Consider the following 115,343-nt stretch of genomic DNA (forward strand, 5'->3'; position numbering starts at 1 on the left):
CTACACCTCAACGGAAAAGCTCACCTTCACCTGCGGCTCCAATCTAGCACTGACAAGGGCTTGCTCTCAGTCCAACTCATGGAGCTAGGAAGCAAGAAATATCTCCAACCCTATCCAGCTGTCCTATCCGTCCGTACACTGGATAACGGTCGTTACCATATGCTGGACAACTTGACTGAATTGCCATTTAAGGAAGCCGGCCAACGAGTGATTACAAAGGGGTGTCTTAACCTCCAAAACCGTCATGACCTCTTAGAGGTTGAGCCCGTAACACCAGGAGAATGGATGGAATTCGACTTTGAACTCCAACCAACCATCTACAAACTGGAGAAAGGGACCACTCTTCGTCTCGTCCTTTATACAACCGACTTCGAGATCACTGTTCGCGACCAAACGGACTACCAACTCACTATTGATCTGGCCAACTCGAGCTTAACCCTTCCTAAGATGGATTAAGGAATTTCATGCTTTTTCCTTGTCGTCCCTTCCCTTGCTTGATTTGACAGCCTTGCCTACTTATGATAATATCTAAGAGAGTATTTCATAGAAAAAGAGTTTAGAGGATATTATGGCTATCGAAAAAACAGTCAGCGAAATTGCTGAAATTCTAGGAGTTAGTCGCCAAGCGGTCAACAACCGTGTCAAGGCCCTAGATCCTGAAGATACAGAAAAAAATGATAAGGGAGTTACCGTCGTAACCCGTAGTGGCTTGATCAAGCTAGAAGAGATCTACAAAAAAACCATCTTTGAAGACGAACCAGTCAGCGATGATGTGAAACAGCGTGAATTGATGGAAATTTTGGTAGATGAAAAAAATGCCGAGATCGTTCGTCTCTACGAACAACTAAAAGCAAAAGACGACCAGCTAAAATCCAAAGATGAGCAATTAGCTAAAAAGGATGAGCAGTTGCGTGTCAAAGATGTTCAGATCGCTGAAAAAGACAAACAGCTCGACCAACAACAACAGCTAACCCTTCAGGCTATGAATGACCGCGAAACATTGAAATTGGAATTAGATCAAGCCAATGAAAAGGTTCAAGAACAAGAGAGTAAAGGCTTCTGGAGACGCGTCTTTGGTCGCTAAAAACTGACTTCGGTCAGTTTTTTCTATGCCTTTTCCTCCCCTCAACAATTAGAAAATCCAAAAACACCCATTAGATGAAGGAGTTCCCTTGAAAGAATTAAGCCACTATGTCTCCTTTGATTTAGAATTTAATCAATTTGAAGGAAAGTACCACATTATCCAAGTTTCTGCTGTCCGCTTTGCAGATGGCCAAGAAGTTGCCCACTATGATTCCTATGCCTATACGGATAAACCACTAAAGAGCTTTATCAATGGCCTCACCGGGATCACATCTGATAAAATCCTCCAAGCTCCCCCACTCGAGCAAGTTCTAGCGGAGTTTCGAGATTTTGTTGCAGATAGCCCCCTCATTGGATACAATGCCATTAAGAGTGACCTCCCTATCCTAGCGGAAAATGGGCTGGAGTTCACAGACCAATACGCTGTTGATGTCTTTGAGGAAGCTTCTAAACGCCGGCCTTCTGACCTCCATGGGATCAAAAACTTGCAGCTCCATACAGTTGCTCAGTTTTTAGGAGTAGCTGGAAAATCGCATGATAGTCTAGAAGATGCCCGGATGACTGCCATCGTTTATGAAGCCTTTCTCGAATCAGACCGGGCCCGGCAACTCCTAACCGAACAAGAATCCTTTTCTACCTCTCCTTTTGGTGGATTGGACCTCTCCAATTTTTTTAACGACTAAAAAACCTCTATCGATGATAGAGGTTTTCTCTGTATGCTTAGAATGGTAATTTACCAGCAAAAGCTCCCAATTTTTTCTTGGTTGCTGCATCAATTTCTTCGATGGCTGCATTGATAGCTTGAACAGTCATATCAGAAAGAGTTTCTGTATCTTCTGGGTCCACGACTGCCGGGTTAAATTCGATGGATACCACCTTTTTATCACCTGTCAAGGTAGCGACGACCAAGTCCTGAGCAGACTTACCAACAAATTGAGAAGCAGCCAATTCTGCCTGACTTTGTTCCATTTGTTTCTGAAGCTTTTGTGCTTGCTTCATCATATTTTGCATATTCATCATAAGATTTTCTAGATTCCTTTCGTATCAAGGGTTTAGACCCTGTTTCTTAGTTTTTACTGCCCACTTTTGCCCATTTTCTAGCTAGATGGGAACTTCCCTTCTATTATAGCATGTTTTCCTTGTCCGACAAAGCTGATTTTTTATTTAAAGAGCGTCGTCACAATGAGTTGGACGTTTAAAAGAGTCAGAAGAGTAGCGACTCCGTAAGCTAAGTAGGTATTCCATTTTGCATTGACAAATTCTCCCATGATTTTTTTATTGGAGGTAAAGTAAACCAAGGGAAAAATTGAAAATGGTAGAGCCAGAGACAAGAAGACTTGAGAATAGACCAACAAATCATCTAGAACACTTTCCTGGTCTCCAAAGAGAAAGGCGACAATCAGGACAGGAGTGAGGGCCAACATCCGTGTAAAGAGGCGGACAAGCCATTGAGGAAGGCGGAATCTAAGGAAACCTTCCATGACAATTTGACCCGTCAGAGTGCCTGTAATTGTTGAATTCTGACCACTTGCTAACAAAGCAACAGCAAACAAAGTGGACAGAAAAGGACTTGCAATAGCTCCTGCAATGGCATTGTTTTGCAAGGCATCATACATACTAGAGAAGGCTCCAATTTCTTCTGCATGTCCAAAAAAGAGGGCCGCTCCGAGAATCAGCAAGAGTGAGTTGACAACAAAAGCCAGGGTCAATTCAATATTAGAGTCCCAGGTCATGAAACGCACAGCCCGACGAACATCTGCAGGATCCTCATAATCAACCTTGCGTGTCTGTGAAATGGAGGAATGCAAATAGAGATTATGGGGCATGACGGTTGCACCAATAATCCCCAAGGCCAGCGTCAAGGCTTGTGATCCCTTGGGGAGACCAATACCTACAATTTCTTTCTGAGGAAGAAAGCCAGCAAAAATGCCACCTATATCTGGTTTTGATAGGACCACAAGGTAGATAAAAATCCCCAGAATGGTCAATATTAAGGTGGAGACAATAGCCTCAATCTTACGAAAACCTAAGTGCATGAGTCCAAGGAGGAGGAAGACATCCAGGATGGTGACCAAAATAGAAAAGAGCAAAGGCCATCCGAATAGCAAATGGAGTGCAATCCCTGAACCAATGACTTCTGCTAAATCTGTCGCCATCAAGGCTAATTCAATCACTATCCAGAGAATATAGCGGAGCCACTTGGGCAAATGCGTCGCTGTTGTCTGGGCCAAATCTTTCCGATGGACAATCCCTAGTTTCCCAGCCATCTGTTGCAATTGCATGGCAATCAAGGAAGACAAGAGAACCACCGACAAGAGCAAGTAACGATAGTGAGCCCCTCCAACAACGCTGGTGATCCAGTTTCCAGGATCCATGTAGCCCACTGCTACTAGGCTCCCCGGACCTGAAAACAATAATAAGGTCCTCCAAAAAGAAGTTCCCTTGGGAACCTTGACAGATTGATTGATTTCTTGGAGCGATTTCCGCTCTAACTGTTCTAAACTCATGATATCCTTCTTTCCATGACGTCACTTCCCCTTGATTATAGCACAAATGAAAGATTTCGGTAAATTTTCTTTGCATTTTCAAAAAAAGATGCTCTTCTTCGTCCCCACTTCCCCATTTTCTTCGTATTCCTTTAGCGATTTTTTCTCCTTTACTCCTCCAAAATGAACCGAATAGCTTCAAAAATGAACCAAATAGATTTTTCCCCCTATCTGACTTCAAAAGCTTGTATACTATTCGTAACTGAAAGATAGCTCAGTTATTTACTCAACAGCAAAGGAAAGAAACTATGATCTATGTCATTGAATACAATTATCCCTCTAAGATGTTGGTCGAACATATTAACAACTATCTAGAGAAAAAACGGGTTCGTAATCTACCAGTCAAGCTGGTCTATAATGGAAATATATCCTATATCGACTATGACTTGAAAAACATTTACTTCTTCTCCTGTCAAGGAAATTCTGGAATCAACGCCTACAAAGAGCTCGAACGCATCCGAAGAAATGATCCCTTCGGACGCATCATCGTCCACTCTAACAAGGTGGACGGACGAAGACTCATGGACCATAAGCTACAAGTCTATGGTTTGATGGAACTAAGCCTTAGTGACTACGGAAAGCCAGACCTCTATTATCAAGAGCTCGACTTCTTGCTCGGTGATCTCTACGAAGAGCTCTGGGAAATGGCGGCAGAAGCCAAGTACGCTGCTGGGAAGAAAACCAATCAACTCTTCCCACGCTGGGGTCCTGAAATCGGCATTTACCCACCTAAGCGTTATTCCATCCACCTCCGTCAAAATCCAGACGAAGACAATTAACTCATAAAAAGTGGAGCCTGGGGACAGGGTCCATTTTTTATGTTACAATGAACTGGAAATAAAACGAGACGAGAAAAAGGAGACCTTATGAACCACTACGATACCATTGTCATCGGAGGAGGCCCTGCTGGTATGATGGCCACCATCTCCAGCGCCTTCTACGGGCAAGCAACCCTCCTCTTGGAAAAGAACCGCAAACTAGGGAAAAAACTAGCTGGGACTGGTGGAGGCCGGTGCAATGTGACCAACAATGGAAGCCTGGACGATCTCCTAGCAGGCATTCCAGGAAACGGACGTTTCCTTTACAGTGTCTTTTCTCAATTTGACAATCATGATATCATCCGCTTCTTCACAGAAAACGGGGTCAAGCTCAAGGTCGAAGACCATGGTCGAGTCTTTCCAGCTTCAGATCGTTCCCAAACAATTATTCAAGCTCTGACAGATAAGATTGCCGAGCTCGGCGGTCAAGTCCGCTGCCAGGTAGAGGTAACGTCTGTGAAGAAAATCGATGGACAATTCGTCATCAAATCCAAAGATGAGACCTGGACTGCGGACCGCTTGATTGTGACAACTGGTGGAAAGTCCTACCCTTCGACGGGCTCTACCGGCTTTGGCCACGATATCGCCCGTCACTTTAAGCACACTATCACGGAACTAGAAGCTGCTGAAAGCCCCCTCCTGACAGATTTCCCCCACAAGGCCCTTCAAGGGATTTCCTTAGACGATGTGACCCTCCACTATGGCAAACACCACATTACCCATGACCTCCTCTTTACCCACTTTGGCCTGTCTGGCCCGGCTGCCCTTCGGATGTCAAGCTTTGTCAAGGGTGGAGAGATCCTGACACTGGATAGTCTCCCTCACTATTCTAAGGAAGAACTCACTGCAATCCTAGAGGAAAATCGTGAGAAGTCCTTAAAGAATGTTCTGAAGGCCCACCTGCCAGAACGCCTGGCGGAATTCTTTGCCCAGGATTTTCCCGAAAAGGTGAAGCAACTCTCTCCTAAAGAAATCGATGCCGTACTAGCGAAAGTAAAGGAACTCCCAATCCCTGTAACAGGGAAGATGTCCTTGGCCAAATCTTTTGTAACCAAAGGTGGCGTCAGCCTCAAGGAAATCAATCCCAAGACCTTAGAAAGTAAGTTGGTCCCCGGTCTTCATTTTGCTGGGGAGGTCTTGGATATCAATGCCCATACAGGAGGATTTAACATTACTTCTGCCCTCTGTACCGGTTGGGTGGCCGGAAGTCTCCACTATTGACAGCTTTTTCAAAAGATGTTAGGATTATTTTTAGAACAAATCCAGCAACAAACATAAGAGTCATCTTCTAAAAGATTTCACTTTGCGTTTTAAGGCTATTTAGTTCGTACTAAATAGCCTTTTTCTTTTGTCTATGAAAGAGCCTTTGCTGGCCTTTGCTTTCTTCCTATATTTGAACTAGAAATGGAGAATCTAAATGGAAAAATCTCAATGGGGTTCCAAAATTGGCTTCATCCTAGCCTCTGCAGGTTCTGCAATTGGTCTTGGGGCTGTTTGGAAGTTCCCTTATATGACCGCTGCTAATGGAGGCGGAAGTTTCCTTCTTGTTTTTTTGATAGCAACTCTACTTATCGGCTTCCCCCTCTTACTGGCTGAATTTACCCTAGGACGTGCAGCTGGTGTCTCTGCCATTAAAACCTTTGGAAAACTCGGTGGCCGTCGCCTTTATGATGGAATCGGTTGGATCGGTGCCTTTGCCCTGTTTATCCTCCTCTCCTTCTACAGTGTCATAGGTGGCTGGATCCTGATTTATCTAGGAGTCGCCTTGGGAGAGTTATTCCAACTTCTCTCAGTTAGTGACTATACCCAGCTCTTTGGGGAGATTATTTCAAATCCCTGGTTGGCTCTTGGGGCCCAGGCCATCTTCATCCTCCTCAATGTCTTGATTGTTTCCAAGGGGGTGGAACAAGGGATTGAAAAGACCTCAAAATTCATGATGCCACTTCTCTTCATTATCTTCTTAGTCATGATTGGTCGTTCCTTGACCTTACCTAGCGCTTGGGAGGGAGTTAGCTATTTCCTCAAGCCAGACTTCTCCAAGATGACTAGCCAAGGTCTGCTCTACGCTTTGGGGCAATCGTTTTTCGCTCTCTCGCTAGGGGTGACAGCCATGTTGACTTATGCTTCTTATTTGGACAAGGACACTGACCTGGTCCAATCCGGGATTTCCGTCGTCTTCATGAATATCGCCGTTTCTATCATGGCGGGCTTGGCGATCTTCCCAGCCATGTCAGCCTTTCAAATCCCTTCTACTAGTGGACCGGGACTCCTCTTTGTAGTCCTGCCACAAGTCTTTGACAAGATGCCTTTTGGTACCCTCTTCTACCTGCTTTTCCTTCTTCTCTTCCTCTTTGCGACCATTACCTCATCCGTCGTCATGTTAGAGATTAATGTCGGGAACGTCACCAACCAAAACAACAAACAGCGGGCTAAATTGAGCCAAATCATTGGTCTTCTGACCTTTGTCTTTGGGATCCCGTCTGCCCTTTCCTATGGAGTACTCTCCAAGTGGACCCTTTTTGGAAAATCCTTCTTTGATTGTATGGACTTTTTGGTTTCCAACCTCCTCATGCCTTTTGGAGCTCTCTGCCTCTCCCTATTTACAGGCTATATCTTTGATCAAGTCCTAGCCCAAGAAGAACTCAAGGTGGGAGAAGAGAAAACCAAGCGCTTCTTCTTCAAGCTCTGGATTTTCTTGCTTCGCTTTGTGATTCCAATCGTCATCCTCATTGTCTTTATTACACAATTTATCTAAAACAAAATCCACGACTCCTTAGGGATTCGTGGATTTTCTTTATTTTGTAAGGGAAACACGGAAATCATTGTATTTGCTATAATCAAAGTCTTCATTAAGCCCTGTTACAAATACAATCGGTGTATAATGGCCCTCTTCTAAGATGAAGCCGGGTTTTACCTTCATATTGGCTCCCCCAAGTCCAGCAATCCCTGGAAGAAGGGCATCAAAAGCGCCAGGTTCGTCTGTTTCCCAGTAATAGACATTACCAGATGCTTGAACTGCCTTGGCTTTCGTTGTTGCAGTACGAACAGGATTCAAATCAGCTTGATAAAAGTTCGCTGTTGTAGTGACCGTACCGTCTGCAGCCACGGTCATTTGAACATCTTTGGCAATTTCAGTTGTTCCCGTCCAAGTCCCTACCAGCTCTTCTGGCACCATTTGAGACGAGTCTGTAGCCTTGTTAGTGCTTGCTACAGCAGATCCTGCATCGGTTTGACCTGAGTTTCCTGCGTCTTGAGAAGCAGCTTGTGCCCCTTCTTGCGCATCCGTTTCAGTAGCTTTTGTCTCTTTCTTACCAGAAGCTGCCTTTGCTTTTTTCTGACTAGACTTCACCGTCGTTTGTGCTTCTTTGGCAGAAGATTTGTTCTCTTCTTTTTTTGAACCACAGGCTACGAGTAGGCTTGCAGAAGTTAATCCTAAAAGTGCTAAACTTGTCCATTTTTTCATCATGATGATCCCTCACTTCATTTGATAAAAACTATTATATTACAATATTACTCAATGTCAAGTGTTTTTGAAATATTTTTGTAATATTTGTAACAAATAGCAATCTATCTAAAAATTCAGGAGATTCAGGCGACAAGCAAACGTAAGAGGGCAACCAAGACAATCCCGAATAGAACCGTACCCATTAGGTTTTTGTAGCGAAAGGCTACTATCATGGTCGGAATGGTTGCGACCAGATCCACCCACCGAACTTGAGGAAGCTGGCCTACTTTCCCCTCTATCAGACTGGAAAGGATTAGGGCAAAAATGATGGCAATGGGAAGGTACTTTAGAAAACGCAGAACTGGATCCGGCAACCCCCGGTATTTGACCAAAACGAAGGGCAAAATGCGTGGAATCCAGGTGACCACTGCGGACGTCAAAATAACCAAGAAAATCCAACTATTCACGCGCATCGCACATCACCCCCACGAAACAACCTGTTAAAGTAGCCACTAAAACGGCCAAGGATTGGGTCAAAAAGAAGGTCAAGAGGAAAAAGCTAAGGGCTACTGCACCTAAAACAAGGAGCATGGTAGCCATCTTCTCCGTCAAACGCATGCCTTGAAACTGACCTGCAAAAATCCCAATAAACATGGCAACTAAGGCGAAGTCCAGGCCGAAGGCACTAGGATTGGGCAAGAGGGAGCCTAGGGCTGTCCCCAAAATGGTTGATAATCCCCAGGCTAGATAACCGACCACATTATTGCCATGCATCCAGGGAACAGTGATCCGGTCACTTTTCAATTTTTCACTCAAATAAACCCCGTAACTCTCATCTGTCAACAAACTACCAATTCCAATATTATGGACCAGGCTAGCCTCCTTGAAATCAGGGGAGGTATGCAGACTCATAAGCATATTGCGCAAATTGATGAAAAAGACGGTTAAGGCAATATTCATGAGGGACGAATGGACGGCAATCAAAGAGATCATAGCAAACTGAGAAGCCCCTGCGTAAACCAAGAGACTCATCAAGCCCATTTCTAAAGGGGAGAGATAGGGCGACGCCACCACACCACAGGCTAAGCCAATACTGATATAACCCAAGGCCGTCGGAAGGGCATCCCTGACCCCCTGCTGAAAATTCTTTTCCACTCTTTCTCCTTTCTTTTTTGATGCTATCTATTATAACAAAAAAAGGGACGGGAATCGTCCTCCCGTCGTTTATGTTCGTTTCTCAACTAATCTAAGTCCTCTTCTATCGGAGCAAAAGCAAGGCTAGGCTTAGCATTGAGGTCTAAGCTAGCAAAATTTCCCTTATTCCATTCGCTGACACTGGCATAGGCAATCATCCCCGCATTGTCCCCGCAGAGGCGCAGAGGAGGAATGATGACCTTAACATCTGTGATCTCAGAAGCCAGGCATTCACGTAATCCTTGGTTGGCCGCGACTCCTCCCGCCACCACCAGGGTCTTAACAGGGTATCTTTCTAGGGCTTTTTTGGTCTTGGCCATCAAGATATCCATCACCGCTGCTTGGAAGGAGGCCGATAGGTCTTCCTTGGACAGACTCTCGCCTTTTTGCTCGGCATTGTGGTGGAGATTGATAAAGGCAGATTTGAGCCCTGAGAATGAGAACTCCAGATTGTCTTCCTTGATCATGGCGCGTGGGAAATCGTAGATATCCTGACCCTTATGTGCCAACTCGTCAATCTCACGACCGGCTGGATAGGTCAAGCCCATGACGCGGCCGACCTTATCATAGGCTTCACCCACTGCATCATCACGTGTTTCCCCAACGATCTTATAATCACCCGCCTCCGAGACATAGACCAACTCAGTGTGTCCTCCACTGACCAGCAAGGCCAAGAGCGGAAATTCTAAAGGCTCAACGCTTTGAGCAGCCATCAAGTGGCCAGCCATATGATTGACAGGAAGCAAAGGAATCCCATGGGCCCATGCAAAGGCCTTGGCTGCAGCAAGACCGACCAAAAGAGCTCCAACCAGACCTGGTCCGTAAGTTACCGCAACCGCTGTAACTTCTTCTTCTGTAATTCCCGCTTCTTCTAGCGCTTCCTCAATACAGGCCGTAATGACTTCGACATGGTGCCGACTGGCAACTTCTGGAACCACTCCCCCGAAGCGTTTATGGCTTTCAATTTGGCTGGCAATGACATTGGACAAGAGCTCTGTATCGTTCTTTAAGACGGCGACACTGGTCTCATCACAAGATGTTTCAAATGCCAAAATATATCTATCCTTCATATGCTTCCCTTTTCATCATAATGGCGTCTTCGGTAGGTGCATGATAATACCCTTTCCGGCAACCAATTTCTTTAAATCCTTGTTTCTGATAGAGAGTTCGAGCCGGAGTGTTTCCTTCTCTCACCTCTAAAAAGACCTCTTTCTCCTGAGGAACAGTTTCTAGTAGCTGACCAGCAATCCCGCGACCTTGCCACTCTTTTCGAACAGCAATTTGGACGACTTCTAACTCATAGAGGTTTTCTTGTATAGCCAAGAAGCCCACCAATTCTTCCCCACTGTAGGCCAAGGCATACCAATTTTGAGGTTGACCGATATCCGCTAGGACTTGCTCCAAGGTCCAGGGGCTTTGTCCATAGACATTGTCTAAGATTTCTACCAACTGAGGGGCTAAATCGAATCGCCCCGCCTCCTTCTCGATACGGATCATAGGCGTTTAATGTAGGACTGACCGGACTCTTGATGGTCCTTGAGCCAGTTTTCTTCAGCTTCTACCCGCTTGAGGTAGTTGGGGACAAAACCATGGACGGAGACAGCTTCTTTTGTAAGTCCTAGTCGACCAATCCGTACCGCATCCGGTAGGGTTTCTACCATCTGAGCACTCGGCAATGCCTCTTGTATCTGCTCGCGAAAGGCTTCTACTTCCCCAAGGAAGGTCACCTTCTCAGCTCCCTTTGCTCTTTCTAATACGGCCTCAAAAGAAAGATGAGCCTCCGGGTAGACCAGCTGATCCTCTTGGTAAAAGCCCGCATAGACATGGTTACGGCGCGCATCCATGACTGGAATTACCAGACCTTCTATCTCTTCTGGTACCAAGGCTAGTAAGCTCGACACCCCTACTAAGTCAATCTTTAGCGTTTGAGCTAGGGTTTTAGCCGTTGCTACCGCGATCCGTAAGCCAGTATAAGATCCAGGCCCTTCTGCTACTACGATACGGTCCAAATCCGTCGGTTTCCAATCAATGCTAGTCATTAAAAATTCAATGGTAGGCATCAAGGTAATGCTGTGGTTTTTCTTGATCGTCAGTGTCAACTCTGCTAATCGGTTTTCTTCCTCCAAAAGGGCAACGGATAGGGCCTTACTGGAGGTGTCAAATGCTAATACTTTCATGTTTTCTCCTCGTTGTCTGCTTCATATTATACTACAAATAGGCGCCAAACGGTAGAGGAAGCACCCCCAGACTGTGAAATCACCTGCTCTCTATCCCTTCTAAAAAAGCGCTTCCTTCTGCTCTCAGAACCCGCTTGCATCTTTTCCTTAGAGCCTATTTATGGTATAATGAATAATAATTGTATCGAATCAGGACAAAAGAAAGCAAGAATAGGTGTCTCAGCTAGCTACTAGCTGTTTCTTTTCTGCTACAGTCCGAACATGTGAAAGGAACCGAAACGAAATGATTTACAAAGTTTTCTACCAAGAAACAAAAGAACGCAACCCTCGTCGTGAAACGACTCATGCCCTCTATCTCGATATTGATGCGAAGAATGAGTTAGAAGGACGCATTGAAGCTCGTCGCCTTGTTGAGGAAAATACATCTTACAACATCGAATTTATCACTCTCTTGTCAGACCAACACCTAGAATATGAAAAAGAGTCTGGCGCATTTGAAATTACGGAGTTCTAATCCATGGCATATACCTTAAAACCTGAAGAAGTTGGTGTTTTCGCCATTGGAGGTCTCGGGGAAATCGGTAAAAATACCTATGGGATTGAATACCAAGACGAAATCATCATTGTGGATGCTGGGATCAAGTTCCCTGAAGATGATTTGTTAGGGATTGATTACGTGATTCCTGACTATTCCTATATCGTTGAAAATATCGACCGTGTCAAAGGTGTCTTGATTACCCACGGACACGAAGACCATATCGGAGGAATTCCCTTCCTCTTGAAGCAAGCTAATGTACCAATCTATGCTGGACCTTTGGCTCTAGCCCTTATTCGTGGAAAATTAGAAGAGCATGGCCTCCTTCGTGGTGCCAAACTCTATGAAATCAACCAAAATACGGAGTTGACCTTTAAGCATATTAAAGCGACCTTCTTCCGGACGACTCACTCTATTCCAGAACCTTTGGGGATCGTTCTTCATACGCCTCAAGGAAAAATCGTCTGCACGGGAGACTTTAAATTTGACTTCACACCTGTAGGGGAGCCGGCCGACCTTCACCGGATGGCTGCACTAGGAGAGGAAGGCGTCCTCTGTCTGCTTTCTGACTCAACCAACGCGGAAGTCCCAACCTTTACCAACTCTGAAAAAGTCGTTGGCCAATCCATTATGAAGATTATTGAAGGCATTCATGGACGCATCATCTTCGCTTCCTTTGCATCTAACATCTTCCGTCTCCAACAGGCTGCAGATGCCGCTGTTAAAACTGGTCGCAAGATTGTTGTCTTTGGACGCTCGATGGAAAAAGCCATTGTCAACGGAATTGAACTTGGCTATATCAAGGTACCGCCTGGCACCATTATTGAACCAAGTGAAATCAAAGACTACCCGGCAAATGAAATCCTCATTATGTGTACAGGAAGCCAAGGGGAACCTATGGCGGCACTGTCTCGTATCGCTAACGGAACCCACCGCCAGGTGCAATTGCAACCGGGTGATACCGTTATCTTCTCATCTAGTCCAATTCCTGGGAATACAACTAGTGTTAATAAATTGATCAATACGATTTCCGAAGCGGGTGTCGATGTCATCCACGGTAAGATCAACAACATCCATACCTCTGGACACGGTGGCCAACAAGAACAAAAGCTCATGTTGCGCTTGATCAAACCGAAATACTTCATGCCTGTCCACGGTGAGTACCGAATGCAGAAGATTCACGCTGGACTTGCGCGTGATTGTGGAGTAGAGAAAGATAACATCTTCATCATGAGCAACGGAGATGTTCTTGCCCTGACGGCTAACTCAGCTCGTATCGCAGGAAGTTTCAATGCCCAAGATATCTATGTCGACGGAAATCGCATCGGAGAAATCGGAGCTGCTGTCCTTCGTGACCGCAAAGATTTATCAGAAGATGGGGTTGTCCTAGCTGTTGCGACAGTTGACTTCAAGTCGAAGATGATTTTAGCTGGACCGGATATCCTCAGCCGTGGCTTCATCTATATGAGAGAGTCCGGTGACCTAATCCGTGAAAGTCAACGCATCCTCTTCAATGCAATTCGAATCGCCTTGAAGAACAAAGATGCCAATATTCAAACCGTACACGGTGCTATTGTCAACGCCCTTCGTCCTTTCCTTTACGAAAGCACGGAACGTGAACCTATCATCATCCCGATGATTTTGACACCAGATGAAGAAAATTAAGTAAAAAGAATGGATGAGGCCTATCGGTCCCATCCATTTTCTTTGTATGAAAAATGAGCCAGGTCATCAAACCTAGCTCATTTTCGGATAAATTTGCTTAGTACAAGTCCAAGTAGTTATCAATTTCCCATTGTGAAACAAAGGTTGCGTAGCTTGCCCACTCGATCCGTTTGGCTTCCAAGAAGCTGGTATAGATATGTTCGCCAAGAGCATCCTTAACAACTTCATCTTCGGTCAAAGCTTTCAAAGCATTGTGAAGGGTAGATGGGAGGTCAGTGATTCCAGCTTCTTTCCGCTCTTCTGCAGTCATGATGTAGATGTTTTCTTCGATAGGAGCTGGTGCTTCGATTTTGTTTTCAATACCGTGCAAACCAACTTCCAAGAGAACAGCCATAGCAATATATGGGTTGGCCATTGGGTCCACTGAGCGCAATTCCAAACGTGTTCCCATACCGCGTGAAGCAGGTACACGAACCAATGGTGAACGGTTGCGACCAGCCCAAGCGATGTAAACAGGTGCTTCATAACCTGGAACCAAACGTTTGTAGGAGTTAACGGTTGGGTTCATGATCGCTGTGTAGTTGTAGGCGTGCTTGATCAAACCGCCAAGGAAGTGATAAGCTGTTTCTGACAACTGCATTCCTTTTGGATCATTTGGATCAAAGAAGGCATTGTTTCCTTCCGCATCGAACAAGGACATATTGCAGTGCATACCGGAACCAGCGATCCCAAATTTTGGCTTAGCCATAAAGGTTGCATACAAACCATGTTTGCGAGCAATGGTTTTGACAACGAGTTTAAAGATTTGAATCTTGTCACAAGCACGAAGCACTTCATCGTACTTAAAGTCAATTTCATGCTGACCTACGGCCACTTCGTGGTGACTGGCTTCTACTTCAAATCCCATTTGAGTCAAGACATTGACAATCTCACGGCGAGTGTTATCAGCAAGGTCTGTAGGCGCCAAGTCAAAATAGCCACCCTTGTCATTCACTTCAAGAGTTGGATCCCCATTTTCATCGAGCTTAAAGAGGAAGAATTCTGGCTCTGGTCCAAGGTTGAAAGATTTGAAGCCAACTTCTTCCATGTGACGAAGGGCACGTTTGAGGTTCCCACGTGGGTCTCCTGCAAAAGGTTCCCCTTCTGTTGTATAGACATCACAAATCAAGCCTGCGACACTGCCGTTCTCATCTCCCCAAGGGAAAACAGTCCAAGAGTCCAAGTCTGGATAGAGATACATATCAGACTCATTAATCCGAACAAACCCTTCAATAGAAGATCCATCAAACATGGCCTTGTTTGAGAGAACCTTTTCCAACTGTTCATCTGTCGCTGGAATTTCAACGTTCTTCATGGTCCCTAAGATATCTGAGAACATCAACCGAATAAAGGTTACATTTTTTTCTTTGACTTCGCGACGAATATCTTCAACAGTAATTGACATGTGTGTCTCCTTATGAGTATAGCATTTAGCAAAAAGAATGATCAGCGTAACTGACCATATGGCGATGAGGTTGTATGAAAGCGACTTTGCTGGAGAATGTCACGGTGAAGGGCCTTGCGGACATCCTTTTCACTGACAATCTTGGCAGCTTGACGTTGAGCTTCTTTCTCAGCAATCCGTTTTTTTATTCCTGCAATATTAAGGCCTTCAGACAAATAATCCTTAATCTCCAACAGGCGATCCATATCGTTGAGAGAAAACATCCGACGATTGCCCTCTGTACGAGCTGGAGTAATGAGTTGTTGATCTTCGTAGTAACGAATCTGACGAGCTGTTAAATCTGTCAATTTCATAACACTACCAATCGGAAAGACCGCTAATGTTCGTCTTAATTCCTTTTCTTTCATACAAGACCCCCTTTCTATTCTATTATAACGCAAAAAAAACCGATGTCAAGATTAAAATGTCATATAATCTCACATGGTTTTTTTTCTTTCATTTATAAAGTCCCGAATCCGATCCACATCTGAATTGACTAAAATCGCAACGAAGACTCCGATAAAGGTTTCAAAGATGCGGGCAAAAACATATAGGAACGTTTCTCCTGTCGGAATCGAGAGGGTGATGATGAGCATGGCTGAAACACCACCGATGATTCCAGCTTTGTTGTTCATAGCGACATTGGTCATAATGGTTAACATGGTCGCAATGGGCACAAAAATCAGGGTCACCCAAAAAGCATCGTGGAAGAGAATCTTGATCATAAAGAACAGCAGGGCATAAAAACCACCGATGCTGTTGCCCATCACGCGCGAAGCACCGAAGTGAACACTCTTATCAAAATCTTCTCTCAAACTAAAGACAGCTGTCAGCGCCCCAATCTGCAAGCCCCGCCAGCCAAAGATACCAAAAATCAATAGAACCAGAAAAACGGCTATCCCTGTTTTGAAGGTTCGCATTCCCAATCGAAATTTGGAACGGTCAAATTTATGTCGTTTAAAGTAATCCATTGTCCCCTATCTTTCTATCTCTTTTATTCTAACATATTTCTAGAAAGGTTCAAGCGGGGAAATGAAGGTCGACTAGCTTCCTTCTACTCACATCCAATAGAAAAAGCACCTTTCGGTGCTTCTTCTATGGTTCATGAGAAACCGTCTTATTTTTCAGTTAATGCTGCAAGTCCTGGAAGAACTTTACCTTCAAGAAGTTCCATTGATGCTCCACCACCAGTAGAGATCCATGAGAACTTGTCTGCACGTCCAAGGTTGATCGCTGCGGCAGCTGAGTCACCACCACCGATGATTGATTTAACACCTGGTTGTTTTACGATAGCGTCCATCACACCGATTGTACCAGCTTGGAAGTCAGGGTTTTCAAATACACCCATAGGTCCGTTCCATACAACCGTTTTCGCACCAGTCAAAGCTTCATCGAATTTAGCGATAGATTTAGGACCGATATCCAAACCAAGGAAACCTGGGTCTACTGCTTCACCTTCAGTATCTTTCACTTCAGTGTAGTCAGCAAATGCGTTTGCTTCTTTAGAATCAACTGGCAAAATCAATTTACCATTTGCTTTTTCAAGAAGAGCTTTTGCAACATCCAATTTGTCTTCTTCTACAAGTGAGTTACCGATTTCGATACCTTGAGCTTTGTAGAATGTGTAAGTCATCCCACCACCGATAAGAACTTTATCAGCTTTTTCAAGCAAGTTTTCGATCACACCGATCTTGTCTGAAACTTTTGAACCACCAAGGATAGCCACGAATGGACGTTCTGGAGCTTCAACAGCTTCTTGGATGTAGGCAATTTCGTTTTCAAGAAGGAATCCAGCAACTGCTTTTTCAACGTTTGCTGAGATACCAACGTTAGATGCGTGTGCCCGGTGAGCTGTACCGAATGCATCGTTTACGAAGATACCATCTCCAAGTGATGCCCAGTATTTACCAAGTTCAGGATCGTTTTTAGATTCTTTCTTGCCGTCAACATCTTCGTAACGAGTGTTTTCAACCAAGAGAACTTGTCCATCTTCAAGAGCGTTAATCGCTGCTTCCAATTCAGCACCACGAGTAACACCTGGAAGGAAAGCAACTTCTTGACCCAATTTAGCAGCCAAGTCAGCAGCTACAGGAGCAAGTGATTTACCTTCTTTGTCTGCTTCTTCTTTCACACGTCCAAGGTGAGAGAAGAGGATTGCACGTCCACCTTGTTCAAGGATGTACTTGATTGTTGGAAGAGCAGCAGTGATACGGTTGTCGTTAGTGATCACGCCATCTTTTACAGGTACGTTGAAGTCAACACGAACGAGAACTTTTTTCCCTTTCAAGTCAACGTCTTTAACAGTCAATTTTGCCATTGGATATGACTCCTTCTATTTTTAATACATGATAATTATATCACAAAAGCTGTAAAAGAGGTAGAAAAATAGTGGATTTCTACCGCTTATTAGCAAGTCAGGAGTCCTGCTCCTCGATTAGAATCTGCATCATAAAACCTCCCTTGTTTTTACAAAGGAGGTTTACGATTCATCATGACCTTTTCAGTCAGTATCAAAACGCTTAAAAAGTTACTCTTCTTTCTTCTTGCCAGCTAAGAGGAAGCCACCAAGCGCTGCTAGGAGAACAGCTTCTGCTGCAAACGTAGCCTCTAAACTTGCCGTTGTTGGCAATTCCTTGTTAGTATCCTTGCTAGCTTGATCTTGCTGAGAAGTTCCTTCTTTAGATGGTGTTAAATAGCGACTCAAAACTTGTTGAACTCGTTGGTCCTGAAGGTCTGATCCGTTTTCCTTTTGATTCAATGGATCAGTTGGTTTCGTCGGATTCACTTGTTCTGGTGTCGGTTGATTGCCATCCGGTTGTTCTGGTTTTGTTGGATTCTCCGGCTGAACTGGTTGATCTGGTATCGCTGGTTGATCCGGTTTAGTAGGCTCCTCTGGTTGAACAGGCTGATCAGGTTTAGCAGGTTCTTCTGGTTGGATCGGTTGATCTGGTCCTTCCGTTTTTGCTGCCTTATAGACAATCGCATAGTGGGTAAAGTGAGGAGCTGTAAAGATAACGGTATCTCCTTCTCGCTCAAAGGCCAAAGATTGAGGTGCTTGACCTTCTGGGAAGAAGAGAACTTGCTCTACTTCTTTATCCTTATCCACAGGGATTTTCACAAGGGATGGATGCTGTGTATCGACATCCTTACCACTTGCATCGACTCCTTCGATATCAAAGATAGTCGCTCCTCGTCCCTTCAGCTCTTCTTTTTCTGCCTGATTGTCTTCAACTTTCGCGACTTTTAGTCCCTTAATAGCAGTAGGCTCCAAGTTAGAGAATTGAACTTCGACTCCAGTCACAGGGTCTACAAAGACCGCTGGCTTATCTTCTTTCAGGAGCGCAATCAAGGTTTCTAGACCTGTTTTTGCGGTTGCAAGCGCTTCAGGAGTGAGCTCTGAAGGGTCTAGGAGTTCTTTATTTTTCTCAACCAGTGCCTGTAAAGCGTCACCAGAAGGGTGGTTTGGCTTACTTGCTAATAGAGCGGTCGCTTCCTCTGTCAGAGCAGAAAGAGCTTCTTTCTCTTTGACTAGATTAGCTTGTCCATCCAAGGCTTTCAAGAGAGCGGTCAATTGGTTCAACTGCTCATTGACTTGATCTTGTGTACTGGTATCATGCTCTTTCAAGACTTTTTCAGAAGCAGCCATTCCAGCTAGCAAAGCTTCTTTGACTTCAGGACTGGCAAATGTAAAGTCTACTTTGGCTTTTGCAGCTTCAGCTTCAGCCAATTTTTGCTTGAGGTATTCATCGTTGAGAGCTGGTTTTGGATTAACGAGGACATCAAAGCTTGTGCTAGCTCCTTTGTAATGGATAGTGATGGTTTGACGGCCTTCCTTACTCGCATCAAATCCAGTTACTTCAACCCCTTCATCGGTCAAGGCGTGCGTTTCGGTTGTTTCGTCATCAAAGACAACTGTAAAGCGTCCGCCTTCTTTTTCCAATGCTTCTCCGACGATATATTCTACTTTTGGTTTATCGGTCAATTCTAGACCAGCAACTGCTTTTTCACCTGCTTCCTCTGCACTGACCACAAAAACAGTGAGAGTCTTATCCAATTTCTGACCAAGGTAAGAAACTTCTAGGTGTTGTTCTCCAAGCTTGCTACTGTCAAATCCATGAATCTCTACACCTGAGTTGGTGAGGTTGACCAGTTGATCTGCTTGGCCATCTTTATAATGAACTCGGAGAGTCGCCCCTTTCAAGGAAAGAGCATCCCCTTCCCGGTAAACCTTCTTGGTCAAACCATCTTCAAATTGAAGTCCCGCAATTTCTTTATCATTTTTTGGAACTTCGATCGCTAGAACATTACTGATATCTTTGCCAGGTTCTTGCGCACGATAGTAGAGAAGAGATGGGGTTGATTCAAAAGCCAGTGGTTTAAAGATCAGATTTCCAGCTTGATCGGCTGTCATGGTCGCAATTGGACTGAGCGCTTCTTTATCAGCATAAAGAGTCAGTGTGGTATTGGCTGGAACATCTTTGAAGCCGACTTGGACAAAATGATTGCCTAAGTTTTGCGCTGCAGCATGTTTCATTGGGATGTTGACCGTTTCCGTATCCAGACTTTCATACATCTTCCAGTTGTAAATCCGGATGGCTTGCCATGGGGTTCCGTTATCTGCCGTAATGACATGGAGACGCCATTCTTGAGCCTTGATTGGATGGTCGAGTGTAATGTCGGACACATGGGCTTTATTGCCACGAACTTCCTTAGCGAGCTTCCATTCACCCGCTTCATCCTTGTAGTAAAGGTCGAAGTCACGGGTATTCATCTTGCCATCGTCGACAGACTCCCCACCAGCACCGGCATGGTCCATGACCCAACGAACAATGGTCCGTGGTTGTGTCAAGCGGATATCGACGGTTCCACTCAATTGAGCAGAAGACCATTTATCTGACAGACTGGTAATGGTACCATTTAACATACCTTCGATGCCTTCACTACCATCCGCATCTGGGAAGCTCGAACCGATCACTTTGGCTCCGATGACCACGTTTGGTGCTAGAGCTTTTGGAAGACTGGTATCTGATACTGTCATACCCCAATCAAAGGCTACAGTTCCTGCATCTGAACGTTGGCCGTTCTTCCCAACTGCAACGACCTTGAGGTCCTGAGTCGTTCCTTCAGCACTTGCTGAACGGCTAACTTTTGGTAGATAGACGGTTGTCGCAGAAGACCCTGTTAAGAGACGCCAGTTGTGGCCATCTTTTTCGTAGACTTCATAATAATCTGCGTCCGCTACCCCTTTAAAATTGAGGACTACTTCTGCTTCTTGCGCATTTTGTAGGCGTTTGCCTTGCACAGTTACTTCAGAAGGAGCAGCTGGTTTTTCTTGGTTCGACGTAATCGACAATTGACCGAGGTTGAACTTGTAATCTTTGACATCTGTATCATGGTCAAAGAACATCTTAACAGCATAAATGGTCTTGCCAGCCAGGTCTCCCAAATCGAAGGTTTGAGTTGACCAATCTGCGCTTGGCGTCAATTCTTTCCATACATATTCGGAGTAGTCTTCTTTTGTAGCAACAGCTATCCAAGCAGCTGCACCGACCCCACCCTTGTGAGAGACGCTCAACTTGGTCGTTTCTGTCACGGGGATCTTGGTCGAATAGAGCATAACATTTTGACTGCTATTGGCTTTCAGATCGCCTTCAAAGGCTAGAGAGTTCCCTCCATTGTAGGCTTGATCAAAATCATAACGCCCTTTCAATGGCGTACTATCTTCACTATGTTCTACCCACCAACGCCATGTTGGAAGGTAGCCAGAGACGGATCGGTAATTCCACTCCCCTTCTTTAGAAATCTTGCCATCCACAAACCAATGTTTGCCGTGACCAGTATTGAAGGAAGTATTAAAATCAGCATTTGTGATTGGGGTTTTGTCCACAACCAAATTAGACATTCCATACCAAGATTGGTCTGCTGGTTTTCCTTTGGTTGGATCTCCTTGGAATCCAGTCCAGAATAAATCTTCATGGGTATGGTAACCTTCTCCCGTCTTTCCTAGACCTGTAATGGTATCAGGTGCATAGAGACCAAGAGATAGACGCAACTTGCCATGCTCATCTAAAATCGCATTCCAGTCTACATTGGTCTTATAAGAACCTCCTTTTTGAAGTTCCAGTCCTGCTAAAACATCATAAGGATTGCGGTTAATCCATTTGGCTGTACTAATCGAATAATCAACTTCTGATTTGCCCCAGTTAAAGTTGGCAAAGAAGGTATCAACTGGATTTTCGCCATTTTCAGGCTGCATGAAATTGTAGTTGTATTCACCCAGTGCATTTTCATGGTAGCGACCATATTCATAGGTCATGGCATCATACCAAGAGTACTTGATCGGATAGTTGACGCTCTTCGCATATTCCTTGGTATAAAGAAGGAAATCTCTTAATTTTGGCCCCAAAGGCTCTACTAAGTTCCCTGTTGTTTCTTGGTTGATAAAGTAGCCATCAAAACCATAGTACTTGGCTAGATCAACCAATTTCCGAGCAATCGGGAAGGTTTTTGAGCCTTCACTATCTTCTTTCAAGGTTTCTGCAAAGCGCTCTTGATCCTTAATGCTACTAGACCAGTTGTAGAAGAGAGTTCCGTAGATGGGAACCCCATTTCGGTGAGCCGCATCAATCACATCTGCTGAAGGGACAAGTCCTTCCCAAAAGACCATAGAATCCAAATATTGCCAGTAGTCAAAAGCATAGGCCTTAAACTCTTCCCCACCGACTGAAGCATGATCCTTAGCCTTTGAGTTCATGTTAGAAAGGGCTTGGATCTTTGCTTCTGGGTTGGCTTGCTCGTTGATTTGCTTCCCTTGAAAACGGCTAGCAAGGGGAACACTTGCTCGGTTCAAATCATCATCTACTCGTTTACCAGGTTCCCATTTCAACAAATCATCCCAAGTATCAAATTTAACCTCTTTTGGTCTTAATTGTTTTTCTTTGGTTGGTAAATCTTCCACTTTTTCTGCAGCTACTTTTGGTTGTTCCGTCGCTGAAACGGCTGAAGTATCTGTCGTCGTCGGGCTAGCTTCTGTGCTAGCAGGACCAGCCTCTGTCGTAGCTGGAGTTGCCTCCTCAACTGGTTTTGCTGTTTCTGTCGTTGGTAAGGCAGCATCTGCAGTGTAGACGCCAGCTTCTCTAATCAAATGATTGACATCTTCCGTATTTGCTGTGGAAGCTTCTAAGGGTTGTTCATTAGTAGCATGCGTCTCATCTGCTGAGACTGCCCCCGTTCCTAAAAATGCCAATCCAATCAATGCAGAACAAACTCCCACACTAAACTTTCGGATACTAAAACGTTGTTGTTTTTCAAATTGATGACCTTTCATCTTGACCTCCTCAAATGGATTTTTTCTTTTTCTTGAGCGATTTCCATTGGCTCCTTCCTCTACGACTTGTAATCGCTTTCATTTCTTTGTATTAGAAATCTCCAATCAAGAATAGGATACCGAATCCAGTTAACACTGTCAATCCATTTTGGCAAGTCCTATAATATGATGAGGAAGGTCTAAAAAAAGTACAAAAAAAGAGGAGGTTACCCTCCTCTCATCATACAGATGAATTATTTAGCAATTTTTGCGAAGTATTCAAGAGTACGAACAAGTTGTGCAGTGTAAGACATTTCGTTGTCATACCATGAAACAACTTTAACCAATTGTTTACCGTCAACGTCAAGAACTTTAGTTTGAGTTGCGTCAAACAATGAACCGTAAGCCATACCTACGATATCTGAAGATACGATTGGATCTTCTGTGTAACCGTATGATTCGTTAGCTGCTGCTTTCATAGCTGCATTTACTTCATCAACAGTAACGTTCTTTTCAAGAACTGCAACCAATTCAGTAACTGATCCAGTTGGAGTTGGAACGCGTTGTGCAGATCCGTCCAATTTACCGTTCAATTCTGGGATTACAAGACCGATAGCTTTAGCAGCACCAGTTGAGTTAGGAACGATGTTAGCTGCACCAGCGCGAGCACGACGAAGGTCACCACCACGGTGTGGTCCGTCAAGGATCATTTGGTCACCAGTGTAAGCGTGGATAGTAGTCATCAATCCTTCTACAACACCGAAGTTATCTTGAAGAGCTTTAGCCATTGGAGCCAAGCAGTTTGTAGTACATGAAGCACCAGAGATAACTGTTTCAGTACCATCAAGAATGTCGTGGTTAGTGTTAAATACAACTGTTTTAACGTCATTTCCACCAGGAGCAGTGATAACAACTTTCTTAGCTCCACCTGGGTGCAAGTGTTTTTCAGCAGCTTCTTTCTTAGCAAAGAAACCAGTTGCTTCAAGAACGATTTCTACACCGTCGTTAGCCCAGTCGATTTGTTCTGGATCACGTTCAGCAGAAACTTTAACGAATTTACCGTTAACTTCGAATCCACCTTCTTTAACTTCCACAGTACCATCGAAACGACCTTGAGTTGTGTCATATTTCAACAAGTGTGCAAGCATAACTGGATCTGTAAGGTCGTTGATGCGAGTAACTTCAACACCTTCTACGTTTTGGATACGACGGAAAGCAAGACGACCGATACGACCGAAACCGTTAATACCAACTTTAACTACCATTCGTGATTTCCTCCTTATGAAAATCAAAAAATTTTTTATGTGAAAAGAGTAACTTGATAGGTTACAAATCATCTTTCAACAATATTATTATATACTTTCTTCCCCTAAAATGCAACTGATTTCATTAGGATTAGAAATATTACACAAACTTTCATATTCATTTTCACTATCTCTTATGAGGAAGAGGTCTAAAGCTCTTTTCGAATCAAAAAAGCTTTCCTCATAGGAGGAAAGCTTTTAGCTAGACGGTAAAATTATGCTTCACCTTTAGCTTTTTTAATGATTTCTTCTTGTACTGATTTCGGTACATCTTCGTAGTGGTCAAATACCATCATGAAAGTACCACGTCCTTGAGTTGCAGAACGAAGGACAGTAGCGTAACCGAACATTTCAGCAAGTGGTACATAAGCACGAACGATTTGGCTTGCACCGTGTGCTTCCATACCGTCTACACGTCCACGACGAGCAGTTACGTGACCCATAACATCCCCAAGGTTTTCTTCAGGAACTGTGATAGTTACAAGCATCATTGGTTCAAGAATAGCTGGTTGTGCTGATTTAGCTGCTTCTTTAAGAGCAAGAGATGCAGCGATCTTGAAGGCAGTTTCAGATGAGTCGACATCGTGGTATGATCCATCGTAAAGCTTCGCTTTTACGTCAACCATTGGGTAGCCAGCAAGTACACCGTTAGCCATAGATTCTTGAAGTCCTTTTTCTACTGCAGGGATGAATTCACGTGGAACCACACCACCGACGATCGCATTTTCGAACTCGAATCCTTTACCTTCTTCGTTTGGAGTAAATTCGATCCAAACATCACCAAACTGACCTTTACCACCAGATTGACGTTTGAAGAATCCACGTGCTTGTGTAGAAGCGCGGAATGTTTCACGGTAAGATACTTGAGGAGCACCAACGTTTGCTTCAACCTTGAATTCACGTTTCATACGGTCAACAAGGACATCCAAGTGCAACTCACCCATACCAGAGATAACTGTTTCACCAGTTTCAGGGTTTGTTTCAACGCGGAATGTTGGATCTTCTTCAGCCAATTTTTGAAGGGCGATACCCATCTTATCTTGGTCTGCTTTAGATTTTGGCTCAACCATCAATTGGATAACTGGTTCTGGAACTTCGATTGACTCAAGGATAACTTTTGCTTTCTCATCAGTCAATGAGTCACCAGTTGTTGTATCTTTCAAACCAACAGCAGCTGCGATATCTCCAGAGTAAACTGTTTCGATTTCCATACGAGTGTTGGCGTGCATTTGAAGGATACGTCCGATACGTTCACGTTTACCTTTAGATGTGTTCAATACGTAAGATCCAGAGTTCAAGACACCTGAGTACACACGGAAGAATGTCAAACGACCTACGAATGGGTCAGTCATGATCTTGAAGGCAAGCGCAGCAAATGGTGCTTCATCAGATGCTGGACGTTCTTCTTGTTCGTCTGTATCTGGGTTGATACCTTTAATCGCTGGGATATCAAGTGGGCTTGGAAGGTAGTCAAGGACTGCATCCAACATCAATTGAACCCCTTTGTTCTTGAAGGCAGAACCACACAATACTGGGAAGAATTCAACATTGATAGTTGCTTTACGGATAGCAGCTTTCAATTCTTCGTTAGTGATTTCTTCACCTTCAAGGTATTTCATCATCAAGTCTTCATCAGTTTCAGCAACTGCTTCAACCAATTTTTCACGGTATTCTTGAGCTTGGTCAAGGTATTCAGCTGGGATATCTTCTTCAAGAATGTCTGTACCAAGGTCGTTGGTGTAGATTTCAGCTTTCATCTTGATCAAGTCGATGATTCCACGGAAGTCATCTTCTGAACCGATTGGCAATTGAATTGGGTGTGCGTTTGCTTGAAGACGATCATGAAGTGTGCTTACTGAGTAAAGGAAGTCAGCACCGATTTTATCCATCTTGTTCGCAAATACGATACGAGGAACACGGTATTCAGTCGCTTGACGCCAAACTGTTTCTGTTTGAGGCTCAACACCTGATTGTGAGTCAAGAACCGTTACAGCACCGTCCAAAACACGGAGTGAACGTTGTACTTCGATCGTGAAGTCCACGTGTCCTGGTGTGTCGATGATGTTAACACGAGTGTCTTTCCATTGAGCGGTTGTCGCAGCAGATGTGATGGTGATACCACGTTCTTGCTCTTGCTCCATCCAGTCCATTTGTGACGCACCTTCGTGAGTTTCACCGATTTTGTGAATCTTACCAGTGTAGTAAAGGATACGCTCAGTTGTAGTTGTTTTACCAGCATCGACGTGGGCCATGATACCGATATTACGAGTTTTTTCAAGTGAAAATTCGCGTGCCATGAGGTTTTGTTCTCCTATATTTTTTATTTCTATACTATTATAACATGATTTAACAAAAACGGATAGGCAGGACCTACCCGTTCTCATTGTTTATTCTGTTTGGTTTAGCTGATTTGAGCTCAATTGAACCCAGGCTAAAGTTAGTTAATTTGAGCCGGAACGGGATGCTGTATGGATAAGATAAACTTCCTTGTATTCATCGAATACTGCGTCAGTTTCCTATTTTCACTTTGCATCCTTTCCGTTCCTATCATCATGATCTTACCAGCGGAAGTGTGCGAAGGCACGGTTAGCTTCAGCCATACGGTGAGTGTCTTCACGTTTCTTAACAGCTGCACCAGTGTTGTTTGCAGCATCCAAGATTTCTTTAGCAAGGCGATCAACCATTGTGTGCTCACCACGTTGACGAGCGATGGTTACCAACCAACGAAGTCCAAGTGTTGTACGACGTTCTGGACGAACTTCAACTGGGACTTGGTAGTTAGATCCACCAACACGACGTGCACGTACTTCAAGTACAGGCATGATGTTTTCCATTGCTGTTTCAAATACTTCAAGCGCGTCATTTCCAGTAGCTTCTTTGATTTGCTCAAAAGCACCGTAAACGATTGAAGCTGCTGTACCACGTTTACCATCAAGCATAACGCGGTTGATAAGACGAGTAACTAGTTGTGAATTGTAAAGCGGATCTGGCAATACATCGCGCTTTGGAGCTCTATTTTTACGACTCATTTCTCTTTATCCCCTTTCCTTATGCTTTTGGACGTTTAGTACCGTATTTAGAACGGCCTTGTTTACGATCGTTAACACCTGCAGTATCAAGTGCACCACGGACGATATGGTAACGTACCCCTGGAAGGTCTTTTACACGTCCACCGCGAAGAAGCACCACGCTGTGCTCTTGCAAGTTGTGTCCGATACCTGGGATGTAGGCAGTAACTTCGATCAAGTTGCTCAAACGTACACGAGCGAATTTACGAAGGGCAGAGTTCGGTTTTTTAGGTGTCATTGTTCCAACACGAGTTGCAACACCACGTTTTTGTGGTGAAGAAACGTTTGTTTGAACTTTTTTATGACTGTTGTAACCAACGTTCAAAGCTGGTGATTTAGATTTTTCTACTTTTGATTTACGCGGTTTGCGAACCAATTGGTTAATTGTAGGCATCTACATTCTCCTGTATTTTTTTATTTTTGGTGATGATACACTTGGTGACAGCTACCATCTGTGTGTACTTTTGCAACATTTGTCAGCACGTCCCTGTACACTCTTGAGAGACCAAAAGTAAAAAGTACCGTCTATTATTGTAACATAGCGGCACTTTCACTGTCAAGATTTTTTTCTCTTTTTTGCACGATTGCTTCTTCTTAAAATCGCGCTAGATTATTGTTCAGATTGTTGCGTTACAGCTGGTGTGGTAGCATTCGAAACCTGAGGAACCTCATTGGACTGATACTGAGGGACTTCTGCTGGAACGACTTGCTGAGGTTGACCTGTTTGGCTAGCTTGATTCGTATCAGTTGATTGAGTATTCTGGTTGGTTTGCATTCCGTAATAGTCTACAATGTACTGAATACGAGCTTGAAAGGCCTGTTTTTTGGTTTCGTCCTTCACTTTTTCTACGGCCTCTTTGGCAGCGGTTAAGGTTTCTTGAGTTGCAGTCGTTTCAAAATGAGCAACTGCTTTTTCAGCCGCTTCAGCGATTTTCGCTTCCTCTTCTTCTTTGGCTTTTTTAGGATCTTTCTTCTTAATAGGAAGAGAACCTGTTTTTTTGGTTTCTCGCTTCACTACTGTAACTTGGTCTGCAGAATTTTTACGAACCGTATAAAGCCCACCGACAAGAACTCCTGTCAAGATGAATATCGTTGCCAATCGAAGCCATAGGGGACTACGATCAAAACGGTCTAAAATTGTTTTCATTTTCCTTTCTCCCTCTCCAGCTTAGTCCTTATCAAAAATATTTCCGATTTCTACATCAATTTTATTTTCTGCTACATCAATATTGGTCACACGTAGAAGTGACTTGTGATCAAATAAATCTTTACTTCTAGCCGAAGCATTGTCCGCAAAAATAGCAACTCCTGCCAACTCTGAATCGAACTCAGCTAAGAGGCTGACCATCCCACTGATAGTTCCCCCTCCTTTAAGGAAGTCATCGACAATCAGAACACGGCTTCCAGCTTTCAAACTACGTTTAGATAGGAACATTTTCTCAATCCGATCGCCACTGGAACCAGATACGTAGTTGACACTGACCGTTGAGCCTTCTGTAATTTTTAGATCGCGTCGTACAATGACAAAAGGAACATTTAAGACATTCGCTACCGCGTTTGCTAATGGAACACCCTTAGTGGCCACCGTCATGACTGCATCGATTTTTTGATCTCGGAAGGCCTTGGCAATAATGCGTCCGATATTATTTAAGATTTTTGGATCACTTAGCAAATCCGAAAGGTAGATATACCCACCTGGTAAAATCCGGTTACTTTCTGACAATTGATTGCACAAATTTTGGACAATTTCTTTTGAATCTGCATCCGAAATCGATGGTGTAAAGATGACCCCTCCACCTGCACCAGTAAGAGTTTCAATGCTTCCAATTTCCATTTCTTCAAAGGCCCGTTTAATAATGACAATGTCCTCAGAAATAGATGATTTAGCAGATTCGTATTTTTCGGCAAATGTATTTAAACTCGTCAATTCGTAGGGATGATTAATCAAGTAATTCGAGATCACAACCATCCGCTCACTTCTTCTTAGCTTCATTTTCTCTCCACATAGTTTTTTTTATTGTATTATACCATATTATACCAAAAAACGAACATTGTTAGTCTCACAACATTCGTTTTTGGTTTTTTTACTAACAAACTAAGAGCAGCTTATTTAAAGCCAGTTCATTACGAATCTTTTAAATTTGGCTTATAGAAGGAGCGATTGTCCAAGGCAAAAATCTTATTGGTCATCTCACCAGGGCCAACTAAAGCTAAGGCAGAAGTCATCATCATCATTTCTGCATCTAGGTTATCAATCATATGGATGATCTCGGCTTCCATGATTTTTGGACGAACCGGGCTACCATATTCTAGTAGACCATGGTGACTCAAAATCACATGGCGCAACACAACCACATCTTCTTTTTGATCGTCAATCTTTAACTCTTGTAAGACCTTGGTAATTTCTTCATCGATCAGAGCGATGTGCCCGATGAGGTTTCCTCGAACGGTATACTCTGTATTTTCAGGCCCTGATAGCTCCAGTACCTTGGCAAGATCATGAAGCATGATACCGGCATAGAGGAGACTCTGGTTTAATTGAGGATACACCTGAGAGATGCTCTCAGCCAAACGAACCATAGTGGCTGTGTGATAAGCTAAGCCTGTCTCAAAAGCATGGTGGTTGGTTTTGGCCGCAGGATAAGAGTAGAACTCTTTGTCATACTTGCTGTATAGCGCCCGCACCACACGTTGCCAAACTGGATTTTCTATTTTGAAAATCATCCCCGATAGGTAGTCCTTCAAATCGACTGGGTTTACTGGAGGCTTTTCCTTAAAGTCTGCTGGATTTGATGGCTCCCCGCTTTGAGGCAACCGCAAGGTCAACTGATTGACCTGGGGCGTATTGTTGTAAATTTCCCGACGGCCGCTCATATGAACGACGCGACCAGCTTGGAACTGCTCCACATTATGTGGCTGAGCATCCCACAATTTTCCTTCAATCGTACCTGTCTCATCTTGGAAGACAAAGGCAAGATAGTTCTTTCCAGCACGTGTCTGACGAAGATCTGCTGACTTAATGAGGTAGAAACCTTCAAACAATTCGTCTTTTTTCATTTGATTAATTTTGACCATCATCTTCTCCAACTTCTAAATTCAATAGGCTTTCTATATCTAGATTCTCTGACGTTTCAATGTTTCGGAGTGTACGCTCGATAGCATTTGTTCTTCGGTTTAAGAGGTCATCAATATTGCCAGAGGCATGCTTCAACTGCCGTTGGGTCTTTTCTAAAACACCTCCAAATTTTTGGAACTCCGTCTTGACGGATGCAAGGACCTTGCTAATATCATCCGCACTTCGTTGAATATTCAGGGTCTTAAATCCAACCGATAGGGAATTCAACAAGGCTGAAAGCGTACTTGGCCCCGCGACGACGATCTGCTCCTCTCTTCGGAGGCGATCAAAGAAGGCTGGGTCGCGGACCACTTCTGAATAGAGCCCTTCCGTCGGTAAAAAGAGAATCCCAAAATTAGTAGTGGCAGGCGGATAGAGGTATTTTTGATGAATGTCCTTAGCAAATTGTTTGATACTAGCCAATAGGAGTTTGCGACACCGTTCAATCTCCTCTTTCTCCCCACTTTCATAGGCTTCTTCCAGTCGGTAATAACCGTCCAGAGGAAACTTAGAGTCGATTGGCAGATAGACGTATTCCCCTCTGACCTGACCAGGCATCTTGATGGCATACTCGACGCGTTCGCTGGAATGGGGAACTGTTACAAACTCTCTTTCATATTGGGCGGGAGTTAGGATATCTTCGATGATCTGGCCGAGTTGGAGTTCTCCCATAATCCCACGGGTTTTCGTGTTAGAAAGAACCTTATTGAGACTTCCCACATCTCTAGCGACCGTCTGCATTTCCCCAAGACCTTTATTGACCGACTCCAATTGTTTGGAGACCGTCTCAAAAGAGGTTTGAAGACGACTGTGCAAGGTTTTTTCCAACTTTTCTTCGACCGTTTGACGCATCTGCTCCAAGCGCAAATCATTGGAAGCTTGAATCTGTTGCATCCGCTCGTCCGTTTTGTCTCGGTTTTTAGTGAAACTCTCAGCAAGTTCTGTTCGTAAAGCAGTCGTTTGCTGATGCATTTCTGTCCGTAATTCCATAAGACGGTCACTGATCGCCATCTCTATCTGCTGGCCAGTGATTTGCTGAGCTTGTCGCTCTCTCTCAAATCGGTAATCCAGCTGATCCGAAAGATGATCTTCTTGGTCTTCCAGTAAGTCACGGACCTGTTTGTTATCAGCTGTCCGTTGCTGGTAGAGCAAGAAGAGCAAGACAAGATTTCCCACTCCTAATACAAAAAGGATTATTTCCATCTTATTTCCCATCCTTGCTATAAATGATAAGGGCGTAGCCTCGATCAACAGTTAAGGTAATCGGCTGATTGATAAACTCGTTGGAACCATAAATAGCCTTTTTAAAATAATTGGTCTGATTTAAGGGATACTTGGCTCCTTCAATCTGGATGGAAGCTCCCTCAACTGGCATAAAAGCTACATAGGTATAGCCTGCTATAGGCAGAATGGTATGGCGGCCTGCTGGACGATAGCAGAGATAATTTTGTTGGTCCATCAAGTAAAGTTGCGACATAGAGGGTGCAATCTCTGGATCGCTGGGCAAAAAAACGCTGGCCAAGTGGTGATCCAGACGACCACCAAAGGCTCCAAAAATCAGAATGTCCTCTTGAGGCCAACGTTCTAACACTTCCTTAATCGCCAATTCCAGATCCGTATCATTTTTTTCTGCTACCGAAGTCTGTAATTCATGAGCCGCAGATTGAATACTCTGGAATTCTTCAGGCTCGACCGAGTCAAAATCTCCAACTGCTAAAGATAGTTCCAATCCTTGCTCTAATAGGAAAAGGCAGCCTGCATCTACCCCGACATAAACATCCAAGTCTAGCGGAATGGTTTCCACTCGTCCTCCAGCTACAATCGCAACCTTAGTCTTGGATGGCTGCTCGAAGGGTTTGAACTCGTTCATTCACATCTCCATTAAACACATAGGAACCTGCTACAAAGACATTTGCCCCTGCTTCTTTCGCGGCGTGAATCGTTTTATCATCAATTCCCCCATCGACTTCAATATCGAAATCCAAGCCTTTTTCTTCACGCAATTGAACCAATTGACGAATCTTATCCATGGTTTCTGGCAGGAAGGCTTGCCCACCAAATCCTGGGTTGACAGTCATGACAAGTACTTGATCTACCAAGTTCAAGATGTGTTGGATACTTTCAACAGGGGTTCCTGGATTGATGACCACACTTGGCTTCACCCCTGCCAAACGAATTTTTTGAAGGGCGCCATGGATGTGTGGAGTCGCTTCTACGTGAATGCTAATGATATCTGCTCCGGCCCGCGCAAACTCTTCGATATGTTGCTCAGGATTGGTAACCATTAAATGGCAATCAAACACTAGCTTGCTGTGAGGACGCATACTAGCAACTACACCAGCACCAAAGCTGATATTAGGCACAAAGTGGCCGTCCATCACATCGATGTGAGCGTACTCTGCACCAGATGCTTCCAATTTCTTCAATTCACTTTCAAAATTTGCATAATCTGCACTCAAAATAGAAGGGGCTAATTTGTTTGTTTTCATATTCTTCAGGTCTCCTTATTTGGGTAATTTTTTCGATACTTTTTTGTAGGTTTCACGCCTATTTTCGATCTCGCTCAAAAACTGTAAGTAATTCTCATAGCGGAAGGAAGCTATGATCCCTTCCTCAACAGCGGGCTTGACGGCACAGGATGGTTCATGTGTGTGGGTACAAGTACGGAACTTGCAAGCCTGGCTCACCTTGGCGATATCTGGAAAAGCATGATTGAGATCTTCCGCATTATCGACTTCATAATCTAGAGAGGAGAAGCCAGGGGTATCCGCAATTTTGCCCCCATTGAGATCATAAAAACTGACAGCTCGCGTCGTATGGCGGCCGCGTCCAAGACTGTCGGAGATTTCTCCTGTCTCTAGTTCCAACTCCGGAGCCAAGGTATTCAAGAGGGTGGATTTCCCCACTCCTGTTTGGCCCATAAAGACCGTCACCTGATCCTTCAAGAGAGGCAAGAGCTCTTCCTTGTCAGTGACAAAGTCATAGCCCATTTGGCGATAGACTTCCTGGAAAGGAAGCACCTCAGCTGGATCTTCTAGTAAGTCCATTTTTGAAATATAGACAATCGGATGAATCACTTTTTGTTCCAAGAGGACTAAAAAGCGGTCCAATAAATTAACATTAAAATCCGGCTCTTTGGCAGACATGATGACGACAGCCTGATCTATATTCACAATGGGTGGGCGGACTAAGCTATTCTTTCTTGGGAATATTTTTAAAATATAGCCTTCCGAATTTTCTTCAGCTGAAAATTCTACCTTATCTCCAACATAGGGAGTTTGTCCCTTTTTCCGGAAATTTCCTCGGGCGCGTGTTTGGTAAATTTCTCCCTCGCACTCCACATAATAAAAACCGGCCAAGGCTTTAACAATCGTTCCTTGCAACTGGCACTCCTTTAAAGTTAATACTACCATTATATCAAAAAATATACGATAACGCTTGCGAACCTTAAATTCTATATATATTAGGATTTTATATTACCTTAAGACTCCGTACAGAATCACTATATAAATTCTGTTACTATTTTTTCTTGGCTTTTCTTTTAAAAAGAGTATAATAGAACTATGCGGAGGTGGTGGAACGGCAGACACGCATGCTTCAGGCGCATGTGCCCCTTCGGGCGTGAGGGTTCAAATCCCTTTCTCCGCATCTTGGAAAGGTGGCTCAGCTCGGTACGGCACCGGACTCGAAATCCGGCAAAGATTTTCTTCATGCGCGGGTTCAAATCCCATCCTTTCCTTCCATCATTCAAAAAGACATGAGATTCATATCTCATGTCTTTTCTATTATTTTATTCCTGCTTCTAGAAGTCCGTCAGCCAAACGAGCGAAGTCTTCTAAGCTAAGGGATTCTCCTCGTACAGAAGGTTGCAGGCCTGCAGCTTGAATCCCTCCTTCCAGTTTGGCTTTGATTTCTTCAGTCTTGCCAAAGCGACTGGTCAAGTTGTTCCATAGAGTCTTGCGGCGGTGGACAAAGCTAGCCTTGCTGACAGAGAAGAAGAAATCTTCATCCTTGACTGCCACTGCTGGTTCTGGGCGACGCACCATCTTGAGGATGGCAGAATCGACGTTTGGCGCTGGCACAAAGACGGTGCGAGGCACGATAAAGGCTACTTTAGCGGTCATATAGTATTGGACTGCAATGGACAAAGACCCGTAAGCTTTGGTATTAGGTTCGGCTGAAATACGGTCTGCCACCTCTTTTTGCATCATAACCACAAATTCTTGGAAAGGAATCTTGGATTCGATCAAGTGCATAAGGATGGGAGTCGTGATGTAGTAAGGAAGATTAGCCACTACCTTGATCGGAAGCTCTGGATTTTTGAACTCTGCGATGTACTGGTTGAGGTCTACCTTGAGGATGTCTTGGTTGACAACCGTGACATTGTCAAAATCACGCAAGGTATCCGCTAAGATAGGCACCAAGCGGTCATCAATCTCAAAGGCCATGACTTCTGCGGCATTTTCTGCCAAAAACTCCGTCAAAGCTCCAATTCCGGGACCAATTTCGATGACATTGACTGTTTTATCAATCTCAGCCGTATCGACAATCTTTTGAAGGATATTGGTATCGGTCAAGAAGTTCTGACCGAAGGATTTTTTAAAGGTAAAACCGTGACGCTCTAGCACTGCCTTGGTCACGCTATAATCTGCAATTCTCATTTTTTCTCTTTTCTAATCCGTTTAGTGTGAGACATACTCTCTCTTTTTTCTCCGCAGGCCAGTCTAACAGTCTTCTACAAAGGCATTCTGCTCCGCTTGGTAAACATAAGCTTCCCCGTTCTTATCTAAGACGGTTTCCAACAAGGGCTCCATTTCCAAGGCGTCTTCAAGACTGATGATGGTAATCTTAGACGGATCGTCCAAGTCTTCCTGGGACTCATAACCTGTAAAGAACTGCCAACCACTATCTTGTGAATGATGAGGGACATCGTGAATCGCCCAATTAATCTCACGTCGTAGGAAGCAATCCTTGGTAATCATGGCCCCTTTTTGCGTATCAAGATTCAGCGGAGGAACCATCAGACTGGCGATATGTTCCTGGGCAAATTCCAGCTCATCTCCAAGCTGGATGGTGGTAATATAAGCCGGTTGATTGGTTAAACATCCTTTGAACTTCCCATCGCGGATTTCAGTGAGTTCGACCCACATACGCTCTGCTCGACACCCATTCTCCAAGACTGTATCCAGCACAAAGATGAGGCGAACCTGGTCCCCAAGCTTCAATTGGTTGATTTCTTCTTGACTTGGAATCAAAAAATGCCGTGGATTCTTTTGATGTTCTGCGTGAACATTCTCCAAAGAAAATCCTATCACTTTTTTCTTATCTGTAAACAGGTCGAACAATCCCATCTTCCACCTCTATCTCTTTTTTAATAACTGGCCATCGTTTCTTCGACTTGCGCTAAACAAATTCCAAACAACTCCAAGCGATTGAGCAGTTGTTTGCCATTGCAGTAGCCGATGCGCAAGGCTTCTCCTAGATATTCCCGTCGTTTGCGACTTTCACTGCCCATCAGCAGACCGAGTCGCATCAGATCTGATTTGGTAATATCAAAGAAATGCTCATCTTTATAGGAGCCCACCAGTCCAGCAAGGGCTTTTTCCAAGTCTTCAAAGCTGGCATGCTCGACTCCCAAGGAACGGCCCTTGGTTTTTGATTTGGGTACTGCTTCGCCACGATTTAAAAAGGCATGCTTGGCCTGCGGAATTTCTTGCATGATGATCTTACGAATGCGCTCCCCATTGTAATCCGGATCCGTAAAAACTATGACTCCACGCAACTCCTGCAAGGTGGCAATTCGTTCTAGGTCATCATGATTAATGGCGGATCCACGTGTCTCATAGGTATCCACCTCATAATAGCGTTTCAGATTGGCCGTATCATCCTTGCCTTCAACAACAATCACTTCTGGTATTTTTCTTTTCTCAGTCAAGGCCAAATACCTTTCTCGCATTGTCATAGGTGGCTTGAGCTACTTCTTCTGTTGTCAAGCCACGTAGTGTTGCAATATGATCCACTACATAGCGGGTGTAGGCTGTTTTATTTTCCCGGCCCCGCTTAGGAACTGGTGCCAGATAAGGGGCATCTGTCTCAACCAATATCTTATCAAGCGGAAGGCCAGCTGCCGCTTCTTGGACATCTGTCGCCTTCTTAAACGTCACCACTCCAGAGAAGGAAATCATCATTCCCAGATCCATGAAACGTTTGGCTTCTTCAAGACTACCGGAGAAAGAATGCATGATGCCACCGCGCGGGCCCACTCCTTCACTCTTGATAATGGCGTAGGTATCTTCGAGAGCATCACGCGTATGCACTACAAAAGGCAAGTCCAAGTCCTTAGACAGTTGGATCTGACGGCGAAAAACCTTTGCTTGAACGTCTTTTGGTGCCGTCATCCAGTGGTAATCGAGACCGATTTCTCCTAGGGCGACGACTTTAGGATGTTTCAACTGTTCAAGTAAATAAGCCTCTACTTCAGGACTATAGTCGCCCGCCTCAGTGGGATGCCAACCCAGGGTAAGATAAACTTCCGGGTACTGGTCGGCCAAGGCTATTGCTCGTTCGATGGTTGGTTTGTCAAAGCCAACAACATTGTGGGCATGGACTCCCAGCTCTTTAGCTAGTTCTAATTCCTCTTTTTCTCTCCCTGCAAACTCTTCAACGTTGAGGTGAGTATGAGTATCAAAAATCTGCATATGGATCCTTTTCTACGATTTTTCTCATTCTATTATAACAGAAAGCCTAGCTGAATACACTTTTGGCAAAACAAAAACCAGTAGTCTCGAGTTTCTACTGGTTTTTAGTTTTTTATCTGAATTACGCAGCCAAAACTTTGCGTCCTTTACGACGACGAGCTGCCAATACGCGACGACCGTTTTTAGTTGCCATACGGTGACGGAAACCATGTTTGCGCGCACGACGAAGTTTACTTGGTTGATAAGTACGTTTCACGATGAATACCTCCTCATAGATTTTGTATTCGTTTAGCCGGCTATAATGTGATCAGTTACTAAACATACTTTACTATTCTATCTGATTCACGTCTGTTTGTCAATAGCTATGAAAAATTTGTTGGGGCAGGTTCAATGATACCGCTTTTATTGGGCATCTCCTTCTATCCTTTGACGAGTCGCTTCATAGTAAGGAAGCAAGCTAGCCATTCCTTTTTTTAATTCCTCAAGAATGGCATCTCGACTCGTCGCTTGCGATAGATTGACATCGACTTTTACCAAGACCTTTCGGACCTGGCCAGTTTCCACACCTTTGAGAAGTCTCTGGCGATTGGCTTCTGTCCCTTGGAATCGTTGACTGACACCTTCTATTTGGGCGAAGTAATAGACTGGCGAAGAAACCGGAAGAGTTAAAACGCGGTTCTGCTTTTGTAGACTCTCCTCATCCTTCTTGCGTTCGATAAAACTTACTTCCAGTGACACACCAAAGTCCTTCGCATCTCCATAAAGTCGCAAGGCAAACATCGGATCCGTTATCTCTCCCTCTCCTTGGAGATAAGCCCAAAAATGAGGGCGAAGAATTTGAGCTTGATTCATCCACTGACTGGTCCGATCTTGTTTTAAATGCGGAAAGAGCTTCTGAAAATCGCTGACCAAGTGGGTGAATTCCTGCCGAGCTTCTTGCCCTAACTCGCGATACTCTACCATTCGCTCTGCATCCTCACCAGCTTTAGCAGGAGCCAGGTACTTGATCCCCTGATAATTCAAAAAGTCTCTTATCTTACTATACATTCTAGTTTTCCTTTCTCAGACAGAAAAGGAGAGAGCAAGCTTACACCCCTCTCTCCCTTTAGCATCTTCCTTTTTTGATGGCAGATTAACCTTCAATATCGACGACAACGTAACGATTTGGTTCTTCTCCTTCAGAATAGCTGGTGACTCCATCCATTTTCGATACGATGCGGTGGATGATCTTGCGTTCGCTATTAGACATTGGGTCTGTATGTTGCGCTCGACCTTCTTCTAGAGCACGACTTGCCAATTTTTGCGCATAGCTTTGAAGGACTTCTGCACGGTGTTCAACATAATCATTAACGTTGATCGCAATGTAGAAATTCTTAGAATACTGATTGTAAAGGTAGTTCTGTGCCAACAATTGAAGGGCCTTGAGAACTTTCCCGTGGTAGCCAATGACACGGCCTGGCTCATTGGTATCAATCTGCATATTGATGGTGCGACGGTTGTAGCTGCTTGAGATGCTAGCTTCGACATCCATTTCATCAATAACGGTTTGAACATAGGCAGTGACATCAGAAACAACCTTTTCAATGTCATAGCTTTCTTCTACTTCAATGCCCAAGTCAGCAAAATCAGACGTTTGGCGGATCTCAGCTTCGTTAAGACTTGAATCGAGAATCTCTCCATGACCTTGTTCTTCAAGAATGGTTTCAGGAGCCTTCTCATGTTTGAGAATCTCAGCCTTCACTTCTTCAGAAACTTCTTGTCCTTCTTCTTCAACTTTTTTAATCGCTGCTACCACGCGACCCAAATCAACAGTCTCTTCACTGACACTCTTGACAGGTTCGTTTTGAGCATTAATTTCCTCAGGAACTCCCTTAACAGCTTGTTGATTGGCTTTTGTCACTGTAGTTTCTGCAATTGGTTCGATGTCTACCACAGCTGGCTTCTTACCAAAGAGACCGAGGAACCCTTTCTTTTCACGAGAAACGACAGTAATATGTGCTTTCATGCGCGGGATATCTAATTCTTTCAAACCATTTTGAATGGCTTCTTCAACATTGACTCCTTTATATTGGACCATCTGTCAAACTCCTTCTTAGTTTTTCTTTTTCTGTGCTTTGTTAAATGCACGTCGTTTTTGTTTTTCTATATCTTTGATTGCCTGTTGCTCTGCTTCACGCGCCGCAATAATCTTAAATGGATTGTTCAATAGGTAAGTTTGCCCAACTTGGTAAGCATTGGAAACCACCCAGTAGAGAGCAACCCCGCTGGCTGAGTACATAGCGAAGAAGAAAATCATCACGGGCATTGCATACATCATGGCTGTCATTCCACCATTTTTTTCTGGCATGGCTTTGTTGCTCAACCAGGTGCTAAAGAAGGTGAAGACGGCTGCCAAAACTGGCAAAATAAAGGTTGGGTCTGTTGCGCTCATATCCAACCAAAGAAAATGACCGACTTTTAGGAATTCTACCCGACTCAAAGCTTGGAACAAGGCCATCAAGACTGGCATTTGAATAAACAATGGCAAGAAGGCAGAGGAAGTCTTGACGCCTTTTTCTTTATAGAGTTCCCGCATTTCTTCTGACATGCGAGTGCGGCTTTCCAAATCCTTCCCAGGGTACTTGGCCTGGATTTCTTTCACTAGTGGCTGAATCTCCTGCATTTTGCGCGAGGAGGTCATTTGGTATTGGAAAACTGGCAAAAGAATGGTCCGAATCAAGAGAGTGAAGAGGATAATCCCGACTCCGATGTTGCCTCCAATAGAAAGAAAACGGATGACTTCTGCAAAGAAGTAAACGAATTTTTCCCAAACTCCTGATGATTGGGAAGTCACTTCAGACGTTCCACAGGCTGTTAATAAAAGGAGGGCTCCTCCGAGTAAGCTAGCTACTTTTAGTTTCTTTTTCACGTAATTACCTTTCCTGACGATAGACTTGCGCTAATTTTAATACATGGACTAGATTTTTTTCGACCTGATCAAAATCCAGTTCTTCAACTCCCTTTCGAGCAATCACAACAAAATCATCTGCTACAAGATGATCCTGGTGCTTCATTAAAACATGCCGAATCAAGCGCTTGATTCGGTTGCGTGTCACAGCATTTCCTAGTTTTTTACTCACGGATAAGCCGACACGGAAATGGGGCTGCTCTTGTGGCAAACGGTAGATGACAAATTTTCTATTTGCACAATTCTTGCCGCTTTTAAAAATGGCATTGAAATCTTTTTCTCGCTTGACACGATAGCTTTTTCTCAAACTCCCACTCCCTCTTTTAAATTTATTCTATTATACCATAATTTCAAAAAAAACCAACGACCTTCTGGCTCTTGGTTTAAAGCCTCCTCCAGTGCCGTCAAAACGGCTAGGAGAAGAGATGCTGGATGGTTGATAAGATGATGGGTAAGCTATAAATGAAGTTCAAGCCGATATGAGCAAGGATAGGATAATACAATGAGCTCGTCTTTTCATTCAATAATCCAAAAATAAGGGCGGGGATGGTATAGATCAAAAAACTCAAAAAAGTAAAAGGATGCTGGAGGAATTGAAGTCCACTATAGATAAGGGCTGGGGCCCATACACTCGCGTAGAAGGGCCATTTTTTAAAATAGGCTTGGACAAGCGCTCCACGAAAGATCAGTTCCACGGTCATCGGTCGAATGATGACCACTAATACAAAGAGGATGAGAGATCCTAAGGCTTCCAAGGTCACCGGAAAAGAGTGATAAATAGCTAGACGTCCTTTGGTGAACCCACTAAGAAAGTAGTCTAGCCAGTAGATGGCACAACTGGAGAATATAGTAGCGTAGATAGCGGGAAGGAATTGTTTCTTCTTCGCCCACTGAAAAACCATACGTGGACTGTATTTCTTTACCAATGAAAAAACAAGCACCAAATAACCTGCCTCTAAAAAGAGAAGGGTCCAAAAATAGCTAAGAGCTTGGCCGACTTGGTTGCTGACTAGTTGGGCCAACTCGCGAAATTGTGGCCGAACTAAGATATAGAAGACCAGTAGTAAAAGTGGATAAAAGAGCTTGGCTTTTGTCTTTAAAAATTTCATACATTCCTTTCGAGGGAGACAAAAAATGATTTATTGCATCTTACCATAATCATTCCTAGGATTCAATTAGAAAGTGAACCCAAAAAGGTCGAGACAACCGTCTCTGACCTCTAATTTCTATTGGAATGCTCGTTCTCCCCTTTTATGTAAATCACAAAGCCTACAAGCACGGACACAAGAATGGCTAGACACAGAATGGTTTCTAACCAGACAAGGGGCCTTAACAGAGAACTGTGCAATAGGCCTTGGGCCATTTTCAGGGAAGTAGCTGTGATGACCGTCGGGAAGGTTAAGGCTGAAAAGGCTGGTTGAAAGCCCTCTTTTATCATTCTAGGTAGACGCGTTAAAACGAAGAAATAAAAAGCTTGAGAGAGTCCAACCATGGTGTATAACAGCCAAACAGGTAGACTGGCTCCACCCACACGAACCAGGGCCGCTAACAGAAGAGAAAAGGGGGCACAATAGATGCCTTCTTGCCCTAATAAGTGGCTCGGTAAAGGGGCGGTCTTCAACCCCTGGTAGATCAAGGGGTAAAGAATCAAGGTTAAGACAAAGCCAAATCCGAAAGTCAGATAGGCCAGCCCAACCACTCCTACCACTGGGTAGGTCAAGGCAGCAACAGCAATCCCCACATAAAGAACGGTCCAACTAGGGGTGGCATTGGCTCTTGGTTTTGCTAATATATGGGTCTTGGTAAAGTAGAAGATCAAGCCACAATCTAAGAGGAAAGCAGTCCACCAAACTGCCTGGGCGAGTCCTCCAAATGTCGGAAAGAGTCGTAAGAGATAAGTCGATAAAACCATCCCAGCCATGGGGAAGGTCGCCATCCCAGATAGAAGGGCCGGTTCTTGTAGTTCAATCTTGGTTTCTGACCAGTAGATCAGATGGTGACATAAAAAGAAAACCCATAGGATCAAACCCGTCAAACTGAAGAAATGAGCCAGAACTGGGAAGGTATCAGACAGAAGGTTTCCAGCCCCTGCTAAACCTAACAGGCAGCCTGAAAATGCTAAAGGAATCTTTTTCATCTTGATCTCCAATCATTTTATCGCTTTCAGTATACCATAAAATACCAGGAGGGATCATCAAAAAAAAGTAGACACTAAAACTACTTCTTTTTTAAAATGCTTTAATTACTCTAGTATATAAGGAATTATGGAGTTTTTTGCTGTAAATAAGCCCCATAAATCTCTAAAGACCATTAACACATAGAACTCCCCTATTCAAATGTAAAACTGAAAGCTACCAATAACCTCATCAAAGGCATCAAGCAAAATACTGTTGCTTTCCAGAACATTGACCACTTTAAAACTAGAATTTTCATCGTTTTGAACATCAAAAAGGAGAGAACCAATTCGATCCTCTCCAAGGTGTAACGTTTCCTCACCCATTATAGCTGACAAAATACCCAGAGTCCTTCTCCAATCTCCCTCTGAGATTTTAGAGTAGCAATCTTGACACTTACTTCTTTATAATGCAATCTATAAGCCTCTGTCAACATTCTTAAATAAGAATAAATGTATTCCTATTTTGCAATTTCTTCCAACATTTTTTCAATGTGTTGGATAGATTTCTCGCGACCAAGCAAGTAGATGGTTTCTGGCAATTCTGGTCCGTGCATCTCTCCTGAAACGGCGATACGGATTGGCATGAAGAGGTTTTTCCCTTTGATACCAGTTTCCTTTTGGACTGCTTTGATTTGCGGGAAGATATTTTCTACCACAAACTCATCGTCTGACATGGCTTCGAGTTTTGCTTTGAAGGCTTCAAGGACAGTCGGAACCGTTTCACCAGCCATGACTTCTTTCTCTGCTTCTGTCAATTCTGGGAAGTCTGAGAAGAAGAGGTCTGTCAATGGAACGATTTCATCCACTGACTTCATTTGTGGTTTGTAAAGTTCCACCAATTTCTCAGCCTTGTCTGTCAAACGTCCTGCTTCTTCGAGGAATGGTTTAGCCATTTCAAAGATAGTCTCAAAATCCGCATTCTTGATGTACTCATTGCTCATCCAGTCCATTTTCTTTTGGTCGAAAGCAGCTGGAGACTTGCTGAGACGATTTTCATCAAAGAGCTTGATCAGTTCTTCGCGAGAGAAGATTTCGTCTTCCCCACCAGGGTTCCAACCAAGAAGGGCGATAAAGTTAAAGACTGCTTCTGGAAGGTAACCTTTCTTCCGGTAATCTTCGATGAACTGAAGGGTATTGGTATCGCGTTTAGACAACTTCTTACCAGTTTCAGAGTTGATGATCAAGGTCATGTGACCGAACTCTGGAGCTTCCCATCCAAGCGCTTCATAAACCATGAGCTGTTTTGGTGTATTGGCAATGTGGTCATCTCCACGGATGACGTGAGAGATTTGCATGTCATGGTCATCGATCACAACGGCAAAGTTATAAGTTGGATAGCCATCTTTCTTTTGGATGACCCAGTCACCACCGATATTGCCACCTTCAAACTCGATATCGCCTTTGACCATATCATGCCATTTGTAGATACCTGACTCATTCACTGCCAAGCGAACCGTAGGAATAATTCCCGCTGCTTCACGTTCTGCGATATAAGCTGCTTTTTCTTCTTCGCTCATGCCAAGGTATTCATTGATATAGCGAGGTGTTTCACCCGCCGCTTCTTGGCGTTCACGTTCCGCTGCCAACTCTTCTTCTGTAACGTAAGATTTATAGGCTTTTCCTTCGGCCAAGAGTTGGTCAATGTATTTTTGATAGAGTTCCAAACGTTCAGACTGGCGGTAGTTCTCATGCGTCTCTGGACTTTCATCCCAGTCCATACCCAACCAACGAAGGTTTTCCAGCTGGGAACGTTCTCCATCTTCGACGTGGCGCTTACGGTCCGTATCTTCGATACGGATGATAAAGGTTCCACCATGGTGGCGCGCATACAAGTAGTTAAACAATGCTGTACGAGCATTTCCGATGTGTAGTAGTCCGGTTGGACTTGGTGCATAACGCACACGAATATCTTTAGTCACGTATGTTTCTCCTAATTGTTCATTGATTCTGGGCTTCTCTTCTAACTGGCCCAGGCACTTTTCACTCTATTATAGCATATCTCTGCATGAGTAGCTTCCTAATCGAGTCGTTCTTCTAGTTCAAAATCAATTGGCAGGGTTGCTAAGAAATGCTCCAACTCCCGCTCCCAATAAAACCATTCATGTTTTCCTGGTCCATGGCTGTAGGTGATATCAAAACCGAGGTCCTTCAGATGATCAACAGCTGTATTGTTGGCCTCATACAGAGCATCCTGCTCGCCACACCACGCCCATAAGACCGTCTTTTTATCTGAGTACTTCTCCGCAATGCTCTCCAAGGAGTAAGGACTCGTCGTCCAATCTTCTAGCTCTCCAAAGACCCCTTGCCAATAAGCCTTACTGCCAAGGTCAGTGTCTGCCAGTTGACGTCCCTCAAAGCTAAGAGCACCAGAAAAGCTAGCAGCATGCGAGAAGCGATTGGTTTGAAGGGCGAGTTTGAAAGATCCATAGCCCCCCATCGATAGACCAGCGATAAAGGTCTTCTCCCGCTTCTTAGTCATATTGGGGAAGAAGCGTGCCAAGGTCTTAGGCAATTCCTCTGCGATGGCTGTGTAGTAGGGATAGCCATACTGGGTATCCGTATACCAACCATTATTGGTATTAGGCAAGACAACAATCAGATTGGTCGAACGTAAGATCCGTTCTACATTGGTCCGTTTCAACCAGGAGTACTGATTGCCATTCATCCCATGAAGGAGATAGAGGACCGGGATATCTTGATCATCTGGATTTTCCACCCGAGATCCATCTGGGTAGAGGACGTTGATCCCCCACTCCATTGCGAGCGCTTCTGAATAGTATTCAATCTGCATTACTGCCATCTATCTTTCCTCACTATTTCTTCTTTTCCTTGACAAGAAAAAGCCGACGATCGACTTTTCCTCTTATCTTAATCCTAGCGTACTTCCATGACGACTGGCAAGATAGCTGGTCGACGTTTGGTCTGGTCAAAGAGGTACTTGGCCAAACTATCACGAACAGCACCCTTGAGCTCGCCCCAATCGAAGCTGTCCTGGGCTAAGTATTCTTCCACACTTTGGTTGACAATCTCAGCACTTTCGCGCAAGATATCGCGACTCTTCTTCACATAGATAAAACCACGAGTGTGAACTTTTGCCTTCGAGATAATGCGTTTTTCACGACGGTTAACCGTAATGGCCACAATAAAGATACCATCTTCTGAAAGGACTTTCCGGTCACGGAGCACGACATTTCCAACATCCCCAATGGCATTCCCATCGATGAGGACATCTCCAGCAGAGACGCTACCTGCAGGAACGAAGTCACCATTGTCATATTCCATGATGGTGCCTTTTTTCGGAATGAAGATATTTTCAGGCAAAATCCCCACTTCCATCGCAAGCCGTGCATGGGCATCCAATTCGCGGTATTCCCCTTGAATTGGGAACAGATAGTTGGGGCGCAGGAGGTTGATCATCAATTGAAGATCACGCGCATTTCCATGTCCTGATACACGCAAGCTTTGAGTAATCGCTTTAACGACTCCGCCTGCTTGGTAGACCATGTTTTCTACACGTGCCATAACCGCTTCTTTGGCAATAGATGGAGTTGTTACGATATAGACCAAGTCGCCATCCTTGATTTCAACATAGCGGTGACGACCAATGGACATTTTACGGAGTCCGTTGATTGGTTCACCCATCCGACCCGTTTCAAGAATAATCAATTCATGATCCTCAAAACGAGACATTTCTTTTGGCTTGATCAATATTTTTTCGTTGGCCAAAGACAGTTTATTTAAACGAATCCCTGTCCGGACAATATTTTCTACGTCAAATCCAGTCAAAACAACCCGGCGCCCTGTCTCTGCAGCTGCGTCAAAGACTTGCTGGATCCGTGATAGGTTACTTGCAACAGCGGCTACAATGATACGGCCATCCCAGTCAGCAATCGTATCTAGGATTTCATCCCCAACCTCTTGCTCACTAGCCACTTGAATCTTACTATCGGCATTGGCAGAGTCACTCAAGAGAGCGAGGACGCCTTCTTGTCCAATCTCTGCCAAACGAGCAAAGTCAGTCGCATAAAACTCACTCGCTGTCTGGTCAAACTTGAAGTCTCCTGTATAGACGATACTTCCTTCAGAAGTCTTGATGACAATTCCTAAACTTTCTGGAATAGAGTGGGTTGTCTGGAAGAAGGAAACAACGGTTCCTCCAAAATCAATCTCTGAGTTGGCATCGATTACATGGAAATCATTGAACTTCTTGACACTGTCATTGCTCTTGACAAAGAGTTTGGCCAACTCGATGGTCAACTCTGACCCAAATACGGGAACTTTAGCCTCCGCTAAAAGATAGGGAAGGGCTCCAATGGCATCCGCATGCCCGTGCGTTAAAAAGACTCCTGCGATACGATCGCTATTCTCAAAGAGGTAGTCCATGTTGGGAATAACGACATCGACCCCTAGTTGTTCATTTTCTGGATACTTGAGACCAGCATCCAAAACAAAAATAGAGCCATTTACTTCAGCTATGTAGAGGTTTTTCCCGTTTTCACGGACTCCACCTAAAGTAATCAACTTAATGTTACTCATGTTTTCTCCTTTATGTGATGGTTCATACTTACGGTCCTTGGCTCACCAAGTCGAATTACAGTTTTGCAATTTTCTTGCATATCTAGAACATTATACTATTTTTTCACGATTTTTTCAAAAGTCAGACCAAACAAAAGCCCTCCATCATTTGATGGAGGAACCCTTATCAAAACCCAAGACGACAGCATAGAATGTCAGCTTGCTAAAGAGACGCTAGTCCGTATGATAGTCATTTTTCTTATTCTCAATCACCCGTATCGCCGCCTTGATCACATGAAATTCATTTAACAGTTCTTCTAGGTGGTGGTAATTCCGATCGCTGAGAGCCCCTTTCTTGAGGGTTTGGGACAAACTATAAAACCGATCAACATGCTCTTCAATATTGGCTAGTAACTCTTTCGCCTCTTTCAAACGGTAGCGATTCAGGAGCTTGCTTTGGCTATGTTTATAGGCGAGCACATTCTCACGATGAATATCTTGACAGACTTCCTTCTGCTCTTCATCCACCGTCAAATTGACCGCTTGGAAGCAAGTAATAAATTCTCGCTTCTTCAGATCACACACAAAGACGACACCGTCCTCTGCTACATAGGCTTCCGTATCAGGCCGTTGATCAAAACTGCTATCAAAATGATGAAGCGAGGGCACATGTTGATTGACCCAGCGTTTCAACTGCTCTTTATCGACCCCAAATCGTTCCATTGCTCTTTCTTTAAAGTGATCTCGACAGCTATATTCATGTGCGTATGGCAATCCCACTGACCTCACCTCAACTTTCTAGCATGACAGACAAAAAGACCTCCAGTCTTACGGGACTAGAGGTCTGGTCTGCTTCACTGACAAGAGGCGATTAACCATTTAGGCTAACGAAAACAACAGTTATGATTTTCATTTCTTTTCATGGTACGTTTTCACATACCAGTGGTTTTCTTTGCAATTTCTCTTTCAGTTTTGTTACAAAGCACTCAGTTGAGCATACCGAAGTTCGAAAACCATCTAAAGCTTCCACTACTATTTACACGTATTTCAATGTCATTTAGTAAGTTAAGCAGACTTACTTGACGGCTCAACCGATTTAACATTTCCGGCGTTAAGGCTCTTTTCATAAAGAGCACGAACAAGTGTCAGCGAAGACAGACCTAAAACGAAGTAACCTAATGTATGAATCTATAAGGCATTGGTATCAACCCCTTCTCCCTTATCTTCACCTATAGTATACTCCTTTAATATTGGTATTGCAAGCGATTACACGCTGAAACTAGTTTCTAAATTTACTCAAAGAAACGGTAGTAATCAGACAGGTCCATCTTAGCCTTTTCCTCTTGGTTCAAGTCCTGGATAATCTTTCCATCCTTCATGACAATCAAGCGATTCCCGTACTTGAGGGCATCTTCCATATGGTGGGTAATCATCAAGGCAGTCAGTCGATCCGTTTTGACAAATCGATCCGTCAGCTCCATCAAGGCCTGACTCGTCTTGGGATCGAGAGCAGCTGTATGCTCATCCAAGAGCAAGAGTTCAGGACGCTTCAGGGTAGCCATCAACAGGCTCAGAGCTTGACGTTGTCCACCAGATAAGAATTCTACCGCCGTATCGACATGCTTCTCTAAACCATTGCCAATCTGGCTCAAAACCTCTTTAAACTCGTCTTTGTACTGGGCAAGTCGACGAGGAACCAAGCCCCGCTTTTCTCCTCGGAATTTTGCAATCAGGAGATTCTCGGCCACTGTCATACGAGGAGCCGTCCCCATCTTTGGATCTTGGAAGACCCGGGATAGGTATTTGGCCCGTTTTTCCGGACCATAGTGCGTCACGTCCTCTCCCTTGATCAAGACTTGACCACTGGTCAGAGGCAGAGTTCCAGCCAGGGTGTTGAAAAGGGTTGACTTACCAGCACCATTGCCCCCAAGAATGGTGATAAAGTCATGCTCATGAATCTCCAAAGAGACATTGTCCAAAATGACTTTTTCTTCATTCAAGCCATTGTTCACCACGATGGTGGCATTTTTTAATTCTACAATTGCGGTCATTTGCTGAGTTTGACTCCTTTCAGCAGTTTCTCTTTAAAGGTTGGAATCATGAGACAGATCGCCAAGATGATAGCGCTAAAGATGCGAATGTAGCTGGTATTGACACCGATGGCAATCACAGCCCAAATTAAGAATTGATAAATGATTGATCCAATAACGATACTGAGCAAACGTTCTGCTAAGGTTAGTTTTGAGAAAAGGACCTCTCCGATAATCAAGCTAGCCAAACCAACAACGATGACTCCGATCCCTCGAGAAGCATCTGCATAGCCTTCTTGCTGGGCCATCAAGGCACCTGACAAGGCGATAATCCCATTAGAAACTACTAGCCCCATCAACTCCATCCGGCTGGTATGGATCCCAAAGCTTTTAGCCATCTCAGGATTGTCCCCCGTCGCAATATAGGCTTGCCCCAATTTAGTATCTAAAAAGAAGAGCATGGCAGCAATCACCAGAGTTACAAAGATGATCCCGATGATAATCTCGTTTACGCCACTCGCGATGGGAATCATATCTTGGATTTTTGAGTATCCGAGTAAACCCAGGTTGGCCCGTTGCATCACAAAGAGAATGACTGAGTTACAGGAAGTCATCACCAAAATCCCCGATAACAGCGTCGGAATCTTTCCTTTGGTATAAAGAAGACCTGTAGCCAATCCAGCCAAGCACCCCGCACCAATGGCCGCCAGGGTGGCTAATAAAGGGTGAACCCCTTTGGTAATCAGAGTTACCGCAACGGCTCCTCCTAATGGAAAGGAACCCTCTGTGGTCATATCTGGGAAATCCAAGATACGGAAGGTCATAAAGATCCCTAGCCCCAAAATAGCCCAGATCAAGCCTTGTGAAATAATCGAAATAAGCATATCTTTATCCTAACTATTGTAAATATCCTCTATTGTATCATATTGCGAGACGTGATTTCAATGCTTTCAAGAAATAACAAAAAGGCCCCACTCCTTAGAGCGAGGCCTCCTTGTGGAAAACTAAAGTATTTACGAACCTAGTGTGATTCGTTGGTTTTTACCACTTGTTTAGTCTTCGTTTTTCTTGCGTCTTGCAAGACCAGCAAGTCCTACCAAACCAAGAGCAGCACCTAACAATGCAGCAGAAGCTGATTGTTCTTCACCTGTAGCAGGAAGTTGTGGTGTTACTGGTGGTGTTGGTGGTGTCACCGGTGGTGTTGGCGGTGTTACCGGTGGTGTTGGTGGTGTCACCGGTGGTGTTGGTGGTGTTACTGGTGGTTTCGGTGGAATTACCTTGTTGTTGAACTCAGTATCTTCCGGTAATTGAGAAGTTGCTGTTAAGACTTTGCCTTCTTTAGTAACTGTTACTGTTACTGTAGCTACCATCTTATCGTATTCAACTCCTGCTTCAGTACCTTTAACCTCTTCCACTGTGTAAGTGTGAGTTCCTTCTTCTCCACGTTTGAACTCTAATGCAGAGAACTTGATGTTTCCTGATGCATCGTTCTTAACTGTTTCAATAACTTTTCCATCTTTATCTTTAAGTACGAAGCTAAATTCACCTTCTTTTAGCTCACGTCCTTCAAGTTTCTTAGTGAAGTTAAATTCAACTTTAGTTGGGATGTTAACGACACGTTTTTCTGTTGGTTTTTCTGGTTTTTCAACAGATTTCTTAGTTGGATCGTATTGGTGAACAGTTTGTGAAGCAGTGTTTTCGATATCTACACCATCTTTAGCTGTTGCTTTAATAGTTGCAGGGATCTCAAACTTGTAGTAACGTCCGAATGCAAATTTAGCAGTGTCGATTACTGGAGTGTTTTCTGCATCTCCAAGTGATTTAGTCAAGTCTGTCTTAGAAGTTGCAGTGATCACACCATTTTCAACCTTGATATCAAATTTAGCTGTCACATCTTCTCCTGTTACAGAGTCGTATGCTTTAATTTCTGCTACGTTGACGTCTAAGTTTTCGCTATCATATTTATCTGTTACACCTACAGATTGAATATTGTGAGCTTCAGTGAACTTAGTTGTATCCAACCATACTTGGTAGTATACTTTATCACCCTTCTTAAGTGTCTTCGTATTGATATTTTGAGCTTCATTATTATTAGCTTGATCAACATAAGGATTTGCATTCGTATCAGCAACCTTATCTGCCAATTCTTTATCATCATCCAGAAGTTTGTTGCCAGTGATATCGAATTTCTCTTCATTAAGAATGTATTTCTCTGGGTTGAATTCTGGAGTTTCTGGTGGAGTTACCTTGTTGTTGAACTCTTTGTCTGCTGGTTCTGTTACGTCAGTAATGAGAGCTTTCGCTGTTCCGTCATGTTTAACTTCCACAGTTACTGTTGCCTTCATCGTATCATATGCTACAGTTCCATCAGTCCCCTTCACTTCTTCAACTGTGTAAGTATGAGTCCCTTCTTGGCCCTTCTTGAATTCAAGAGCTGAGAACTTAACGTTACCAGATGCATCATTGCTTACAGTTTCAACAACTTTACCTGTTGAATCTTTAAGAACGAAGTTGAATTCGTTGGCTTTCAACTCACGGCCTTCCAAACGTTTAGTGAAGTTGAACTCTACTTGTACTGGTACGCTGTTGACACGTTTTTGAGTAGGTTTGTTTGGAGTTTCAACTTTCTTAGTTGTTGGGTTGTAGTAGTTAACTACTTGAGCCGCTGTATTTTCGATATCTACACCAGCCGCTACATCAGCTTTCACTGTTGTTGGGATGTCGAACTTGTAGTAACGTCCAAATGCGAACTTAGTTGTGTCAATAACTTGAGTGTTATCCGCATCGCCAAGTGACTTCGTGAAGCCAGCTTTAAGGGTTGCAGTGATCACACCGTTATTAACTGTAATATCGAATTTATCTGTTACATCATCACCTGTTACTGAATCGTAAGCTTTGATCTTAGTAGAATCAAGATCCAACTTAGTCTCATCGTAGTCATCTGAGATTCCTACTGATTGGATGTTGTCCTTGTTAGCTGCGTCGAATTTAGTTGTATCCAACCATACTTGGTAAACCAACTTGTCGCCACGTTTAACAGTCTTAGTATTCAAGTTTTCTGCTTCGTTGTTTGATGCATCGTCCGCGTATGGGTTGGTATTGGTATCTGCGTACTTGTTTGCCAACTCTTTATCATCATCAACGAGTTTGTCGCCTGTGATATCGTATTTCTCTTCAGAAACAACGTATTTCTCTGGTTGGAATTTAGGTTCTTCTGGAGGAGTTACCACGTTGTTGAACTCTTTGTCTTCAGCGTCTGTTACGTTTGTAACTAATGCTTTAGCTGTTCCATCATGAGATACCACAACTTTAACAGTAGCTACCATTGTATCGTATGTAACAGTTGCGTCTGTTCCAACAACTTCTTCAACAGTATAGTTGTAAGTTCCTTCATCACCCTTCTTAAATGTAAGAGCTGAGAATTTAACTTTTCCGTCAACATCATTCTTCACAGTTTGAAGTTCTTTACCTGTCGAATCTTTAAGCACGAAGCTGAATTCTTGATCTTTCAACTCACGTCCTTCCAACTTCTTAGTAAAGTTGAATTCTACTGAAAGTGGTACGTTGTTGACACGTTTTTGAGTTGGTTTTTCTGGTTTTTCAACTTTCTTAGTTGTTGGGTTGTAGTAGTTGACCACTTGAGCCGCAGTATTTTCGATATCTACACCAGCTGCAACTGATTGTTTAACTGTTGTTGGGATGTCAAACTTGTAGTAACGTCCAAAAGCAAACTTAGTTGTGTCAATGATTTGAGTGTTTTCTGCGTCGCCAAGTGACTTGGTGAAGCCAGCTTTAAGGGTTGCAGTAATCACACCATTGTTCACAGCGATATCAAATTTAGCTGTTACATCATCGCCTGTTACTGAGTCGTAAGCTTTAATCTTAGTAGCATCAAGTTCTAATTTCGCTTCATCGTAGTCATCTGAGATTCCTACAGATTGGATGTTCTCTTTGTTAGTTTCAGAGAATTTAGTTGTATCCAACCATACTTGGTAAACCAACTTATCACCGCGTTTAACAGTCTTGGTATTGATGTTTTCTGCTTCATTGTTGGTATCTTTATCAACATATGGATCAGTGTTTGTTTCAGTGTATTTGTTTGTTAATTCTTTGTCATCATCAACGAGCTTGTCACCAGTGATATCGTATTTCTCTTCAGAAACAACATATTTCTCTGGCTGGAACTTAGGCTCTTCTGGAGGAGTTACACGGTTGTTAAATTCTTTATCCGCAATGTCGCCAACTTTCGCGATCAGAACTTTAGCTGTTCCGTCGTTTGATACAGTGACTGTTACATTCGCTTTCATTGTGTCGTATGTAACGGTTGTGTCGCTTCCTTTAACTTCTTCTACTGTGTAGTTGTGAACACCTTCGTCACCCTTCTTGAATTCAAGAGCTTTGAACTTAACGTTACCAGAAGCATCATTGCTTACAGTTTCAAGAGTCTTACCTTCTGAGTCTTTAAGCACAAAGCTGAATTCGTTAGCTTGAAGTTCACGACCTTCTAAACGTTTAGTGAAGTTGAATTCCACTTCAACTGGAACGTTGTTGACACGTTTTTCAGTTGGTTTGCTTGGTTTTTCAACCTTCTTAGTCGTTGGGTTGTAGTAGTTAACAACTTGAGCCGCAGTATTTTCGATATCTACTCCGCCAGGAACATCAGCTTTCACTGTTGTTGGAATGTCGAACTTGTAGTAACGTCCAAATGCGAACTTAGTTGTATCGATGATTTGAGTGTTTTCTGCATCACCCAATGACTTCGTGAAGCCAGCTTTAAGAGTTGCAGTGATTACTCCACCTTGAACTGTGATGTCGAATTTAGCTGTTACATCATCGCCTGTAACTGAATCGTAGGCTTTGATCTTAGTAGCATCAAGATCCAATTTCGCTTCATCATAGTCATCTGAGATTCCTACTGACTGGATGTTATCCTTGTTAGCTGCGTCGAATTGAGTTGTATCCAACCATACTTGGTAAACCAACTTGTCACCACGTTTAACAGTCTTGGTATTCAAGTTTTGAGCTTCGTTGTTTGATGCATCATCCGCGTATGGATTGGTATTTGTATCTGCATACTTGTCTGCCAATTCTTTATCATCATCAACGAGCTTGTCACCAGTGATATCAAATTTCTCTTCAGAAACAACGTATTTCTCTGGTTGGAACTTAGGTTCTTCTGGTGGAGTTACACGGTTATTGAATTCTTTATCAGCGATGTCTCCAAGTTTAGCTACTAAAGCTTTAGCTGTACCATTGTGTGAAACTGTGATGGTTACAGTTGCTTTCATTGTGTCGTATGTCACAGTAGCATCAGTTCCTGCAACCTCTTCAACAGTGTAGTTGTGTACGCCTTCTTGGCCCTTCTTGAATGTAATAGCTGAGAACTTCACATTACCATCTTTGTCGTTGGTTACAGATTCAACTTCTTTACCAGTTGAATCTTTCAATACGAAGCTGAATTCGTTCGCTTTCAATTCACGTCCTTCTAGACGTTTCGTGAAGTTAAATTCAACTGAGATTGGTACAGAGTTTACACGTTTCTCAGTTGGTTTGCTTGGTTTTTCAACTTTCTTAGTTATTGGGTTATAGTAGTTGACTACTTGAGCCGCAGTGTTTTCGATGTCTACTCCACCTGCAACGTCTGCTTTAACAGTTGCTGGGATATCAAATTTGTAGTAACGTTCAAATGCAAATTTAGTTGTGTCAATGATTTGAGTATTTTCTGCATCACCCAATGACTTCGTGAAGCCAGCTTTAAGGGTTGCAGTCATCACACCATTTTCAACCTTGATGTCGAATTTGTTTGTTACATCGTCACCAGTTACTGAGTCGTAAGCTTTGATCTTAGTAGAATCTACATCAACTTTTGTTTCATCGAAGTCATCAGTGATTCCTACTGATTGAACGTTTTCTTTGTTAGTTGCTGAGAATTTAGTTGTATCCAACCATACTTGGTAGTAGATCTTATCTCCGCGGTTAACAGTCTTGGTATTCAAGTTTTGAGCTTCGTTGTTTGATGCATCATCCGCATATGGATTGGTATTTGTTTCACCATATTTATCAGTCAACTCAGCATCATCATCAAGAAGTTTGTTTTCAGTGATTGAGTATTTCTCTTCATTCAACACATACTTCTCTGGTTGGAACTTAGGTTCTGTTGGAGGAGTTACTGTATTGTTGAACTCTTTATCAGCTGGTTCAGTTACGTTAGCAACCAATGCTTTCGCTGTTCCATCGTGTGATACTGTTACAGTGACTTCTGCTTTCATAGTATCATATGTTACAGTTGTGTCTGTTCCTGCTACCTCTTCAACAGTATATTTGTGAGCTCCTTCTTCACCTTTTTTGAATTTAAGTGCTGAGAACTTAACGTTTCCTTCCGCATCATTCTTAACCGTTTGAATTTCTTTGCCAGTTGAATCTTTCAGTACGAAGCTAAATTCGTTCGCTTTAAGCTCACGACCTTCCAAACGTTTCGTGAAGTTGAATTCTACAGTGATAGGTACACTGTTCACACGTTTTTGAGTTGGTTTTTCTGGAGTTTCAACAGATTTACTTACTGGGTTGTAAACGTGAACGATTTGGTTGGCTTTGTTTTCGATGTCTACTCCACCTGCAACGTCTGCTTTAACTGTTGCTGGAATATCAAATTTGTAGTAACGTCCAAATGCAAATTTAGTAGTATCAATAACTTGAGTATTTTCTGCATCACCTAAAGATTTGTTCATAGAAGCTTTAGATGTAGCTGTAATGACTCCGTTAGCTACTGTAATATCAAATTTAGATGTTACATCTTCACCAGTTACGCTGTCATAAGCCTTGATGTCAGTAGCGTTAACAGTCAATTTATTTGCTTCGTATGTATCAGAGATACCTACAGATTGGATGTTGTTCTTGTCAGTGAAATTCTTAGTGTCCAACCATACTTGGTAAACTAATTTATCACCGCGTTCAACAGTTTTCGTATTGATGTTTTCTGCTTCATTGTTGTTTGTATCATCAACATATGGGTTAGCATTTGTTTCTGTATACTCATCTGTCAACTCATGATCATCGTCAACGAGTTTTGAACCAGTAATATCAAATTTTTCTTTGTTAAGGACGAATTTTTCTGGTTGGAATACAGGTGTTTCTGGAGGAGTTATTTTGTTATTGAACTCTTTATCCGCTGTTCCATCAGTTGCTTTACCATTAGCGTCTACCCCACCAGCAGAAACTACGTTAGTTACTGTTGTTAATGTGTGACCATTTTTAGCAACTTCTACAGTGATAGTAGCTTTCATAGTATCGTATACCATTCCAGCTTCTTTAGCTGCAGGGATAACTTCTTCTACAGTATAAGTGTGAGTTCCAACTTTAGAGTTGTCAAATGTTAATTCTGAGAATGTAACAGTTCCGTCTGCTTTGTTAGTTACTGTTTCAACTTCTTGTCCGTTTGCATCTTTAAGAACGAATTTGAATTCGCCGTCTTTAAGCTCACGTCCAGCCAATTTCTTAGTGAAGTCGAATTTAGTTTTAACTGGTGCTACAACATAGTTGTTGAAAATCTTATCATCAGCACTTGATTTGAATCCACCTTCAGCACTGTATTTCACTGCAGCTTGTAAATCACCTTGAACATTCTCCGTTACTGTAACTGTCATAGTAACTGTCATTGCATCGTAATCAACATTTGCATCTGAACCTGGTGTTTCAGTGATGGTGTAGGTATAGATACCTGCTTTGTTAAATGTTAATTTGCTGAATGTAGCTTTACCGTCTGCTTTGTTCGTTACAGTTTCTTCATATGAAGGAAGTGACTTATTTGGTTGTACTTCTTTGAGTTTGAATGTAAACTCACCGTTTGCTAATACACGTCCTTCCAATTGTTTTTCAACTTCTGGAGTTACTTCAGCTGGCTCTTGTTTGACATAGTAGTAGACCGGTTGTTTATACGGTGTCAAAGTGTTAAGCAAGTCAACGTTTGTACCGATACCACCAACTCCACGTTCTAATTGTGCGTTAGCTGAACCGTGTCCAATCCCGTCTCCTAAGAATGGTACGAATACTGTTTTATATGGAGTATATCCTGCAGCTTTTTGGAAGTCAAATGCGATTTCTTTACCATTTGGATGGTTAACTCCATCAGAACCAGTGTATGCAATTGTATTAAGAGGTGATTTCTTGACAACTAATTCTTGTGTATTATGTTCACCTGGTTTAATAGGTTTCGTTTCTGCTATCAACATGTAGCCATCAGTACTTAATGAACCATCAGAACGCTTGCTTTGTTGTCTTGGATCTAATAAGTAAACACGAATAACTACTGAACCGTCTTCTCCAACAACTTCTTTGATACGTTTGATACCGTATCGGTCCGCATCTATGAATTTAGAACCGATAGTATAAGGACGATTTACAAAGCCTGATTGATCATTTGCATTAGCTGTTTGGTACAATTTATATCCATCAAATTGGCGCTCACCAGATGCTGTGAATCTTTGTCCTTCTTCAGCTTTAAGTGTATATCTAGCTAAGTCTACTTCATTACCATTTTCTTTATAATCTTGAACAGTTTTATCCGTTTTATTAGCGTTGAAAGTAGGGTTATTTTTATCAACTACTTTATAGTAAGTTGTTTTATTAATTGTTTCTGGTATTTTAGCGTTTGAATCAGTAATTGTACGGCCATTGTAAGCTGGTTCAACAACGTTTAGAACATCTGTTGTAGTACGAGCATTATAAACCGCAGTATAAAGTGTTTGCTCTGCTGGCGTAAGTTTGTGTCCAGCAGCAACTAAATCTGTTATACTCTTTCCAACTTCATAACCATTTTGAATAAATGGTTGAGTAGTTTTACCTTTTTCAGCAGTACCTGCTTTATAATCCACTTGGAAGGTTAATTGACTATTAGACGCAGCTGTGGTAGTAGTGAATTTTTGAACACCACTAGAGGCAGTAATTGTTCTTGTTTCAACCACAGCACCAGTCGTTTTATCGATTAAATCAACAGTTGTATCTGTAGATTCATCAAATCTCTTATAGGCACGTGCATAATACTTTGTACCATAACGTTTATTGAATTCAGTTAAATCCCAAATAGCATAAGTATACCAATCTCCCTCTTTAGCAGAGTAACCAGCTGGTGCCGTTTGAGATCTTACAGTTGCACCGTTAGCATCTTTAATTTCTGGAGTTACTTTTTCCCCATCTTTTAAGTAAGTACTTACGGCTACTGGGTTAGAGTTGTGGTCTCCAGATACAGCTTCGTTAGTAGTAGCACGACGACTACGTACTTTTGGTTTGTTTGATTCGTCTGTAGCTGGTTTAGCTTCAGCTACTGGTGTAGCTTCAGTTGCTTTTTCTTCTTTTTTAGTTTCTCCTTCAGCAACTTCTGGTTTTGCTTCTTCCTTATTGACCTCTGGTTTAGCAACTTCTTCTGTAGCTGGTTTTGCTTCCTCAGTTTTTTCTGCAGTTGCTACTGGAGTTTCAGTTGCTGCTGATGTAGCTTCAGCTGCTTTTTCTTCAGCAACTGGAGCGCTCACAGCAGTATCTTTAGGGGCCTCTGCTCCTTCAGCGTTGGTACTTGCTGGAGCTGGCTGAGATTCTTCAGCTTGGGGACTTGATACTGCGACCACTTCACGTGGTTGAGAAGTAGAAACAGCTTCATCCGCAGCTACTGACGGCGCTCCGACAGCAAAAAGTGCTGTCCCTAATAATACAGAACAAACACCAATGCTATATTTTCTTAAAGAAAAGCGCTGGCGCCTATTAAACAATTCCTTCATTTGTTGTATCTCCTTTTTCATATTAATTTTTTCTTTGATACACATTGAATAGTAACAAAGAAGTAGCGTTTCGTCAACAAATTATACATTTTTGGCTATTTTGACTATTTATTTTACATAATCTTAGTCATATTGCAATAGTTTTCACAAAATTGTCACTTTATTTCCCACTTGGTACGATTTTTTACTATCTTCGAATGTGGTGGATTTCCTTTTATAGATGATGGAGCATTCGGCGATCAAGATACGTCAACTAGCCCTTTTCAGTATTCTTCTACACCACTTCATTCTCCTTTCCTTTTTGACAAGTACATTTCACGCAAAAGAAAATAAAAAGAGGCTGGGACAAAAGTCCTAGCCTCTCAATTGTCTTTGGATTGTCGAGCAAGACGCAGTGGTTGAGTGGGCTCTACTACGCTGATTTCATCAGCTTTTACAGCCCTACTCAACTGTGCGGAGGTGGGACGACGAAATCGAATTCTAACGAATTACCGATTTCTGTCCCACTCTCTTTTTAAAAGATAGTAGACCTACATGCTTAGACAGTTTCTTTCGAACGTTTCATGATAATCACTAAGGAAGTAATCGAAACGATTGATAATAAGCTACCAAGGATAAATCCTTTTTTCTTAAAGACGAACTCAATCTTATGCTTCCCTTTTGTGATTGGGAAGGATAAGAAGGCATTCCAAGATTTTTCAGTTTGGACAAATTTCCCATCTACTTTGACCTTCCATCCGTCGCTATATGGGATTGAAGTCATCATAAATTTACTATCATCCGTAATATTTACATTACCGACAATATGGGTATTTGAAAACTTGGTTACTTCTAAACCTTGTTTCTTACGATTATCTAATACTTTTTGAATTTGATCAAGATCTGCACGATAGACCCCTGCATGACTCATATCAATTTTATCAGTTCTAAATCGAAACTCAATCACAGTTTCTTGATTTTCAGTATTATCAGTTAGTTGCCAAAGTTGTCTTTGAGTAAATGTTTTATTATTTGGCAACCATTTCCCTCTCACTAAAACTGAGTAATCTTGTTTTGGAATCAACCCCGCTGGTGTGAAAAAGTAATAAGTATAGTTTGAACGTGGCACTAGCTTATATCGAATGATGGCCTCTTTAGAAGAATCTGCTCTTTTATAGATTGCCTCCCCAGTGTTCTTATCTACTTTTTCTTCAATGACATTCTCCGTTTCAATGGCACTAAAAGCTAACGGCTTAAAGTAGTCATAATAATCACTCGTTTTCTTTTGATGCCCTTCCATTGAGTTTAAAATAATATTTTGGTTTGCGATAGCATTATTCACTCCAAATTTTATATTTTTAACCAGGGCATTTGTTCCATATCCAAGAGGGAAGGAATTTGGGTTCTTATAAACAAGGAATCGCTTGTCTTCATATACTTTTTCTGTATAATAGCGCTCTAGATCAAAACGATTTGTAAAACGATGGAAGTACATTTTTTCTGGATTTGCTTCCATTTCTTTTGGATCAAAATCTTTCACCGTCATATAATAACGAACCCCATACAAGGCATCTGTTAGAGGTGTCCCATTTGTATATTCTGTAGCAGCATTGACACCTAGGTCTCCCATTAAAGCAAAGTGATCTAGGGTGCTTCTTTCTAAACTCGAACTAAAGGTACTTAAGCCAGGATAAGATACTAGAGAAGGTACCGTCCGTGAATATGCAAAAGTCGTTGCAATCCGATAAAATTCTTCGTCTGCATTTTCTTGAATATTATCTGTCACGCGTTTCACAGAAACAGCTGCATCTGAAAATTTATTGACGTCGTCATAGCCCAGAGTAACCTGAGAAAGGTAGGCATTATATCCAAATTCAAAGATACTCAAAGCCGACACGATGACTACTGAAATACGTGACAATTTAGAATTTAATAGGAGCAATAAAAGCAGATAGATTATTGCTGTTAGACTTAATTGTGAGAATAGATAGCCTTGTTTCAACAAGAATCCTGCGATCACTAAGAAAAGAGTAGTAATTCCGATTCGAATGATTTTCTCTCTTTGATTGCTCTTTGATTTTTCCCAGTAGGTATAGAAACCAAAGCAAGCAACAGCCACAAGGCCTAGTAGGTGAAGAATTGAGTATCTTGAGAAATAAGATGTTACTGCTTTTGGTTGAATTTTCGAAATAAAGGTATAGCTATTTGAATGGATGTAGATAACAGCTAGAAGCAAACCAAGTGTAATGACTAGATTAGTTAGCTTAGAGATAACTACTTTCTCTTTCATTACTTGGTAAGCCAATACCAACATGAAGAATGAGAATAACCAAGAAAAACGGAAGAAGAAACCAGCAGGGTTTTGCCCCATATGCCAAATCTTACTTACAAACTCATTGACGAATGATGTCAAGAATACAAGGGTAACAATTCCAGCAGCCCATTTCTTAACTTTTGAAACATTCTTAGAGAGAAAGTAGAGAACAAAGCCAAGAAAACCAAACGCTCCAATATAGATATTTGGTAAGTTTGGTCCTGCAGACCAACCAGAGGTCGTATCAAAGCCACCAATCACCATCTTAGCAAAAATATCCAATGGATTAATCTGGAAGGCTAAAGAGAAGGTCATCCCTCCACCAACTTGAGCTTTACTCTCTACCAAATTGAAGAATACAGGAAGGATTAGGATTGCGGCTGTCCCGATCCCAATAATAGAATAAATGACAGCCTGCAACAAAGGTTCAATAAAGTTTTTGAGCTTCGCTTTAAGATCCCCTTCAATCATCAATCTAGGAGATACATAGAAACAAGCATACAGAGCAACAAAGATCGAAATCATGTACCCCATATAAAATTGAAGTAAGACGGTCAGACCCAATGCAAAAGAATAACGGTAAGGGGCTCCACCATCTAATAATTCTTCCAAATAAACAATGACAATCGGCAGCATGATCATAGCGTCATAAAAAATGACGTTCATTTGATAAGAAACCAACATCCCTGAAAGGGCATATGCTGTCGAAAATAGCGGTACTAGCCATTTTCTTTTCTCTAATCCTTTATAGCGCTTGATAAGAAGAAAGGCGAAGGCCATTCCTATTGCGCCATAACGGAGCCAAATTGTCAAAAACACTGCAAAACCAAAATGCTTAAGTGGGGTCAAAATATAAATGATATTGAAGGGACTCATTAAATAATATCCGAGGACCCCAATCATATCTCCACCAAGGGACTTAGTAAACGAATAACTCAAACTTGAAAGATCCCCAGTGAGTACAGCATTTTTTAATAAACCAAAGAAACTGATGTATTGTTGACCAAAGTCAACTGCCATCAAACTTTTGGTTCCAAAAGGATATGATCCCATAAAGGCCCAAACAACAAGCATAATTGTCATCGGGAGTAAAGCGCTAAAAGCATATAGAAACCTCTTGGGATTCTTTTTCCAAAGCTCTTGCAAGCGCATGAACCAAACTAACATTTTTATCTCCTATACATCTTAACCTATCTTATTCTCATTGGCTTCTTTAATATTAGTATCTTCAATGATAAAATGAGGACGACGCTTCACTTCGTAATAAATTTTTCCAATGTATTCCCCAAGAATACCGATAAATATTAATTGAACACCACTAAATAGAATGATCGCAGCTATGGTTGTAAAATAGCCACTCACATAATTCCCTTGTGCAAACATGTACTTCATCATTTCAAAAGCAAGATACAGAATAGCAAGTCCCAAACAGATAAATCCAAACTGAATACAAACACGAAGGGGACGATCATTAAATGAGATAATCCCTTGAATGGCATAGTTCATTGATTTTTTAAAACCAAACTTACTCTTACCAGCTTTACGGATTTCGTTTTTATAAGGAATTACCTTCTCTTTAAAACCAATCCATTCATACAAGCCTTTATTGAAACGGTTGTATTCTGGCATAGACACAAACGCGTCAATTGCTTTACGACTAAGGAGTCTCAACTCGGATTTTCCATCCGTTAGTTTAACATCCATCGACCGATTGGACAAGAAATAGAACATACGAGCAAAGGTACTGCCGATAAAGGACTCCCCTTCTCGAGTTCGTTGCCCACTGACGATATCATAACCTTCATTATAGGCTTCTAAAAAGAGGGGGATCAGATATGGTGGATGTTGTAAATCTCCATCCATTACCATCACAGCATCACCACTTGCATATTTGAAGCCTGCTAAAATACCACTCTCACGACCAAAATTACGACTAAATCGAATATATTTTACATGAGGATTCTCTTCTGCAATGGCTGTAATGAGTTCAAATGTTTTATCACTACTTCCATCATCGACATAGAGAATCTCATAGTCGGTAAGTTCCTTCCCAAGCATCTGCTCCAATTGATCAGCTATAGCAGCATGCGTTTGAGACAGGACCAACTCCTCATTCAATAATGTAATGAGTATCGATAATTTCATCTCTATTCTCCATCTACTCTATTTCCAAAAAAGAGAGAGCTTTCGCTCTCTCCTTTATACGGAAACTCTTTTTCTATTATTTAGACATTTTACGTTTCATTACAATCGCACCTGATAGGACAAGTACTCCTGAGAATACTAGGCCAGTTGCTACGACTTCACCAGTACTTGGGAGAAGGGCTTTACGTCCACCACCGTTACCATCTCCATTTCCGCCAGGGTTTCCTGGGGCTGGAGTTGTTTTCTCTGGAGTTGTTTTCTCTGGAGTTGTTTTCTCTGGAGTTGTTTTCTCTGGAGTTGTTGACTCTGGAGTTGTTTTCTCTGGAGTTGTTGACTCTGGAGTTGTTGACTCTGGAGTTGTTGACTCTGGAGTTGTTGACTCTGGAGTTGTTGACTCTGGAGTTGTTGACTCTGGAGTTGTTGACTCTGGAGTTGTTGACTCTGGAGTTGTTGACTCTGGAGTTGTTGACTCTGGAGTTGTTGACTCTGGAGTTGTTGACTCTGGAGTTGTTGACTCTGGAGTTGTTGACTCTGGAGTTGTTGACTCTGGAGTTGTTGACTCTGGAGTTGTGGTGGTTGTAGTTGTTGGTTCCGGAGTTGTGGTGGTTGTAGTTGTTGGTTCCGGAGTTGTGGTGGTTGTAGTTGTTGGTTCCGGAGTTGTAGTGGTTGTAGTTGTTGGTTCCGGAGTTGTAGTTGTGGTAGTTGTTGGTTCCGGAGTTGTGGTGGTTGTAGTTGTCGGTTCTGGAGTTGTAGTCGTTGTTGTAGTTGGTTCTGGAGTTGTGGTGGTTGTAGTTGTTGGTTCCGGAGTTGTAGTTGTGGTAGTTGTTGGTTCCGGAGTTGTAGTTGTTGTAGTTGTTGGTTCCGGAGTTGTAGTTGTGGTAGTTGTTGGTTCCGGAGTTGTAGTTGTGGTAGTTGTTGGTTCCGGAGTTGTAGTTGTTGTAGTTGTTGGTTCCGGAGTTGTAGTTGTGGTAGTTGTTGGTTCCGGAGTTGTAGTTGTTGTAGTTGTTGTAGTAGTTGTTGTGGTTGTAGTTGTGGTTGTAGTTGTGGTTGTAGTTTCCCCTTCACCTTCACCAGACGCAGTGTAGATAAGTGTTTTAGCAGGGTAGCTACGTTCGTTAGGGAAGTTTTCAGCTTTCCACTTGATGACATTGTTAACTACATCACCTTTTTTCTTAGTTTCAGTCAACTCAGTAGTGTACTCCAAGTACATTGGCCAGTTCCAGTTGTCACCAAAGTTGATAGTGAAACCAGTGATTTGACCTGCAGCGTTCGTAGTATACTCAGCTTTCTTAGTGAAGTTGTCAGTTGGGTCAAGTTTTGTAAGTTGTTCTTCGCTTTCGATAGCTTTAGGTTGAGTTGCGTAACGTACAGCACGAAGGCTTCCTTTTACCAATACTTGTCCGTCTGCAAGCTCATCTGTGATAACCATCTTGTTCAATTTATCTTGACCAGCGTTCAAGATAACTTTCCACTTGATACGTTTTGGATTTTGTGGGTCTTGGTATCCATACTTGTACTCGTATTGACCAATTGCAGTAGAATCTGGATCATATGTCAAATTATAAGTTTGCTCACCATACTTAAATGTCTTTTTACCAGACTCAGTTACAGTACTAGCATTTACAACCACATCGTATTTCAATGACATTCTCTTATTGTTAGGATTTTTAGAGAAATAGTCAGTGAACGTTACTGTTGTTTTACCAGTAGCTGGGTCAGCAACTGCATTACCAACGATTTCAGATCCGTTTTTGATTGGGAATTCTGACTTAACTGGCCAGTTCAATTCTTTTGGCAAGTCAAGAACAAGTGTATCACCTGCATTGATCGCTTGAGAATCTGGGAAGGTAATATTGTTTGTAGCTTCCATGGCTTGACCTCTGCCTACTTTTGTATCAGCAGTAATGGCTTTACCATCGAGGGTAATAGTCGTGTTGTTGGTATAGTTTGTAACTTCGTCAGCAAAAATCGTTGTTACGACTGTCAAAGCCAAAACTAGTACACTAAAAAACGCTAAAACTCGCTTAATGCTCGTTTTTGTGGTTTGCATAATAAACTCCTTATTATTAATTTTTTATCATTGTAACATAATTGTTTCACTTTGCAAAGTAATTTTTATCTTTTTTCACTTATCGTTCGTTTTTTTGTCGATTAAAGAAACGAAAAGTGATAATTGATAAGATGAAGCCTAGGATAGAAAGGATCCAGCTCTCTTCTGTACCTGTATTTGGCAAGCGATTTTCTTGAATTTCCCCACTATCTTTTTGGCTATTTATTATAGACTCAACTTTGGTTTCCGCTTTTGGATTTGTTGAAACATGATTGAGCTCCTCAACTTTATTACCAAGTTGATTTTGAGGTTGGTCATTTTTCTCGCTCTTCTTCACTACTTTTGTACCAAGTTCAGTAATTTCAGGAACAGGTTCTTCGATCAATGTCACTTGGATTAATTCTTTCTTGATGACACGACCTTCTTGAATAGTCAAGCGGTATTTGTATTGACGCTTACCTGTTTTTCCTTCCTGCAAGAGGGCGACTGTCCCTTCTGCTTTATTAGGATTCTCGACAATAGTCTTGTCAAAGGCGACATCTTCTATCTCAATTAGCTCCTCTGTTGTAATCGTAGGAATTCGTTTTGTCCCTACCAAAATAACACGAGTAACTGCCTTTCTGATAACCTTGGTATCTACCAAGGTAGAAGAGCGTTCTTCATCATTGAAGTAGTATTTTTCAAAAGTCTTATGGATCAGTCCATCTTGGCCTTCTTGGAAGACTCTAGTTTCACCTTCTGCTAAGCTTTCGTCATTGCGATATTCTGTCTGATAAGTAATGACCTCATCCTCAGTCACCAAGACTGTACGCTCAACTCCAGTACCCACTACAACGACTTTGTTAACAGGGTGAGTCGTGATGACAGTTCTTAGATGCTCACGTTGAGTTTCTTTACCATTGACATAGGTTACTTGGTAGTAGTCAGTTTGACTTCCTTCTTGGCCTTCTACTTCGACCAAACGATAGGTCACAGGTTTAGACTTATCTTCCCGAACGATGGTGTTGTATGGGATTCCACTTGTGAAGCTGATCTCCTTGGTTTCAGTAACTTGAGAACCGATATGGATAATCTGTTCGATTGCTGGACGCAACTCTTTGACGCTAATCAAGTCCGTCTTGACTAAGATGCCATCTTTATAAGTAAGCTGATAAATTTTTTCTACTAAGCCAGCACGACCTTCTTGAACAAGCTTACGTTCACCTTTTGGCAGGTTTTCATCAATAACAGTAACTGTTCTAAAGTTAGTCTCTTCAGTTCGCGTTTCCTGCTTCACTTTAATATTTGGAACATGTTTTGTCCCTACTAAAATGATGGTCGGTACTGCTTCTCTGACAGTTTTACTTTCGATCAGTTTTGAAGAACGTTCTTCGTCATTGAAGTATTGTTTCTCGATCGTCTTACGGATCAATCCATCCTGACCTTCTTGGATAATCTTTGTTTCACCTTCTGGAAGAGTGTCGTCATTACGGAATTCCGTTGGACTTGTGATTCGCTCTTCCTGAATTTCAAACATGATACGCTCGATTCCAGAACCTTCAACTAAGACTTTATTAACAGGCTGAACTGTAATGACCGTTCTGAGGTGTTCACGTTTTGTTTCCTTACCATTGACGTAAGTTACTTGATAGTAGTCTGTTTGAATTCCTTCTTGGCCCTCTACTTCAACAAGGCTGTAACCAACTGGCTTGGTCTTGTCCTTACGAATAATGACATTGTAAGGAATTGGACTTGTAGTGTTGATTTCTTTAGTTTCAGTGACTTGAGTACCAATATGGATAATCTCGTCTTGGACTTTTTGAATTTCCTTGCTACTAATCAAGTCTGTCTTGATCAAGACGCCGTCTTTATAGGTAAGTTGGTAGACTTTTTCAATGAGACCAGTTCGTCCTACTTGGACCACCTTAGTCTCACCTTTTGGTAGATCTGGATCTTCGATGTTTTGAGTCTTATAGGCAATCTTCTCAGTTTGAGTATCCTGTTCTACCTTGATAGTTGGTACATGTTTTGTACCTACTAAGATGATCGTTGGCGTTGCTTCTTTGATTAGTTTGCTGTCTACTAATTTCGTAGAACGCAACTCGTCATTGAAGTATCGTTTTTCAATCGTTTTACGAAGGAGACCTTCTTCACCAACTTGAGAAATCTTCGTTTCACCTTCTGGAAGAGTGTCATCATTTCGATACTCAGTTGTGCTTGTAATCTTATCTTCTTGAATTTCAAAGAGGGCACGTTCTACTCCGGCACCTTCGACAATCACCTTGTCAACAGCTTCTTTAACGACTGTTGTCTTGAGGTGTTCACGTTTTGTTTCAGTGCCATTGATGTAGGTTACTTTATAGAGGTCTGACTTCTCACCGTCTTGACCTTCTACCTCAGTCACTCGGTAGCCAATTGGCTTCGTAGTGTCTTTGCGAACCTTAATGGTAAATGGAATTGGACTTGTCTCGCTTGCTTCTCTAATTTCTTTGATACGAGTTCCAACTTGGATGATCTCATCTACTGGATCTGTAGTGATGTTAGATTCTACAAATGTACGAGATGTCTCTTCTCCATTCACTTTCGTTACAGAGTAACGATTTGTTTTCTGGCCTTTCTTACCTGCCTGGATAACCTTAGTTGTCCCTGCAGGAAGTTGGTCTGAAAACTCTTTGAGAGTATTGTAATCGATTGACTCTGTCTCATCTACAAGCTCAGTTGTTTCCACGATAGGTGTCGCATTTCCGACACGAACGACACGGTTGACTGCATCTGTAATCTTATGTTCAGAAACGATGGTACGGCTGATTTCTTTACCATTTCGATAGCTTACCAAGAAAGTACGGATAATTTGTCCTGGAGTTCCTTCTTCATCGACGACACTTTCTCCTGCTGGAAGTGTATTGTCTGAGACATAAACCGTCTTGAATGGAACATCAACTTGCTCATCCACTGTACGTTCTGTCATCTTAGAAGTACCGATTACTGTGATTTCGTCTACAGCTTTTGGATCCTCAACTTTTGAGATTTCTTTACGAGCAACTTCGACATCGTCCTCATAGGTAACTTCATAAGTTGTTGTGATGGTACCAGGAGATCCAACTTGAGTAATCTTGCTGTAGCCTTCTGGTTGGGTTTCATCTTTTTCAATAACCTTGTTGAAGTCTTTTTCTTCGACAACAACTACGGATCTGATTGACACAACCACCCCTAGACCTTTAACAACGATCTTGTCCTTCTTCTCTTTAAGGACATTTTCATTGACCAAGGTACGGTCAACGAGTTCATCATTGAGGTAAGTAAGTTTGTATTGACTTTCAATACGACCTTTTTCACCTTCCTGACGGACTTCTTCGTAGCCTTTTGGTTTCGTGTAGTCGTATTCGATTACAGTTTCAAAGTCTACATCCTTGACATCAGTAGTGTATTCTACTTTTTCTACTGCACTACCAACTGTGATAATGCGTTTGACTGGTTGGTCAATCACTGTTTCAGACGTCAACGTCTTACCAACTTCCTTACCATTCAATTTTCTGATTTGGTAAGTCTTTTCAACAGAACCATTCTTACCAGCTTGATTTTCAAATTGATAAGTCTTAGGTTTTGTTGGGTCCGTTCTGATCTCAGTTTCGTATTCAACAGTTTCTTTCTCAGTAACAGTTTCAAATGTTTCTGTCGCTGTACCAATCAAAACGATTTCTCTCGTAGGCTCTTGAATTACTTCCTCAGATTCAATCTGACGACCTACAATTGTATCACCAACTTTGGTAATCTTATAAACATTAACTTTCTTACCAGGAACACCTTTTTGAACGGTTTCTTTAAATCCGATAGGAAGTTCATCTGTCTCACGAGTTTCGATGATGTACTCTGTCGTTGTTGTTGTACGAAGTGTTTCAACCGTTTTATCACCAACGATATCTACTGGAGCTAATGGCTTGCCATCTAGAGTGTTACGTCCGAGGAAGACATTATTACTCTTGGCATTCAAGTTCACCCACTCACCATTGTATAGTCTAAAGAAACCATTTTTGTTTGGTGTGTCTGCGATGAATTTGTTATCTGTAGCTGTTACTTTAACAGTATCGTTGAGACGGTTGATACCAAAGAAAGCTTGCATTATGTCTTTGATAACTGCTCCATCTGATCTACGAGTGACATCGTAACGTTGCCATGGCTCATTGTCTTTATACTTGAAGGTATTGCTATTAACATCAATAGTAGATGCGTTAGTACTTTCAATAGCAACTGCATTTTTCCATCTAGACTTAATCTTAGAAACGGTCAACTCATTGTTGTCAATGTTGATGCTTCCTCTAGTCTTGGTAAATGGTACTTTTGTAACCTTGTTGACACGTTTACCAGTTGTACGGTCAATAACACTTGCTACATAAGTCGTATCATCGTTGATGTAAATCGGTAACTGCTTGATGTCATCTACTTCAATCTTGTTTCTTGAAATAGTGATGTCACCTGAACCACCACCCTCAACACCTCTAGATGCTTGGGCTGTGTTGTTGTTAACAGAGATGATATAGTCTGTTGAATCACCAGTGATGGTATTACCTTCGATATTCAGGCTATAATCATTTGAACTTTCATTATTTCTAAAGAGAATACCAAAGGTTCCTAGTTGTCCATTTTCAAATGGTTTTGTCAAACCTTCAATGGTGTTATTTGAAATGACGTAACGACCTTTATCAAGAGGTTTGGTCCATTTATGGTTTTTCTCATTTGTCAGGATAGAGATGGCTGTGTAACCACGGTAACGAGCTGGATCATCATCATCGTTTTCCAACTTAGAGTTTGGATCTTGTGTTACCTTGTTGTTACGAATAATGACATCTGTCATAGGGTTAGCACGGTTATAAACCTCGATACCATTCAAACGGTCTCCGAGCGAAACGTTGTTTTCGATGAGGATCTTATTCCCGTCGTGAATATCCAAGCCTTTACGGTAGTTGTAGTTGGTGTAGTTACCAGTATAGGTAATGCCATCGTTATAAGACCCTGCCATTGAGGCCGCACCATATCCAGTACCACCATCCAATACATGACCGTTATATGACAAGATATTGTTGTCTACAACAAAATTACGTTGGTAACCAAACATAACACCCGCAACACGGTTGTTATGAAGGAAAGAATTGGTTACCTTGTTACCGTCCATGATTGGAACATCTGGATCTCCGATAGACTTGACTTCGTTTGAAACCTTTTCAGAAATACTGCTATAACGGATTGGTCTTCCATTGCTATCATACTCTTGAGCCGTTGCCTTACTTGAACTAAAGAAGACACCGGCTCTGTTGAATTTCATAGCACGAACATCATTGATCGTAACATTTGAAGAATCGTTTACATAGATACCATTTGAACGTCCAAAGTAAGATTTCCCTTTACGGTAAAATTCATTATCCTTAGTGTAGTCTGATGAATCATAGGCATGCTCAACAGTTAAGCGACCCACAGTAAAGTTATTCTGATTTTGAATGAGGACCGCAGACTCGTAACGGTTATCCGTCAAGTTTGTTTCAGGATCATGTTCTCCGTCTTGCTTCTTATTAAATAAGATTTTTGTGTTGTTACGACTTGGACCACTACCAATCAAACCTTTTACATTGGCATAGTTTTCATCAATAACCAAGGTATTCTTCAGCAGGACTGTCCCTGATAGCATAACAGAAGCGCCACCCTCAACCTCGTTGGCCGCAGAGAGCGCCTTTTTGATTGCTTCACTCGCTTCAACTTTTCCTGTCGTATCAAGACCAAAATCCGTTGCTTTTACATATTTACCGTAATCCGCATCATCGTATACTTTTGTATTGCTAGCTGCAGCTCTTCTACGACGAACTTTAGGAATTGGAGTTGTAGCCGTTTCAGCTTCATTTGTACTTGTATCGGAAAGTGTAGCAGGAGCAGGAGTTGGATCTTCCTTCTTTTCTGCACTATTAAGAGTTGGATCAGTTTTACTATCTTTATTAAGACTTGCTTCGGCTTCACTGTCTTTATTAAGAGAAGTTTCGGCTTTACTATCTTTATCAGAAGAAGAGGCTTCCGTCGAAGTATTCTTAGCATCCTCCTCAGAGCCTTTTGTTTCCTTTTCCGTTAAAGCTGGAGCTGGATATTTCTTATCTCCCTGATCAACTGCCGGCTTTTCTTCTGAATTTGGCTCTGTAACTGCTCTAGTTTCAGATTCTGGAATAGAAACTGGCGTATTCAATGCAGGCTGGTTTTCATCCTGATTCTTAATAAGACTTTCATTTGAATTTTCAAAAGAATCCGCACTGGCTTTTACCTGGCCTAATTGAAATGTTGTTAACACCCCAATTGCTAACAAAGAGTACTTGGTTGTTTTTTTAATATTCATGAATCCTCCTCTTTCATTTAATTCTTCCCACTTTTCTCAGTCTATACGTTTCAACTAAACCAACCTTTTAACAAAGATTCAATTATTTATTTTATAAGGTGGATAGAAATGGATTTTACTTTAATGATACTTATTGTTTGATAGAAAGTCAACTATTTTATTCTATAAATTTTTACCTAAAAGAATTCCTTTTCTATTTTCCTTTTATCCTCTATAAAATGGAAGAAAATTCACTATTTATCTTGTATCGACCTCCTATTAAATAATAAAAAGCTGCCGCATATAACCGACAGCTTTATTCAAATGTCATTAGTGATGTAACAGCATTCAAGACACTTGTATTTTGCTCTAAAATTAAGAAAAGATTCTTCAAATTACTTCTCTAACACAAGAACGTCTTCTGTAGAGAATAAGCTTTCTTTATAGCCAGAAGCTTCATATGCCTTCAAGATATCCGCCTCAAAAAATCCTTTGCCTTCTTGCCTTGTTTCTCTCGGTACAACAACATAATCAATATTTAAGTCAACTTTTTTATCATTATGATAGTAGATATCATATAGTTTTTCATGCTGTCGAAGGCTTGGAGTATAACTCCCCGTCGTTACTACTGAAGACTCAATTGGCAAATCTTTTAATACTGATTGTATCCCTTCAAAATAATCCTTTCGATTGTGGTAATATTTAATTTCAAAGTTCCATTTATGAGTGTAGCTATAGAGGATCCCTCCTGAAATCACTAAAGACGAAGCAACGAGAGCAACAAGGGCCTTCTCCCCTACTACTTTATAATTACTCAATTGATCCAACGCCAATAACCCCATAATGAATAAAAGAGTAACTGATCCATAGCTGTATTGGAAATTAATATCATATTGATAAAGCCAATCTGTTAGTAAATTAATCGCTAGCAGAGGAAGCATAAGGAAATAAGTTGATAGGCGTCGTTGGACAAGTGGCAAAAAGCCTAGAGGAAACAGAACTAAAAAGATATAGCCAAGTTTCTTAGCCGTAAACAGACTACCCAGAACATAAAGCGGATTTAAGATAGTGTTTTTCATCACCATTAACAATCCATTCTCCCCAGACATTAACAAATGACTATATCGAGAAACCATTGCACCTTCACCATATTTTGTCAATAGAAACATAGCAAATCCAAAGTAAATTACCGGCAAGACAAATGTACTAGCATATAACCACTTTTTGAAACTCGGAGATATAGAAAAACGATTCTGAAAGACAAAATAGAGTCCTAGCGATAGTACGTAAATAAAGGAATCCTCTTTTACAAAAAGGATGAGGAGAGCAAACAAGACAGTTCGCAAACGCCATTGAGAGATTATAGCGTAAAAGAGCCATAGAATTAAAGGGGGTAAAAAGCAGTTCTCATGAATGTGGTAACTGCCACTGGTTGTCATTGCTGGAGTAGCAAAAAATAGTGCGATGACTAGAGGATTTAACAGTTTTGGCAATTGTAATTTCTTCAATACCAGCCCGAGGGGGATTACAGCAGAAAATACAATAAGAATTTGTAAAATTTCTAATGTTTCTACATAAGGAAACAACATGTAGAATGGAAGAATCGCATAAAAGATCGGAGAAATATGGACAGCAAAGTGCGATAAAGCCTTATCTCTCTCAAGCGTTGTTATCTGTGTGAAGTCTGTCTTCATCCTCTCAAACATTTGAGAGAAAATCCCAATATCAAATGTCGAGCCTGAATTTGCCTTGACTTTATAATACACTACAACAGATAAGTAAAGGACATAACAGACTCCAATAATTAAAGTTATCAAGGTAAGTCGTTTAACCCATACTTTACTGATTTTGTCTACAGCCAACCTACTAATAATTAGTCCGATTAATAATGCAATAACAACTGAAGTCAAAATTGGCCAAATTAAAGAAGTAAATTTTGATTCAGCGATATTAAAAGAGTGAATTTTTAGGGCTTCATCTTGAAATTTCCCACTTGCTTGAAGGAGAAGCTTGGGAAAAGATAGCACCACTAATACTGGGAAAACAATTGCAAATCTTATTTTGTCTAGATAGAAAAATAAAAATAGAGCAACTGAAATCATAATCAATCCTAGAGATAAGAATAAGGTTGGACTTTTAAGAATTGCTACAAATAGGATCAAAGCTGTCAAAAAAGTATTGAGAACACCAATATCAATGAGTTTCTTATACTCACCAATAAACCAAAGAAATGGGTAAATGATGACAACCCCGATAATTGTCCCAACAATTCCTACTTCTCCTAATTTTAGAAAGAGCGCTTCAGTCGAAAATCTAAGCAAATTAAACAAAACGACAATAAAGTAGGATCCTAACAGTAACCATAGGTAGTTCATGTTGGCTAGATTCTTAATTTTTTTCATTTAAACCTCCCGTAATTATAAAATATTTTATCATAAACTGAAGAACTTGCCTATTTAAAGATAAATAAAGGAGATAATTTTTGACTGCAGATTTCTCTTTAAAATTGATTCATAAAAAACTTATTTCTCTCGAAATAAGTTCCCATAAACAGATAAAATTTCTTAATTCACCTCAGTGATCAACCCTGTATCGACATCATAGATAGCTCCTGAGATAATGACATCGTCTGGAATCAGCGGTGAGGCTTTTAATAGAGTGACATCTTCTCGAACGCTCTCGTAGATATCTTGAAAGGGTAGGAAGTCTTGGTCTCCCACATCAACTCCCAGTTCCTTCTTCAGATGCTGACGGAATCCTTCATTCTCAAAGGTTTGCGCTCCACAGTCTGTGTGGTGCAAGACGACGATTTCTCGTGTCCCCATCTGTTGCTGTGAGATGACCAAGGAACGAATCATGTCCTCTGTCACGCGCCCACCTGCATTCCGCAAAATATGGGCATCTCCCAAAGCAAGCCCCAGTGCTGGCGCCACGTGAAGACGAGAGTCCATACAGGTCACAATGGCCACTTGCGTTTTCGGTTTGATTGGGAGATGGAGGTCTCCGTGCAATTCAACATAGGCTTGATTGGCTTTTAAAAAATTCTCAAAGTAGGACATTAGGAACTTCCTTTCTGGTTGGTAAAATAGTTTGAACGCCAAATTATTTACACTCTATCTTACCATCTTTTTCCCAGATTGTCAGTTGTCAGCCTACATGAAAAAGGAGAGTAAAAGCAAACCGACTTCTACACTCCTTTCTTATCTTATGATCGTCTTGGTAAATAACGATTTAGCAAGCCAGCAAAGGTTTGAAGGTTGAGACTTTGAACATAAATCTCACCAGTCCCTCTAAAGGTATTGACAACACCTTCACCCGTTCCGATGGATTGCCAGAAACCATTTTCCAAATGGATATTATAATCCAAAGACTGGCTCCAAGCAACGACATGGGCATTATCGATGGTGATTTCTTGATTGTTTAGCTCAATTTTTTTAATGGAGCCGTAGGCATTCACCAAGAGGGTCCCTTGCCCTTGGGTCGTCATGACGAAGAATCCTCCCTGACCACCAAAAAGAGCCTTACCGATCGATTGGGTTTCCATTGTATAGTATGCTGAACCATCAAGTGCAAGGAAGGCACCATCGTTCAATCGATACTGCTTTTCGCCCAAGTAGAGAGGTACCACCTGACCTGGTGAGTCGGGTGCCAATGCTAGGTAAGCATTATTAGACTGGGCAAATACCTGAGTAATAAAGGTACTTTCACCCGAAACCATTGACCGTCCAACAGCTTTCACAAAGCGTCCCACACCAGAGCCACTTGCATTTAATTTGGTGTTGAGGGTCACATTAGGTGTATGGTAGACCATACTCCCCCGTTGAATATAGACAGTTTCACCCTGATTGAGAGATAGCTCGACCAAAGGGAACTGCACATTGTTATCTGTAAAAAATTGCAAAATAAGTAACCCCCTATGTTTAGTAAGTATAGAAAAAGTATAGCACAGGAAAAACCTTTTTGCAAACGATTCCAAGGACTGTTAAGAAAAGACTTTTTTCAAAACTTCCCCTACTGTGGAGACTGCTATCACTTGAATGCCGTCTGGGATTGCAATCCCTTGGAGTGAATTTTTAGGCGCATAAATCTTAGTGAAGCCTAGTTTCGCCGCTTCATTGATCCGTTGCTCGATCCGAGTCACTCGGCGAATCTCGCCGGTCAAGCCAATCTCACCGATAAAGGCCTCTTGCGGATTGGTTGGAAGTTCCTTGTAGCTGGAAGCAATGGCCACCGCTACGGCTAGGTCAATGGCTGGTTCGTCCAGTTTGACACCACCGGCCGACTTGAGATAGGCATCCTGATTTTGAAGAAGAAGTCCGCAACGTTTCTCTAACACAGCCATGATGAGGCTGACCCGGTTAAAGTCAAGACCCGTTGTCGTCCGTTTGGCATTTCCAAATACAGTCGGTGTCACCAAAGCTTGAACTTCCGCCAGGATTGGTCTGCTGCCTTCCATGGTGACGACAATGGCAGAGCCAGTCGCCCCATCCAGGCGTTCTTCCAGAAATACCTGACTAGGATTGAGGACCTCAACCAAACCGCCTGACTGCATCTCAAAGATTCCGATCTCATTGGTCGAGCCAAAGCGGTTCTTGACCGCTCTCAGGATCCGGAAGGTGTGGTGGCGTTCGCCCTCAAAGTAGAGCACCGTATCCACCATGTGTTCCAACATCCGAGGCCCTGCCAAAGTCCCTTCCTTGGTCACATGCCCGACGATAAAGATGGCAATGTTATTAGTCTTAGCCAGCTGCATAAGTTCAGCTGTCACCTCACGCACCTGAGAAACAGACCCCTGCACCCCTGAAATCTCAGGAGACATAATGGTCTGAATCGAGTCAATGATGAGGAAGTTAGGCTGGATGCGCTCCACTTCTGCTCGAACACTCTGCATATTAGTCTCGGCATAGAGATAAAACTCACTGTCGATATCCCCCAAGCGCTCTGCCCGAAGTTTGATCTGCTGAGCCGACTCCTCTCCACTGACGTAGAGAACCGTTCCCACTTGAGACAACTGGGTCGACACTTGTAAGAGAAGGGTTGATTTCCCAATCCCAGGATCCCCACCGATAAGGACAAGACTTCCTGGTACCACTCCTCCACCAAGGACGCGATTGAATTCCTCCATCTCCGTCTTGGTCCGGTGAACATTGATAGAAGTCACGTCCGCCAATTTCATGGGTTTGGTCTTTTCACCCGTCAAGGATACCCGTGCATTCTTGACCTCTGCGACCTCGACCTCCTCGACAAAAGAAGACCAAGAACCACAGTTAGGACAGCGCCCTAGGTATTTGGGTGAATTGTAGGCACAATTTTGACAAATAAATGTCGTTTTTTTCTTTGCGATGATAAACCTCTTTCTAAATCTCTATCTCACACTCAATCACTTGGCAAAAATCAATCTTCTCATTTGGCACAAACTGGCGTATGAGCATGCGATGGGCTACAACTACCACAGTTTGATGTTCCCGATACTTAGCCATGCATTCTAGAAAACGAGACTTCATCTCTACAGCTGTCTCATATTGAACAGGAGAATTTGGGAGCAACTCCCCCTTGTTTTCTAAAAACAGACATCTAGCTGTTTCAAAGTTCTCTATACCTGTTTCATAAACCTGCCATTCATGCAATAATGGCTCTACCCTCAAAGGAAGGCCAGTAGCACAGGATACATAAAAAGCCGTTTCTAAAGCTCGCGTCACTGCAGAAGACACCAGGATATCAGCTGAGCCAAACAAAGGATTTTTGCAAAGTTCCTGAGCTTGTTGTCTTCCTTTCTCAGATAAGGGTGCCAAATCTATCCCGAATCCAGTATAGGAACGCTCCTCTAACTCACGGTAATTTGGCTCCCCGTGACGGATAAAAATAATTTTCATATTAAGATCCCCATAAAACTATCCAATCTTGATTCCGCAATCTTGCCACTGCTTCAGTGTTTTAGAGAATTTCTTCTGGTTGGCAACTCCGACAGCAGACAAATCGACAGAAACCTGATAATTCTCCTTGGTAGCTGCCAAAACGGAAGTCTTAACACAGCCATTGCCATCTACCCCTATAAACTCTATGCTTTTAGCACCGTTTTCCTCTAAAAAATCTTTTAAATCTGGATTAGTAAAACAAGAAGCCCGACGCTTCTCAAAGATACGAGAAGATACAAGCAGCAAGCCGGTCGCAAATTTCTTCTTTCTGTCTTTTCTCCCCCGTCAAGGACACACGCGCATTCTTGACCTCTACAACCTCAACCTCCTCAACAAAAGAAGACCAAGACCCACAGTTTGGACAGCGTCCTAAATACTTGGGGGAATTATAGGCACAATTTTGACACACAAATGTCGCCTTTTTCTTTGCGATAATAAACCTCTTTCTATATCTCTATCTCACATTCAATCACTTGGCAAAAATCAATCTTCTCATTTGGCACAAACTGGCGCATGAGCATTCCGTGAGTTACAATGATAATAGTTTTATAATTTTTATATTTTTCCAAAGCTGTTAAAAAACGATGACGCATCTCTAGATCAGTTTCATAGCGATAAGGAGAATCTTCAGATAAAGCTCCTTGATGTTTTAGATAATATTCATGAGCTACCAATACACTAGTTAAATCAGAGTTAGTGCCATCTATGTCTGGACGCCACTCATGAAAAAACGGCTCCACAAACAAGTCCAATCCTGTTTCAACTGCTATATAATGTGCTGTTTCTAAAGCCCTCGTCACAGACGATGAAATAATAATCTCTGCCTTTCCAAAACATGCAGTTTTAGCAACTTCTTTTGCCAGACTGCGACCTTTTCCTGTCAATGGTGCTAAATCACGACCAAAACCACTATAGAGTTGCGGATTTTCAAGTTTATCAAGCATACTATAATCTGGCTCCCCGTGACGGACAAAGATAATCTTCATCTTAGTGCCCTGTTGACCCAAATCCACCGGTCCGCACGCCGGCTGCCTCATCTCCATCTGCAATTAAGAAAGGAGCAAAGACAGCCTGAACCACGCGTTCGCCAACTTCAAGGACGACTTCTTGGTCGGTGATGTTTTTCATCTGAGCAAAGATATGGCCTTCATTCCCTGGATTGCCATAGTAGTCTCCATCAATGACGCCGACTGAGTTGATCAAGACCAGACCTTTTTTACGAGGGTTAGAGGAACGGTCATAGAGATAGAGCACCTCAGTCGGTTGCATATAGGCCTTGACCCCAGTTGGAACGAGGACGATTTCTCCTGGAGCAATGACTGTGCGTTCTGCCACTTTTAAGTCGTAGCCGGCTGCATGGGCTGTCTCCCGTTTTGGCAGCAAGTCCTGATTGGTATAGCTTGATACAAGTTCAAATCCACGAATTTTTGTCATGATGATTCCTCTTTCATTCTAATTAGTTTCCATCTCTTCTATTATACCATCACTTTTCCCTAGCGTCTCCCCTATACTACTATTCGTATTTTTTCTGACAAACACACAAAAGCCCCCTCAACCGAGGAGACTTTTGCAGGAGATTATATGAAAAAAGTAAACTGTATCAAACAAAGTTAGGAGGTCTTTGTTGATGAGACTAGTTTACCTCTTTCTCCTTAAAAAATCCTAAAGACTTTACAATTCTTGTAACAGATAGCGAAAGAGTTCGAGATTGCCTTTTTCTTCTTTAACAAGAAACTCTGGATGCCACTGCAAGCCAATGATGCGATGACCATCTACTGCTTCGATGGCTTCAATGGTCTGATCGCGTGGATCAATGGCTGTCACTCGAAAGTTAGGCGCCAAGTCCTTGATGCTTTGGCGATGCACAGAATTGATCTGGCTAGCTTGTCCAAAGAGACGCTCCACCACACTGCCTTTTTTGGTCTCAATGGAATGAAAAGTGCCAAAAGGAAGCCCTTGCCAGTGCCCTTCCACTTCTTGATGGAGAGTCCCACCGAAGGCAACATTGACCAACTGAACTCCTCGACAGATAGCTAGGACCGGCTTGTTTTGACGGACTGCTTCTTTCAACAAGGCCAACTCAAACTGATCGCGCTCGAGATTGTAGTCATCACTCTCGATGGCGATCTCTTCTCCATAAAAGCTAGGATGGACATTTTGCCCCCCACTGAGGATGAGCTTGTCCACTGTCTCGATATAATCTTTGGCAAAAGACGGGTCCCCCACTGGGATGACCATAGGAAGGCCACCTACTTGCTTAATGGTTTCCGCAAATTTACAAGATACAGACGAATGGATATTTTTCCCATCTGGATCCACTGCACATAGATTGGCAGAGACTCCAACAATCGTTCTACACATGGCCTTCCCTCCTTTAATATTTCTATTCCCCATTTTATCATCCCAACCATAGAGCGTCTAATATGTATTTTTTAAGGGCCTGATAAAAATTATTTATCACTGGAGACAAACTGTATTTCCATCTGCATCTTCCTATGTCAACCGAGCTTTTTTCTCTATATTATGGTAAAATAGAAATGAAATCTTCATGAAGGAGAATGCTATGGATAAACAAACCGTTGCGGTCATCGGTCCTGGTTCTTGGGGAACTGCCCTTTCTCAAGTCCTCCACGATAATGGCCATGAAGTACGGATCTGGGGAAATGTCCCAGAACAAATCGACGAAATCAATCAAGAACATACTAACAAACGCTACTTTAAGGATATCCTTCTAGATCCAGGGATCAAGGCCTACCATAACTTGGACGAAGCCCTTTCTGGAGCGGATGCGGTCCTCTTTGTCGTTCCAACCAAGGTGACACGACTCGTTGCCAAGCAAGTAGCTGAACTCTTGGACCATCATGTCAAGGTCATGCATGCCTCCAAAGGATTAGAACCAAACAGTCACAAACGGATTTCTCAAATCTTAGAAGAGGAAATCCCTGCTTCTCTACGTAGCGAGATTGTGGTCGTGTCTGGTCCAAGTCACGCTGAAGAAACCATTGTTCGCGATATCACTCTAATCACAGCAGCTTCTAAGGATTTAGAAACAGCTCGCTACGTTCAAGAGCTCTTCAGCAACCACTACTTCCGCCTCTATACCAACACAGATGTGATCGGAGTAGAGACAGCCGGTGCCCTTAAAAACATCATTGCCGTCGGAGCTGGGGCCCTCCACGGGCTTGGATTCGGAGACAATGCCAAGGCTGCCATCATCACGCGCGGCCTAGCTGAAATTACCCGTCTAGGAGTGAAACTTGGGGCTAGCCCATTGACCTATAGTGGACTATCGGGAGTTGGAGACCTGATCGTGACAGGGACTTCAATTCACTCTCGGAACTGGCGAGCTGGGGATGCCCTCGGTCGTGGTGAAAAATTAGAAGATATCGAAGCCAACATGGGCATGATCATCGAAGGGATTTCCACCACTAAGGCCGCCTACGAACTGGCCCAAGAGCTTGACGTCTATATGCCGATCACACAAGCCATCTACCAAGTGATTTATGAAGGGCAAGACATTCGTGAAGCCATTAACTTCATGATGAACAATGAATTTAAAGAAGAAAATGAGTGGAACTAAGGGATTGTTCCTTACCAATCAGATTAACAACCAATTATTCTTTAGTTAGAAAGGAATTATTATGACAAAAGTTAGAAAAGCAGTCATTCCTGCGGCTGGACTTGGAACGCGTTTCCTACCTGCAACCAAAGCCCTGGCCAAAGAAATGTTGCCAATCGTGGATAAGCCAACCATCCAATTCATCGTTGAAGAAGCCCTTAAGGCTGGCATCGAAGATATTCTCGTTGTCACTGGTAAGTCAAAACGTTCTATCGAAGACCACTTCGACTCAAACTTCGAACTTGAGTATAACCTCAAGGAAAAAGGAAAAAATGATCTGTTGAAACTGGTCGATGAAACTACCGGGATGCGCCTCCACTTCATTCGTCAAAAACATCCGCGTGGCCTTGGAGATGCTGTCCTTCAGGCCAAGGCCTTCGTTGGGAATGAGCCTTTCGTTGTAATGCTGGGTGATGACCTCATGGATATCACAGATGATACAGCTACTACTCTCACCAAGCAATTGATGAATGACTATGACGAGACACATGCTTCAACCATTGCCGTCATGAAAGTTCCCCATGAAGAGGTTTCTGCCTATGGAGTCATTGCTCCTCAAGGGGAAGGCATCAACGGACTGTATAGCGTTGAAACTTTTGTCGAAAAACCGTCACCTGAGGAAGCACCAAGTGACCTTGCCATTATTGGTCGTTACTTGCTAACTCCAGAAATCTTCCAAATCTTGGAAAACCAAAAACCAGGCGCTGGAAATGAAATTCAATTAACTGATGCCATCGATACCTTGAACAAGACCCAACGAGTATTTGCTCGTGAGTTTAAAGGCAGACGCTACGATGTGGGGGACAAGTTTGGGTTCATGAAAACATCTATTGATTATGCCTTGAAACACCCACAGGTTAAAGATGATCTCAAACAATACATCATCAACCTTGGAAAACAATTAGAAGAATCAGGAAAAGGTACTGAGGAGTAAAAGATCCTCCCCCCGACTTTTCGACTATAAAGCAAAGAGACCGGACTAAATGTCCGGCCTCTTTCTATTTAGTACATAAAAAAGCTCAGCTGATTCTTCAAAAAATAAGAAAAATTTATTTTTTTTGAGTCATTGAAGAAGGAACTGGAACTTTCCGCTGTGAGAAAAGTACCTGAAACACAGTTGTTCAGGCACTCGGAATTATTGAGACCTTAGGCTCAATAATTAGTCATGGAACTTCGTAGAAGTTCGCTGACGTCCGTACTCACCTAAGGAAAGTTTCTAAGATCACTTTATATTCAACCTGAAAGAGGCTGGGACAAAAGTCCTAGCCTCTCAATTATTTTTGGATTGTTGAGCAAGACGCAGTGGTTGAGTGGGCTCTACTACGCTGATTTCACCAGCTTTTACAGCCCTACTCAACTGTGCGGAGGTGGGACGACGAAATCGAATTCTAACGAATTACCGATTTCTGTCCCACTCTCTCTTTTTGTTTCTTAAAAAGTTATTTTTTAAGCTTTATTCTGTTTGCGTTTTTCTACATAGAAGGCAAATCCAAGGGCACTAATCAAGACACCGCCGATGATACCAACCATTGAAATGGTTTGTCCAGTAGATGGCAATTTCTTGCTTTCTGTTTTTTCTTCTACCTTAGCTGCTGTTTTGTAGACAACTCCATAAGATGAGAAGTGATTGGTTGTGAAGGTTACCTTGCTCTTGTCTTCATTCAAACTGAACTGGTAGGTCTCAACCTTGCCATCTTCTCCAATGCCTACAACAGATTCCACTTCTTTCGCAGGATCAACTGGCATAGTCACAACAGTTGGGCTGAATTGATGAACAGGGCCATTTTGATTTGACAACTGAATGTCATAAATCTTATAGTCTTTACCTTTGAGGGCTTGGACATCATTCACTACAGAAGCTACCAAATTAAAGCCACCTTGGGCAAAGTCTGGGTTTTGTAGGGTGATTCCAGTAACAGGATCTACTAAAATGTAAGAATTCGTCGGAAGAACTGGACGATTGTTTGTAGTTGGAGCAGGGACAATCTTAGTTGATGTGTTTACATCCTTGTTTGGCTCAGTACTTGGTTGAGTTGGCTTGGTTTCGTTCTTGCTTGGCTCAGTACTTGGAACTGTTGTTGTGGTTGCGTCAGTGCTTGGCTCGACATTTGTCTCTGTTGTCGTAGTTGCGTCCGTACTTGGCTCGATACTTGCTTCTGTCGTCGTAGTTACGTCCGTACTTGGCTCGACACTTTGCTCAGTTGTCGTGGTTGCATCCGTGCTTGGCTCGACACTTTGCTCAGTTGTCGTGGTTGCATCCGTGCTTGGCTCGACACTTGGCTCAGTTGTTGTGGTTGCGTCAGTGCTTGGCTCGACACTTGGCTCAGTTGTTGTGGTTGCGTCCGTACTTGGCTCGACACTTGACTCAGTTGTCGTGGTTGCATCCGTGCTTGGCTCAGTACTTGGAGCTGTTGTTGTGGTCGCGTCCGTTGGTTCCTTGTAATCATCTGGGAGAGATGCTCGATACGGATCATCTGTTCTACCCGCTTCTTTCAAGGTTGCTGAAAGCTCAGCTTCATATTGTTTAAATTGTTTGAAAAGACGTTCAGAACGCGCAATTGCTTCAGCAGTTACTTGATCCTCTGCCCCTTTTGCAGCTGCTTCATCAGCTTTCAAGGCAGCGTATTTTGCATCACTCACTTTTTGTTCAATAATGAGCTGTTCTTCTAGTGCTTTCCAATGATTTTGGATAGATTTTCCAAAGAGATCTTGGTTATTGATGGCCATTTGGTCAATGTGCCAAACTGTCCAATACCATGAATTTGGATCATAAGTAGCTGTTTGAGGTTTAAAAGCTTCGTAAGTATCCTTTACATTTCCATAGAATGGAACATAAGGGGTATTCCGTGAAGGTCCCATACCTATCCATACAGTTCCACCAAATGATTTTGGAAGATTTGGATTGATTTGATAGACATGGGCATCGATTACATTTTCGTTTCCTAAAGCATATTTGTATTGGTCTTTACGAACAGTATCGTTGCTACCATCATCACCTTGTTTCTTCACGCCAATTTGATCATCTGGTACAAAGCGTCCATTCAAGTGTTCAAAACGGTTCCGTTGCAAGGCAAAAGCATCTTCTAAAGTGTATTTTTTGTTTGGATCGGTTGGTGAACGGAAGAGCTCATACTCATCATCCTCATAGGTGACTTTAGAGTCTGGATCTAGCAAGGTAATACCTGCATAGGTCCGTGAGCGGTCTCCTTCAGCATATTTTTCTGGTCCATAAGATTTAGCAATATGGAAGTTTCCATCTTTATCGGTCTTGTAGTTGCCAGATTCCTTGGCTACTTTTTCTACATCTTTAGAGGCAATGACATTTTCAGTGTCATTCAAATCAACATGACCTAGGTAGTAGGTATTTGCAAAGACTGCGTATTTATCTTCTGGCACCTTCACCGCTACATATTGGTGACCAGATAGAATTTCCATATACCAAGTTTCATTTTGGTCAGCAAAGACTACCACATTTCCTTCAGCTGAACCTTTTTCTTCAATGACTTTAGCCAGTAATTCAACCCCTTCGCGGGCAGTTTTAACACGTGGTAAGATAACATCTAGCATAGCTGCTTCTGGAAGTCCATCCGCTTTCAAAGGATCCGTTGTCAAGACCTTCTTATTTGGAATAGCTGTTACTGTCGCTGTCATAGATACACCGGCTTCATTAAAACCGTGTTCCCCGAAAGCCCCGTTGCTACCGTCACCACGAGCAGAATCATAAGTAGCTGTGTATTTCATTTCGTTAGTAGCATGCGGGTAGGTGAATCCGTTGGATTCATCCTCGATTTGATCTCCCTCATTATAGGTCTTGGCATCGACAACAACATAGTTTTTGTTGTGTTTTCCACCATTTGGATAATAAGGATAGTCCTCAGTCCGGCCAAACAGGGTCGTTCCATCCTTGGTCAACTGGCGACCAATGATAAAGCCACAACAGGCCTGAACGGCTTGAATTGGTAGGAGTAAGAACGTCATCGCTACCAAAGCTAGTTTAAACAACCATTTCTTCATCGCAAATCTCCTTTTTGCTTATTTTATGCCCTCAAGCGGTTTTTGGACACAATTAGGTTTTATATACCACCAGTCTACTCCTTTTGAATCAATATTGCAAGCGCTTTCTTTTTACGTTTTTATTCATTTATTGGTAATATTTTTTGCTTTCTCTACCTTTTTTGAGAAATATATACAAAAAAACTGAGACTTCACTCAGTTTTCAGATAATTTACAAATGTGCTACAAATCAAAAAAAGGGATGAAAGATAAAAGGCCAAGCACAAAGAAGGATAGCCCCAACTGTATAAAGGGTCAGGGCTCCCCAGCGCCAGCTTTTTTTCACGCTATCTCGCTCACCATAGACGGGAAAGACAAAGGCTAGAATCCCTCCTCCCACCAGGCCTCCTAGGTGACCGGCTAGACTGATCCCCGGCATGAAACTAAAGAGGATATTGATCAGAATCAAGGAAGTATAACGTTGGCTCAGATAGCGAATATAGGGACTTCGAGCGATAAAGCGTAAACTGGCAATAGCACCAAAGATACCAAATAAGGCGGTAGAAGCTCCAGCTGCAACAGCAAGAGGAGAAAAGGCCAAGACAAAAAGATTGCCCATTAAGCCGGATAAGAGGTAGAGGGCTAAAAAGGCCTTTGAGCCAAATAGATCTTCTGCGATTCTTCCGATAAAATAGAGGGTAACCATGTTTAAAACAAAGTGTTGCAAGCCAACATGAACAAACATGGCAGCAAGCAACCGCCAGCTCTGGCTTGGGTCCACCTGGATTTCTGCTCCTAAGACACCCCCAAAATCATAGACAGCTTGGACCGATTCATAGTCAAAGCCACGAAGCAATAACATGGATAGAAAAACGCCGGTTGTTAACAGAAGCAGGCTACTGGTCACTGGGTATTTCTTATCAAATAGTTGATCCATACACAAGAACCTCCTGTACTGGAATATCATGGGGGGCAGGTGCAAAGTCTACTTCCTGGCAAGCATAGATGGTGCTGACGGTCGCTCCGTCGAAATCTGTCAAATAGCGATCGTAATAGCCTCCACCATAGCCCAGCCGGTAGCCATCCTTTTGAAAGGCTACTCCAGGAACATGGATCAGATCAATCTCCGACTTATCTATTGCTTGGCTCCCATCCTCTGGTTCCAAGAGACCAAAGGCTGTTGGTTTCAACTTCTGCGGATCATAGACTGCAAATTCCATGCGCCCTTTGGGATAGGTCTTTGGGATGACAACCTGCTTGCCATCTTCTTGAGCTGCATCAATCAGAAAACTTGTATCCACCTCATGCGGGAAGGACAAATAGGTCGCAATCACGCTTGCTGCTTTGTAAGCTGGCAAAGAGCGCAACCGCTGGATCAAGGCTTGATCAGCCTTTCGCTTGTTCTCTCTCACCAAGCCTTTCATCTTCTTCAATACACTTTTTCGAATAGTTGCTTTCATTTCCATCTCTCTTTATTGGTTAGCTTTTATTTTTAAGAAAGGACTAATGGCTTTGACACCAAAGTGCAGGGCTTCTTCCTTGGGACTCATCTGAGGGTGATGAAGGGCATAAGGACTGTCCACTCCCAACCAGAACATGACCCCATCCACTTTTGACAAGAGATATCCAAAATCCTCTCCAGTCATGGCGGGTAGGATATCAATCAAGGTCACATCTTCTGCTTGATCAAAGAAGGTCATCAGTTCATCTGCCAAGTCTGGATTGTTTTCCACCGGCAAATAGCCCCCTTGCTTGAGTTCCAACTCTAGGTCCATATCAAAAGCATCTGCAATCCCTCTCGCAATCGTCTCGAGTCGTTTCTGGGTCAAGAGGTTCATTTCCATGGTCAGGGTCCGGATGGTCCCATGCAGAAAGGCCGTCTCTGCAATGACGTTATTGGTCGTCCCCGCATGCATGGAACCGAAGGTCACAACTGCCCCCTCGATAGGATCAACATTCCGGCTAACAATGGTTTGGACCTGGGTGACAAAATAGCTGGCAGCGACCAGGGCATCCTTGGCTTCATGGGGAAAGGCGGCGTGTCCTCCTTTTCCTTTAAAGGTCAGCTTCACTTCACAGGTCCCCGCAAAGAGCGTCCCCCGATTGGTCGCGATCTCGCCTACCTTTAAGTCTGGACGGACATGGAGGCCGTAGAATTGATCGGGCAACCAGTCTCCAAAGGCCCCATCCTCATACATGAGCATGCCTCCAGCTTCATTTTCCTCGGCTGGTTGAAAGAGAAACAAGAGATTGTTCTTCGGTTGTACTTGGACCAGTTGCTCCAACAAGCCCAAGGCTAGGGTCATGTGAACATCATGGCCACAGGCATGCATCCAACCTTCGTGGCGGGAGGCAAAGTCAAGGCCAGTTTGCTCGATAATGGGCAGGCCATCGATATCGGTCCGCCAGCCAATGGTCTTTTCTGGATTGGAGCCCTTCAAAAAGACTAAGATTCCTGTCCGCCAGGTCCGCTGCTCGACGAACTCTTTTCCTTCGGTAATTTCAGCGATACGCTCCAAGAGATAGGCTTGTGTTTTGAATTCTTCTAGTCCAATTTCTGGGATTTGATGCAGATCCCGTCGAATTTTTACTAAATCAAGTGTCATATCCATCTTCCTCTTTTGAGAAGAAGCCGAGGTATCCCCCAGCTTCCTTTTCTTATTCCTCTATTAAAGGTTACGCAAGGCATCCTCAAGTGCTGTTTTTTGTTGCGTCTGTTCGTCAATCGTCTTGATCACGCGCGCAGGCACACCTGCTACTACTACATTTTCAGGCACATCTTGGGTAACAATCGCACCCGCAGCTACGACGGAGCCATTACCAACTTGAACCCCTTCTATGACGACGGCGTTGGCTCCCACCAAAACGTTGTCCCCGATACGAACTGGTTCTGCAGAGGCTGGCTCAATGACACCTGCAAGGACTGCTCCTGCTCCGATATGGCTATTTTTACCAACCGTTGCACGGCCACCAAGAATAGCCCCCATATCGATCATGGTCCCCGCACCAATTTCAGCCCCGATATTGATGACGGCTCCCATCATGATTACCGCATTGTCTTCAATGGTCACCTGATCTCGAATGATCGCACCCGGTTCAATCCGGGCATTCAAATAACGCTTGTCCAGCAAAGGTACCGCTGAATTGCGACCATCTTGCTCTACGATATAGTCTTTGTTTTCTGTTAAGTTGGCAAGAAGGGGCTCTATCTCTTTCCAGTCTCCAAATAGGACATTGCCTAGCTTTACAACGGATGCTGGAAGCTCTCCTGCCAATTCCCCTTCAAAGGTCACTTTTACGTTGGTTTTCTTTTCTGCATTGCCGATAAAGGCGATAATTTCTTGTGCAGTCATTTTTTGTGCAGTCATGGCGATACCTCTTGTTCTATGTAGTCAGTCCTCTAGGAAGATAGGCTCCTTTTGAACTCTTTGATTTTACTATTATAGCATAATTTAATGGACACACTAAATCGCGACCTAGTCAAATGGTTACAGTTAGTTCCTGTCATTTTGGTTCCTATTGGACCACTATTTTTTTCAATCGGTATTGATCCGAATTTTCGTTAAAATACAAATAGACTCGTTTGCTATCTGTAGTTGAATAGACTAGAGCGATGGTATCCACTTCTCCAGGATTGAGAATAATAAAAATCATGGAATCTGGATTTCCCAATTGAGAAGCTGCTTCTCGGATCTCCATCCCTTCTTGCCCATCCTGAGGCATCAGAGCTTGAAATTCATCTGTGGTTTTGGTAGGTTCACCTAGCTTACTTTTATTGTTACCTACACTTAAACTAGTTATCTTTTCTGTATCATCAATCTTCTTAAAACTAATATAAACAAAACCAAATTGATCTGGCTGTTTATAGGTTAAATGTGTGCCTTGTTGTTCTGGGCTAAAATAGGAATAATTACCATTCCAAGCTTTCCCAAAGTGTTCAACCGTTTCCTCCGGCGTTACAAACTCTAATTTCTTATGATGGATCAAGTTCAGCAACTCGTCCAAACTAAAAGAGTGAACGCCATTGTTTTCATCCACATAGGGAGAATTTTCGGATGTCAGCTGCTTCGATTTCTTTTCTGACTCACTCTTCTCTTCCTTTGTTTGGCTAGAAGATTCTGATGGTTGGCTAGAGGAGGCAGATGATTGTTTAGAGGATGTTGAACTGAAAGAATGACGGTCCTGTTTTTTACTTACTGTGCTATCCTGCTCTGTCTTATTGAGAAAACTGCTTACATAACCAAGCGCTATAATGGAGAGACTAAAGACGATAACCATCCCCACAGCAACTGCAAAAAGAGAACCAAAACGGGGCAAGCCCGCTCCTCGAAAAGCATCCTCACGGACACTTCTCTTTACCCCTTTTTGATAGCTCCGAAGACTGGGACTTTCAAAAGCTTCTCCTTCAGGCCCACGATCCGAAAAGACCTCAGACACTTCCCGATTCCTACTTGGGAACCTAGTCCATTCTCTTTGAATCTGTCTACCTTTTTCCATTCCATTTTCCCTTCTTTTTACTTAACTTTGTTTCTTAGGATCTAGTTGACTCTTGCGCAACAAGGAATAGGAACCGTCTACATGTTCCAGCTCCAATAAATAAGTTTTTCCCTTCTCATCCTGATAGGATAATTGAAAACCTTCCTGTTCAGGCCCGATCTGGCGTCGGACGAAGGATTGTAGGCCCTGATAGTTGGCTAACAATGCCTTAAGATCTATCTTTTCTCCAGGCTCCAAACCTTGATAAACCTTTTCTGAAAAAGCTTTTTTCCCCTCCCGATTTAGATTGGCCAGACTCGCGTCAATCTCTTCTAGCAGATAGCTCCCATCTGCCCCCTTGCTAAAAAGCAAACGGATGGAGGCTCCCTTTCCTCTGTCGTCCCATCGATAGAGAAGAGAGAGACTGGGTTGCTTGCTTGCTGTAGATTGAAAGAGGACTTTCTCTTGGGGGTGGCCCATCTCCTTCAGAAGGGTCTCCAGGCGACTTCCAGTCTGCTTCAGGCTACCGTTTTGGTTCTTTATCGATAGAGGAATGTGCTCGATCTGTTCCAAGGTCCATGACGAATCCTTTTTTTCATTCGTTTCTTTTAAGAGTCGCTCCCCTTGAAATTCTTTCGCTTTAAAAGTTGACAAGTTCCTTATTTCGCTTATCGCTGTAGAACTTTTCGGTGGATGACTAAGGACCTCTAACCCCATCCCTAGGAGGAGCGCTAGCAGCAGGAGACTAGGAATTGTTAACTTCTTGATGACTGTATCCATTTACTCCTCCTTATTCGACCTTGACTAGATGATAGCGAGCATCATTTTGGGCTTGCAAAGTGAGAAAGACGAGCCCCTCTTGTGCACGGTAGGTCAGGACTATAGCCGTTTTGCCATCCTTATGATTCAAAAGCAATGATTGTGGCAAGCCTATCTTTTGTAAAATGTCTTCAAGCTTCATGCCGGTTTTCTCTTTCCCACTAGCAAGATTGGTAAAGGCTACCTTTTTCAGCTGTTTACTTTCCAGATGATCCTTAGAAGTTGGCTGATAGCCCTGAATAGCCGTTAGATAGTAGCCATCCTTCATATGGGTAAATTCAAATTGGTATCTATCTCGTCCATCTTGTGTCGTTCCATAGCTTAGACGAAGGAGCTGCGTTGTAGCTTTTGACTCGAGTCGAGCTTGCTTGGCTCCCCCTAATTTTTTAACCAGAGCCTCTGGTGTCGTCCCCTTGGTGCTTGGACCACCAGTCGCATCTCCTATTTTAAACTCCAGCAACTCCTCCAAATTCACCCCAACTTCTGGGTGATCTGATTTCGCCAGGAAGTCCTGCAGATAAGCTTCTTCCTGATGAAAGGTCACTTGCTGGTCTGTATTCAGCTGTTCTTGTGGCCTCCCAGAAGCAGCAAGCTCATAGCCTACTCCCAGCATTGCGAGGATTCCTAAAACAATCCCTCTTTTTTGGATGAAAACCAGGAGGGCCTTCAGATGTTTTCTTATTGTTTCCTTTACATTATCCATTCTGTGATCGAATCTGTATCCCTTTCCGTCCAACTGTTCACGCCTATTTCCTTTAGCAACATATCCTACTATACCATAAATAGCCAGTCCTAGCTAGAATAGAGAAGAGAGTGGGACAGAAATCGGTAATTCGTTAGAATTCGATTTCGTCGTCCCACCTCCGCACAGTTGAGTAGGGCTGTAAAAGCTGATGAAATCAGCGTAGTAGAGCCCATTCAACCACTGCGTCTTGCTCGACAATCCAAAAATAATTGAGAGGCTAGGACTTTTGTCCCAGCCTCTTTTTCTAGCTTTAGGAAAGTTGAGTTTCTTCCTTTCTTTTCCCTACCATTGTGAGGCAGGAAAGTGACCAATCTTAGTCGTCACCTTTTTTAGCAAGAAGGAAATCGCCGTCTGATTGTTTCACAAACGTTAACTTATATTGGTCTGAAGTTGAAGATTTAAAACGGATTGTCATGGTAGTCACAATATCATTAGTTTTGTAGTCTTCATCTGCAGACAAGGAGAGAGAATAAATGGTATTATCTTTCAACACTTCCTTGTAAGAAACGCCATCCTTACCAGTTTTGGAATCCCCGACTTTAAGCTTGTCATAGTAAGAAGAGGTCATGAAATTGTCCTCAGCTTCGTTATAATCCCCTGAATAATAGAGGTCCTGTAAATAATAGGTATCCCCCTCTTTCTTAAAGGTCAATCTCATATCACGAACGGTATGGTATTGAGAATAGGTATCATCCTGATCTTCTTTTAACTCGCCCCACTCTAAATCAATGAGATCTCTTCTAAATGAACCTTGTAAAGCTTTTCCGTGCTTATCCACAACATCTTCAATGGATGTTCCCAAATTTGAAGTTGAGTAAGTACCAAGCTCGAGGTCAGCCAAATCAGTAATGTTCCATGTAAAATCAGTATCTTCTGGATCAATATACTTTCCAGACTGATCGCGTTTTGATTCCCCTGCATCAGCTTTCGGATGAAGGGCAGGATAGGAACTTTTAGCACTATTTGCTGCACCCATAGAATGGCCGACGAAGAGACCGATAATGACTCCTAAGACCGCAAAGCCACTAATACAAGCAATTAACAGACCTTTCCCTGGCTTCTTTTGATCACCAGTTTCTGGCACACCAAATGGTGCCTGTGATTGATTCGTATTCATCTTTCATCTATCTCCTCTATATTAAAAACGTTCTGGACCAATGTATAAGAAGTCCCCATCTGGTTGTGCTAAGAAGCGTAATGTCTTATAATCGTCTCCCACTTTAAGGTTGATCTTTGCAACCACTCGAGTAGAGTCATACTCTTCTCCATCAGCAGTGATTTTTGTCTCTGTACCTATTTGAACATTTTGTTTATGTTTCTTCAAAACTTCCAATAAGGAGGTTCCACCTTTACCAGTTTTCTTATCTCCTTTTTTCAGATCTTTGAATTCTTTCGTGCTCATCTCACGATCTGTAGAAGTATCTTCATCTTCGTCGTCTTCACTCGCATAGACTTCTTCCAAGTTAAAGGCTTCTACAGATTTCAAATAATAGTTGCCATCCACTTTTTCAAATTTGAAATAAACATTCTGGTGAGAGGCGTTCTTTGCACGATCCCAAGTAAGAGTCATGCCTTTCTTTTCATAATCGACACTGGTAGCCAATCCATAAGTTTCAACAATCTGATCAGCAGTCAAGCCATAACCGTCCTTGTTGCTATAACTTAATGCAGCAAGGTCTTTTAGGGTCCAAGTAAAGATAACCTCATCCTTTTCTGTAATAAAGCCTGTCTTTGTTTTCTTAGCTTCTTCACTAGCACGGTCTAATCGTTTGGTACGTTTGGCATCTGCTTGAGGCTTAGATGAATGTCCCCAGAAATAGCCAGCTCCGCCACCGATCAAGCCACCAAGAAAGAGGGCAAGAATAGAAAAGACGATAAAGTTAGTCCGTCCACTCTTCGGTTTTGGCTGAACATTCCATTGTGATTGAAAGGCTTGAGGGTTCCCTTGTTGGTAGAAAGGATTGTTTTCTACCTGTGGCGCTTGATTTTGGAAAAATTGTTCCTGTCCTCCAGTTTGTGGTCCTTCTACTGGAGAAGACTGTTGGAAGCCTTGCGCTCCTGGTGCACCAAATGGCTCATAAGCTGTTTGGCCATTTTGTACTCCAAAAGGGTCTTGGAAGTTTTGGCCCATTGAATCTTCAAGAGGTTCTTGAGCAGCCTGCCCCCCTTGTGCTCCAAAAGGGTCTTGGACGGTTTGACCCGTTTGGGCTTCAAGAGGTGGTTGAACAGTTTGTTCGTTTTGTGCTCCAAAAGGCTCTTGAACAGTTTGTCCCTCTTGTGTTCCAAAAGGCTCTTGAACAGTTTGTCCCTCTTGTGTTCCAAAAGATGTCTTGTCTTCTGTTGTCATAATCTCTCCTTTACTAACAACCTTCGCTTATCGTTCTTTCTACTTTTTTGTGATCATAGTTTGACGTGCAAAGTATAAATATAGTAGTTCTACTATATCATAAAACAGTCTATTTTTCCACCTCATTCTGAGATATGGAAAGCGATTAAAAAACGACCTCTTTCGAGATCGTTTTGTCTGTCTATTATAGACGAGCGTTGAGTTCTTTGCTCAATTCTTCAAATCCTGGTTTACCAAGAAGGGCAAACATGTTACATTTGTAAGCTTCAACACCTGGTTGGTCAAATGGGTTGATAGCGTTCAAGTAACCTGAAAGGGCGATGGCCAATTCGAAGAAGTAGATAGTGTATCCAAGAGTGAAGGCATCTTGCTCAGGAAGAGTCACGTACATGTTTGGCACGTCACCGTCAGTGTGGGCAAGAAGAACACCGTCAGTCGCTTTTTTGTTAACGAAGTCAACGTCTTTTCCTTGGAGGTATCCAAGTCCGTCAAGGTCTTCTTCCAATGTAGGGATAATCACGTTCTTACGTGGTTTGTCAACACGAACAACTGTTTCAAACATGATACGAGTTCCTTCTTGGATAAATTGACCCAATGAGTGCAAGTCTGTTGAGAAGTTAGCTGAAGTTGGGTAAATACCTTTTTGGTCTTTACCTTCTGACTCACCAGCCAATTGTTTCCACCATTCTGAGAAGTATTGAAGAGATGGCTCGTAGTTTACCAAGATTTCAGTTGCATAGCCTTTACGGTAAAGGATGTTACGAACTGCAGCATATTGGTAAGCTTCATTTTCAGCAATCTTATCTGAAGTGTAGTCTTTACGAGCTGCGTTCGCACCTTCCATAAGGGCTTTAATATCTGCTCCTGATGCAGCGATTGGAAGCAATCCAACTGCTGTCAATACTGAGAAGCGTCCACCGATGTCATCTGGGACTACAAATGTTTCCCAACCATTAGCATCTGCTTCAACCTTAACAGCACCTTTTTGGCGGTCAGTTGTTGCGTAGATCCGTTTGTTAGCTTCTTCTTGACCGTATTTCTTAACCAAGAGTTCTTTAAAGACACGGAAAGCGATGGCTGGTTCAGTTGTTGTACCTGATTTAGAAATCACATTGACTGAGAAGTCTTTATCTGCAACATACTCTACTAAGTCAGCAAGGTAAGTTGATGAGATTGAGTTTCCAGCATAAAGGATTTGTGGAGCTTTGCGTTCTTCTTTTGTTTGCAAGTTTGCAAAGTGGTGGTTCAAGAAGTCAATGGCAGCTTTCGCTCCAAGGTATGATCCACCAATACCGATAACGACCAAAACATCACTGTCTGCTTTGATTTGCTCAGCAGCTTTCAAGATGCGGTCAAATTCTTCGCGGTCGTAGTTTTCAGGAAGGTCCAACCAACCCAAGAAGTCGCTACCAGCACCAGTTCCTTTACGGATCAATTCGTCTGCTGCTGTAACTTGTGCTTGCATGTATTCCACTTCATGTGGTGCAACAAATTTGTCTAATACTTTTGAATAATCAAATTTAATATGTGACATAGTATTCCTCCAAAATTTCTTCTTCTCTATGATATCGCTTTACCGGGATTTAATCAAGGGAAACCACCCTGTAAAACGTTTTCATTTGCTAATTTTTTTATTTTCACAAATCAAGAAACGACGCAATAGCAATCGTTTGCATATACGGACTTATTTTAAGCGGAACAGACAAAAAAAGAAGCTTCTTCCGAAACTCCATTTTCACGCTATTATTCTTTGAAACCGCTAATGAATTTCAAGATGACGCTAGTGAGTGATCGGCTACAGGTCTCGTAAATCCTATGGGTCAGATCTCCTCCTGCAGACTTGACTCTCTATATATTTCGGAACGTAGTTCTCGCTTTGCTCGAACTGCGTCAATGTACCTAAGTTCATCCGCGTCCGTTGGACTTGATTCACTAAGAACTTCATCGGTTTACAGCTTTTTCCCTAACGGGAAAAACTGCATCCATTGCTCTAGGATTCATCTACGCCTTGCAGGCTCGATTCATCAAGAGCAATAGAAAAGAGCACACAGTTCACTTCGCTTAGGGCTGCTGGATTCCTCCCCTGACCCGCTTCACGCAGAACTGTTGCTCCGATAGGTATTATAACATAATTTACTGAATTTGCAAAGGTCCGGTTTTTATTCTTGTGTTTCGGCCTTAGCTGCGAGCTTGGCTTGTTTTTTTCGTTCTCGGCCTTGGCGGAAAAAGGTCTGCATAATGGCTGCACATTCTGCTTCCAGAATCCCTGTTTCTACTTCCACCCGGTGATTGAGACGTTCATCTGTCAAAATGTCGTAGAGACTCCCTGCTCCACCAAACTTCTGATTGGTCGCACCGTAGACTACCTGAGGGATCCGGGCCAGCCCGATGGCACCACTGCACATGACACAGGGTTCAATGGTCACAAATAGGGTGGTATCCAGCAAACGCCAGCTCTCTTCGTGCTGATTGGCTTCTTCGATCGCCATTACCTCCGCATGCATGACCGCTCGCTGCAATTCTTCTCGCGCGTTGTGCCCACGTCCAATGATCTCGCCGTCTTTGACAATGACACAGCCAATAGGAATTTCCTCATGGGCCAAGGCGATCTCTGCCTCTTTTAAAGCCTCTCGCATAAAAGCTTCTTTCTCTTCTAGGGTATAGTCTCTCACTTGTACACTCACTTACTTTTTATGTTCTTGTTCTATTATATGATGAAGCCAGAAAAAAAGCCACCAATGGGTGACTTCTTATAGGGAGATATTATGAAAAAAAGTTTGGATTCTAAACAAAGTTGGGAGGTCTTTGTTTATGGTCTTAGTATAGACCACAGGGCTTAAAGTATTCTTAAGACTCAAAAAAGTTGAGAGAGACTCCCAACTTTTATTGAATTATTTACTTGACCAGACACTTTCCAGGATATTGGTTTGGTCACGATCTGGTCCGACTGAGAAGGTTGAAATGCGCACACCAACCAACTCACCGATCCGGCGAACATAATTGCGGGCATTTTCTGGAAGCTCATCCAAGTGACGGACACCGGTGATGTCTTCTGACCAACCTGGTAATTCTTCATAGATTGGTTTGCAACGTTTGAGTTGCTCCAAGCTTGCTGGGTAGTGGTCAATGCGTTCTCCATCCAAGTCGTAAGCCACACAGATCTTCACTGTATCCAAACCTGACAGAACGTCGATGGAGTTCAAGCTGAGGTTGGTAATTCCTGACACACGACGGCTATGGCGCATGACAACTGAGTCAAACCAACCGACACGACGTGGACGACCGGTTGTTGTCCCATACTCATGGCCGACTTCACGGATCCGATCACCCACTTCATCAAAGAGCTCCGTAGGGAATGGGCCATCTCCAACACGGCTGGTATAGGCTTTACATACACCGACAACCTTATCGATCTTACTTGGGCCGACACCTGATCCGATGGTCACCCCACCTGCAACAGGGTTTGAGGAAGTTACAAATGGATAGGTTCCTTGGTCGATATCCAACATAACCCCTTGGGCTCCTTCAAAGAGCACGCGCTTGCCGTTATCCAAAGCATCGTTCAAGATAACAGAAGTATCGGTTACATATTGTTTGATTTGTTGACCATATTCATAGTATTCTTCGAAGATATCGTCAAATGACAAAGCCTCTGCATCATAGAGTTTGGTAAATTGACGGTTCTTTTCTTCCAAATTGATGCGAAGGCGTTCCGCAAAGACGTCACGGTCCAAAAGATCCGCAATCCGAATTCCTACACGTGCAGCCTTGTCCATATAGGCTGGTCCAATCCCTTTGATGGTCGTTCCGATTTTGTTGTCCCCTTTAGACTCTTCTTGGAGACGGTCCAATTCGATGTGGTAAGGAAGGATGACATGGGCACGGTCAGAAATGCGAAGGCTGTCTGTTGATACCCCTTCTTCATGGAGATAAGCCAACTCTTTGACCAATGATTTCGGGTTGACCACCACCCCATTTCCAATCACAGAGATCTTTTCAGGGAAGAAGATACCAGAAGGAATCAAGTGCAACTTGAACTTTTTGCCGTCAATCACGATGGTGTGACCGGCATTGTCCCCACCTTGGTAGCGAGCAATGACTTCTGCATTGGCTGATAGGAAGTCTGTAATCTTCCCTTTTCCTTCATCTCCCCACTGGGTTCCTACAACAACTACTGATGTCATATCTTTGTCTGAGCTATATAGCTCGTCCTTTCTTGAAAAGCAGGCAGGAATCTCACCTGCGATTATGTTTTATACCTCATTATATGAAAAATTTGACAATTTTTCAAGGAGGGTTCATCATTTCATTTGTTTTTTCTCTTATGTAGACGAATTACATTTTTACAAAATATGTATTTTCTGAATTTTAGTACTTAATTTAAAATAAAAGTTCGGAATTTTTGTAAAATCGTAGCGGAAATTTGCTTTCTTTTTCCGTTTGTAATAGACTAAAATAACTACCATAGGACGGTGAAACGATGACGATTAATCAATTACTGCAGAAACTGGATACATCAAGCCCTATTCTCCAAGCGACCTTTGGTCTGGAGAGGGAAAATCTGCGAGTGACAACTGATGGACACTTAGCTCAAACTGCTCATCCGAGTCAGCTTGGTTCCCGCAATTTCCACCCGACCATCCAAACAGACTTCAGCGAACAACAACTGGAACTAATTACACCTATTGCTCACTCTACTAAGGAAGCGCGGCGCTTACTGGGAGCTATCAGCGATGTGGCAGGCCGCTCAATTGACCAGAGTGAATGCCTGTGGCCTCTGTCCATGCCACCGCAGCTGACTGAAGAAGATATTATCATCGCCCGTCTGGAAAACGAATACGAACGCCACTACCGAGAGGGTTTAGCGAAAAAATATGGCAAAAAACTACAGGCCATCTCTGGTATCCACTACAACATGGAGCTAGGGAAAGATCTGGTCGCTGCTCTCTTTCAAGTCAGCTCCTATCATTTACTCAAGGACTTTAAAAATGACCTCTATCTCAAACTGGCTCGAAACTTTCTGCGTTTCCGATGGCTCTTAACCTATCTCTACGGTGCTGCTCCTCTGGCAGAAGCCGGCTTCTACAGTCAGGAATACCCGCAGCCTATCCGCTCTTTTCGCAACAGCAACTATGGCTATGTCAATGACGAGAATATTCAGGTGTCCTACACTTCTTTGGAGCAATATGTAACCGATATTGACAACTACGTTCAGTCTGGCGAGCTCAGTGCTGAAAAAGAATTTTACTCAGCCGTTCGCTTCCGTGGACAGAAGCACAATCGCGCCTATCTGGAGCAGGGTATCACCTATCTGGAATTCCGCTGCTTCGATCTCAATCCTTTTGACCATTTGGGCATTAGCCAAGAGACCTTAGATACTGTCCATCTCTTTTTACTGGGCCTGCTCTGGCTAGATGATGTAGAAAATGTTGATGCAGTATTAAAAGATGCTCATGATTTGAACCAGAAAATTGCTTGTAGCCACCCGCTGACTGCCCTGCCAGATGAGGCAGACAGCTCAGCCATTCTCCAAGCCATGGAAGGGCTCATCCAGCATTTTGAACTGCCAACTTACTATCAAACTTTGCTGGACCAGATGAGAGAGGCTCTCTTACATCCTCAGCTGACACTGTCAGGACAGCTCCTGCCCCATATCCAGCAAGATTCCTTAACAGCTTTTGGTCTAGAAAAAGCAGAAGAATACCACCGCTATGCCTGGACTGCTCCTTATGCCCTCAAAGGCTACGAAAATATGGAACTGTCCACCCAGATGCTGCTCTTTGATGCTATTCAAAAGGGGCTGAATGTTGAAATTTTAGATGAAAAGGACCAATTTCTCAAGCTTTGGCATGGTAGTCATGTAGAATATGTCAAGAACGGCAATATGACCTCCAAGGATAACTATGTCATCCCTTTGGCCATGGCCAATAAAACAGTCACCAAAAAGATTTTGGCAGCAGCTGACTTTCCCGTTCCGGCTGGAGCAGAATTTTCTTCTCTTGAAGAGGGACTGGCCTACTACCCTTTGATTAAGAACCGAGAAATTGTTGTCAAACCCAAGTCAACCAACTTCGGACTGGGCATCTCTATCTTCCAAGAGCCAGCTAGCCTGGAAGCTTATCACAAGGCTCTGGAGATTGCTTTTTCAGAAGATGTCGCCGTCTTAGTGGAGGAATTTATCGCTGGAACGGAGTACCGTTTCTTTGTCTTAGACGGACAATGCCAAGCAGTCCTCTTGCGAGTGGCGGCCAATGTCGTCGGAGACGGTCAGCATACCGTGAGAGAATTGATTGCCATCAAAAATGACAATCCTCTGCGGGGCCGAGATCATCGTTCACCGCTTGAAATCATTGAACTGGGGGACATTGAACTGCTCATGCTGGACCAGCAAGGCTATGGAGCAGATGATATCCTGCCTGCTGGAGTCAAGGTTGACTTGCGGCGCAATTCCAACATTTCTACTGGCGGAGACTCGATTGATGTCACAGACAGCATGCACCCATCTTATAGGGAACTCGCTGCGGACATGGCAAAGGCTATGGGAGCCTGGGCCTGTGGCGTTGATCTCATCATCCCTGACAGCTCTGCTATTTCCACAAAGGAAAATCCCAACTGTACCTGCATCGAGCTCAACTTCAATCCTTCTATGTATATGCACACCTATTGTGCTGAGGGGCCGGGACAAAGCATTACTCCGAAAATACTAGCTAAACTTTTCCCAGAAATGGACCTATAAAGTAAGAAAACGCAGAAGATGTCTCTGCGTTTTTGTTTTGTAACCGAGGTAGAGTTTTAGATGATAACCTAAAAAGATTAAGCATGGTCCTCCTACAAGTTTAAAATAGCAAGTCATTTGCTGTAAAATCATCCTCTAACAAGCAAATTTCAAACCTCTCCTGCATATAGCAGAGGAAATCTTCCCTTTTTCCCAAAAAGAATCATAGGCCGCGAATACAAGGCTAGTATCATCTGAACAAGTTCCAGCCAGTTACTGTTGGCTTCCATAGCCCACCATCTCAATCGCTTTAAAACTGCCTCGGGTTAAAAATTCATACGGAACCCCTAATGCATCAGCTACCGCCAAACCATAGACTGCCGCTTTCAAAGATTGGTTCATGCTAGCCTCCTTTGTTTTATTATACTATTTTTGGTCTTAAAATTCTTCCTAACCCCAAAAAACAAGCGCAGGCCTGCGCCTGTTTTTCTATTTTGTGTTAAAATAAAAGGTATGGACAAAATTATCAAAACTATCTCAGAAAGTGGCTCTTTCCGTGCCTTTGTACTAGACAGTACAGAGACCGTGCGAGCAGCCCAAGAATACCATCAGACACAAGCAAGTTCAACAGTGGCCCTTGGGCGCACCCTGATCGCTAGTCAAATTCTCGCAGCCAATGAAAAGGGAAACACCAAGATAACAGTGAAAATCCTGGGCACTAGCTCACTTGGTGCTATCATCACTGTGGCAGATACTCAAGGAAACGTCAAAGGCTACGTGCAAAATCCTGGTGTGGATATCAAGAAAACAGCGACCGGTGAAGTCGTGGTCGGACCATTTGTCGGAAACGGGGAATTCCTAGTGATTACCGACTACGGCACAGGCAATCCTTATCATTCCATGACACCTCTCGTCACTGGAGAAATCGGTGAAGACCTAGCTTATTACTTGACTGAAAGCCAACAAACGCCATCTGCGGTTGGGCTCAATGTCCTCCTTGATGAAGAAGACAAGGTCAAGGTTGCCGGTGGTTTCTTGGTGCAGGTCTTGCCAAATGCCAAGGAAGAAGAAATTGCCAGCTTTGAAAAACGGATCCAAGAAATGCCGGCCATTTCTACCCTTTTAGCCTCTGACGACCATATTGAAGCCCTTCTTACTGCCATCTATGGTGACGAACCATACAAGCGTCTCTCAGAAGAAGAGATCCGCTTCCAGTGTGACTGTAGCAAGGAACGCTTCATGAATGCCTTGGCAAGCTTACCAGCCAAAGACCTTCAAGAAATGAAGGACGAAGACCATGGCGCGGAAATCGCTTGCCAATTCTGTCAGACGGCTTATCACTTTGATAAAAACGACTTGGAGGAACTCATTCGTGACAAATCTTAATACACCTTTTATGATTGGGAACGTCGAGATCCCAAACCGGACGGTCCTAGCCCCCATGGCCGGTGTGACCAACTCAGCTTTCCGGACCATTGCGAAAGAACTCGGAGCTGGCCTTGTGGTCATGGAAATGGTCTCTGATAAAGGGATCCAATACAACAACGAAAAGACCCTGCATATGCTCCATATCGATGAGGGAGAAAATCCAGTATCAATCCAGCTCTTTGGGAGCGACGAAGATAGCCTCGCACGCGCGGCAGAATTCATCCAAGAAAACACCAAGACTGATATCGTGGATATCAACATGGGCTGCCCCGTCAATAAAATCGTGAAAAACGAAGCGGGTGCGATGTGGCTCAAGGACCCAGACAAGATCTACTCTATTATCAACAAGGTCCAATCTGTCCTTGATATCCCCCTCACTGTCAAAATGCGGACAGGTTGGTCGGACCCTTCTCTAGCAGTTGAGAATGCCCTTGCTGCAGAAGCTGCAGGTGTTTCTGCCCTTGCTATGCACGGACGGACCCGGGAGCAAATGTACACTGGTCATGCAGACCTTGAGACCCTTCATAAGGTTGCACAAGCTCTGACCAAGATCCCATTCATCGCCAACGGAGATATCCGGACGGTGCAAGACGCCAAACAACGGATCGAAGAAGTTGGTGCAGATGCAGTCATGATCGGCCGTGCTGCTATGGGGAATCCTTACCTCTTCAATCAAATCAATCACTACTTTGAAACAGGAGAAATTCTGCCTGATTTGACCTTCGAAGACAAGATGAAGATTGCTTATGAGCACTTGAAGCGCTTGATCAATCTCAAGGGTGAGCACATTGCCGTTCGCGAATTCCGCGGCTTAGCCCCTCACTACCTTCGTGGAACATCTGGCGCAGCCAAACTCCGTGGAGCCATCTCGCAAGCTAGCACTCTAGCAGAGATTGAAGAGCTTCTTCAATTAGAAAAAGCTTAATGACAAAAAAACAGCATCAAAAGGTTGATGCTGTTTAAAATATGCACTAACTATTTTTTACATAAAATAGCTAGCTAGTTTTTCAAAAAAACTGACTTAATTTTTTAGTCAGTTATGTAAATCTAAAACTTTCCGCTGTGAGAAAAGTGCCTGAAACACAAATGTTTCAGGCACTCGGAATTATTGAGATCTTAGGCTCAATAATTAGTCATGGAACTTCGAAGAAGTTCGCTGACGTCCGTACTCACTTAAGGAAAGTTTTTAGAAGAACTTATCTTCATTTGACAGCATCAACTTTTTGATACTGTTTTTGTATCTTATTGATCCGCTTGAGATTCGCTTTCTTTCCAGCGATAGGTCTTGCGCGGTTTTTTCTTAGGTACCCGCTTGACACCCACTTCTTCAACGTAAGAGCCATAGGTCACAAGGAAATTATTGGTTAAAATTTCTTTATCTGGATGGATTAGATTCACCAGCTCGGTTGCTTCGTATACGGTGAAAGGTTCTTCCAGAAGATGGAGGAAGGTTGGATTCCAAGCCAAGCGCCCTTGGATCCGCTTGATGGATTCTTGAACAATCTCATAGTGGTCAAAGGCGAAATCTTCAGCTGTCAAGACACGGCCATCTAGAGAACATTCCCCTTGTTTGAAGTCCACATCAAGGAAAAGAACTTCTTTGGCATCATCTCCAGCTCGAACCAGATTGACGGCCTCCGCAGGCAAATAGACCAGGTGGGCGATGGTGATGACCCAGCCCCGTGGGTCCCGACCAGGAGTCGAAACTGTCATTAACTGCTCGACCTTTTGAGGGGTCAACTCTAGTCCAACTTCTTCTTGAACTTCGCGGATACAAGACTGGATAGCATCCTCGTGCTTTTGCAAGAATCCTCCAACCAAGGCGACCCGATGCTGACAAGGGTGGGTTTTTCGGCGAATCACCAAGAGCTTCAAACGCCCCTCCACAAAGCAGTAGGCCACCATATCGGTAGTTACACTTGGATTTTCATAGGTAGGATGATCTTGCTCCTTATACCAACGGAGGAATTCTTCCTCGCTGACGACCGTCTCGTAGTATTCCTTTTCGTTCATCCCTTCCGGAATGCTGCTTGTTGCCATCTAAATAGCCTCCTTTTTCACAGCTTTGCTCCATTGGTACCAACCAACCAAGCTATTGAGGGTGTAGACCCAATACATTCCCTGAATATGGATGCTTTCTCCCCACCAGAGGTAGATACTGAAGAGGTTGGTCGCAATCCAGAAAATCCACTGTTCGCGATAGAGACCGGTCATGAGAAGTTGGCCGACTCCATTGGTCGCATCTGTCACACTATCACGGAAAGGTCGAGCGCTGTGGATACTTTTATAAGCATAGCCCATCCCGATCCAAATCAGGGCAGTTAGAACCAAATACTTGATCCATTCCATTAAGGTTAATTTCTTGGCTTCAAAGTGAGATTCTTCTGCCCCTCCTTGGTCATTGATCCGATTCGACAACCAGACATAGAGGCCGATTGGTTGCATCACGAAGAAGTACAGGGTAGTCAAAACTTCTCCATAGAAGTTTTTGTTCAAGGCTAGGATGAGGTAAATCGCTGAGTTTACTGCTCCAAAGAGATAGTTACTAGCCCGACCTTCTGCTACTAGTATCACACAAACGATTCCTGTCCAGGAGGCAAAGAGCCCTAACCAATCGTGACTTGCTTCCTGATTGGTAAACTCTAGGACAAAGGGCACGCTAGATAAAGCAAGCAAATAGAGCCATTGTGTCAGAGTGCGACCTGCAAATAGGTCTTTCCAAAGGAGTTTCATAATCCCTACGAAGCCACGTTTGCCAGCTTCTCGATGGACATTTTTTAAATGCTCCCCAAATGTTTGAATTTTTTCTTGTAGTCGTTTCATGCTGCTTCTCCTTTAATCAGCTTGATAAATCGTATCGATGACACGCTTTGCTTCTTCGTAATTCCCCAAGTAGTCCTGCCCGAGATAGGCTGTAGGAATATCTGCGAGATATTGGTGGCGGAGGTGATCCAGGTGATTTGAAAAACTGTTGCGAATTTCATCATCTGCCATGGTCATATCACGGAAACCATCATTGACATAGGATCCAATGGGTTGGACAAATAAGATCAGATCCCATTTTTCCTTAGCGAGGATACTAACGAATAAGTTATCAAAGGTATCCGTCATACTGGTCTCTTGGCCTTCTACTTCCATATAGTAGTCGTAATAGCCCTTGGTCACCAGAGAGTTGGTATCCGCAATGACCAGTCCACGATTGGCACTACTATCGATTAATTTTGAGGTTTGATCGTATTGTCCGAGTAGGAGATAATAATAGTCCTTGGGGGTCAGCTCATCATCCCGTACATTATTTCTGATCTGGTACTCGCGAGCATACTCCAAACTCACTGGCGCATCATAGAAGCGGGCCAAATCTTTTGCCAAGGTCGTCTTCCCGTTACTAGCACTCCCCATAATGAGGACCTTTTTGGTAAACTGACGACGGAAAGGTTGCGCAATGTATTTCCAATACTTGCTGGGATTTTCCCGGATAAGGGTTCCTGAGATGCCAAACTGACGCTCCTGTAAGTGCGCTTGAAAGCCTCTCGCTTCAAGTTCCTCTTGATACGTTTTTTCCCCAACATAGAAGATGAGTTCTTCTCTCTCAGCATCATATTGAATGGTTTCTAAGGCTGTTTTCAACCAAGGCTCCCATCCTAAGGGATAGCGAGGAAGTTCTGTCTCGTCTAATTTATAAATTTGGGTGAGTTCATCATTTGAAAAACCTTCTCGAATATAGCGAAAACGTTTTTGCAAAGGAAGGCCAACTTCTTCTCCTCGGTCACCTTTGTAACCAGAGACAATCACACAAACGCGGTCGCATTGGCGTTTTGCCCGTTGAATTAAATCAATATGACCTTGATGAAGGGGGGCAAACGTTCCAAATACTACTGCCACTTTTTCTTTCATCTAACTGGCTCCTTTATCATAATGTCAAAACATGTTTTGCTTATGATTTTATTATAAACTATAATTTCAATCTGTCAATACTTTTTTATAAAAAAATATATTTTTATAAAACAAAAATTAAAAAAGATTCAACTCTGTATGTTATTATACAGAATTGAATCTCTGATTTCAATCTTTTTTTAATTTTCTCAGTAGCGAGCCATTATTCCCGAACAAGGGCATGCACATGGCCATTTTCTGTCACTTGAACACTTGCCACTTGACCATTTTGACCAACAACTATATCCAGGCTAGCTACAGATCCATCTTGGGTGGAAATCAAGCCAGCATGGTAATGACCTTGGTCCAAGTTGTATTCATAGCTTCCAATCGCATATCCCACTGCATCGCCACCAGGATTTTGAATGGTTACTTGTCCTCCTTGACCGATCGTTACGCCTGTATCACGACCGTCGGTCCAACTACCTGCTGCTCCTGAATAATCCCCTGAGGCATAGCTCAAGACACCTTTATAGCGTGGGTTCTCTGTCTTAGAGGCTTGTTCTTTGGCAGTCGTGCGACCTTCTTCCAAGCTAGGACGTTTTTGTTTTTCTGGTGCTGGGTTCACTGCTGGTTTTGTTTCTTTGGAAGGAGTTGGAACCAGGCCTTGACTGACTTCTGGAACTCTTGGTGTCACTGAAGTTGATGGATTTTCTTGGCTCGCTTGTGTTTCTCTCGAAGCGTTGGCAGGAGATTGTGCAACTTCTGTGCTTTGTGTGGTTTTGCTTGTGGTCTTTTTCTCTTCTTTTTTACTTGTAGAGCTTTGTTTCACTTGCACAATTTTACTAGTTGAAGATGGACTGGTTTCCTTTTTCTTTTCTGATCCACATCCGCTTAAGAGAAGAGCAGCTGTTAGAGCAAGGGTAGATAGACTAAAGAAGGTTCCTTTCGTTTTCATGGCAATACCTCTCTTTTGTAACATTTGTTACATTTTGTAATATAATTGTAACATTTATCTATAGGGAAGTCAAGAGGATTTGCAAGTCTTATAAAAAATAGAAACTAGTTTCAAAAAAGAGTGAACAAATGGAGCCCTACTCCAACCATTCACTCTCTTTCTTATTGATAAACTTCTTGATAAAATTCGATGGTATCTCCATCTTGGACAGTTGTTTCTGCTGCCCCTTTTGGTGCCATCTCTCCATTGATTTTGTACATCCAATAGAGTCCCTTGCTTTCATCCTGGGCTACGCCATCGATTGAGGTGATGAGGCCACTCTTTTCCTCAATCTTGTAGTTAGCTTTCAGGACTTCCATCAGGTTGGCTTTTTCAGCAACCTTCAAGGTCTTGCTTTGAGCTTCTTGCCCTTCAGGGGCGATACTGACCGTAATGGTAATTTGTTTTTCTTTCGCTACTTGTGAGCTAGAAGCTGAGCTTTCCGTAGTCGATGGTGTACTTTGTCCGCAACTGACCAATACAAGAGCTGCTAGGACAGCAAAGAAACTATAAAGTGTTTTTTTCATAATACAATCTCCTAAATACTACATAAAGTAGAGGGTAAAAACAGGCGGTGGAAAGGGCGTGGGCCAGGTTAAAGCTAAAGCCATTCACCAGGGCATAGGTCCACCAGGGCATGTGGTAGAGAACAGCATAAAGACTGTCAATCACTATCCCGTAGAGAAAGGATAAGATGCCGACCACCAGGGTTTGAACTTGCAAAGACAAGTGGCGGTAAAGCCCCCGCCAAATAGTCAAGAGGAGGCCAAAGGCCAGTATCTGAGCGAGCACCACTGGGCTCATCCCCAAGAGAAAAGCCGAGGTAAACATGGTGACCGCCATCACCAAACAGGCAAATTGCCAGTCTTCAAATAGCACCAGTAAAAAGAAAATGGCACTAATGGGTTGGACATTAGGCAAGAAGGCAAAGGCTTGTCTCAGCACCACACAGAGGGCTGCTAAGAGGGTGATTCGGGTCAAGCGTTTGAGAGGCACTGCATATCCTCCTAGTCAATCGTGAAGTTAAGCTGACCAGACTTAACACCTACCTTGAGGGTTTGCCCTTCGGCCACTTCTCCTCTCAAGAGGATCTCTGCCAAGTAGTCTTCCACCTGGGTCTGGATGGTCCGGCGCAAAGGACGTGCTCCCATCTCTGGATCATATCCGTGAGTCGCCAGCCATTTAAGGGCAGACGCTTGGAATTTCAGAGTAATGCCTTTCTCTGCTAGAGATTGAACCAATGGTTTCACCATAATCTTGACAATCTCATGCATTTGATCACTGGTCAAGCTATGGAAGACAACCTTCTCATCAATCCGGTTGATAAACTCTGGTCGATAAGTCTTCTTCAACTCTTCGAAGATGCGTTTCTCCATATTGGCTTGGTCAAAGCGAATATCCTTGGCTCCAAAGCCAACTGTCTTATCATCTCGTAAAGCGGTAGCTCCCAAGTTTGAGGTCATGATAATAATGGTATTGGAGAAATCTACCTTGCGTCCCTTGCTGTCGGTCAAGACACCGTCATCCAAGACTTGCAAGAGAACGTTAAAGATATCTGGATGGGCTTTTTCCACCTCATCAAACAAGAGGACTGAATAAGATTTGTTGCGGACTTTTTCCGTCAACTCGCCCCCTTCTTCATAACCAACATAACCTGGAGGGGCACCGTTGAGACGACTGGCCGCAAATTTCTCCATGTATTCACTCATATCAAAGCGGATCAAAGCGGACTCGTCATCAAAGAGGACTTCAGCCAGCGCCTTCGCCAGCTCAGTCTTCCCGACCCCAGTGGGACCGAGGAAGAGGAAGGAGCCAATTGGCCGTTTGTGAGAACGAATTCCCGACTGATTGCGACGAATCGCTCGGCTGATACTTGAGACAGCCTGATCCTGACCGATCACGCGCTTATGAAGTTCTGCTTCCAATTCAAGGTATTTCTTAGCTGCTGTTTGGGTTAGTTTCTCCACAGGAATGCCTGACAATTGACTAAGCGTCTTCAGGATATCCTCTTCCTTAACTTCTAGCTGGTAGCCTTTTGGACTAGCATCTTCTTTTAGCAACTGAGCAACTTTTTTCCACTGCCCCTTGAGCAAGGCTTGATCGGCAGCTGTCAAGTCGGACTGAAGACCGGCTTGAGGCCCCTTGTTTTGCACGGTCGCTGCCGCCTCATCCAAGAGGTCAATGGCGGAGTCAGGCAAGAGGCGGCTGGTCAAATAACGATTGGCATAGACAACAGCTGTCTCAATAGCCGCATCCGTAATATGGACACGGTGGTGACGTTCATAGGTCTTCTTGAGCCCTTGCAAAATCGCAATGCTATCTGCAACAGAGGGTTGCTCAATCAAGACTTTAGCAAAGCGGCGTGACAGAGCGGCGTCTTTTTCAATGTGTTTTTGGTATTCTTCTTGCGTAGTGGCTCCTACGGTCCGTAGGGTCCCGCGAGCCAAGGCTGGCTTCAAGATATTGGCCGCATCCAAGGTGGAGTCAATCCCAGAGCCAGAGCCCATAATGGTATGGAGCTCATCAATGAAGAGGATGACATGGCCATCTTCTTCGATATCATTGATGATGTTGTTCATCCGCTCTTCAAAATCTCCACGGAACCGCGTCCCTGCGACAACATTCATCAAGTCCAACTCTAAGACCCGCATCTTAGCCAGCTCCGTCGGGACATCTCCGCTGGCAATCCGTTGAGCCAAGCCCAAGGCTAGAGCGGTCTTTCCGACACCGGCATCCCCGACAAGGACTGGGTTATTTTTCGTTTTGCGGCTCAAAATCTGAATCATCCGCGAGATTTCTTGACCCCGGCCAATCACCGGTTCCAAACTGCCATTGCGAGCCATTTCTGTCAGATCTCGGGTGTAGTCTTCCAAACCACCGCTGGTAGAGGCTGGCATGCCCATCATATTTCCCATGGTTTGACGATTGGGTTGCTGGGCCCGATAGAGCGAACGGATAGCTTTCACAGCTTCCTTGTCCCAACCTGCTCGTTGTTCCAAGCTCTTGCGAAGCTCGACGATTTTAATGCCCTCTTCCTGATCATCATAGCGGAAGCCGACATACTCCAATACTTGAGAAGCCAAGGTTCCCCGTTCTAATAGAAGTGCCAATAGGACATGCTCTGTTCCAAGACTTTTGGCATGGACTGCCTGGGCAATCTCTTGGGAACGTTTCATGATTTCTTCGACACGGAAAGAAAAAGGAAATACCTCATAGCGGCCATCCCGTTGGTAGACTTGACCCGTAATGTGCTCCGCCGCATCTTGAAAATCATCAATCTGCATAGGATAGTCACTTAAGACGGAACCAGCTACACTATAAGGATTATTGGCTAGGGCTACTAGGATATGCCAGGTATCTAGCGTTTGAGACTCAAAATGACCCGCTAAGATTTGAGCGGCTTCAATCGTTTCTAATAGGGCTTTTGAATAGTTCATAAGGAGATTACATTCCCTTTCTATCGACTTGTTGGATAATTTTTCGTAGGATATTGGCTCGTAAGCGATGGGCTTCACTGCCCAGAACCTCGTCTGTCGTCATCACTGACAAAAGCTCTGCCTCTCTCTTTGTAAGGAGTTTTTCTTCAAATAGCATTTGAAGGATATCGCCAAAAACAGTCTGACTGATTTGTTCTCCGATGCTTGCGCCAAGCTCTTTTAGCATCTGGTGTTGGTCTGAAAATTGGACCTTGCCAATCCGGATATAACCGCCACCTCCACGCTTGCTCTCTACGATATAGCCTCGACTTTCGGTGAAGCGGGTCTTGATCACATAATTGATTTGACTAGGAACAACTTGGAAGACATCCGCTAATTCGCTTCTCTTGAGCTCTGCGATGCCTGCTTGAGCCAGTAGCGACTTGATATAGGCCTCAATGCTATCTGATGTATTTTTACTTGCCATGATGCTCCTTTCTAACCTTTTCATTCTAGATAAGCTCTCTGCTTTTCAGAGGATCAAAAATGGTCTCACCATCCATGATGTCATTATTGACCTTATCTGACTATTATACAATTTTTACGCCTGTAAATAAAGCAAAGACTACGTCGTGATAGAATCTGAAGACCCCTTGTTGGTAGCCAGAAGGAGGCCAAAAAAGAGGGTAGCTATTGCTAACCTCTTGTAGAAGGGACTTTAGGATTTCCGACGAGCGTATTTCACTCTTCCGCCTAGGAAGCCTAAGCCGAGTAGTCCGATCCAAGCTAAGAAACTTGCCTTCTCTGATCCTGTCTGTGGCAGTTTTTCTTGGGACTGCACAGGGTCCGGAGTTACTGCTTCTACCACAGGAGAAGGAGGAGTCTCTTTCGAAGCCGTCGGTTTCAGAATTGGAGCAATTCCACTTTCTTTTTTGTCTTCTGGAGGAAGGAGCGGTTTCGTTTCTTGTGAGTCTTCACTTGGTTTTGTTGGTAGCGGCACTTCGGGAATAACAGGATCTTCTTCCACTTCCTTCGTCCCGACTTCCGTAATCTGGTCCTGGGCTTCCACTTCGACAAAGGCATCGACTTCTGTCCGAATTTCTTTGCCTCCTTCTTGTCGAACCTCGATCAATTTCAACCGGCGTCCGACCTTCCCTGCTTGAAGGATTCGGCTTTCGCCCTTGGCCAAGTCCTTGTTCTCACGCGTTTGACTCTCAAATGGAATCTCCTCCGCTTCGATGAGAAGTTCTGGCTTTTCAAGAATCAAATCCCGAACACCTTCTTCTGGGCGTATCTGCGTCAGCGGTTCATAATTGCGAGCATCTTCTAAGATGGTTTCAAGGGCTTCGACTTGATTAGCTGCAGCAACCAAATCTGGTCGCTCTTGATCCAACAACTGAGTCAAGTCCGTCAATTGTCCTTGAACCGTCGGTTTGAGGTCTGCTTTCAAGCGATCGAGAGAAGCAGCCTTGATCTTTTCTACTCCTTCTCTGATGATCTGTTGCAGCTCTTCTTGACTGAGCAACTGACTATCTTTCCCTGATAGGATAAATCGGTCTACCTGGATGGCTCTAGATGACTGAGGGTCATTAAGAGATGGATCCAGGTGCAGGCGTAGCTGGTGGTAGCCTTTTGCTAGACCTTGTAAATTGACCAAACTCTGGTCGATCTTGCGTTGGTCTCCGTAGCCACTGAAATAATGATCGCCTTCGATCTCATAATCATGGCCCCGACCTTCTTCGAAGGCCATTTCTTTTCCATCCAGGGTGACGCTGTAGAGCCCGTGACTTGGATCAACCACTCCTCGAACCTCCACACCTGTGCCCTTAAAGGTAATGATCACTTCAATGTGTTTCTTGCCTTCCTCATCGGTCACTTGGTTAAAGCTAGACCAAGATTCTGTGCCATTTGAGAAGTTTGGATTGTCTGTCTCGTGCTGCCAACCCTCACTGTAATGCAGTTTTGGATCTTGGTCATCTACTTCTTTGCGATTTTCTGGAAGCAGGTCCTCGTTCATCACTTGGACTGTCAGTTCTGGAATAAAGCCGACCAGGCTTCCCTGATCCGGATGCAGCAATTTGACCTTAAAGTCATAGACATCGGTCGCTTTTCCTGCAAAATCAAGAGTTGGAACTTGGACTGTTTTTTCCGTCTCTCCATCTGCGAACTCAAGGGTGACATTGGTATCTTTGTAGACCTTGCCATGAACCCCTGTTCCTGGTTCTGTGATCAATTTGAGACTGGCACTTCCTTTAGAGCCACCTTTTCTCTTGACGACGACTTGCGCTGGGTCGCCTTTCTTAACAGCTAGGATTGGCTGAGCAAACTCAAAGAGACCCTTTTCTTGGTTATTGAGGGCATAAATCCCTTCCGTTGCGATCGCATCTCCCTTGCTATTGACCAAGGTCAAGGTGTGGGATCCTGCTGCCAAGTCCGGTGTTTCATAGACCTTTTGGCTACGTTTGCGGCTTGGGCTTTGGGTATTGACGGTCGCTAGTTTTTGGCCATCGACATAGACATCCATTTCCCCATGACCAGGGTCGACAGTTGCGACCACATAGGCCTTGGTGCCTTCAAACTGATAGGTCACCGAAGCTCCTTTTTCCTTGGTCCACATAGAGGTGCCTCGGACGCCTTCTCCCTCTTCATTCCATTGGCTATTGGCCCGGTCAGCTGTCCGGTCAGAATGATAAGTCAAACCAAGTGGATAGCCATCGGTTTCTTCAATACTGGCTGGCGTCTTATAGACAGAGACTCCGTTCAAGATTGGAGTAGCTTGGGCATCGGTGATGGACACCCGGATATAGCGGCTATCAACAGGTTGTCCTTTGATCAAACGGCGGTATCCTACGGTTGAACCAGCTCCAAAAGGAACCCATTGGCCATTCACAGCCACATCGATGGTGAAGCCAGAAATCCGTTGGCCTTTCTCGATGGTTTCCTTGAGCTCGACCACATCAAAGTGTTGCTCTTTTCCAAGATCGAGCACAAAAGAGCCGGTCTTGGCATCATCTGCAGGTGCCCAACTGGTCTTTTCATCGCCATCTGTCAAATGGCTGGCTGAATAATGAGCATTGCGTCGTGTCGAGTCAGCTTCGACCAAAGCTCCTGCCGCATAGTCCACACTGTAGAGTTGGTCCAAAGTCTGGCGGAATTCTTTCAAACGGGCTACATCGGCATCCGCAAATTTCCCATCTTGATTGGGTGGAATATTGAGCAAAAGCGGGGTTCCACGGCCGACCGATTTGAAGTAAATGTCCATCAATTCGCGCAAGGACTTAGGCTCTTGGTTGTCATGGTAGAACCAGCCGGAGCGAATAGAAACATCCGCTTCTCCCACTGAGTATTGCTTCCCTTCCGGATCCCCGTGATTGAGGTAACTATTGGATGGATTGTTGCGGATCTTATCCGGATTGACCTTATGCCAAACTGGATCTCCAGCAATTCCCTTTTCATTTCCGATCCAACGAACATTGGTGGGCTCAGCCGAGAAGATGGCAATGTCCCCTTGGGCCTTACGAATAGCATCAAACCACTTGTCGAAGGTATAGGTGACTTTTTGAGCCCCATCGCCCCGCGCTCCATCCATCCAGACTTCTACGAACTTGCCCTTGTTTCCATATTTTGGATCTTCAAGGATTTCTTTGAGCTGGTTGAGATAGTACTCGTTGTATTGGTCCTCTGTATCCACATGGTAGAGCGGGCTGTGAGCATCCCAAGGCGAGAGGTAGACCCCCATATCCATGTCATACTTGCTGGCAGAAGCAGAAACCTCGGCTAGGATATCGCCTTTCCCTTCCTTCCAACCGCTTTTAGCAATGGTATGGTCGGTGTATTTAGAAGGGTACAAGAGGAAGCCATCGTGGTGCTTGACGACCATGATGGTTCGTTTGAAGCCAGCATCCTTGAGTGTTTTGATCCACTGATCGGTATCCAGATGCTCTGGATAGAAATAATAAGGGTCTTCTTGCCCATCTCCCCACTCACGATCGTAGTAAGTATTCATCCCAAAGTGGATGAAAGCTGCTAGTTCTTCGCGGTGGTATTGCATCTGAGCCTTGCTTGGAAGTGGTCCATAATCCGCAATCTCAGGCTCCTCATCTAGAGAAGGGGCTGGTTGGCTTGCTTCTGTCCCTTGGCTAACTGCACGATTTTCTTTCTCACTCGTTACGAGCGAGGAATGTTCTGATTCTTCTTGGTGCTCGTTCACAGTTTTCTCCTCCTTTCCTTGTTCTCCTGCATTTCTCGTTTCAACCCGTTCTTCACGTGGTTCACTATTCTCAGCTTGTTCCTCTGCGTAGCTGGTAGTGACTCCTAAAAAACAAGTCGCTACGACTACCGAGCAGACGCCTACTGAGAGCTTGCGAATGCCAAATCGATTTCTCTTATCAAATAATCTTTTTCCCATATTCCATTCCTTTATGTCATCAGGTAAAGAGGGTGGGGCTTCCCCATCCTCTTTCTGTTACCTGTGAACTTTTCACCGTATAGTTGCTGGCTTATCCAGCTTTTTACTTGGCCTTATCGGCTCTTTTTTTCTGATCATCCAGCACAGCACCGGCAAGACCTGCTGCTAAGAGACCTGCCACAAGGCTTGCGACGCTTTCTTCCGTTCCTGTATTTGGTAATCTACCTTCGGAAACTGGAGCAGCTGAAACTGCTGGTGTTTGAGCTGTTTTCTCGACTTCCTTCCCTACTGCATCTGTCCCTTCCTGACGCACTGCTTTGACCTCAAGAGATGCTTGAGGAGTTGGGGTAGCTACTGGTCCTTCTGAGCCATGAGGATATTCTGGGTTCGGAAGCGGTTGTGGCTCTGGCCGTGGTTGCGGTTGTGGCTCTGGTTGTGGCTGAGGTTCTGGCTGTGGCTCTGGTTGTGGAGTGTCTGGAAGTACTTCTTTCGTGCCCACCTCTGTGATTTCTGCCACTGGATCTAGCTCTACAAAGGCATCCAGTTGCTTCCGGCTTTCCACACCATTTTCTTGAGAGACTTCCACCAAGCGCAATTTGCGGCCTTTTTGACCTTCTTGAACCACACGTTTCTCACCTTTTGGAAGATCCGCATTTGGACGTTCTAAGCGTTCAAAGTCCATCTCCTCTGCCTCAATGATGAGCTCTGACTTCGTATGGACCAAATTCTTCACACCATCTTCAGGAATAGCGGTTCCTGTAGGTGCTTTTGCGGATAGAGAAAGTTGATATACTTTTTCGAGCTTGCCATCTTCTGAGACAACCTTGACAAGAACCGGAGCATTGGCACTTTTAGCATCCACGACCGTAACGGCTGTTCCATTCTTGCCTTGTGCTGAAACGATTGGACGGTCTCCCTCATACTCTAGATGATAATCTGTCACATCTGGTTTAAAGCCTTCTAGGTCTTTGCCATTCACTTGGATGGTGACATCAGTTGTTGCCTGAGCCTCTTCTGTTGGGGCATAGGCACTCAATTCAATGATTCCGATACCTTTTAGATGTTCATCGCGGACCATTCTTAAACGGATGGCTTTGGTTCTGGTTTCATTGAAGCTGAGGTTAGAGATATAACCAGGCTCAAAGGCATAATCCAAGCTATACGGGATTTCTTCCCAGTTAGAGGCCTGGTTAAATGGATGATCTGGAAGATTTTTCAAATTGCCGTAATCATCTGGGACATCAAAGTATGGACCAATATAGCGTTCAAGAACAGTTTTCGTTGGCAGACCGGTTTCCTGATCTGCAAAGAAGTCGACCGCTACTTTATTGACCAAACGCTCTGTTACTCGACCATTTTTCTTAAAGATGAGACCAGCAAACACTTCGGTTTGATCCGGTTCTCTCTTCCAGTTGGTCCAACGGTAGTACTCGTTGTAGCCACCATCATTGATGTAATCGATATAGTCGATTTGATTTGGATCGAGATCGTTGGTTTCACTAGCAAATGCTCTGGTATCCTCTGCATTGTAGTCACGGTTCACAGAGAGGATTTCTCCTGTCTTTTCTGACACCCGGACGGTCAGCTGAGCTGTCAGATCATAACCGAGAACCTTTCCTTCTAACGTAAAGATGCCTTCATGAGAAAGTGCATCAGCTGGGATAGCCTGCCAGTCCACCGTAAGTTCCTTGCGTTCGTAACCTGTGTCCCCTTTGAAGTAGACACCTACTGTAGATGGTAGAACCAGATCTTGACCGACTTTCACAAAACGTCTGCCTGCTTCTACTGCTACTGGGGCAGCTTGTTTCAGTTTTTCTGCATCACTTGTGAGATGGAGGCGGTATTCTTGTAAGATAGTACCATCTTCCGCTTTATGGACGACACGGATTGGCTCACCTTCATGG

Annotated in this window: 91 protein-coding genes, 1 tRNA gene, 1 other RNA gene and 3 pseudogenes (2 of these 96 running past the window's edge); 15 read left to right on the plus strand and 81 right to left on the minus strand. The window is 43.3% G+C overall.

What is annotated here, in order from left to right; all coding sequences use genetic code 11:
• The 3 genes from FJR71_RS06155 to FJR71_RS06165 form a co-directional block, all read left to right on the plus strand.
• Window positions 1-456 carry the final stretch of a Xaa-Pro dipeptidyl-peptidase gene (locus tag FJR71_RS06155; RefSeq protein ID WP_140814340.1) on the plus strand. The gene continues 1,824 nt to the left of window position 1, outside the view, so 456 of the gene's 2,280 nt are visible here — the last part of the coding sequence; its start codon lies beyond the left edge, outside the window; its stop codon occupies window positions 454-456.
• A gap of 112 nt (window positions 457-568) precedes the next feature.
• Window positions 569-1,084, plus strand: coding sequence for a DUF536 domain-containing protein (locus FJR71_RS06160; RefSeq protein WP_048690819.1), 516 nt, complete (start codon window positions 569-571; stop codon window positions 1,082-1,084).
• Between the two features lie 88 nt (window positions 1,085-1,172).
• Entirely contained in the window at window positions 1,173-1,766 is a 594-nt protein-coding gene (locus tag FJR71_RS06165) for a 3'-5' exonuclease (protein WP_140814341.1), read from the plus strand.
• Window positions 1,767-1,803: 37 nt separating this feature from the next.
• Here the strand turns inward: FJR71_RS06165 and FJR71_RS06170 are convergent, their stop codons facing one another.
• Together FJR71_RS06170 and FJR71_RS06175 are read right to left on the minus strand one after the other, a co-directional pair.
• A complete protein-coding gene (locus FJR71_RS06170; RefSeq protein ID WP_048690824.1) occupies window positions 1,804-2,103 on the minus strand; it encodes a YbaB/EbfC family nucleoid-associated protein in 300 nt (99 codons plus the stop codon).
• Window positions 2,104-2,243: 140 nt separating this feature from the next.
• Complete coding sequence (locus FJR71_RS06175) at window positions 2,244-3,590, minus strand: Nramp family divalent metal transporter (protein ID WP_140814342.1); 1,347 nt, start codon at window positions 3,588-3,590, stop codon at window positions 2,244-2,246.
• Between the two features lie 287 nt (window positions 3,591-3,877).
• Here FJR71_RS06175 and FJR71_RS06180 point away from each other — a divergent pair, with 287 nt between their 5' ends.
• The 3 genes from FJR71_RS06180 to FJR71_RS06190 all read left to right on the plus strand — a co-directional run bounded on the left by FJR71_RS06180 (window position 3,878) and on the right by FJR71_RS06190 (window position 7,202).
• The gene (locus FJR71_RS06180; protein WP_006595548.1) at window positions 3,878-4,408 is read left to right on the plus strand and encodes a hypothetical protein; all 531 of its coding nucleotides are present in this window, start codon (window positions 3,878-3,880) and stop codon (window positions 4,406-4,408) included.
• A gap of 87 nt (window positions 4,409-4,495) precedes the next feature.
• Window positions 4,496-5,668, plus strand: a complete 1,173-nt coding sequence (gene aao, locus FJR71_RS06185) for an aminoacetone oxidase (protein ID WP_140814343.1) — start codon at window positions 4,496-4,498, stop codon at window positions 5,666-5,668.
• Between the two features lie 196 nt (window positions 5,669-5,864).
• On the plus strand, window positions 5,865-7,202 hold the full coding sequence (locus tag FJR71_RS06190; RefSeq protein ID WP_140814344.1) for a sodium-dependent transporter: 1,338 nt from the start codon (window positions 5,865-5,867) through the stop codon (window positions 7,200-7,202).
• Between the two features lie 39 nt (window positions 7,203-7,241).
• Here FJR71_RS06190 and FJR71_RS06195 read toward each other — a convergent pair whose 3' ends face one another.
• From FJR71_RS06195 to tsaB, 6 genes are all read right to left on the minus strand, one after another.
• A complete protein-coding gene (locus FJR71_RS06195) occupies window positions 7,242-7,913 on the minus strand; it encodes a hypothetical protein (RefSeq protein ID WP_414280969.1) in 672 nt (223 codons plus the stop codon).
• A 122-nt stretch (window positions 7,914-8,035) separates the two neighbouring features.
• Window positions 8,036-8,365: an AzlD domain-containing protein gene (locus FJR71_RS06200; protein WP_048690834.1), complete on the minus strand. Its 330-nt coding sequence runs from the start codon at window positions 8,363-8,365 to the stop codon at window positions 8,036-8,038.
• Window positions 8,352-9,047: an AzlC family ABC transporter permease gene (locus FJR71_RS06205; protein ID WP_048690835.1), complete on the minus strand. Its 696-nt coding sequence runs from the start codon at window positions 9,045-9,047 to the stop codon at window positions 8,352-8,354. Before FJR71_RS06205 ends, FJR71_RS06200 begins: the two co-directional genes overlap by 14 nt.
• Before the next feature lie 86 nt (window positions 9,048-9,133).
• A complete protein-coding gene (gene tsaD, locus FJR71_RS06210) occupies window positions 9,134-10,156 on the minus strand; it encodes a tRNA (adenosine(37)-N6)-threonylcarbamoyltransferase complex transferase subunit TsaD (protein ID WP_048690837.1) in 1,023 nt (340 codons plus the stop codon).
• On the minus strand, window positions 10,146-10,583 hold the full coding sequence (rimI, locus tag FJR71_RS06215; RefSeq protein ID WP_140814345.1) for a ribosomal protein S18-alanine N-acetyltransferase: 438 nt from the start codon (window positions 10,581-10,583) through the stop codon (window positions 10,146-10,148). The genes tsaD and rimI overlap by 11 nt, the downstream gene beginning before the upstream one ends.
• Complete coding sequence (gene tsaB, locus FJR71_RS06220; protein WP_048690841.1) at window positions 10,580-11,263, minus strand: tRNA (adenosine(37)-N6)-threonylcarbamoyltransferase complex dimerization subunit type 1 TsaB; 684 nt, start codon at window positions 11,261-11,263, stop codon at window positions 10,580-10,582. The genes rimI and tsaB overlap by 4 nt, the downstream gene beginning before the upstream one ends.
• 283 nt (window positions 11,264-11,546) lie before the next feature.
• Between tsaB and FJR71_RS06225 the strand changes: the two genes are divergently transcribed.
• Window positions 11,547-11,777 carry a DNA-dependent RNA polymerase subunit epsilon gene (locus FJR71_RS06225; RefSeq protein ID WP_006595537.1) on the plus strand — a complete coding sequence of 77 codons (231 nt, stop codon included), beginning with the start codon at window positions 11,547-11,549 and terminating at the stop codon, window positions 11,775-11,777.
• 3 nt (window positions 11,778-11,780) lie between these two features.
• Window positions 11,781-13,463, plus strand: coding sequence for a ribonuclease J1 (gene rnjA, locus FJR71_RS06230; RefSeq protein ID WP_023024486.1), 1,683 nt, complete (start codon window positions 11,781-11,783; stop codon window positions 13,461-13,463).
• A gap of 97 nt (window positions 13,464-13,560) precedes the next feature.
• Here the strand turns inward: rnjA and glnA are convergent, their stop codons facing one another.
• The 16 genes from glnA to rsgA all read right to left on the minus strand — a co-directional run bounded on the left by glnA (window position 13,561) and on the right by rsgA (window position 33,122).
• The gene (gene glnA, locus FJR71_RS06235; RefSeq protein ID WP_006595535.1) at window positions 13,561-14,907 is read right to left on the minus strand and encodes a type I glutamate--ammonia ligase; all 1,347 of its coding nucleotides are present in this window, start codon (window positions 14,905-14,907) and stop codon (window positions 13,561-13,563) included.
• A gap of 41 nt (window positions 14,908-14,948) precedes the next feature.
• On the minus strand, window positions 14,949-15,314 hold the full coding sequence (locus FJR71_RS06240) for a MerR family transcriptional regulator (protein ID WP_061564425.1): 366 nt from the start codon (window positions 15,312-15,314) through the stop codon (window positions 14,949-14,951).
• Window positions 15,315-15,383: 69 nt separating this feature from the next.
• Window positions 15,384-15,917: an FUSC family protein gene (locus tag FJR71_RS06245; RefSeq protein ID WP_048789972.1), complete on the minus strand. Its 534-nt coding sequence runs from the start codon at window positions 15,915-15,917 to the stop codon at window positions 15,384-15,386.
• 146 nt (window positions 15,918-16,063) lie between these two features.
• Complete coding sequence (locus FJR71_RS06250) at window positions 16,064-17,263, minus strand: phosphoglycerate kinase (RefSeq protein ID WP_006595532.1); 1,200 nt, start codon at window positions 17,261-17,263, stop codon at window positions 16,064-16,066.
• Between the two features lie 210 nt (window positions 17,264-17,473).
• A complete protein-coding gene (locus tag FJR71_RS06255) occupies window positions 17,474-22,273 on the minus strand; it encodes an endo-beta-N-acetylglucosaminidase (protein ID WP_140814346.1) in 4,800 nt (1,599 codons plus the stop codon).
• A gap of 233 nt (window positions 22,274-22,506) precedes the next feature.
• Window positions 22,507-23,517 carry a type I glyceraldehyde-3-phosphate dehydrogenase gene (gap, locus tag FJR71_RS06260; protein WP_006595530.1) on the minus strand — a complete coding sequence of 337 codons (1,011 nt, stop codon included), beginning with the start codon at window positions 23,515-23,517 and terminating at the stop codon, window positions 22,507-22,509.
• Window positions 23,518-23,771: 254 nt separating this feature from the next.
• On the minus strand, window positions 23,772-25,853 hold the full coding sequence (gene fusA / locus FJR71_RS06265) for an elongation factor G (RefSeq protein WP_048690854.1): 2,082 nt from the start codon (window positions 25,851-25,853) through the stop codon (window positions 23,772-23,774).
• A gap of 261 nt (window positions 25,854-26,114) precedes the next feature.
• Window positions 26,115-26,585, minus strand: coding sequence for a 30S ribosomal protein S7 (rpsG, locus tag FJR71_RS06270; protein WP_003003105.1), 471 nt, complete (start codon window positions 26,583-26,585; stop codon window positions 26,115-26,117).
• A 19-nt stretch (window positions 26,586-26,604) separates the two neighbouring features.
• Window positions 26,605-27,018, minus strand: coding sequence for a 30S ribosomal protein S12 (gene rpsL / locus FJR71_RS06275; RefSeq protein ID WP_001142332.1), 414 nt, complete (start codon window positions 27,016-27,018; stop codon window positions 26,605-26,607).
• 216 nt (window positions 27,019-27,234) lie between these two features.
• Window positions 27,235-27,771 (minus strand): hypothetical protein, encoded by a 537-nt coding sequence (locus FJR71_RS06285; protein WP_048690856.1) that lies wholly within the window; start codon window positions 27,769-27,771, stop codon window positions 27,235-27,237.
• Window positions 27,772-27,792: 21 nt separating this feature from the next.
• Window positions 27,793-28,617 carry a pur operon repressor gene (gene purR, locus FJR71_RS06290; RefSeq protein WP_048690858.1) on the minus strand — a complete coding sequence of 275 codons (825 nt, stop codon included), beginning with the start codon at window positions 28,615-28,617 and terminating at the stop codon, window positions 27,793-27,795.
• A gap of 131 nt (window positions 28,618-28,748) precedes the next feature.
• Window positions 28,749-29,699: a 3'-5' exoribonuclease YhaM family protein gene (locus FJR71_RS06295; protein WP_048690860.1), complete on the minus strand. Its 951-nt coding sequence runs from the start codon at window positions 29,697-29,699 to the stop codon at window positions 28,749-28,751.
• A complete protein-coding gene (locus FJR71_RS06300) occupies window positions 29,686-30,942 on the minus strand; it encodes a DNA recombination protein RmuC (protein ID WP_048690862.1) in 1,257 nt (418 codons plus the stop codon). Before FJR71_RS06300 ends, FJR71_RS06295 begins: the two co-directional genes overlap by 14 nt.
• 1 nt (window position 30,943) lies before the next feature.
• Window positions 30,944-31,609, minus strand: a complete 666-nt coding sequence (locus FJR71_RS06305) for a thiamine diphosphokinase (RefSeq protein ID WP_048690863.1) — start codon at window positions 31,607-31,609, stop codon at window positions 30,944-30,946.
• Entirely contained in the window at window positions 31,569-32,228 is a 660-nt protein-coding gene (rpe, locus tag FJR71_RS06310; RefSeq protein ID WP_023024510.1) for a ribulose-phosphate 3-epimerase, read from the minus strand. The genes FJR71_RS06305 and rpe overlap by 41 nt, the downstream gene beginning before the upstream one ends.
• 15 nt (window positions 32,229-32,243) lie before the next feature.
• A complete protein-coding gene (gene rsgA, locus FJR71_RS06315) occupies window positions 32,244-33,122 on the minus strand; it encodes a ribosome small subunit-dependent GTPase A (protein ID WP_048690865.1) in 879 nt (292 codons plus the stop codon).
• Window positions 33,123-33,304: 182 nt separating this feature from the next.
• On the opposite strand from rsgA, the gene FJR71_RS06320 reads away from it, so the two are divergent.
• Window positions 33,305-33,387 (plus strand) — tRNA-Leu (locus FJR71_RS06320).
• A 137-nt stretch (window positions 33,388-33,524) separates the two neighbouring features.
• On the opposite strand, the gene rsmA is transcribed toward FJR71_RS06320, so the two are convergent.
• The 11 genes from rsmA to FJR71_RS06380 all read right to left on the minus strand — a co-directional run bounded on the left by rsmA (window position 33,525) and on the right by FJR71_RS06380 (window position 41,521).
• Window positions 33,525-34,400, minus strand: a complete 876-nt coding sequence (rsmA, locus tag FJR71_RS06330) for a 16S rRNA (adenine(1518)-N(6)/adenine(1519)-N(6))-dimethyltransferase RsmA (RefSeq protein ID WP_048690867.1) — start codon at window positions 34,398-34,400, stop codon at window positions 33,525-33,527.
• Window positions 34,401-34,463: 63 nt separating this feature from the next.
• Window positions 34,464-35,090 carry an immunity protein Imm33 domain-containing protein gene (locus FJR71_RS06335; RefSeq protein ID WP_048690870.1) on the minus strand — a complete coding sequence of 209 codons (627 nt, stop codon included), beginning with the start codon at window positions 35,088-35,090 and terminating at the stop codon, window positions 34,464-34,466.
• A gap of 20 nt (window positions 35,091-35,110) precedes the next feature.
• Window positions 35,111-35,695, minus strand: a complete 585-nt coding sequence (rnmV, locus tag FJR71_RS06340) for a ribonuclease M5 (RefSeq protein ID WP_172605119.1) — start codon at window positions 35,693-35,695, stop codon at window positions 35,111-35,113.
• The gene (locus tag FJR71_RS06345) at window positions 35,667-36,437 is read right to left on the minus strand and encodes a TatD family hydrolase (protein WP_140814347.1); all 771 of its coding nucleotides are present in this window, start codon (window positions 36,435-36,437) and stop codon (window positions 35,667-35,669) included. Before FJR71_RS06345 ends, rnmV begins: the two co-directional genes overlap by 29 nt.
• Before the next feature lie 121 nt (window positions 36,438-36,558).
• Window positions 36,559-36,693, minus strand: a complete 135-nt coding sequence (rpmH, locus tag FJR71_RS06350; protein ID WP_003003086.1) for a 50S ribosomal protein L34 — start codon at window positions 36,691-36,693, stop codon at window positions 36,559-36,561.
• A gap of 146 nt (window positions 36,694-36,839) precedes the next feature.
• The gene (locus FJR71_RS06355) at window positions 36,840-37,484 is read right to left on the minus strand and encodes a hypothetical protein (RefSeq protein ID WP_048690875.1); all 645 of its coding nucleotides are present in this window, start codon (window positions 37,482-37,484) and stop codon (window positions 36,840-36,842) included.
• An 85-nt stretch (window positions 37,485-37,569) separates the two neighbouring features.
• Window positions 37,570-38,514: an RNA-binding cell elongation regulator Jag/EloR gene (gene jag, locus FJR71_RS06360; RefSeq protein WP_048789960.1), complete on the minus strand. Its 945-nt coding sequence runs from the start codon at window positions 38,512-38,514 to the stop codon at window positions 37,570-37,572.
• 15 nt (window positions 38,515-38,529) lie between these two features.
• On the minus strand, window positions 38,530-39,345 hold the full coding sequence (locus FJR71_RS06365) for a YidC/Oxa1 family membrane protein insertase (RefSeq protein ID WP_048789959.1): 816 nt from the start codon (window positions 39,343-39,345) through the stop codon (window positions 38,530-38,532).
• Window positions 39,346-39,349: 4 nt separating this feature from the next.
• Entirely contained in the window at window positions 39,350-39,691 is a 342-nt protein-coding gene (rnpA, locus tag FJR71_RS06370; RefSeq protein ID WP_048690882.1) for a ribonuclease P protein component, read from the minus strand.
• A 106-nt stretch (window positions 39,692-39,797) separates the two neighbouring features.
• Window positions 39,798-40,493, minus strand: a complete 696-nt coding sequence (locus FJR71_RS06375; RefSeq protein WP_048690884.1) for a CPBP family intramembrane glutamic endopeptidase — start codon at window positions 40,491-40,493, stop codon at window positions 39,798-39,800.
• Window positions 40,494-40,603: 110 nt separating this feature from the next.
• Window positions 40,604-41,521, minus strand: a complete 918-nt coding sequence (locus FJR71_RS06380) for a TDT family transporter (RefSeq protein WP_140814348.1) — start codon at window positions 41,519-41,521, stop codon at window positions 40,604-40,606.
• A gap of 180 nt (window positions 41,522-41,701) precedes the next feature.
• On the opposite strand from FJR71_RS06380, the pseudogene FJR71_RS06385 reads away from it, so the two are divergent.
• A pseudogene (locus FJR71_RS06385) lies at window positions 41,702-41,869 on the plus strand (ISL3 family transposase); the annotation flags it as partial.
• Between the two features lie 149 nt (window positions 41,870-42,018).
• Here the strand turns inward: FJR71_RS06385 and gltX are convergent.
• From gltX to FJR71_RS06495, 21 genes and pseudogenes are all read right to left on the minus strand, one after another.
• Window positions 42,019-43,479, minus strand: a complete 1,461-nt coding sequence (gene gltX / locus FJR71_RS06390) for a glutamate--tRNA ligase (RefSeq protein ID WP_140814349.1) — start codon at window positions 43,477-43,479, stop codon at window positions 42,019-42,021.
• A gap of 98 nt (window positions 43,480-43,577) precedes the next feature.
• Window positions 43,578-44,360: an alpha/beta hydrolase gene (locus tag FJR71_RS06395; RefSeq protein WP_048690889.1), complete on the minus strand. Its 783-nt coding sequence runs from the start codon at window positions 44,358-44,360 to the stop codon at window positions 43,578-43,580.
• A gap of 74 nt (window positions 44,361-44,434) precedes the next feature.
• Window positions 44,435-46,096 (minus strand): ribonuclease J, encoded by a 1,662-nt coding sequence (locus FJR71_RS06400; protein ID WP_048690891.1) that lies wholly within the window; start codon window positions 46,094-46,096, stop codon window positions 44,435-44,437.
• Between the two features lie 213 nt (window positions 46,097-46,309).
• Window positions 46,310-46,798 carry a hypothetical protein gene (locus FJR71_RS06405; protein WP_048690893.1) on the minus strand — a complete coding sequence of 163 codons (489 nt, stop codon included), beginning with the start codon at window positions 46,796-46,798 and terminating at the stop codon, window positions 46,310-46,312.
• Between the two features lie 569 nt (window positions 46,799-47,367).
• On the minus strand, window positions 47,368-48,126 hold the full coding sequence (locus FJR71_RS06410; protein ID WP_048690895.1) for an ABC transporter ATP-binding protein: 759 nt from the start codon (window positions 48,124-48,126) through the stop codon (window positions 47,368-47,370).
• Complete coding sequence (locus FJR71_RS06415) at window positions 48,123-48,989, minus strand: ABC transporter permease (protein WP_006595484.1); 867 nt, start codon at window positions 48,987-48,989, stop codon at window positions 48,123-48,125. The genes FJR71_RS06410 and FJR71_RS06415 overlap by 4 nt, the downstream gene beginning before the upstream one ends.
• A gap of 168 nt (window positions 48,990-49,157) precedes the next feature.
• Window positions 49,158-57,872, minus strand: a complete 8,715-nt coding sequence (locus tag FJR71_RS06420; protein ID WP_140814350.1) for an SspB-related isopeptide-forming adhesin — start codon at window positions 57,870-57,872, stop codon at window positions 49,158-49,160.
• Between the two features lie 538 nt (window positions 57,873-58,410).
• Entirely contained in the window at window positions 58,411-61,332 is a 2,922-nt protein-coding gene (pgfM1, locus tag FJR71_RS06430) for a glycosyltransferase PgfM1 (RefSeq protein WP_140814351.1), read from the minus strand.
• An 18-nt stretch (window positions 61,333-61,350) separates the two neighbouring features.
• Entirely contained in the window at window positions 61,351-62,310 is a 960-nt protein-coding gene (gene pgfS / locus FJR71_RS06435; protein ID WP_140814352.1) for a glycosyltransferase PgfS, read from the minus strand.
• Between the two features lie 76 nt (window positions 62,311-62,386).
• Window positions 62,387-64,360 carry an Ig-like domain-containing protein gene (locus FJR71_RS06440; protein ID WP_140814353.1) on the minus strand — a complete coding sequence of 658 codons (1,974 nt, stop codon included), beginning with the start codon at window positions 64,358-64,360 and terminating at the stop codon, window positions 62,387-62,389.
• Between the two features lie 79 nt (window positions 64,361-64,439).
• Window positions 64,440-70,709: a G5 domain-containing protein gene (locus FJR71_RS06445; protein ID WP_140814354.1), complete on the minus strand. Its 6,270-nt coding sequence runs from the start codon at window positions 70,707-70,709 to the stop codon at window positions 64,440-64,442.
• Window positions 70,710-71,083: 374 nt separating this feature from the next.
• Window positions 71,084-73,090: a DUF2079 domain-containing protein gene (locus FJR71_RS06450; protein ID WP_140814355.1), complete on the minus strand. Its 2,007-nt coding sequence runs from the start codon at window positions 73,088-73,090 to the stop codon at window positions 71,084-71,086.
• Between the two features lie 162 nt (window positions 73,091-73,252).
• Complete coding sequence (locus FJR71_RS06455) at window positions 73,253-73,747, minus strand: beta-class carbonic anhydrase (RefSeq protein WP_140814356.1); 495 nt, start codon at window positions 73,745-73,747, stop codon at window positions 73,253-73,255.
• Window positions 73,748-73,893: 146 nt separating this feature from the next.
• On the minus strand, window positions 73,894-74,589 hold the full coding sequence (locus tag FJR71_RS06460) for a TIGR00266 family protein (protein ID WP_140814357.1): 696 nt from the start codon (window positions 74,587-74,589) through the stop codon (window positions 73,894-73,896).
• A gap of 81 nt (window positions 74,590-74,670) precedes the next feature.
• On the minus strand, window positions 74,671-76,032 hold the full coding sequence (gene radA, locus FJR71_RS06465) for a DNA repair protein RadA (protein WP_414257143.1): 1,362 nt from the start codon (window positions 76,030-76,032) through the stop codon (window positions 74,671-74,673).
• Between the two features lie 13 nt (window positions 76,033-76,045).
• Window positions 76,046-76,561, minus strand: coding sequence for a histidine phosphatase family protein (locus FJR71_RS06470; protein WP_048691438.1), 516 nt, complete (start codon window positions 76,559-76,561; stop codon window positions 76,046-76,048).
• Window positions 76,562-76,579: 18 nt separating this feature from the next.
• Window positions 76,580-76,882: pseudogene (locus FJR71_RS06475) on the minus strand (isochorismatase family protein); the annotation flags it as partial.
• Window positions 76,878-77,039: pseudogene (locus tag FJR71_RS06480) on the minus strand (DNA repair protein RadA); the annotation flags it as partial. The pseudogenes FJR71_RS06480 and FJR71_RS06475, both read right to left, overlap by 5 nt.
• Window positions 77,040-77,049: 10 nt before the next feature.
• Window positions 77,050-77,589: a histidine phosphatase family protein gene (locus FJR71_RS06485; RefSeq protein ID WP_045759967.1), complete on the minus strand. Its 540-nt coding sequence runs from the start codon at window positions 77,587-77,589 to the stop codon at window positions 77,050-77,052.
• A gap of 1 nt (window position 77,590) precedes the next feature.
• On the minus strand, window positions 77,591-78,037 hold the full coding sequence (locus tag FJR71_RS06490) for a dUTP diphosphatase (protein ID WP_048691434.1): 447 nt from the start codon (window positions 78,035-78,037) through the stop codon (window positions 77,591-77,593).
• 237 nt (window positions 78,038-78,274) lie between these two features.
• On the minus strand, window positions 78,275-78,964 hold the full coding sequence (locus FJR71_RS06495; RefSeq protein ID WP_048691431.1) for a gamma-glutamyl-gamma-aminobutyrate hydrolase family protein: 690 nt from the start codon (window positions 78,962-78,964) through the stop codon (window positions 78,275-78,277).
• 202 nt (window positions 78,965-79,166) lie between these two features.
• Between FJR71_RS06495 and FJR71_RS06500 the strand changes: the two genes are divergently transcribed.
• On the plus strand, window positions 79,167-80,183 hold the full coding sequence (locus tag FJR71_RS06500; RefSeq protein WP_140814359.1) for an NAD(P)H-dependent glycerol-3-phosphate dehydrogenase: 1,017 nt from the start codon (window positions 79,167-79,169) through the stop codon (window positions 80,181-80,183).
• 61 nt (window positions 80,184-80,244) lie between these two features.
• Window positions 80,245-81,156: a UTP--glucose-1-phosphate uridylyltransferase GalU gene (galU, locus tag FJR71_RS06505; protein WP_140814360.1), complete on the plus strand. Its 912-nt coding sequence runs from the start codon at window positions 80,245-80,247 to the stop codon at window positions 81,154-81,156.
• Window positions 81,157-81,668: 512 nt separating this feature from the next.
• Here galU and FJR71_RS10170 read toward each other — a convergent pair.
• From FJR71_RS10170 to FJR71_RS06590, 14 genes are all read right to left on the minus strand, one after another.
• Window positions 81,669-84,236 carry a C69 family dipeptidase gene (locus FJR71_RS10170; RefSeq protein ID WP_140814361.1) on the minus strand — a complete coding sequence of 856 codons (2,568 nt, stop codon included), beginning with the start codon at window positions 84,234-84,236 and terminating at the stop codon, window positions 81,669-81,671.
• Window positions 84,237-84,465: 229 nt separating this feature from the next.
• A complete protein-coding gene (locus FJR71_RS06520) occupies window positions 84,466-85,152 on the minus strand; it encodes a rhomboid family intramembrane serine protease (RefSeq protein WP_140814362.1) in 687 nt (228 codons plus the stop codon).
• On the minus strand, window positions 85,136-85,675 hold the full coding sequence (locus FJR71_RS06525; RefSeq protein ID WP_140814363.1) for a 5-formyltetrahydrofolate cyclo-ligase: 540 nt from the start codon (window positions 85,673-85,675) through the stop codon (window positions 85,136-85,138). Before FJR71_RS06525 ends, FJR71_RS06520 begins: the two co-directional genes overlap by 17 nt.
• A gap of 12 nt (window positions 85,676-85,687) precedes the next feature.
• Window positions 85,688-86,821: an N-acetyldiaminopimelate deacetylase gene (locus tag FJR71_RS06530; protein ID WP_140814364.1), complete on the minus strand. Its 1,134-nt coding sequence runs from the start codon at window positions 86,819-86,821 to the stop codon at window positions 85,688-85,690.
• Between the two features lie 63 nt (window positions 86,822-86,884).
• Window positions 86,885-87,583: a 2,3,4,5-tetrahydropyridine-2,6-dicarboxylate N-acetyltransferase gene (gene dapD / locus FJR71_RS06535; RefSeq protein ID WP_006595464.1), complete on the minus strand. Its 699-nt coding sequence runs from the start codon at window positions 87,581-87,583 to the stop codon at window positions 86,885-86,887.
• 148 nt (window positions 87,584-87,731) lie between these two features.
• Window positions 87,732-88,652 (minus strand): hypothetical protein, encoded by a 921-nt coding sequence (locus FJR71_RS06540; RefSeq protein ID WP_246040113.1) that lies wholly within the window; start codon window positions 88,650-88,652, stop codon window positions 87,732-87,734.
• 81 nt (window positions 88,653-88,733) lie between these two features.
• Complete coding sequence (locus FJR71_RS06545) at window positions 88,734-89,471, minus strand: hypothetical protein (RefSeq protein ID WP_125335037.1); 738 nt, start codon at window positions 89,469-89,471, stop codon at window positions 88,734-88,736.
• Window positions 89,472-89,481: 10 nt separating this feature from the next.
• Window positions 89,482-90,123, minus strand: coding sequence for a hypothetical protein (locus tag FJR71_RS06550; RefSeq protein WP_246040115.1), 642 nt, complete (start codon window positions 90,121-90,123; stop codon window positions 89,482-89,484).
• A 445-nt stretch (window positions 90,124-90,568) separates the two neighbouring features.
• Window positions 90,569-91,372 carry a hypothetical protein gene (locus FJR71_RS06560; protein WP_125335039.1) on the minus strand — a complete coding sequence of 268 codons (804 nt, stop codon included), beginning with the start codon at window positions 91,370-91,372 and terminating at the stop codon, window positions 90,569-90,571.
• Between the two features lie 21 nt (window positions 91,373-91,393).
• On the minus strand, window positions 91,394-92,602 hold the full coding sequence (locus FJR71_RS06565; RefSeq protein ID WP_125335041.1) for a hypothetical protein: 1,209 nt from the start codon (window positions 92,600-92,602) through the stop codon (window positions 91,394-91,396).
• Between the two features lie 184 nt (window positions 92,603-92,786).
• Window positions 92,787-94,136, minus strand: a complete 1,350-nt coding sequence (locus FJR71_RS06570; protein WP_140814367.1) for a glucose-6-phosphate isomerase — start codon at window positions 94,134-94,136, stop codon at window positions 92,787-92,789.
• A 491-nt stretch (window positions 94,137-94,627) separates the two neighbouring features.
• An RNA gene (gene ffs, locus FJR71_RS06580) (signal recognition particle sRNA small type) lies at window positions 94,628-94,723 on the minus strand.
• A 38-nt stretch (window positions 94,724-94,761) separates the two neighbouring features.
• On the minus strand, window positions 94,762-95,274 hold the full coding sequence (gene tadA / locus FJR71_RS06585; RefSeq protein ID WP_049474207.1) for a tRNA adenosine(34) deaminase TadA: 513 nt from the start codon (window positions 95,272-95,274) through the stop codon (window positions 94,762-94,764).
• Between the two features lie 219 nt (window positions 95,275-95,493).
• Entirely contained in the window at window positions 95,494-96,786 is a 1,293-nt protein-coding gene (locus FJR71_RS06590) for an adenylosuccinate synthase (RefSeq protein WP_070665062.1), read from the minus strand.
• Window positions 96,787-97,082: 296 nt separating this feature from the next.
• On the opposite strand from FJR71_RS06590, the gene gshAB reads away from it, so the two are divergent.
• Window positions 97,083-99,338, plus strand: a complete 2,256-nt coding sequence (gene gshAB, locus FJR71_RS06595; RefSeq protein ID WP_140814368.1) for a bifunctional glutamate--cysteine ligase GshA/glutathione synthetase GshB — start codon at window positions 97,083-97,085, stop codon at window positions 99,336-99,338.
• Between the two features lie 252 nt (window positions 99,339-99,590).
• On the opposite strand, the gene FJR71_RS10230 is transcribed toward gshAB, so the two are convergent.
• Window positions 99,591-99,719, minus strand: a complete 129-nt coding sequence (locus tag FJR71_RS10230; protein ID WP_003002006.1) for a hypothetical protein — start codon at window positions 99,717-99,719, stop codon at window positions 99,591-99,593.
• A 111-nt stretch (window positions 99,720-99,830) separates the two neighbouring features.
• Here FJR71_RS10230 and hslO point away from each other — a divergent pair, with 111 nt between their 5' ends.
• A complete protein-coding gene (hslO, locus tag FJR71_RS06605; RefSeq protein ID WP_281281319.1) occupies window positions 99,831-100,703 on the plus strand; it encodes an Hsp33 family molecular chaperone HslO in 873 nt (290 codons plus the stop codon).
• Complete coding sequence (gene dusB, locus FJR71_RS06610) at window positions 100,690-101,670, plus strand: tRNA dihydrouridine synthase DusB (RefSeq protein ID WP_006595451.1); 981 nt, start codon at window positions 100,690-100,692, stop codon at window positions 101,668-101,670. Before hslO ends, dusB begins: the two co-directional genes overlap by 14 nt.
• Window positions 101,671-101,987: 317 nt before the next feature.
• Here the strand turns inward: dusB and FJR71_RS06615 are convergent, their stop codons facing one another.
• From FJR71_RS06615 to FJR71_RS06660, 10 genes are all read right to left on the minus strand, one after another.
• Window positions 101,988-102,785, minus strand: a complete 798-nt coding sequence (locus FJR71_RS06615) for an NUDIX domain-containing protein (RefSeq protein WP_140814371.1) — start codon at window positions 102,783-102,785, stop codon at window positions 101,988-101,990.
• On the minus strand, window positions 102,786-103,568 hold the full coding sequence (gene pnuC, locus FJR71_RS06620; RefSeq protein WP_140814372.1) for a nicotinamide riboside transporter PnuC: 783 nt from the start codon (window positions 103,566-103,568) through the stop codon (window positions 102,786-102,788).
• A 12-nt stretch (window positions 103,569-103,580) separates the two neighbouring features.
• Complete coding sequence (locus FJR71_RS06625) at window positions 103,581-104,639, minus strand: AAA family ATPase (protein WP_048690743.1); 1,059 nt, start codon at window positions 104,637-104,639, stop codon at window positions 103,581-103,583.
• 202 nt (window positions 104,640-104,841) lie between these two features.
• Window positions 104,842-105,576 (minus strand): hypothetical protein, encoded by a 735-nt coding sequence (locus FJR71_RS06630; protein WP_140814373.1) that lies wholly within the window; start codon window positions 105,574-105,576, stop codon window positions 104,842-104,844.
• Between the two features lie 161 nt (window positions 105,577-105,737).
• Window positions 105,738-106,142, minus strand: coding sequence for a DUF4430 domain-containing protein (locus tag FJR71_RS06635; RefSeq protein ID WP_061564464.1), 405 nt, complete (start codon window positions 106,140-106,142; stop codon window positions 105,738-105,740).
• Window positions 106,123-106,611 (minus strand): ECF transporter S component, encoded by a 489-nt coding sequence (locus FJR71_RS06640; protein WP_140814374.1) that lies wholly within the window; start codon window positions 106,609-106,611, stop codon window positions 106,123-106,125. Before FJR71_RS06640 ends, FJR71_RS06635 begins: the two co-directional genes overlap by 20 nt.
• An 11-nt stretch (window positions 106,612-106,622) precedes the next feature.
• A complete protein-coding gene (locus FJR71_RS06645) occupies window positions 106,623-109,052 on the minus strand; it encodes an ATP-dependent Clp protease ATP-binding subunit (RefSeq protein WP_048690751.1) in 2,430 nt (809 codons plus the stop codon).
• A gap of 7 nt (window positions 109,053-109,059) precedes the next feature.
• Entirely contained in the window at window positions 109,060-109,518 is a 459-nt protein-coding gene (locus FJR71_RS06650) for a CtsR family transcriptional regulator (RefSeq protein ID WP_048690753.1), read from the minus strand.
• Window positions 109,519-109,749: 231 nt separating this feature from the next.
• Window positions 109,750-113,439, minus strand: a complete 3,690-nt coding sequence (locus FJR71_RS06655) for an alpha-L-fucosidase (RefSeq protein ID WP_140814375.1) — start codon at window positions 113,437-113,439, stop codon at window positions 109,750-109,752.
• A gap of 103 nt (window positions 113,440-113,542) precedes the next feature.
• On the minus strand, window positions 113,543-115,343 hold the final stretch of the coding sequence (locus FJR71_RS06660) for an Ig-like domain-containing protein (RefSeq protein ID WP_140814376.1). 5,030 nt of this gene lie beyond the right edge of the window; the window shows 1,801 of its 6,831 coding nt (coding positions 5,031-6,831); the start codon falls outside the window, past its right edge — the gene reads right to left on this strand; its stop codon occupies window positions 113,543-113,545.

Source organism: Streptococcus xiaochunlingii (assembly GCF_006385805.1).
Lineage (GTDB): Bacteria > Bacillota > Bacilli > Lactobacillales > Streptococcaceae > Streptococcus > Streptococcus xiaochunlingii.

Coding starts and splice junctions, on each gene's coding strand:
- FJR71_RS06525 (WP_140814363.1), bottom strand. CDS start 85,675: ATGAAAGCAACTATTCGAAAAAGTGTATTGAAGAAGATGAAAGGCTTG.
- FJR71_RS06520 (WP_140814362.1), bottom strand. CDS start 85,152: ATGGATCAACTATTTGATAAGAAATACCCAGTGACCAGTAGCCTGCTT.
- rsmA (WP_048690867.1), bottom strand. CDS start 34,400: ATGAGAATTGCAGATTATAGCGTGACCAAGGCAGTGCTAGAGCGTCAC.
- FJR71_RS06645 (WP_048690751.1), bottom strand. CDS start 109,052: ATGAACTATTCAAAAGCCCTATTAGAAACGATTGAAGCCGCTCAAATC.
- FJR71_RS06225 (WP_006595537.1), top strand. CDS start 11,547: ATGATTTACAAAGTTTTCTACCAAGAAACAAAAGAACGCAACCCTCGT.
- FJR71_RS06400 (WP_048690891.1), bottom strand. CDS start 46,096: ATGAGTAACATTAAGTTGATTACTTTAGGTGGAGTCCGTGAAAACGGG.
- rpsG (WP_003003105.1), bottom strand. CDS start 26,585: ATGAGTCGTAAAAATAGAGCTCCAAAGCGCGATGTATTGCCAGATCCG.
- FJR71_RS06490 (WP_048691434.1), bottom strand. CDS start 78,037: ATGACAAAAATTCGTGGATTTGAACTTGTATCAAGCTATACCAATCAG.
- FJR71_RS06560 (WP_125335039.1), bottom strand. CDS start 91,372: ATGAATACGAATCAATCACAGGCACCATTTGGTGTGCCAGAAACTGGT.
- FJR71_RS06295 (WP_048690860.1), bottom strand. CDS start 29,699: ATGGTCAAAATTAATCAAATGAAAAAAGACGAATTGTTTGAAGGTTTC.
- FJR71_RS06450 (WP_140814355.1), bottom strand. CDS start 73,090: ATGAAAAAAATTAAGAATCTAGCCAACATGAACTACCTATGGTTACTG.
- gshAB (WP_140814368.1), top strand. CDS start 97,083: ATGACGATTAATCAATTACTGCAGAAACTGGATACATCAAGCCCTATT.
- FJR71_RS06650 (WP_048690753.1), bottom strand. CDS start 109,518: ATGGCAAGTAAAAATACATCAGATAGCATTGAGGCCTATATCAAGTCG.
- FJR71_RS06590 (WP_070665062.1), bottom strand. CDS start 96,786: ATGACATCAGTAGTTGTTGTAGGAACCCAGTGGGGAGATGAAGGAAAA.
- rnjA (WP_023024486.1), top strand. CDS start 11,781: ATGGCATATACCTTAAAACCTGAAGAAGTTGGTGTTTTCGCCATTGGA.
- FJR71_RS06440 (WP_140814353.1), bottom strand. CDS start 64,360: ATGCAAACCACAAAAACGAGCATTAAGCGAGTTTTAGCGTTTTTTAGT.
- FJR71_RS06635 (WP_061564464.1), bottom strand. CDS start 106,142: ATGAAAAAAACACTTTATAGTTTCTTTGCTGTCCTAGCAGCTCTTGTA.
- FJR71_RS06410 (WP_048690895.1), bottom strand. CDS start 48,126: ATGACCGCAATTGTAGAATTAAAAAATGCCACCATCGTGGTGAACAAT.
- FJR71_RS06545 (WP_125335037.1), bottom strand. CDS start 89,471: ATGGATACAGTCATCAAGAAGTTAACAATTCCTAGTCTCCTGCTGCTA.
- FJR71_RS06530 (WP_140814364.1), bottom strand. CDS start 86,821: ATGACACTTGATTTAGTAAAAATTCGACGGGATCTGCATCAAATCCCA.
- FJR71_RS06415 (WP_006595484.1), bottom strand. CDS start 48,989: ATGCTTATTTCGATTATTTCACAAGGCTTGATCTGGGCTATTTTGGGG.
- FJR71_RS06495 (WP_048691431.1), bottom strand. CDS start 78,964: ATGTGTAGAACGATTGTTGGAGTCTCTGCCAATCTATGTGCAGTGGAT.
- rpe (WP_023024510.1), bottom strand. CDS start 32,228: ATGAAAACAAACAAATTAGCCCCTTCTATTTTGAGTGCAGATTATGCA.
- pnuC (WP_140814372.1), bottom strand. CDS start 103,568: ATGAAACGACTACAAGAAAAAATTCAAACATTTGGGGAGCATTTAAAA.
- galU (WP_140814360.1), top strand. CDS start 80,245: ATGACAAAAGTTAGAAAAGCAGTCATTCCTGCGGCTGGACTTGGAACG.
- jag (WP_048789960.1), bottom strand. CDS start 38,514: ATGGTCCAATATAAAGGAGTCAATGTTGAAGAAGCCATTCAAAATGGT.
- FJR71_RS06285 (WP_048690856.1), bottom strand. CDS start 27,771: ATGAAAACAATTTTAGACCGTTTTGATCGTAGTCCCCTATGGCTTCGA.
- FJR71_RS06300 (WP_048690862.1), bottom strand. CDS start 30,942: ATGGAAATAATCCTTTTTGTATTAGGAGTGGGAAATCTTGTCTTGCTC.
- FJR71_RS06570 (WP_140814367.1), bottom strand. CDS start 94,136: ATGTCACATATTAAATTTGATTATTCAAAAGTATTAGACAAATTTGTT.
- FJR71_RS06345 (WP_140814347.1), bottom strand. CDS start 36,437: ATGCAGATTTTTGATACTCATACTCACCTCAACGTTGAAGAGTTTGCA.
- FJR71_RS06500 (WP_140814359.1), top strand. CDS start 79,167: ATGGATAAACAAACCGTTGCGGTCATCGGTCCTGGTTCTTGGGGAACT.
- FJR71_RS06200 (WP_048690834.1), bottom strand. CDS start 8,365: ATGCGCGTGAATAGTTGGATTTTCTTGGTTATTTTGACGTCCGCAGTG.
- FJR71_RS10230 (WP_003002006.1), bottom strand. CDS start 99,719: ATGAACCAATCTTTGAAAGCGGCAGTCTATGGTTTGGCGGTAGCTGAT.
- dapD (WP_006595464.1), bottom strand. CDS start 87,583: ATGACTGCACAAAAAATGACTGCACAAGAAATTATCGCCTTTATCGGC.
- FJR71_RS06420 (WP_140814350.1), bottom strand. CDS start 57,872: ATGAAGGAATTGTTTAATAGGCGCCAGCGCTTTTCTTTAAGAAAATAT.
- FJR71_RS06305 (WP_048690863.1), bottom strand. CDS start 31,609: ATGAACGAGTTCAAACCCTTCGAGCAGCCATCCAAGACTAAGGTTGCG.
- FJR71_RS06405 (WP_048690893.1), bottom strand. CDS start 46,798: ATGGAACGATTTGGGGTCGATAAAGAGCAGTTGAAACGCTGGGTCAAT.
- FJR71_RS06160 (WP_048690819.1), top strand. CDS start 569: ATGGCTATCGAAAAAACAGTCAGCGAAATTGCTGAAATTCTAGGAGTT.
- FJR71_RS06170 (WP_048690824.1), bottom strand. CDS start 2,103: ATGATGAATATGCAAAATATGATGAAGCAAGCACAAAAGCTTCAGAAA.
- FJR71_RS06255 (WP_140814346.1), bottom strand. CDS start 22,273: ATGAAAGGTCATCAATTTGAAAAACAACAACGTTTTAGTATCCGAAAG.
- FJR71_RS06445 (WP_140814354.1), bottom strand. CDS start 70,709: ATGAATATTAAAAAAACAACCAAGTACTCTTTGTTAGCAATTGGGGTG.
- FJR71_RS06615 (WP_140814371.1), bottom strand. CDS start 102,785: ATGGCAACAAGCAGCATTCCGGAAGGGATGAACGAAAAGGAATACTAC.
- FJR71_RS06175 (WP_140814342.1), bottom strand. CDS start 3,590: ATGAGTTTAGAACAGTTAGAGCGGAAATCGCTCCAAGAAATCAATCAA.
- tsaB (WP_048690841.1), bottom strand. CDS start 11,263: ATGAAAGTATTAGCATTTGACACCTCCAGTAAGGCCCTATCCGTTGCC.
- FJR71_RS06250 (WP_006595532.1), bottom strand. CDS start 17,263: ATGGCAAAATTGACTGTTAAAGACGTTGACTTGAAAGGGAAAAAAGTT.
- FJR71_RS06190 (WP_140814344.1), top strand. CDS start 5,865: ATGGAAAAATCTCAATGGGGTTCCAAAATTGGCTTCATCCTAGCCTCT.
- FJR71_RS06335 (WP_048690870.1), bottom strand. CDS start 35,090: ATGGGATTGTTCGACCTGTTTACAGATAAGAAAAAAGTGATAGGATTT.
- FJR71_RS06565 (WP_125335041.1), bottom strand. CDS start 92,602: ATGACAACAGAAGACAAGACATCTTTTGGAACACAAGAGGGACAAACT.
- FJR71_RS10170 (WP_140814361.1), bottom strand. CDS start 84,236: ATGAAGAAATGGTTGTTTAAACTAGCTTTGGTAGCGATGACGTTCTTA.
- pgfS (WP_140814352.1), bottom strand. CDS start 62,310: ATGAAATTATCGATACTCATTACATTATTGAATGAGGAGTTGGTCCTG.
- rnmV (WP_172605119.1), bottom strand. CDS start 35,695: ATGCGAGAAAGGTATTTGGCCTTGACTGAGAAAAGAAAAATACCAGAA.
- FJR71_RS06625 (WP_048690743.1), bottom strand. CDS start 104,639: ATGAAAGAAAAAGTGGCAGTAGTATTTGGAACGTTTGCCCCCCTTCAT.
- rimI (WP_140814345.1), bottom strand. CDS start 10,583: ATGATCCGTATCGAGAAGGAGGCGGGGCGATTCGATTTAGCCCCTCAG.
- FJR71_RS06195 (WP_414280969.1), bottom strand. CDS start 7,913: ATGATGAAAAAATGGACAAGTTTAGCACTTTTAGGATTAACTTCTGCA.
- FJR71_RS06240 (WP_061564425.1), bottom strand. CDS start 15,314: ATGAAAGAAAAGGAATTAAGACGAACATTAGCGGTCTTTCCGATTGGT.
- tsaD (WP_048690837.1), bottom strand. CDS start 10,156: ATGAAGGATAGATATATTTTGGCATTTGAAACATCTTGTGATGAGACC.
- FJR71_RS06380 (WP_140814348.1), bottom strand. CDS start 41,521: ATGAAAAAGATTCCTTTAGCATTTTCAGGCTGCCTGTTAGGTTTAGCA.
- FJR71_RS06395 (WP_048690889.1), bottom strand. CDS start 44,360: ATGGCAGTAATGCAGATTGAATACTATTCAGAAGCGCTCGCAATGGAG.
- FJR71_RS06470 (WP_048691438.1), bottom strand. CDS start 76,561: ATGAAAATTATTTTTATCCGTCACGGGGAGCCAAATTACCGTGAGTTA.
- rpsL (WP_001142332.1), bottom strand. CDS start 27,018: ATGCCTACAATTAACCAATTGGTTCGCAAACCGCGTAAATCAAAAGTA.
- FJR71_RS06550 (WP_246040115.1), bottom strand. CDS start 90,123: ATGCTGGGAGTAGGCTATGAGCTTGCTGCTTCTGGGAGGCCACAAGAA.
- FJR71_RS06655 (WP_140814375.1), bottom strand. CDS start 113,439: ATGGGAAAAAGATTATTTGATAAGAGAAATCGATTTGGCATTCGCAAG.
- purR (WP_048690858.1), bottom strand. CDS start 28,617: ATGAAGCTAAGAAGAAGTGAGCGGATGGTTGTGATCTCGAATTACTTG.
- fusA (WP_048690854.1), bottom strand. CDS start 25,853: ATGGCACGCGAATTTTCACTTGAAAAAACTCGTAATATCGGTATCATG.
- FJR71_RS06355 (WP_048690875.1), bottom strand. CDS start 37,484: ATGTATAGTAAGATAAGAGACTTTTTGAATTATCAGGGGATCAAGTAC.
- FJR71_RS06245 (WP_048789972.1), bottom strand. CDS start 15,917: ATGGATTACTTTAAACGACATAAATTTGACCGTTCCAAATTTCGATTG.
- FJR71_RS06375 (WP_048690884.1), bottom strand. CDS start 40,493: ATGAAATTTTTAAAGACAAAAGCCAAGCTCTTTTATCCACTTTTACTA.
- FJR71_RS06180 (WP_006595548.1), top strand. CDS start 3,878: ATGATCTATGTCATTGAATACAATTATCCCTCTAAGATGTTGGTCGAA.
- aao (WP_140814343.1), top strand. CDS start 4,496: ATGAACCACTACGATACCATTGTCATCGGAGGAGGCCCTGCTGGTATG.
- glnA (WP_006595535.1), bottom strand. CDS start 14,907: ATGTCAATTACTGTTGAAGATATTCGTCGCGAAGTCAAAGAAAAAAAT.
- pgfM1 (WP_140814351.1), bottom strand. CDS start 61,332: ATGTTAGTTTGGTTCATGCGCTTGCAAGAGCTTTGGAAAAAGAATCCC.
- gap (WP_006595530.1), bottom strand. CDS start 23,517: ATGGTAGTTAAAGTTGGTATTAACGGTTTCGGTCGTATCGGTCGTCTT.
- FJR71_RS06630 (WP_140814373.1), bottom strand. CDS start 105,576: ATGAAAACGAAAGGAACCTTCTTTAGTCTATCTACCCTTGCTCTAACA.
- FJR71_RS06455 (WP_140814356.1), bottom strand. CDS start 73,747: ATGTCCTACTTTGAGAATTTTTTAAAAGCCAATCAAGCCTATGTTGAA.
- hslO (WP_281281319.1), top strand. CDS start 99,831: ATGGACAAAATTATCAAAACTATCTCAGAAAGTGGCTCTTTCCGTGCC.
- FJR71_RS06485 (WP_045759967.1), bottom strand. CDS start 77,589: ATGAAGATTATCTTTGTCCGTCACGGGGAGCCAGATTATAGTATGCTT.